This is a genomic window from Campylobacter lari subsp. concheus, assembly GCF_008245025.1.
Classification (GTDB): Bacteria; Campylobacterota; Campylobacteria; order Campylobacterales; family Campylobacteraceae; genus Campylobacter_D; species Campylobacter_D concheus.
The window spans coordinates 1-111,322 of sequence record NZ_CP043426.1; the positions used below are offsets into that span (position 1 = coordinate 1).

Annotated in this window: 131 protein-coding genes and 4 tRNA genes; 103 read left to right on the forward strand and 32 right to left on the reverse strand. The window is 30.7% G+C overall.

Features of this window, described 5'->3' with window-relative positions; translation table 11 throughout:
* The 8 genes from dnaA (at nt 1) to CLCT_RS00040 (ending at nt 7,709) form a co-directional block, all read left to right on the forward strand.
* Entirely contained in the window at nt 1–1,329 is a 1,329-nt protein-coding gene (gene dnaA / locus CLCT_RS00005; protein WP_149061899.1) for a chromosomal replication initiator protein DnaA, read from the forward strand.
* Nucleotides 1,330–1,461: 132 nt separating this feature from the next.
* Nucleotides 1,462–2,529 (forward strand): DNA polymerase III subunit beta, encoded by a 1,068-nt coding sequence (gene dnaN, locus CLCT_RS00010; RefSeq protein WP_149061900.1) that lies wholly within the window; start codon nt 1,462–1,464, stop codon nt 2,527–2,529.
* Between the two features lie 9 nt (nt 2,530–2,538).
* A complete protein-coding gene (gene gyrB, locus CLCT_RS00015; RefSeq protein WP_115644741.1) occupies nt 2,539–4,857 on the forward strand; it encodes a DNA topoisomerase (ATP-hydrolyzing) subunit B in 2,319 nt (772 codons plus the stop codon).
* An 8-nt stretch (nt 4,858–4,865) separates the two neighbouring features.
* A complete protein-coding gene (locus tag CLCT_RS00020; protein ID WP_149061901.1) occupies nt 4,866–5,858 on the forward strand; it encodes an adenosine deaminase in 993 nt (330 codons plus the stop codon).
* Nucleotides 5,855–6,382, forward strand: coding sequence for an adenylate kinase (locus CLCT_RS07710; protein ID WP_149061902.1), 528 nt, complete (start codon nt 5,855–5,857; stop codon nt 6,380–6,382). Before CLCT_RS00020 ends, CLCT_RS07710 begins: the two co-directional genes overlap by 4 nt.
* A gap of 26 nt (nt 6,383–6,408) precedes the next feature.
* Nucleotides 6,409–6,795: a preQ(1) synthase gene (queF, locus tag CLCT_RS00030; protein WP_149061903.1), complete on the forward strand. Its 387-nt coding sequence runs from the start codon at nt 6,409–6,411 to the stop codon at nt 6,793–6,795.
* Nucleotides 6,796–6,848: 53 nt separating this feature from the next.
* Nucleotides 6,849–7,490 carry an outer membrane beta-barrel protein gene (locus CLCT_RS00035; protein ID WP_149061904.1) on the forward strand — a complete coding sequence of 214 codons (642 nt, stop codon included), beginning with the start codon at nt 6,849–6,851 and terminating at the stop codon, nt 7,488–7,490.
* A 9-nt stretch (nt 7,491–7,499) separates the two neighbouring features.
* The gene (locus tag CLCT_RS00040; protein WP_149061905.1) at nt 7,500–7,709 is read left to right on the forward strand and encodes an alkylphosphonate utilization protein; all 210 of its coding nucleotides are present in this window, start codon (nt 7,500–7,502) and stop codon (nt 7,707–7,709) included.
* Between the two features lie 13 nt (nt 7,710–7,722).
* Here CLCT_RS00040 and thyX read toward each other — a convergent pair whose 3' ends face one another.
* Complete coding sequence (thyX, locus tag CLCT_RS00045; RefSeq protein ID WP_039667794.1) at nt 7,723–8,355, reverse strand: FAD-dependent thymidylate synthase; 633 nt, start codon at nt 8,353–8,355, stop codon at nt 7,723–7,725.
* 100 nt (nt 8,356–8,455) lie between these two features.
* On the opposite strand from thyX, the gene pyrG reads away from it, so the two are divergent.
* The 3 genes from pyrG to CLCT_RS00060 all read left to right on the forward strand — a co-directional run bounded on the left by pyrG (nt 8,456) and on the right by CLCT_RS00060 (nt 12,301).
* Nucleotides 8,456–10,093 (forward strand): CTP synthase, encoded by a 1,638-nt coding sequence (gene pyrG, locus CLCT_RS00050; RefSeq protein WP_149061906.1) that lies wholly within the window; start codon nt 8,456–8,458, stop codon nt 10,091–10,093.
* A complete protein-coding gene (recJ, locus tag CLCT_RS00055) occupies nt 10,083–11,654 on the forward strand; it encodes a single-stranded-DNA-specific exonuclease RecJ (RefSeq protein WP_149061907.1) in 1,572 nt (523 codons plus the stop codon). The genes pyrG and recJ overlap by 11 nt, the downstream gene beginning before the upstream one ends.
* Before the next feature lie 68 nt (nt 11,655–11,722).
* Complete coding sequence (locus tag CLCT_RS00060) at nt 11,723–12,301, forward strand: lytic transglycosylase domain-containing protein (protein WP_052239408.1); 579 nt, start codon at nt 11,723–11,725, stop codon at nt 12,299–12,301.
* A gap of 9 nt (nt 12,302–12,310) precedes the next feature.
* Here CLCT_RS00060 and prfA read toward each other — a convergent pair whose 3' ends face one another.
* From prfA to rsmA, 6 genes are all read right to left on the reverse strand, one after another.
* On the reverse strand, nt 12,311–13,378 hold the full coding sequence (gene prfA / locus CLCT_RS00065; protein WP_039667797.1) for a peptide chain release factor 1: 1,068 nt from the start codon (nt 13,376–13,378) through the stop codon (nt 12,311–12,313).
* A 6-nt stretch (nt 13,379–13,384) separates the two neighbouring features.
* Nucleotides 13,385–13,648 carry a 30S ribosomal protein S20 gene (rpsT, locus tag CLCT_RS00070; protein WP_039617063.1) on the reverse strand — a complete coding sequence of 88 codons (264 nt, stop codon included), beginning with the start codon at nt 13,646–13,648 and terminating at the stop codon, nt 13,385–13,387.
* 83 nt (nt 13,649–13,731) lie between these two features.
* A complete protein-coding gene (locus CLCT_RS07660) occupies nt 13,732–13,872 on the reverse strand; it encodes a hypothetical protein (RefSeq protein ID WP_158336402.1) in 141 nt (46 codons plus the stop codon).
* A 62-nt stretch (nt 13,873–13,934) separates the two neighbouring features.
* Nucleotides 13,935–14,696 (reverse strand): pseudouridine synthase, encoded by a 762-nt coding sequence (locus CLCT_RS00075; protein WP_039667798.1) that lies wholly within the window; start codon nt 14,694–14,696, stop codon nt 13,935–13,937.
* A 9-nt stretch (nt 14,697–14,705) separates the two neighbouring features.
* On the reverse strand, nt 14,706–16,541 hold the full coding sequence (locus CLCT_RS00080; protein ID WP_394349071.1) for a ribonuclease J: 1,836 nt from the start codon (nt 16,539–16,541) through the stop codon (nt 14,706–14,708).
* Between the two features lie 88 nt (nt 16,542–16,629).
* A complete protein-coding gene (gene rsmA, locus CLCT_RS00085; RefSeq protein WP_149061909.1) occupies nt 16,630–17,451 on the reverse strand; it encodes a 16S rRNA (adenine(1518)-N(6)/adenine(1519)-N(6))-dimethyltransferase RsmA in 822 nt (273 codons plus the stop codon).
* A 90-nt stretch (nt 17,452–17,541) separates the two neighbouring features.
* Between rsmA and CLCT_RS00090 the strand changes: the two genes are divergently transcribed.
* The 4 genes from CLCT_RS00090 (at nt 17,542) to CLCT_RS07720 (ending at nt 19,785) form a co-directional block, all read left to right on the forward strand.
* A complete protein-coding gene (locus CLCT_RS00090) occupies nt 17,542–18,075 on the forward strand; it encodes a purine-nucleoside phosphorylase (protein ID WP_039667801.1) in 534 nt (177 codons plus the stop codon).
* Nucleotides 18,076–18,083: 8 nt separating this feature from the next.
* Nucleotides 18,084–19,154, forward strand: a complete 1,071-nt coding sequence (gene rlmN / locus CLCT_RS00095) for a dual-specificity RNA methyltransferase RlmN (protein WP_149061910.1) — start codon at nt 18,084–18,086, stop codon at nt 19,152–19,154.
* Nucleotides 19,151–19,261 carry a hypothetical protein gene (locus CLCT_RS07715; protein WP_235362450.1) on the forward strand — a complete coding sequence of 37 codons (111 nt, stop codon included), beginning with the start codon at nt 19,151–19,153 and terminating at the stop codon, nt 19,259–19,261. Before rlmN ends, CLCT_RS07715 begins: the two co-directional genes overlap by 4 nt.
* Before the next feature lie 128 nt (nt 19,262–19,389).
* Nucleotides 19,390–19,785, forward strand: a complete 396-nt coding sequence (locus CLCT_RS07720; protein WP_240386989.1) for a radical SAM protein — start codon at nt 19,390–19,392, stop codon at nt 19,783–19,785.
* Between the two features lie 472 nt (nt 19,786–20,257).
* Here CLCT_RS07720 and CLCT_RS00105 read toward each other — a convergent pair whose 3' ends face one another.
* Nucleotides 20,258–21,160 carry an RluA family pseudouridine synthase gene (locus CLCT_RS00105; RefSeq protein WP_039667803.1) on the reverse strand — a complete coding sequence of 301 codons (903 nt, stop codon included), beginning with the start codon at nt 21,158–21,160 and terminating at the stop codon, nt 20,258–20,260.
* Nucleotides 21,161–21,238: 78 nt separating this feature from the next.
* On the opposite strand from CLCT_RS00105, the gene purB reads away from it, so the two are divergent.
* The 13 genes from purB (at nt 21,239) to CLCT_RS00170 (ending at nt 35,425) form a co-directional block, all read left to right on the forward strand.
* A complete protein-coding gene (gene purB, locus CLCT_RS00110; RefSeq protein ID WP_039667804.1) occupies nt 21,239–22,567 on the forward strand; it encodes an adenylosuccinate lyase in 1,329 nt (442 codons plus the stop codon).
* 17 nt (nt 22,568–22,584) lie between these two features.
* A complete protein-coding gene (locus tag CLCT_RS00115; protein ID WP_039667805.1) occupies nt 22,585–24,960 on the forward strand; it encodes an aerobic ribonucleoside-diphosphate reductase Ia, B1 protein subunit NrdA in 2,376 nt (791 codons plus the stop codon).
* Between the two features lie 15 nt (nt 24,961–24,975).
* Nucleotides 24,976–26,961, forward strand: a complete 1,986-nt coding sequence (locus CLCT_RS00120) for an OPT family oligopeptide transporter (RefSeq protein WP_149061911.1) — start codon at nt 24,976–24,978, stop codon at nt 26,959–26,961.
* Nucleotides 26,958–27,764 (forward strand): undecaprenyl-diphosphate phosphatase, encoded by an 807-nt coding sequence (locus CLCT_RS00125; RefSeq protein ID WP_039667807.1) that lies wholly within the window; start codon nt 26,958–26,960, stop codon nt 27,762–27,764. The genes CLCT_RS00120 and CLCT_RS00125 overlap by 4 nt, the downstream gene beginning before the upstream one ends.
* Before the next feature lie 106 nt (nt 27,765–27,870).
* Complete coding sequence (gene thrS / locus CLCT_RS00130) at nt 27,871–29,682, forward strand: threonine--tRNA ligase (protein ID WP_149061912.1); 1,812 nt, start codon at nt 27,871–27,873, stop codon at nt 29,680–29,682.
* Nucleotides 29,679–30,200, forward strand: a complete 522-nt coding sequence (gene infC / locus CLCT_RS00135) for a translation initiation factor IF-3 (protein WP_039667808.1) — start codon at nt 29,679–29,681, stop codon at nt 30,198–30,200. The genes thrS and infC overlap by 4 nt, the downstream gene beginning before the upstream one ends.
* An 11-nt stretch (nt 30,201–30,211) precedes the next feature.
* A complete protein-coding gene (locus CLCT_RS00140) occupies nt 30,212–30,892 on the forward strand; it encodes a bacteriohemerythrin (RefSeq protein WP_039667809.1) in 681 nt (226 codons plus the stop codon).
* Nucleotides 30,885–31,391 carry a hypothetical protein gene (locus tag CLCT_RS00145; protein ID WP_149061913.1) on the forward strand — a complete coding sequence of 169 codons (507 nt, stop codon included), beginning with the start codon at nt 30,885–30,887 and terminating at the stop codon, nt 31,389–31,391. The genes CLCT_RS00140 and CLCT_RS00145 overlap by 8 nt, the downstream gene beginning before the upstream one ends.
* Complete coding sequence (locus CLCT_RS00150; protein WP_170230426.1) at nt 31,376–32,728, forward strand: flagellar assembly protein A; 1,353 nt, start codon at nt 31,376–31,378, stop codon at nt 32,726–32,728. The genes CLCT_RS00145 and CLCT_RS00150 overlap by 16 nt, the downstream gene beginning before the upstream one ends.
* The gene (locus CLCT_RS00155; RefSeq protein ID WP_149061915.1) at nt 32,695–33,819 is read left to right on the forward strand and encodes a DNA adenine methylase; all 1,125 of its coding nucleotides are present in this window, start codon (nt 32,695–32,697) and stop codon (nt 33,817–33,819) included. The genes CLCT_RS00150 and CLCT_RS00155 overlap by 34 nt, the downstream gene beginning before the upstream one ends.
* Before the next feature lie 76 nt (nt 33,820–33,895).
* Nucleotides 33,896–34,087 carry a 50S ribosomal protein L35 gene (gene rpmI, locus CLCT_RS00160; protein ID WP_039617094.1) on the forward strand — a complete coding sequence of 64 codons (192 nt, stop codon included), beginning with the start codon at nt 33,896–33,898 and terminating at the stop codon, nt 34,085–34,087.
* Nucleotides 34,088–34,185: 98 nt separating this feature from the next.
* On the forward strand, nt 34,186–34,539 hold the full coding sequence (rplT, locus tag CLCT_RS00165) for a 50S ribosomal protein L20 (RefSeq protein WP_039617097.1): 354 nt from the start codon (nt 34,186–34,188) through the stop codon (nt 34,537–34,539).
* Nucleotides 34,517–35,425, forward strand: coding sequence for a DNA ligase (locus CLCT_RS00170; protein WP_249040753.1), 909 nt, complete (start codon nt 34,517–34,519; stop codon nt 35,423–35,425). The genes rplT and CLCT_RS00170 overlap by 23 nt, the downstream gene beginning before the upstream one ends.
* 9 nt (nt 35,426–35,434) lie before the next feature.
* Here the strand turns inward: CLCT_RS00170 and CLCT_RS00175 are convergent, their stop codons facing one another.
* The 3 genes from CLCT_RS00175 to CLCT_RS00185 are packed head-to-tail and all read right to left on the reverse strand — an operon-like array spanning nt 35,435 to nt 37,816.
* Nucleotides 35,435–36,244, reverse strand: a complete 810-nt coding sequence (locus tag CLCT_RS00175) for a metal ABC transporter permease (protein ID WP_149061917.1) — start codon at nt 36,242–36,244, stop codon at nt 35,435–35,437.
* Nucleotides 36,237–36,986: a metal ABC transporter ATP-binding protein gene (locus CLCT_RS00180; RefSeq protein ID WP_039667813.1), complete on the reverse strand. Its 750-nt coding sequence runs from the start codon at nt 36,984–36,986 to the stop codon at nt 36,237–36,239. Before CLCT_RS00180 ends, CLCT_RS00175 begins: the two co-directional genes overlap by 8 nt.
* Nucleotides 36,983–37,816, reverse strand: a complete 834-nt coding sequence (locus tag CLCT_RS00185; RefSeq protein WP_149061918.1) for a metal ABC transporter solute-binding protein, Zn/Mn family — start codon at nt 37,814–37,816, stop codon at nt 36,983–36,985. The genes CLCT_RS00180 and CLCT_RS00185 overlap by 4 nt, the downstream gene beginning before the upstream one ends.
* Nucleotides 37,817–37,933: 117 nt before the next feature.
* Here CLCT_RS00185 and CLCT_RS00190 point away from each other — a divergent pair, with 117 nt between their 5' ends.
* The gene (locus tag CLCT_RS00190; RefSeq protein WP_039667815.1) at nt 37,934–38,284 is read left to right on the forward strand and encodes a Fur family transcriptional regulator; all 351 of its coding nucleotides are present in this window, start codon (nt 37,934–37,936) and stop codon (nt 38,282–38,284) included.
* Nucleotides 38,281–38,979: a class I SAM-dependent methyltransferase gene (locus CLCT_RS00195; protein ID WP_149061919.1), complete on the forward strand. Its 699-nt coding sequence runs from the start codon at nt 38,281–38,283 to the stop codon at nt 38,977–38,979. Before CLCT_RS00190 ends, CLCT_RS00195 begins: the two co-directional genes overlap by 4 nt.
* A gap of 9 nt (nt 38,980–38,988) precedes the next feature.
* Here CLCT_RS00195 and pyrC read toward each other — a convergent pair whose 3' ends face one another.
* From pyrC to CLCT_RS00215, 4 genes are read right to left on the reverse strand one after another with little or no spacing between them, the layout of a single operon-like run.
* A complete protein-coding gene (gene pyrC / locus CLCT_RS00200; RefSeq protein WP_149061920.1) occupies nt 38,989–39,981 on the reverse strand; it encodes a dihydroorotase in 993 nt (330 codons plus the stop codon).
* Nucleotides 39,982–39,989: 8 nt separating this feature from the next.
* Entirely contained in the window at nt 39,990–40,220 is a 231-nt protein-coding gene (locus CLCT_RS00205) for a helix-turn-helix domain-containing protein (protein WP_012660796.1), read from the reverse strand.
* The gene (locus CLCT_RS00210) at nt 40,205–40,576 is read right to left on the reverse strand and encodes a diacylglycerol kinase (protein ID WP_087699066.1); all 372 of its coding nucleotides are present in this window, start codon (nt 40,574–40,576) and stop codon (nt 40,205–40,207) included. The genes CLCT_RS00205 and CLCT_RS00210 overlap by 16 nt, the downstream gene beginning before the upstream one ends.
* Nucleotides 40,576–42,108: a phosphoethanolamine transferase gene (locus tag CLCT_RS00215; protein WP_149061921.1), complete on the reverse strand. Its 1,533-nt coding sequence runs from the start codon at nt 42,106–42,108 to the stop codon at nt 40,576–40,578. The genes CLCT_RS00210 and CLCT_RS00215 overlap by 1 nt, the downstream gene beginning before the upstream one ends.
* Nucleotides 42,109–42,206: 98 nt before the next feature.
* On the opposite strand from CLCT_RS00215, the gene CLCT_RS00220 reads away from it, so the two are divergent.
* Nucleotides 42,207–42,965 carry an exodeoxyribonuclease III gene (locus CLCT_RS00220; RefSeq protein ID WP_149061922.1) on the forward strand — a complete coding sequence of 253 codons (759 nt, stop codon included), beginning with the start codon at nt 42,207–42,209 and terminating at the stop codon, nt 42,963–42,965.
* On the opposite strand, the gene CLCT_RS00225 is transcribed toward CLCT_RS00220, so the two are convergent.
* Nucleotides 42,962–43,519: a manganese efflux pump MntP gene (locus tag CLCT_RS00225; protein ID WP_039667821.1), complete on the reverse strand. Its 558-nt coding sequence runs from the start codon at nt 43,517–43,519 to the stop codon at nt 42,962–42,964. The genes CLCT_RS00220 and CLCT_RS00225 overlap by 4 nt on opposite strands.
* Nucleotides 43,520–43,642: 123 nt before the next feature.
* Between CLCT_RS00225 and CLCT_RS00230 the strand changes: the two genes are divergently transcribed.
* The 6 genes from CLCT_RS00230 (at nt 43,643) to dcuC (ending at nt 49,578) form a co-directional block, all read left to right on the forward strand.
* Nucleotides 43,643–43,717: transfer RNA gene (locus tag CLCT_RS00230), tRNA-Glu, on the forward strand.
* Nucleotides 43,718–43,917: 200 nt separating this feature from the next.
* Entirely contained in the window at nt 43,918–44,451 is a 534-nt protein-coding gene (locus tag CLCT_RS00235; protein WP_170230427.1) for a BspA family leucine-rich repeat surface protein, read from the forward strand.
* 212 nt (nt 44,452–44,663) lie between these two features.
* A complete protein-coding gene (locus CLCT_RS00240; RefSeq protein WP_149061923.1) occupies nt 44,664–46,943 on the forward strand; it encodes an anaerobic ribonucleoside triphosphate reductase in 2,280 nt (759 codons plus the stop codon).
* Entirely contained in the window at nt 46,915–47,424 is a 510-nt protein-coding gene (nrdG, locus tag CLCT_RS00245; protein ID WP_240379383.1) for an anaerobic ribonucleoside-triphosphate reductase activating protein, read from the forward strand. Before CLCT_RS00240 ends, nrdG begins: the two co-directional genes overlap by 29 nt.
* A 67-nt stretch (nt 47,425–47,491) precedes the next feature.
* Entirely contained in the window at nt 47,492–48,145 is a 654-nt protein-coding gene (sodB, locus tag CLCT_RS00250) for a superoxide dismutase [Fe] (protein ID WP_039667823.1), read from the forward strand.
* 59 nt (nt 48,146–48,204) lie between these two features.
* Complete coding sequence (gene dcuC, locus CLCT_RS00255; RefSeq protein ID WP_149061924.1) at nt 48,205–49,578, forward strand: C4-dicarboxylate transporter DcuC; 1,374 nt, start codon at nt 48,205–48,207, stop codon at nt 49,576–49,578.
* A 24-nt stretch (nt 49,579–49,602) separates the two neighbouring features.
* On the opposite strand, the gene purM is transcribed toward dcuC, so the two are convergent.
* Nucleotides 49,603–50,592: a phosphoribosylformylglycinamidine cyclo-ligase gene (gene purM / locus CLCT_RS00260; RefSeq protein ID WP_149061925.1), complete on the reverse strand. Its 990-nt coding sequence runs from the start codon at nt 50,590–50,592 to the stop codon at nt 49,603–49,605.
* A gap of 58 nt (nt 50,593–50,650) precedes the next feature.
* On the opposite strand from purM, the gene coaE reads away from it, so the two are divergent.
* The 3 genes from coaE to CLCT_RS00275 are packed head-to-tail and all read left to right on the forward strand — an operon-like array spanning nt 50,651 to nt 52,672.
* Complete coding sequence (coaE, locus tag CLCT_RS00265) at nt 50,651–51,244, forward strand: dephospho-CoA kinase (RefSeq protein WP_039667826.1); 594 nt, start codon at nt 50,651–50,653, stop codon at nt 51,242–51,244.
* Complete coding sequence (dapF, locus tag CLCT_RS00270) at nt 51,241–51,990, forward strand: diaminopimelate epimerase (RefSeq protein WP_149061926.1); 750 nt, start codon at nt 51,241–51,243, stop codon at nt 51,988–51,990. The genes coaE and dapF overlap by 4 nt, the downstream gene beginning before the upstream one ends.
* Nucleotides 51,965–52,672: a glucosaminidase domain-containing protein gene (locus CLCT_RS00275; RefSeq protein ID WP_149061927.1), complete on the forward strand. Its 708-nt coding sequence runs from the start codon at nt 51,965–51,967 to the stop codon at nt 52,670–52,672. The genes dapF and CLCT_RS00275 overlap by 26 nt, the downstream gene beginning before the upstream one ends.
* On the opposite strand, the gene CLCT_RS00280 is transcribed toward CLCT_RS00275, so the two are convergent.
* Nucleotides 52,669–53,730, reverse strand: coding sequence for an ATP-binding protein (locus tag CLCT_RS00280; RefSeq protein ID WP_149061928.1), 1,062 nt, complete (start codon nt 53,728–53,730; stop codon nt 52,669–52,671). The genes CLCT_RS00275 and CLCT_RS00280 overlap by 4 nt on opposite strands.
* 18 nt (nt 53,731–53,748) lie before the next feature.
* Nucleotides 53,749–53,824 (reverse strand) — tRNA-Ala (locus tag CLCT_RS00285).
* Nucleotides 53,825–54,050: 226 nt separating this feature from the next.
* On the opposite strand from CLCT_RS00285, the gene rpsJ reads away from it, so the two are divergent.
* The 30 genes from rpsJ to map all read left to right on the forward strand — a co-directional run bounded on the left by rpsJ (nt 54,051) and on the right by map (nt 72,336).
* Nucleotides 54,051–54,362, forward strand: a complete 312-nt coding sequence (gene rpsJ / locus CLCT_RS00290; protein ID WP_012660810.1) for a 30S ribosomal protein S10 — start codon at nt 54,051–54,053, stop codon at nt 54,360–54,362.
* 9 nt (nt 54,363–54,371) lie between these two features.
* Nucleotides 54,372–54,947: a 50S ribosomal protein L3 gene (gene rplC, locus CLCT_RS00295; protein WP_012660811.1), complete on the forward strand. Its 576-nt coding sequence runs from the start codon at nt 54,372–54,374 to the stop codon at nt 54,945–54,947.
* The gene (gene rplD / locus CLCT_RS00300) at nt 54,944–55,558 is read left to right on the forward strand and encodes a 50S ribosomal protein L4 (RefSeq protein WP_039617137.1); all 615 of its coding nucleotides are present in this window, start codon (nt 54,944–54,946) and stop codon (nt 55,556–55,558) included. The genes rplC and rplD overlap by 4 nt, the downstream gene beginning before the upstream one ends.
* 1 nt (nt 55,559) lies before the next feature.
* Nucleotides 55,560–55,841 (forward strand): 50S ribosomal protein L23, encoded by a 282-nt coding sequence (locus CLCT_RS00305; protein ID WP_039617139.1) that lies wholly within the window; start codon nt 55,560–55,562, stop codon nt 55,839–55,841.
* 1 nt (nt 55,842) lies between these two features.
* The gene (gene rplB / locus CLCT_RS00310; RefSeq protein ID WP_039667830.1) at nt 55,843–56,673 is read left to right on the forward strand and encodes a 50S ribosomal protein L2; all 831 of its coding nucleotides are present in this window, start codon (nt 55,843–55,845) and stop codon (nt 56,671–56,673) included.
* 1 nt (nt 56,674) lies between these two features.
* Nucleotides 56,675–56,956, forward strand: a complete 282-nt coding sequence (rpsS, locus tag CLCT_RS00315; protein ID WP_039617142.1) for a 30S ribosomal protein S19 — start codon at nt 56,675–56,677, stop codon at nt 56,954–56,956.
* A gap of 9 nt (nt 56,957–56,965) precedes the next feature.
* Nucleotides 56,966–57,340, forward strand: coding sequence for a 50S ribosomal protein L22 (gene rplV, locus CLCT_RS00320; protein WP_039617143.1), 375 nt, complete (start codon nt 56,966–56,968; stop codon nt 57,338–57,340).
* Nucleotide 57,341: 1 nt separating this feature from the next.
* Entirely contained in the window at nt 57,342–58,043 is a 702-nt protein-coding gene (rpsC, locus tag CLCT_RS00325; protein ID WP_039617145.1) for a 30S ribosomal protein S3, read from the forward strand.
* Between the two features lie 2 nt (nt 58,044–58,045).
* Nucleotides 58,046–58,471: a 50S ribosomal protein L16 gene (gene rplP, locus CLCT_RS00330; protein WP_012660818.1), complete on the forward strand. Its 426-nt coding sequence runs from the start codon at nt 58,046–58,048 to the stop codon at nt 58,469–58,471.
* Entirely contained in the window at nt 58,458–58,643 is a 186-nt protein-coding gene (gene rpmC, locus CLCT_RS00335) for a 50S ribosomal protein L29 (protein WP_012660819.1), read from the forward strand. Before rplP ends, rpmC begins: the two co-directional genes overlap by 14 nt.
* Nucleotides 58,644–58,652: 9 nt before the next feature.
* On the forward strand, nt 58,653–58,904 hold the full coding sequence (gene rpsQ / locus CLCT_RS00340; RefSeq protein ID WP_039617148.1) for a 30S ribosomal protein S17: 252 nt from the start codon (nt 58,653–58,655) through the stop codon (nt 58,902–58,904).
* Nucleotides 58,904–59,272: a 50S ribosomal protein L14 gene (gene rplN / locus CLCT_RS00345; RefSeq protein ID WP_012660821.1), complete on the forward strand. Its 369-nt coding sequence runs from the start codon at nt 58,904–58,906 to the stop codon at nt 59,270–59,272. Before rpsQ ends, rplN begins: the two co-directional genes overlap by 1 nt.
* Nucleotides 59,272–59,499, forward strand: a complete 228-nt coding sequence (rplX, locus tag CLCT_RS00350; RefSeq protein WP_039667831.1) for a 50S ribosomal protein L24 — start codon at nt 59,272–59,274, stop codon at nt 59,497–59,499. Before rplN ends, rplX begins: the two co-directional genes overlap by 1 nt.
* A gap of 1 nt (nt 59,500) precedes the next feature.
* On the forward strand, nt 59,501–60,046 hold the full coding sequence (rplE, locus tag CLCT_RS00355) for a 50S ribosomal protein L5 (protein ID WP_039667832.1): 546 nt from the start codon (nt 59,501–59,503) through the stop codon (nt 60,044–60,046).
* A 1-nt stretch (nt 60,047) separates the two neighbouring features.
* Nucleotides 60,048–60,233 carry a type Z 30S ribosomal protein S14 gene (locus CLCT_RS00360; RefSeq protein WP_012660824.1) on the forward strand — a complete coding sequence of 62 codons (186 nt, stop codon included), beginning with the start codon at nt 60,048–60,050 and terminating at the stop codon, nt 60,231–60,233.
* 12 nt (nt 60,234–60,245) lie between these two features.
* The gene (rpsH, locus tag CLCT_RS00365; RefSeq protein WP_039617152.1) at nt 60,246–60,641 is read left to right on the forward strand and encodes a 30S ribosomal protein S8; all 396 of its coding nucleotides are present in this window, start codon (nt 60,246–60,248) and stop codon (nt 60,639–60,641) included.
* Nucleotides 60,642–60,719: 78 nt separating this feature from the next.
* Nucleotides 60,720–61,256, forward strand: a complete 537-nt coding sequence (rplF, locus tag CLCT_RS00370; protein ID WP_039617154.1) for a 50S ribosomal protein L6 — start codon at nt 60,720–60,722, stop codon at nt 61,254–61,256.
* 9 nt (nt 61,257–61,265) lie between these two features.
* Nucleotides 61,266–61,622, forward strand: coding sequence for a 50S ribosomal protein L18 (rplR, locus tag CLCT_RS00375; protein ID WP_039617157.1), 357 nt, complete (start codon nt 61,266–61,268; stop codon nt 61,620–61,622).
* Between the two features lie 16 nt (nt 61,623–61,638).
* Nucleotides 61,639–62,082 (forward strand): 30S ribosomal protein S5, encoded by a 444-nt coding sequence (gene rpsE, locus CLCT_RS00380; RefSeq protein ID WP_039617161.1) that lies wholly within the window; start codon nt 61,639–61,641, stop codon nt 62,080–62,082.
* Nucleotides 62,083–62,085: 3 nt separating this feature from the next.
* Nucleotides 62,086–62,478 carry a 50S ribosomal protein L15 gene (rplO, locus tag CLCT_RS00385; protein WP_039617163.1) on the forward strand — a complete coding sequence of 131 codons (393 nt, stop codon included), beginning with the start codon at nt 62,086–62,088 and terminating at the stop codon, nt 62,476–62,478.
* Nucleotides 62,478–63,740, forward strand: a complete 1,263-nt coding sequence (gene secY, locus CLCT_RS00390) for a preprotein translocase subunit SecY (RefSeq protein WP_039667833.1) — start codon at nt 62,478–62,480, stop codon at nt 63,738–63,740. Before rplO ends, secY begins: the two co-directional genes overlap by 1 nt.
* 41 nt (nt 63,741–63,781) lie before the next feature.
* A complete protein-coding gene (gene murI / locus CLCT_RS00395; RefSeq protein WP_149061929.1) occupies nt 63,782–64,522 on the forward strand; it encodes a glutamate racemase in 741 nt (246 codons plus the stop codon).
* Nucleotides 64,523–64,636: 114 nt separating this feature from the next.
* Complete coding sequence (locus CLCT_RS00400; RefSeq protein ID WP_256374651.1) at nt 64,637–65,668, forward strand: type II asparaginase; 1,032 nt, start codon at nt 64,637–64,639, stop codon at nt 65,666–65,668.
* Nucleotides 65,669–65,751: 83 nt separating this feature from the next.
* Nucleotides 65,752–66,399 carry a ferritin family protein gene (locus CLCT_RS00405; protein WP_012660833.1) on the forward strand — a complete coding sequence of 216 codons (648 nt, stop codon included), beginning with the start codon at nt 65,752–65,754 and terminating at the stop codon, nt 66,397–66,399.
* A 54-nt stretch (nt 66,400–66,453) separates the two neighbouring features.
* Complete coding sequence (locus tag CLCT_RS00410) at nt 66,454–66,927, forward strand: DNA-deoxyinosine glycosylase (RefSeq protein WP_149061930.1); 474 nt, start codon at nt 66,454–66,456, stop codon at nt 66,925–66,927.
* Nucleotides 66,927–67,478 (forward strand): ribonuclease HII, encoded by a 552-nt coding sequence (gene rnhB / locus CLCT_RS00415; RefSeq protein WP_149061931.1) that lies wholly within the window; start codon nt 66,927–66,929, stop codon nt 67,476–67,478. Before CLCT_RS00410 ends, rnhB begins: the two co-directional genes overlap by 1 nt.
* Nucleotides 67,479–67,700: 222 nt before the next feature.
* Nucleotides 67,701–68,729, forward strand: a complete 1,029-nt coding sequence (locus tag CLCT_RS00420; RefSeq protein WP_149061932.1) for an oxidoreductase — start codon at nt 67,701–67,703, stop codon at nt 68,727–68,729.
* Between the two features lie 100 nt (nt 68,730–68,829).
* Nucleotides 68,830–70,113 (forward strand): aromatic amino acid transport family protein, encoded by a 1,284-nt coding sequence (locus CLCT_RS00425; protein WP_149062765.1) that lies wholly within the window; start codon nt 68,830–68,832, stop codon nt 70,111–70,113.
* A gap of 11 nt (nt 70,114–70,124) precedes the next feature.
* A complete protein-coding gene (locus CLCT_RS00430; RefSeq protein ID WP_039667839.1) occupies nt 70,125–71,492 on the forward strand; it encodes an L-serine ammonia-lyase in 1,368 nt (455 codons plus the stop codon).
* Between the two features lie 88 nt (nt 71,493–71,580).
* Nucleotides 71,581–72,336, forward strand: a complete 756-nt coding sequence (gene map, locus CLCT_RS00435) for a type I methionyl aminopeptidase (protein WP_149061933.1) — start codon at nt 71,581–71,583, stop codon at nt 72,334–72,336.
* Between the two features lie 16 nt (nt 72,337–72,352).
* Here the strand turns inward: map and CLCT_RS00440 are convergent, their stop codons facing one another.
* Genes CLCT_RS00440 through CLCT_RS00450 form a run of 3 tightly spaced genes read right to left on the reverse strand, consistent with a single transcriptional unit; the run spans nt 72,353 to nt 76,405 of the window.
* Complete coding sequence (locus CLCT_RS00440; RefSeq protein WP_039667841.1) at nt 72,353–74,155, reverse strand: MCP-domain signal transduction protein; 1,803 nt, start codon at nt 74,153–74,155, stop codon at nt 72,353–72,355.
* A complete protein-coding gene (locus tag CLCT_RS00445) occupies nt 74,139–75,059 on the reverse strand; it encodes a cytochrome-c peroxidase (RefSeq protein WP_149061934.1) in 921 nt (306 codons plus the stop codon). Before CLCT_RS00445 ends, CLCT_RS00440 begins: the two co-directional genes overlap by 17 nt.
* Before the next feature lie 56 nt (nt 75,060–75,115).
* Nucleotides 75,116–76,405: an MFS transporter gene (locus CLCT_RS00450; RefSeq protein ID WP_149061935.1), complete on the reverse strand. Its 1,290-nt coding sequence runs from the start codon at nt 76,403–76,405 to the stop codon at nt 75,116–75,118.
* 134 nt (nt 76,406–76,539) lie between these two features.
* Here CLCT_RS00450 and infA point away from each other — a divergent pair, with 134 nt between their 5' ends.
* From infA to flgE, 15 genes are all read left to right on the forward strand, one after another.
* Nucleotides 76,540–76,758, forward strand: coding sequence for a translation initiation factor IF-1 (gene infA, locus CLCT_RS00455; RefSeq protein ID WP_012660842.1), 219 nt, complete (start codon nt 76,540–76,542; stop codon nt 76,756–76,758).
* 174 nt (nt 76,759–76,932) lie between these two features.
* The gene (rpmJ, locus tag CLCT_RS00460) at nt 76,933–77,046 is read left to right on the forward strand and encodes a 50S ribosomal protein L36 (RefSeq protein WP_002781429.1); all 114 of its coding nucleotides are present in this window, start codon (nt 76,933–76,935) and stop codon (nt 77,044–77,046) included.
* Between the two features lie 3 nt (nt 77,047–77,049).
* Nucleotides 77,050–77,415 carry a 30S ribosomal protein S13 gene (gene rpsM / locus CLCT_RS00465; protein WP_012660843.1) on the forward strand — a complete coding sequence of 122 codons (366 nt, stop codon included), beginning with the start codon at nt 77,050–77,052 and terminating at the stop codon, nt 77,413–77,415.
* Nucleotides 77,416–77,424: 9 nt separating this feature from the next.
* Nucleotides 77,425–77,817 (forward strand): 30S ribosomal protein S11, encoded by a 393-nt coding sequence (gene rpsK, locus CLCT_RS00470; RefSeq protein WP_012660844.1) that lies wholly within the window; start codon nt 77,425–77,427, stop codon nt 77,815–77,817.
* Nucleotides 77,818–77,847: 30 nt separating this feature from the next.
* Complete coding sequence (gene rpsD, locus CLCT_RS00475; protein WP_039617184.1) at nt 77,848–78,474, forward strand: 30S ribosomal protein S4; 627 nt, start codon at nt 77,848–77,850, stop codon at nt 78,472–78,474.
* A gap of 14 nt (nt 78,475–78,488) precedes the next feature.
* On the forward strand, nt 78,489–79,502 hold the full coding sequence (locus CLCT_RS00480) for a DNA-directed RNA polymerase subunit alpha (protein WP_039667844.1): 1,014 nt from the start codon (nt 78,489–78,491) through the stop codon (nt 79,500–79,502).
* Nucleotides 79,503–79,505: 3 nt separating this feature from the next.
* A complete protein-coding gene (rplQ, locus tag CLCT_RS00485; protein WP_012660847.1) occupies nt 79,506–79,859 on the forward strand; it encodes a 50S ribosomal protein L17 in 354 nt (117 codons plus the stop codon).
* A gap of 117 nt (nt 79,860–79,976) precedes the next feature.
* The gene (gene hisG / locus CLCT_RS00490) at nt 79,977–80,876 is read left to right on the forward strand and encodes an ATP phosphoribosyltransferase (protein WP_149061936.1); all 900 of its coding nucleotides are present in this window, start codon (nt 79,977–79,979) and stop codon (nt 80,874–80,876) included.
* Nucleotides 80,877–80,885: 9 nt separating this feature from the next.
* Nucleotides 80,886–82,166, forward strand: coding sequence for a histidinol dehydrogenase (gene hisD / locus CLCT_RS00495; RefSeq protein ID WP_149061937.1), 1,281 nt, complete (start codon nt 80,886–80,888; stop codon nt 82,164–82,166).
* The gene (gene hisB, locus CLCT_RS00500) at nt 82,163–83,230 is read left to right on the forward strand and encodes a bifunctional histidinol-phosphatase/imidazoleglycerol-phosphate dehydratase HisB (protein WP_149061938.1); all 1,068 of its coding nucleotides are present in this window, start codon (nt 82,163–82,165) and stop codon (nt 83,228–83,230) included. Before hisD ends, hisB begins: the two co-directional genes overlap by 4 nt.
* Nucleotides 83,227–83,808: an imidazole glycerol phosphate synthase subunit HisH gene (hisH, locus tag CLCT_RS00505; RefSeq protein ID WP_039667849.1), complete on the forward strand. Its 582-nt coding sequence runs from the start codon at nt 83,227–83,229 to the stop codon at nt 83,806–83,808. The genes hisB and hisH overlap by 4 nt, the downstream gene beginning before the upstream one ends.
* A gap of 6 nt (nt 83,809–83,814) precedes the next feature.
* The gene (gene hisA, locus CLCT_RS00510; protein ID WP_149061939.1) at nt 83,815–84,549 is read left to right on the forward strand and encodes a 1-(5-phosphoribosyl)-5-[(5-phosphoribosylamino)methylideneamino]imidazole-4-carboxamide isomerase; all 735 of its coding nucleotides are present in this window, start codon (nt 83,815–83,817) and stop codon (nt 84,547–84,549) included.
* A complete protein-coding gene (gene hisF, locus CLCT_RS00515; RefSeq protein WP_039667851.1) occupies nt 84,531–85,298 on the forward strand; it encodes an imidazole glycerol phosphate synthase subunit HisF in 768 nt (255 codons plus the stop codon). The genes hisA and hisF overlap by 19 nt, the downstream gene beginning before the upstream one ends.
* A gap of 13 nt (nt 85,299–85,311) precedes the next feature.
* Nucleotides 85,312–85,938 (forward strand): bifunctional phosphoribosyl-AMP cyclohydrolase/phosphoribosyl-ATP diphosphatase HisIE, encoded by a 627-nt coding sequence (hisIE, locus tag CLCT_RS00520; RefSeq protein ID WP_149061940.1) that lies wholly within the window; start codon nt 85,312–85,314, stop codon nt 85,936–85,938.
* A gap of 223 nt (nt 85,939–86,161) precedes the next feature.
* Complete coding sequence (gene flgE / locus CLCT_RS00525; protein ID WP_149061941.1) at nt 86,162–88,615, forward strand: flagellar hook protein FlgE; 2,454 nt, start codon at nt 86,162–86,164, stop codon at nt 88,613–88,615.
* Between the two features lie 333 nt (nt 88,616–88,948).
* Here the strand turns inward: flgE and CLCT_RS00530 are convergent, their stop codons facing one another.
* The gene (locus CLCT_RS00530) at nt 88,949–90,190 is read right to left on the reverse strand and encodes a multidrug effflux MFS transporter (protein WP_149061942.1); all 1,242 of its coding nucleotides are present in this window, start codon (nt 90,188–90,190) and stop codon (nt 88,949–88,951) included.
* A gap of 122 nt (nt 90,191–90,312) precedes the next feature.
* On the opposite strand from CLCT_RS00530, the gene CLCT_RS00535 reads away from it, so the two are divergent.
* Genes CLCT_RS00535 through CLCT_RS00590 form a run of 12 tightly spaced genes read left to right on the forward strand, consistent with a single transcriptional unit; the run spans nt 90,313 to nt 100,318 of the window.
* Nucleotides 90,313–90,582 carry a NifU family protein gene (locus CLCT_RS00535; protein WP_039669003.1) on the forward strand — a complete coding sequence of 90 codons (270 nt, stop codon included), beginning with the start codon at nt 90,313–90,315 and terminating at the stop codon, nt 90,580–90,582.
* Entirely contained in the window at nt 90,569–91,108 is a 540-nt protein-coding gene (locus CLCT_RS00540) for a hypothetical protein (protein WP_039667855.1), read from the forward strand. The genes CLCT_RS00535 and CLCT_RS00540 overlap by 14 nt, the downstream gene beginning before the upstream one ends.
* Nucleotides 91,092–92,375 carry a UDP-N-acetylmuramoyl-L-alanyl-D-glutamate--2,6-diaminopimelate ligase gene (locus tag CLCT_RS00545; protein WP_149061943.1) on the forward strand — a complete coding sequence of 428 codons (1,284 nt, stop codon included), beginning with the start codon at nt 91,092–91,094 and terminating at the stop codon, nt 92,373–92,375. The genes CLCT_RS00540 and CLCT_RS00545 overlap by 17 nt, the downstream gene beginning before the upstream one ends.
* Complete coding sequence (locus tag CLCT_RS00550) at nt 92,376–92,681, forward strand: YbaB/EbfC family nucleoid-associated protein (protein ID WP_039667857.1); 306 nt, start codon at nt 92,376–92,378, stop codon at nt 92,679–92,681.
* Nucleotides 92,678–93,757 carry a DUF7488 domain-containing protein gene (locus tag CLCT_RS00555; RefSeq protein ID WP_039667858.1) on the forward strand — a complete coding sequence of 360 codons (1,080 nt, stop codon included), beginning with the start codon at nt 92,678–92,680 and terminating at the stop codon, nt 93,755–93,757. The genes CLCT_RS00550 and CLCT_RS00555 overlap by 4 nt, the downstream gene beginning before the upstream one ends.
* Nucleotides 93,757–94,602: a geranyl diphosphate synthase / farnesyl diphosphate synthase gene (locus tag CLCT_RS00560; RefSeq protein WP_039669004.1), complete on the forward strand. Its 846-nt coding sequence runs from the start codon at nt 93,757–93,759 to the stop codon at nt 94,600–94,602. The genes CLCT_RS00555 and CLCT_RS00560 overlap by 1 nt, the downstream gene beginning before the upstream one ends.
* Nucleotides 94,603–94,605: 3 nt before the next feature.
* Nucleotides 94,606–96,510 (forward strand): transketolase, encoded by a 1,905-nt coding sequence (gene tkt, locus CLCT_RS00565; protein ID WP_149061944.1) that lies wholly within the window; start codon nt 94,606–94,608, stop codon nt 96,508–96,510.
* 1 nt (nt 96,511) lies between these two features.
* Nucleotides 96,512–97,612 carry an MlaE family lipid ABC transporter permease subunit gene (locus CLCT_RS00570; RefSeq protein ID WP_394349072.1) on the forward strand — a complete coding sequence of 367 codons (1,101 nt, stop codon included), beginning with the start codon at nt 96,512–96,514 and terminating at the stop codon, nt 97,610–97,612.
* On the forward strand, nt 97,609–98,331 hold the full coding sequence (locus tag CLCT_RS00575; protein ID WP_149061946.1) for an ABC transporter ATP-binding protein: 723 nt from the start codon (nt 97,609–97,611) through the stop codon (nt 98,329–98,331). Before CLCT_RS00570 ends, CLCT_RS00575 begins: the two co-directional genes overlap by 4 nt.
* Nucleotides 98,331–99,158, forward strand: a complete 828-nt coding sequence (locus CLCT_RS00580; protein WP_149061947.1) for an MlaD family protein — start codon at nt 98,331–98,333, stop codon at nt 99,156–99,158. The genes CLCT_RS00575 and CLCT_RS00580 overlap by 1 nt, the downstream gene beginning before the upstream one ends.
* Nucleotide 99,159: 1 nt before the next feature.
* A complete protein-coding gene (locus CLCT_RS00585; RefSeq protein WP_149061948.1) occupies nt 99,160–99,753 on the forward strand; it encodes an ABC-type transport auxiliary lipoprotein family protein in 594 nt (197 codons plus the stop codon).
* 43 nt (nt 99,754–99,796) lie between these two features.
* The gene (locus tag CLCT_RS00590; RefSeq protein ID WP_039667863.1) at nt 99,797–100,318 is read left to right on the forward strand and encodes a flagellar FLiS export co-chaperone; all 522 of its coding nucleotides are present in this window, start codon (nt 99,797–99,799) and stop codon (nt 100,316–100,318) included.
* 33 nt (nt 100,319–100,351) lie between these two features.
* Here the strand turns inward: CLCT_RS00590 and CLCT_RS00595 are convergent, their stop codons facing one another.
* Entirely contained in the window at nt 100,352–100,891 is a 540-nt protein-coding gene (locus CLCT_RS00595) for a superoxide dismutase family protein (RefSeq protein ID WP_149061949.1), read from the reverse strand.
* A 115-nt stretch (nt 100,892–101,006) separates the two neighbouring features.
* Between CLCT_RS00595 and CLCT_RS00600 the strand changes: the two genes are divergently transcribed.
* Together CLCT_RS00600 and CLCT_RS00605 are read left to right on the forward strand one after the other, a co-directional pair.
* Nucleotides 101,007–101,885 (forward strand): helix-turn-helix domain-containing protein, encoded by an 879-nt coding sequence (locus tag CLCT_RS00600; protein ID WP_149061950.1) that lies wholly within the window; start codon nt 101,007–101,009, stop codon nt 101,883–101,885.
* A gap of 65 nt (nt 101,886–101,950) precedes the next feature.
* The gene (locus CLCT_RS00605; RefSeq protein WP_149061951.1) at nt 101,951–102,787 is read left to right on the forward strand and encodes an NHL repeat-containing protein; all 837 of its coding nucleotides are present in this window, start codon (nt 101,951–101,953) and stop codon (nt 102,785–102,787) included.
* Between the two features lie 20 nt (nt 102,788–102,807).
* Here the strand turns inward: CLCT_RS00605 and CLCT_RS00610 are convergent, their stop codons facing one another.
* The 6 genes from CLCT_RS00610 to CLCT_RS00635 all read right to left on the reverse strand — a co-directional run bounded on the left by CLCT_RS00610 (nt 102,808) and on the right by CLCT_RS00635 (nt 107,028).
* Nucleotides 102,808–103,065, reverse strand: a complete 258-nt coding sequence (locus CLCT_RS00610; RefSeq protein WP_039667867.1) for a TFIIB-type zinc ribbon-containing protein — start codon at nt 103,063–103,065, stop codon at nt 102,808–102,810.
* Nucleotides 103,066–103,113: 48 nt separating this feature from the next.
* Nucleotides 103,114–103,803, reverse strand: coding sequence for a uracil-DNA glycosylase (gene ung, locus CLCT_RS00615; RefSeq protein ID WP_149061952.1), 690 nt, complete (start codon nt 103,801–103,803; stop codon nt 103,114–103,116).
* 8 nt (nt 103,804–103,811) lie between these two features.
* Nucleotides 103,812–105,119: a sensor histidine kinase gene (locus CLCT_RS00620; RefSeq protein WP_149061953.1), complete on the reverse strand. Its 1,308-nt coding sequence runs from the start codon at nt 105,117–105,119 to the stop codon at nt 103,812–103,814.
* Entirely contained in the window at nt 105,109–105,795 is a 687-nt protein-coding gene (locus CLCT_RS00625; RefSeq protein WP_039667869.1) for a response regulator transcription factor, read from the reverse strand. The genes CLCT_RS00620 and CLCT_RS00625 overlap by 11 nt, the downstream gene beginning before the upstream one ends.
* Nucleotide 105,796: 1 nt before the next feature.
* Entirely contained in the window at nt 105,797–106,213 is a 417-nt protein-coding gene (locus CLCT_RS00630) for a DUF1104 domain-containing protein (RefSeq protein WP_039667870.1), read from the reverse strand.
* A gap of 62 nt (nt 106,214–106,275) precedes the next feature.
* Nucleotides 106,276–107,028, reverse strand: coding sequence for an SIMPL domain-containing protein (locus CLCT_RS00635; protein WP_149061954.1), 753 nt, complete (start codon nt 107,026–107,028; stop codon nt 106,276–106,278).
* A gap of 73 nt (nt 107,029–107,101) precedes the next feature.
* Here CLCT_RS00635 and mutY point away from each other — a divergent pair, with 73 nt between their 5' ends.
* Together mutY and CLCT_RS00645 are read left to right on the forward strand one after the other, a co-directional pair.
* A complete protein-coding gene (gene mutY, locus CLCT_RS00640) occupies nt 107,102–108,145 on the forward strand; it encodes an A/G-specific adenine glycosylase (protein ID WP_052239483.1) in 1,044 nt (347 codons plus the stop codon).
* Entirely contained in the window at nt 108,135–108,992 is an 858-nt protein-coding gene (locus CLCT_RS00645; protein WP_039667873.1) for a radical SAM/SPASM domain-containing protein, read from the forward strand. The genes mutY and CLCT_RS00645 overlap by 11 nt, the downstream gene beginning before the upstream one ends.
* On the opposite strand, the gene CLCT_RS00650 is transcribed toward CLCT_RS00645, so the two are convergent.
* Nucleotides 108,976–109,845: a hypothetical protein gene (locus tag CLCT_RS00650; RefSeq protein ID WP_039667874.1), complete on the reverse strand. Its 870-nt coding sequence runs from the start codon at nt 109,843–109,845 to the stop codon at nt 108,976–108,978. The genes CLCT_RS00645 and CLCT_RS00650 overlap by 17 nt on opposite strands.
* Nucleotides 109,846–110,016: 171 nt before the next feature.
* Between CLCT_RS00650 and CLCT_RS00655 the strand changes: the two genes are divergently transcribed.
* Nucleotides 110,017–110,104: transfer RNA gene (locus tag CLCT_RS00655), tRNA-Ser, on the forward strand.
* On the opposite strand, the gene CLCT_RS00660 is transcribed toward CLCT_RS00655, so the two are convergent.
* Complete coding sequence (locus CLCT_RS00660; RefSeq protein ID WP_149061955.1) at nt 110,105–110,755, reverse strand: putative metalloprotease CJM1_0395 family protein; 651 nt, start codon at nt 110,753–110,755, stop codon at nt 110,105–110,107.
* 116 nt (nt 110,756–110,871) lie between these two features.
* Here CLCT_RS00660 and CLCT_RS00665 point away from each other — a divergent pair.
* Nucleotides 110,872–110,948 (forward strand) — tRNA-Met (locus tag CLCT_RS00665).
* Nucleotides 110,949–111,322 lie beyond the last annotated feature (374 nt).

Below are 111,322 nucleotides of genomic sequence, written 5' to 3' on the forward strand. Positions count from 1 at the left end.
ATGAATATAAAAGATTTTTTACTTGAGTTTAAAACTGAAATTAGTAATAACGAATACAATACTTACATTTCTCACTTACAATTTAGTGAAAAATTAAGTAAAAATAATATCTTAGTATTTATAGCACCAAATCATTTTTTGGCTAAATTTATACAAACAAAATACGCACAAAAATTAGCTTATTTTTATGAAGTAAAAACAGGAATTAATCCTCAAATTAAAATCATCACAAATGATCAAAAAGTAGAGAAAAAACATTTTTCTACAGATATTTCACAGATTAAATTTCAAAGTACTATTTTAAATCCTTCTTTTACTTTTGAAAGTTTTGTTGTAGGGGATTCTAATCAATTTGCCTATGCAACTTGTAAAGCCATTACTGATAAAAGCAAACTTGGAAAATTATATAACCCTATCTTTATCTATGGCCCTACAGGACTTGGAAAAACTCACTTGCTTCAAGCTGTTGGAAATGTATGCTTGGATAATGGATATAAGGTTATTTATGCCACAAGTGATAATTTTATCAATGATTTTACCATACATTTAAATAACAAAACCATGAGTAAATTCCATGAAAAATATAAAAATTGTGATGTTTTACTCATCGATGATGTGCAGTTTTTAGGTAAAACTGACAAAATTCAAGAGGAATTTTTCTTTACTTTTAATGAAATCAAAGAAAAATTTGGACAAATCATCATGACAAGTGATAATCCTCCAAATATGTTAAAAGGCATCACAGAACGCTTAAAAAGTCGTTTTGCAAACGGGATCATTGCAGATATCACTCCACCTCAGCTTGATACAAAAATCGCAATTATCAAGAAAAAATGCGAATTTAATGCTATTTATCTCAAACCTGAAGTCATAAGCTACATTGCTACTTCAATGGGAGATAATATCCGAGAAATAGAAGGTATGATTACAAATTTAAATGCTCAAGCAAGACTTTTTAATCAAGAAATCACTTTAGAAATCGTTAAAAGTTTTATGAAAGATCACATTAAAGAAACAAAAGAAAATATCAGTGTTGAAGACATACTTGCTGATGTTTCAAAAAGCTATAATCTTAAACCTAATGATATAAAATCAAACAAAAAAACACAAAATATCGTTATGGCAAGAAGGGTTGTGATATTTTTAGCAAGAGAACTAACGACTATGTCTATGCCTCAGCTTGCTAGATTTTTTAATATGAAAGATCACACCGCCATTTCACATAATATTAAAAAAATTCAAGAACTAATGAGTGAAAATGAAAACTTAAAAGCCATAGTAGAAGAATTAAGAAATAAAATTTTGACAAAAATAAAAAACACCCTGTGAATAAAAGTGAAAAACAAAAAATTTTATTCTACGAGTAAAATTTCTATAAAAAAAGACTTTTAAAAAGTATTTCACATTTTCACATTACCTATTATTATGATAAAATAAATTTAAAAAATAAAGGAAGTAAAAATGAAAATTAGCATTAACAAAAATACTTTAGAATCTGCCATAGTTTTAACTAACTCTTATGTAGATAAAAAAGACTCAAGCAATATCGCTTCTCACTTACTTTTTGAAGTAGTTGAAGATAAATTAATCATAAGAGCAAGTGATTATGAAATAGGTATTAATTATAAAATCAAAAAAATCAAAGTTGAAAGTGCAGGTTTTGCAACTGCTAATGCTAAAAGTATTTTAGATATTATAAAAAGTTTAAATAATGAAGATGTAGTTTTAGAAACCATAGAAAATTTCCTTTTTATTAGACAAAAAGGAACTAAATATAAACTTCCTATGTTTAATTATGAAGATTTCCCAAATTTCCCAAACACTGAAGGAAAGGATAAATTTGATATTGATTCAAGTGATTTAAGTAGATCTTTGAAAAAGATCTTACCCGCAGTTGATACAAATAATCCAAAGTATTCTTTAAATGGTGCTTTACTTGATATAAAAACTACTCACATCAGCTTTGTAGGTACAGATACTAAACGCTTAGCAGTTTTCACACTTAATAAAATAAATGAAAAAGAATTTAACCTTTGTATCCCTAAAAAAGCTATTTTAGAAATGCAAAAAATCTTTTTTGAAAAAATTGAAATTTATTATGATGAAAATATATTGATTGCAAAAAATGATAATTTTGAGTTTTTCACAAAACTTATTAATGATAAATTCCCTGATTATGAAAGAGTAATTCCAAAAAATATCACGAAAGAATTTATTTTTAAAACTGAGGAATTTATGGATGCGTTGAAAAAAATCAATGTAATTACCGAAAAAATGAAATTAAATTTCCATAAAGATAAACTTGTATTTGAAGGTATTAGTTTAGATAACATGGAAGCAAAAACTGAACTTGAAATGGAACTTAATATAGATGAAGAATTTAATCTTTGCATTAAAAATAAATTCATTACTGACTTTTTAAATTCTATTGAAAGTGAAACATTCAAACTTAGCATAAATGAACCTCATATGGCATTTTTAGTTTCAAGTGAAGAATTACAAACTGTAATTATGCCAGTTATTTTATAAGGAAAATAAATGCAAGAAAATCAAAATTACGGTGCAGGAAATATTAAAGTTTTAAAAGGCTTAGAAGCTGTTAGAAAACGCCCTGGTATGTATATAGGTGATACCAATATAGGTGGTCTTCATCATATGATTTATGAAGTAGTGGATAATTCTATCGATGAAGCTATGGCAGGTTTTTGTGATACGATCAATGTAGAAATTACTACAGAAGGTTCTTGTATAGTAAGTGATAATGGTAGAGGGATTCCAGTTGGAATTCACCCTACTGAAAATATCCCTACTTTGACTGTAGTTTTAACCGTACTTCATGCAGGTGGAAAATTTGATAAAGATACTTATAAAGTCTCAGGCGGTTTACACGGGGTTGGTGTAAGTGTTGTAAATGCTTTATCAAAAAAGTTAGTTGCTACAGTGCATAGAGATGGAGAAATTTACAGACAAGAATTTTCTGAAGGTAAAGTTACAAGCAATTTTGAAACCATAGGTAAAAGTAAAAAAACAGGAACAATCATAGAATTTTGGCCTGATGATCAAATTTTTGAAGTGACTGATTTTGATTATGAAATTTTAGCTAAAAGATTTCGTGAACTTGCATATTTAAATCCAAAAATTACTATAAATTTTAAAGATAACCGCGTAGGAAAAGCAGAAAGTTTTCATTTTGAAGGTGGTATAAGTCAGTTTGTTACAGATTTAAATAAAAAACAAGCTTTAACTAAGGCAATATTTTTCAATGTAGATGAAGAAGATGTAAATGTTGAAGTAGCATTACTTTATAATGATAGTTATAGTGAAAATTTACTTTCTTTTGTAAATAATATCAAAACTCCAGATGGTGGAACGCACGAAGCAGGTTTTAGAATGGGCTTAACTCGTGTTATTAGTAATTACATTGAAGCAAATGCTAGTGCTAGAGAGAAAGACTCTAAAATAACAGGTGATGATGTAAGAGAAGGTTTAATAGCAGTTGTAAGTGTAAAAGTACCTGAGCCACAATTTGAAGGACAAACTAAAGGAAAATTAGGTTCAAGCTATGTTAGACCTATAGTTTCTAAGGCTTCTTTTGAGTATTTGACAAAATATTTTGAAGAAAATCCTATTGAAGCAAAAGCTATTATGAATAAAGCTTTAATGGCTGCTCGTGGTAGAGAAGCAGCTAAAAAAGCTAGAGAATTAACAAGAAAAAAAGAAAGTTCGAGTGTAGGGACTTTGCCAGGAAAATTAGCTGATTGTCAAAGTAAAGATCCAAGTGAAAGTGAAATTTATTTAGTTGAGGGTGATAGTGCGGGAGGTTCTGCAAAACAAGGTAGAGAAAGAACTTTCCAAGCGATTTTACCTTTAAGAGGTAAAATACTCAATGTTGAAAAAGCAAGATTAGATAAAATTTTAAAAAGTGAACAAATTCAAAATATGATTACAGCTTTTGGTTGTGGGATTGGTGATGAATTTGATATAGAAAAATTAAGATATCATAAAATCATTATCATGACTGATGCTGATGTGGATGGTTCTCACATACAAACTTTACTTTTGACATTTTTCTTCCGCTTTATGAATGATCTTGTAACAAATGGACATATTTATTTAGCTCAACCACCTTTATACCGCTATAAAAAAGGACAGAAAAAAGAAATTTATCTAAAAGATGAAAAAGCTTTAAATGATTATTTGATCGAAACAGGTATAGAAAGCTCTACTTATGAGGGTATAGGATTAAATGATTTAAAAGATTTTCTAAAAATAGTTGCAGCTTATAGAAGTGTTTTAAAAGAATTAGAAAAAAGATTTAATGTAATTTCAGTGATTAGATATTTGATAGAAAATCCTGATTTAATAAAAGCTTCTAATGAAGAATTATTTAAAGTTATAAAAGAATTTTTAGAAAAGCAAAATCACAATATTTTAAATTCATATATCAATGAAAATGAAATTCGTGTTTATGTACAAACTGAAAATGGTTTAGAAGAGCTTATCATCAATGATGATTTATTTGCTAATCCTTTGTATGAAGAGGCAAATTATATTTATCAAAAAATCAAAGATAGAGATTTAAAATTTGATAAAGATATTTTAGAAATTTTAGATGAAGTTGAAAAAAATGCTAAAAAAGGTGCTTATATACAACGCTATAAAGGTCTTGGTGAGATGAATCCTGAACAACTTTGGGAAACAACTATGGATCCAAGTAATCGTCGTTTGTTAAAGATTACCATAGAAGATGCTCAAAGAGCAAATGATACTTTTAACCTTTTCATGGGAGATGATGTAGAGCCTCGCCGTGAATATATACAAGCTCATGCTAAAGATGTTAAGCATTTAGATGTTTAATTTTTAAAATGAAAACTTTTTTACAAAATATTCCAAAAGTAGAATTACACTTACACATTGAAGGCTCATTAGAGCCTAAAATGATGTTTGATTTGGCTAGAAAAAATAATATTACTTTAAAATATAAAAGTGAAGAAGAGATTAAAAAAGCTTATGATTTTTCAAATTTGCAAGATTTTTTAGATATATATTATCAAGGTGCAAATGTCTTACAAACCAAGCAAGATTTTTATGATTTGACCTTTGCTTATATGAAAAAGTGTAAAGAGCAAAATGTAGTTCATACTGAAATTTTCTTTGATCCTCAAACTCATACTGCTAGAAATATACCTTTAAAAGATGTTATAGAAGGAATTTGGGAAGCTTTGCAAAAAGCAAAAGAAGAATTTGGAATTTCAAGTTTTTTAATAGCTTGTATTTTAAGGCATTTAAGCGAAGATGAGGGTTTAAAAACTTTAGATGAGCTTTGTTTATATAAAGATAAGATCAAAGCCATAGGACTTGATAGTTCTGAACTTAATAATCCTCCTTTTAAATTTAACAATTTATTTCAAAAAGCTAAAGAAGAAGGCTTTTTGTTAGTTATGCATGCGGGTGAAGAAGGAAGTAGTGAGTATATCAAACAAGCTTTAGAGCTTGGTGTAAGTAGAATAGATCATGGCGTAAGGTGTGAAGAAGATTTAGAGCTTGTAAAACAATTAGCAAAAAGTCAAATTCCACTAACAATGTGCCCTTTATCAAATATAAAATTAAAAGTTTTTAATACCATGCAAGAGCATAATATCTTAAAACTTTTAAGACAAAATCTCTGTGTTTGTGTAAATTCAGATGATCCTGCGTATTTTGGTGGATATATTTTAGAAAATTTTAATGCTTTAGATAAAGCTTTTAAACTTAGTAAAGATGAGGTTAAAAAACTTTGTATCAATGCTATAAATGCATCATTTTTACAAGAAAATGAGAAAGAAAGTTTAAGAAAAATGATCGAAGAATTTTCATGATTTTTTTAATTGGCGGAGAAAGTCATACAGGAAAAACTTTATTAGCTCAAAAATTACTTGAAAAATATTTTTATTCTTACTTGAGTTTGGATCATTTAAAAATGGGCTTGATTAAAGGAATGAAAGATTGTCCTTTTAAAGTATATGAAGATGAAAAAATAAGTGAGTATTTATTTCCTATCATAGAAAGTATTATACAAACTTGTCTTGAAAATAGTCAAAATTTAATTATAGAAGGAATTTATCTTACTCCTAAAAGAGTTCAAAAATTTAAAAATAATTCTTTAATAAAGATATTCTATATTATTTTTTCAAAAGAATATATTTTACAAAATTATAAATTAATATATCAAAAAGAAAATATTATAGAAACTCGTTTAACTAGTGAAAAAGAAAATATAAATATTTTAATATCAAATCATCAGTATTTAAAATCACAATGTGAAAATTTTAATTTACCTTTTTTAGAAATCAAAAAAGACTATGAAATTGAAATTCAAAAAGCTTTTGAATTTTTTGTATAATTTTAATTTTAAATAGGAGAAATTGTATGAGATATGGTGAAAAAGAAATCAAAGAATTTAGTGTAGAAAATATGGAAGTTTGGCCAAATGATGCTAAAAATGATTATGTGATTAAAATTACTTTGCCTGAATTTATGTGTTGTTGTCCGCGTAGTGGGTATCCTGATTTTGCTACAATTTACTTAGAATATATTCCAAATAAATTAGTAGTAGAACTTAAAGCAATTAAACTTTATATTAATACCTTTATGTATAGAAATATTTCACATGAAGCAAGTATTAATGAAATTTATAATACTTTAAAAGAAAAACTTGATCCAAAATGGATAAAAGTAGTAGGTGATTTTAACCCTCGTGGTAATGTACATACTGTGATTGAATGTAGATCTGATTTAGTAATACCACAAAATTAAATTTTTATTAAAAATAAAAGGATATATTAAGTCTTATTTTAAAGGAGGAAAATATGAAATTAAAATTATTTAGTCTAGTTGCAAGTGTTACTTTGATTTCAAATTTAGCTTTAGCGGATGAAAATTCAGGTTTGCTTTTAGGTATTGATGCAGGATGGTTTCATACTAAGGTAAAATCTGATCTTGAACATACTAAAAATAATAAAAAATTTAATGGTGATTTAGAAGGTAATATCCCTGTTTTTGGTTTAAGAGCTGGATATCGTTTTAATGAAAATCATAGAATTTATGGTGCTTATAATTATTCAAGTGAATTTAGTGACGTAATCAATACTACAAAGTTAAAAATTGATGGAGAATTTACCACACATAAGTTTTTACTTGGTTATGATTTTACTCCAAAAATATTTGAAAAAATAAGAGCAGTTTTAGGTGTATATGGTGGTTATGCAAGAACGGATATGACTTTAAAAACAAGCTTTTTATCTTTATCTCAAAACTTTGATGGTTATACCTATGGAGCAAAAATCGGTGCTTTATATGAGTTAAATCAAGCAAATGAAATTGAGTTTGGTTTTAAAGCCGAACAAAGTCATTATAATACAAGAAATTTTAGCACTGCTAATTCATCAAATTTTTATGATCCTAAACAAACAAATTATGGTTTATATCTAGGATATACTTATAAATTTTAAGGAGAATATATGCCAAAAGATGCAAATGGAACTGAACTTAATGCAGGTGATAGTGTAAGTGTAATTAAAGATTTAAAAGTTAAAGGTGTAAGCACTACTTTAAAGCGTGGTACGACTATAAAAAATATTAAGCTTACAAATAAAGAAACTGAAATTGAAGCTAAGGTAGATAAATTTGGTGTGATTGTTTTAAAAACTGAATTTCTTAAAAAAATATAGTAGAAATTCCCAATTAACTTTGGGAATTTTCTTCTTGATAAATACAATGTTTGAAAATAAATTGATGTTCCTCAGGCAAGTTTTCAAACAAAGCATTTGCTAAATTTCTTATCTCCCAAAGGGCTGATTTTGAGCTTCTTAGAGTGATAAAATTTTGCAAACTTCTTGCATTAATCGTTAAAGTTAATTCTGTTTTATAGCTTTCTGGTAAGCAGTATTTTGCTATGTCTAAACTAATGCTATTTTGCAAAATCAAACGCAAATTTTCTAAAGCTTTAATACTTGCATTATCTACTACTTCATTTCCGGTTAATACCAAGTATCTCTTAGCATTTTCAAAGTCATTTTCTTTAAATTCACTTTCATTTCTTAGTTCTTTTAAAGTATATCTTGTGCTTTTTACACTAGGACTAGTGTGGCGGTGTCTTGCAACTTCTTGTAGACATGCTCTTGAAATACCTTGTATATAAAAAGTATAGTTTAAATGCTCTAAGGTTGAAGCATGTTTGAATTTATTTCCCACACGATCGATTAATTCTTTATCTTTTTCACCACCACAATCGCCTTTGTCAAAACTTTGCCAACATGTTCTTGTCGCATGAGAGCATACAGAAAGTGGAGTATGATTTAATAATGTGATTTTCATCGAAAAATTCCTTCAAAAATAATTGAATTTTACACAAATGTTTATAAAAATAAAATTTTTTATTCGTTATAATTTCAAAAAAAGAAATTAAGGTTATTTTATGAAATTAAAACAAACTAAATATATTTTTGTAACTGGTGGTGTTTTAAGCTCATTAGGAAAAGGTATAGCAGCAGCTTCTATAGCTACGATTTTAAAAAATTCAGGTTTAAAAGTAAGTATTTTAAAAGCAGATCCTTATATCAACGTAGATCCTGGTACTATGAGTCCTTTGGAGCATGGGGAAGTTTTTGTTACAGATGATGGAGCTGAGACAGATTTAGACTTAGGACATTATGAGAGATTTTTAAATGAGAGCTTGTCTCAGGATAATAACTTTACAACAGGTAGAGTTTATCAAAGTGTTATAGAAAAAGAAAGAAGAGGGGATTACCTAGGAAAAACCATACAAGTAATCCCTCATATAGTTGATGAGATAAAAGATCGTATTAAAAAAGCCGGAGTTGATAAAGATATTTTAATTGTTGAAATAGGTGGTACAGTAGGAGATATAGAAGGTCTACCATTTTTAGAAGCCATTAGAGCTTTAAAGCTTGAAGTGGGTAAATATAATGCTATTAATATTCACTTAACTTTAGTGCCATTTATCAAAGCAGCAGGAGAACTTAAAACAAAACCAACTCAACATAGCGTGGGAGAATTACGCCGTATAGGTATAAGTCCTGATATGATTGTTTGCAGAAGTGAAAAATCTTTAGATAGAGAGTTAAAAGATAAGATTGCAATTTCATGTGGAGTTGAAAAAAATTGTGTTATAGAAAGTATGGATGCAGCTAGTATTTATCAAATTCCACTAAATTTCTTAAAACAAGATATTTTAAATTCTATTGCAAGTTTATTAGATCTTCAAAATTTAAAGCCAAATATGAATGAATGGGATTCTTTGGTAAAAAGAGTCATTGCTCCAAGTAATGAACTTAGCATTGCTTTTGTAGGAAAATATGTAGATTTAAAAGAAAGTTATAAAAGCTTAACAGAAGCCATTATCCATGCAGGTGCAGCACTTGATGCGAGAGTAAATTTAAAATGGATAGATAGTGAAAAGTTAGAAAATGCAAATGTTGAAGAAAGCTTTAAAGATGTAAGTGGGATTTTAGTAGCAGGTGGTTTTGGTTACCGTGGGGTAGAAGGAAAAATCAAAGCCATACAATATGCAAGAGAAAATAAAATTCCATTTTTAGGAATTTGTTTGGGTATGCAGCTTTCTTTAGTGGAATTTGCACGCAATGTTTTAAAACTAGAAGATGCAAATTCTCATGAATTTAATCCAAATTGTAAAAATCCTATCATCTTTTTAATTGATGAATTTATTGATGCAAGTGGAGAAAAGCAAATTAGAACAAGCAAAACTCCACTTGGTGGAACTATGCGTCTTGGGGCTTATGAGTGTCATATCAAGCCAAATACACTTTTAAGTAAGGTTTATGATAACCAAAAAAGCGTAAAAGAACGTCACCGCCACCGCTATGAAGCAAATCCAAAATACAAAGAAATGTTTGAGAAAAACGGGCTTATTATAAGCGGGGAAAATGAAGGTTTGGTTGAGGCTGTGGAGCTTAAAGATCATCCATTTTTCTTAGCAGTGCAGTTTCACCCTGAATTTACTTCACGCTTAGTTAGAGTTAATCCGGCTATTTTTTCTTTTATCAAGGCATCTTTAACAAATCATGCTAAATAAAGCTAAAATAAAAGAAATTTTACACCAGCGTTTTATCAACGATACGCATGTAAAGCTTTGTGATTTACCTATGCCATCTTGTTTAAAAGATGTTTATAAGGGTGCTTTGCGTATCAAAGAAGCGATTGAAAAAAATCAAAAACTTGCTATTGTTGGGGATTATGATGTTGATGGGGTAATTTCTTGTGTGATTTTATCTGAATTTTTTGATGATATCGGATATGACTATGTGGTAAAAATTCCAAATCGTTTTAAAGATGGATATGGTCTAAATGAAGAAATCATCAATGAACTCAATGGAGTAGATTTAATCATCACTGTAGATAATGGTATAGCAGCTTTTGATGCAGCAGAGCTTTGTTTGCAAAAAGGAATTGATTTAATCATAACTGATCATCATATGCCTCCAGTTACTTTACCAAAAGCTTATGCGATCATTAATCCTAAACAACAAGATTGTGATTTTCCTGATATTGAAATTTGTGGAGCTCAAGTGGCTTGGTATTTAGTCGCTGCGATAAAAGAAGTGTGTAAGATTAATTACAATATGTGTAAATTTATAGAGCTTTTATCTATCGCAATTATCGCAGATATGATGGAGCTTAGAGATTTAAATAGAGCCTTAGTTAGAAAAGGTATAGAATGTATTAACGATTCAAAGCGTGTAGCATTTAAAGCTATTAAGCAGTATTTTGGTAAGGATAAATTCGAACTTGATAATATCAGCTTTTTAATCGCACCTTTGATTAATAGTGCAGGTAGAATGGATGATGCGATTATTTCTTATAAATTTTTACATTCTAAAAATATCGATGAGGTTATGGGTTATTTAGAACAAATTATTACTTATAATAATAGCCGCAAAGATGAAGAACGCGAGCTTTTTAAGCAGTGTTTAGAACAAGTTGATGAAAATGATCCTGTGATTATTGTCAATGGCCAAAATTGGCATGAGGGTGTTTTGGGCATAGTTGCAAGTCGTTTGGCAAAGCATTTTAACAAACCCGCCTTTGTTTTTTCAGAATGTGAGCAAAAGGCTAAAGCTAGTGTTAGAAGCGTGGGTAGGATAGATATTTTAAATGTTATAGAACAAGCTAAAGAATTTGTTTTAAGCTATGGCGGGCATAAAGGTGCAGCTGGAGTTTTAGTAGAGCTTGAAAAATTTAGTATTTTTAAAAGTAGGCTTTATGAAATTTGTCAAAATATCCCTAAAGATGATTTTTACAATGCTGATGAGGTTTTAGGTAGTATTGATCCAAATGAAGTTGATTTTGAACTTTTAGAGATATTAGAATTTTTTGAGCCTTTTGGGCATAAAAATCCAAGGCCATATTTTAAATTTGATAAGCTTTTTGTAAAAAATAAAAGAAAGCTAGGGAAAGATGAAAATCACATGAAGCTTATTTTAACTCAAGGAAATAAAACTCTAGAAGCTTTATTTTTTAATTTTGACTATGAGCCAGAGCTTGGAGAAAGCATTGATCTTATAGCTAGCGTTTCTAAAAATAATTTTAGAGGATTAATCACCCCTCAACTTACTATAAAAGAAATTCTTAGATAATTCATTAACTTAGCTACATAGTTTTTATTTATAAATTTGCTATAGTATAAGTACTTTAAAGGAGTAAAATGTTAAAAAAATTTTTATTATTAGTAGTATTTTTTAATTTTACTTTTGCTTTTGATACCAAAATTTTTATAGGCGATACTTATATACCTGAAAATTTTTATAAGTACGATAAAGACTTTAAAACTGCAGCTAGAAAGTACAATATACCGACGGCTTTACTCAAAGCCATAGCTTTAACAGAAAATGCAGCTTATAAGCATAATATCACCAGCAAAAATAAAAATCAAACAAGAGATTATGGTTTAATGCAAATCAATAGCATTCATTTAAAGCGCTATGGGATTAGTGAGAGTGAGATTGTAAAAGCTAGTGTAAATATTGACATAGCAGCAAGATTACTTCATGAGATTATACAAAAACATGGCTTTAGTTGGAATGCTATTGGAAGGTATCATTCAGCAAATGATAAATATAAAAATATTTGGCTTGATAAAGTGATGAAAAATTTAGTTGCTATAGTTTTAAAAGATAGCAAAGATCTTTTTATAATGGAAAAATTCAGAGCTTTTAAACTTGCTTCTCTTTTGATAAATGTGGATAAAAAACAATATAGAATTTTATTAGCAAGTAATAATTAAAACAAGAAATTATAAATTTTCTTGTTTTAAAGCTTCTGCTTGGTAATAAGCGATTAAAGGCTCGATGATCTCATCAAAAAGACCACCTTCTAAAATCGCATCAAGTCTATATAAAGTAAGATTTATTCTATGGTCGCTAATTCTATTTTGAGGGAAATTATAAGTGCGTATGCGTTCACTTCTATCGCCGCTTCCAACTTGAGATTTTCTTGCTTCGCTTTCTTTTGCTAAGCGTTCTTGTTCTTGCATTTCAAAAAGTCTTGCTTTTAAGACTTTCATAGCACTTTCTTTGTTTTTATGCTGGCTTTTGCCATCTTGATTTACTACAACTATACCTGTTGGAATATGAGTAATTCTTACAGCACTATCTGTGGTATTAACGCTTTGTCCACCGTGACCACTACTGCGCATTACATCGATTTTTAAATCATTTGGATTGATTTGAATTTCAACATCATCAACTTCTGGCATGATAGCCACTGTAATAGCTGAAGTATGAACTCTACCTTGAGATTCTGTCTCAGGTACTCTTTGAACTCTGTGCGTTCCACCTTCGTATTTTAGCCTTGAATAAGCTCCATTTCCTTTGATGAGAATGATAATTTCTTTAAATCCCCCTACACTACCCTCGCTAGAACTTACGATTTCGTATTTATAATCACGATTTTCAGCATAGCGTATGTAAGCTTTTACCAAGTCCCCAACAAATAAAGAAGCTTCATCTCCTCCTGTTCCAGCACGAATTTCTAAAAATATATTTTTATCATCGTTTGGATCTTTAGGCAGTAAAAGAATTTTTAATTCTTCTTCAAGTTGTGGCTTTAAGACTTCGAGATTTTTAAGCTCTTCTTTTGCAAGCTCCCCTAGTTCTGTATCAGATAAAAGAATTTTATTTTCTTCGATTTCATCTAAAGTTTTAAGGTATTCTTTTGCTTTTTCTACTATGGGTTCTAAATTCTTTTGCTCTTTAGATAGAGCTGTCATTTTAGAAATATCATTAGAGATATTAACATCGCTAAGAAGAGTATTTAACTCATCAAAGCGTGCTAAAAAAGGTTTGAGTTTATCAGCTAACATTAAAAATTATGCTAATTTATTTACCAATAATGCTAATCTACTCACACGGCGTGATGCAGTTTGTTTTTTCAAAAATCCACGGCTTACCATAGCGTGAATGCTTTTATTAGCTACTTTTAGTGCATTTTGTGCAGCTTCTTTGTCATTGTTTGCTGCTGCTTCGCGAACCGCTTTTGTAATGTTTTTTAATCTTGTTCTATAAAATCTATTTCTTTCAGTTCTTTTGATAGTTTGTCTTGCTCTTTTTTCAGCAGATTTATGGTTTGCCATAATTTTCCTTTTTTATATAAATTAAATTGCTAATTATACAAGATTAAAATTAAAATTTAATTAATTTAAGTAATTTTAAAGTATTAATTAATCATATTCATGGCTTTTACTATGCAAGATTTTTGATCTTGGCATTGATTTTCTAATTTTTCCGCAAGAGTTTCTTCGTGTGTTATCGCAATAAAAACCATAATTACACTAAAAAGAGTAGTTAGAATTTTCATTAATTTTTCCTTTTTTAATATATTGAAAAATTATAAAAATTCTTTGTGGAAATAATGTGAAATTAATATTTTATATTATTTGTCTTTAAAAAATCGCGTAGTTTTTCGTACTCGCCATTTTCCAAATAACGCCATTTTCCTGCTTTTAACATACCAAGATCTAATGCTCCAAAAGCTACTCTTTTAAGATCCATCACTTCTAAATCAAAATGTCCAAAAAAACGTCTTAGTTCTCTATTTTTACCTTCATTAATAATTACTTTTAGTTTTGTATAGCCTCCGCTCGAGCCAAAAATTTCAAAGCCTAAAAATGGAGCAAAACTCATTGAGGTTATTTTGGTTTTAACATGAGCCCCTTTTTTTTCATTTTGAATTTCTAAGCCATTTTGCATAGCTTCGATAACATTTTTATCTATATTACCTTTTACTTTTAAGTAATATTCTCTTTCTAAATCGCTATGCATAAGCGCATCTGCTATTACAGGTGAATCAGTTAATAAAAGTAATCCCTCGCTTGCAAAGTCAAGCCTTCCTACGCTAAGCCAAGTACTAAATTGTTTTGGTAAAGTATGATAGATGGTTTTTCTACCTCTATCATCTTTTTTACTAACTATTTCACCTTTTTGTTTGTGATAAATGATGACTGAAAATTGTGTTTTTTTATGGAGTTTTTTACCATTGATAAAAACTTTATCTTCAGCATTTACGCTATCATTTAGCAAGGCTGTTTTTTTATTGATTTTTACTAAGCCTTGCTTGATTAGTTCATCAGCCTCACGGCGAGAATATTTGCTATTATGCGAGATGAATTTATTAATTCTCATAATTTTTCTTTACATCACAAAAATAGTTGGTACTATGGTTGGATATTTTTTAATTTTTCTAAAAATATGTTTTCTTAGTACTTGTCTAATTTGAGCTTCTAAAACTTTTGGATTATCTAAAATTTCATCTTTTACATTAGGGAAAAATTGACTTAAAACATCGCTCATTTCTTTTGAGAATGCTCCATCTTGTTTATCAGCTACCAAGCCATAACTAAATACTCTTGGTTTATTAATCAGTGTTTTACTTGCTTTATCAAGCTGGGCAATGATAACAACTATACCACTATCTGCTAGTTTTTGTCTATCAATTACCACATCATCTGCGATTTGTTTGTTGATTTGATTATCTACAAACACTTTTCCTGTTTTAACTGTTTTCACACGTTTGATGTATTTTTGGCAAAGCTCTACTTGATCTCCATCACTCATTAAGTAGATATTTCTTTCAGGTATGCCACATTTTAGAGCAGTTTCTTTGTGTTTATTGATATGATTATACTCTCCATGCACTGGTAAGAAAAATTTAGGTTTTACTAAAGTTAGCATGAGTTTTTGCTCTTCTATACTAGCATGTCCGCTTACATGGATTTCACTAAATTCTTGATAAGCTACTTTAGCCCCTGCTTTTAAAAGAAAATCAAGCACAGCAGAAACATTTGCTTCATTGCCTGGTATTGCTTTAGCTGAAATGATAACTTGATCGCTAGGTTTGATTTTGATAAATTTATGTTCATCAGTTGCCATTCTATATAAGGCACTCATAGTCTCACCTTGACTTCCTGTGGTAACAATTAGCACTTCGTTGTCTTTGTATTTGCTTACTTCATCAGCGTCAATGAAAATTTTTCTATCAAGTTTAATATAGCCAAGTTCCATAGTGGTATAGAGATTTCTTTCCATAGAGCGTCCTATAACACACACTTTTCTGCCATATTTTAAACCATAGCTAATAGCTTGATATACACGGTGGATATTAGAACTAAAGGTGCTCATAATCACCCTGCCTTTAGTTTTGGCAAAAATTTGATCAAAAGTAGGACCTACTGAACTTTCACTTTTTGTATAACCTTCTTTATATGAGTTTGTACTATCACTTAAAAGACAAAGTACGCCTTCTTCGCCATATTGAGCTAAACGACTTAAATCCGTTGGATAACCATCAATTGGTGTTTGATCTATTTTAAAATCGCCAGTGTGAATGATAGTCCCTGCTTTAGTTTTAATAGCTAAAGCACAAGCATCGATGATAGAGTGGGTTATGTGAATCCATTCTAAATTAAATTCACCTATTTCATAAATTTGTCTTTTTGTTATAGGCCTAAACCATTTACGCTCAGCTTTTAAACCATGTTCTTCAAATTTATTTGAAATCATACCTAGTGCTAAAGGTGTTGCGTAGATAGGAAATTGAAATTCTTTGAAAAAATACGGTACAGCACCAATGTGATCTTCATGAGCATGAGTGATGATGATAGCGCGAATTTTGTTTTTAATCTTTCTTACATAGTCAAAATCAGGTATGATAATATCTACTCCATGCATGGTTCCATCTGGAAAACTCATACCTATATCAACGATAATTGCATCGTTGTTGGTTTCAAAAACAGTGATATTTCCACCGATTTCTCCAAGTCCACCCAAAGGTGTAATACGAATTTTATGTTCGCTTGAGTTGTTGTGTTTTAAAGGGTGGAGTCTTAGCTCGTGCATGATTTTATTAGCTTCTATGCTTTTAGCAAGTTCTATTTGCCATTCTTCATTACCACTTAATTTAGAAGGTAAATTTCTATTTTTTTTCTTTTTCTTTTTTTCTTCGATAGCTTCAGTTTGAGTATTTTCCATTTTTATTCTGTTTTTAATTTCGCTATTTTGCTCTTGATTTTGCGAATCTTTTTTTCTTTTGTTTCTAAATTTATTAAATTTTTTAGTTTTATTTTGCTCTTGAGTTTTGTTTTCTTCGCTCATAGTCATCCTTTAAATAGTCATAAATTTTAAGGTATGAATCAACGCTAATTTCATGAGCTCTTGAGGTAGAAGAGATATCTAGTGCTTCAAATGCTTTTAAAATTCTTTCTTTTTTGTTTTTAAAATTAGATAAGAGTTGTTTTCTAGGATTTTGAAAACAAGCTCTAAGAAATTCTTTAAAAGCTTCTATATTTTCGCATTTTTGCTGATAATGAGTAGTTTTTATTAACTTCATTACAGCTGAAGTAACTTTTGGTGGAGGATTAAAGCTTTGTGGTTGTATATCAAAAAGCATTTGTCTTTGGCATATCAATGCACAAAGTACTCCTAAAGCCGAAAAATTACTTTCTTTTTCATTTGCACAAAATTTCTGTGCTACTTCTTTTTGCACCATTACTATAAGCCCAAGACAATTTTGATCTTCTAAGGCTTTTAAAATCAAATTTGTAGCAATATAATATGGTAAATTTGCTACCAAAAAGTACTCTTTATCGCTTAAACTTCCTTGTTCAAAAGCATCGCTTGCGTTTTGATGAATAAGCTCAAAATTTCCACCTTCAATCTCATTTTGAAATTTTTTATTTAAAATAGGAATCAAATCTTTATCAATCTCATAAGCTCTAATGTTAGCTTGTGAGATTTTCAAAAGCTCTTGCGTTAAATCACCTAAGCCAGGCCCAATCTCAACTATATTTTTAGTATCTTTGGGTATGGCTTGGATGATTTTATCTACCACGCTTTTATCGCATAAAAAATTTTGCCCAAAATGTTTTTTTGCTTTTATCATAAATTTATTTTATCTAAAAAATATTAATTATAGCATTATTTTAAGCGCTAATTAGATAAAATTTGAATTATTTTTTATAAAGGTTAATTTTTGAAAAATCTTATAGTATGTGCAGGAGGAAATGAGTATTTTAAATTTGCACAAAGTATAGGCATAGGCTTGGTTAATTCTGCTTTTTCTTTAGGTAAAATTTTAAGTCAAATAAAAGTAGATAGAGTGATTTTTATAGGTACATGTGGAATTTACCAAGAAGGAAAAATTTTAGATATTTATGAAAGTTCTAACGCAGCGAATTTAGAATACGCAGATTTATTTGATAGTTTTTATACGCCTATAGCAAATGAGATTAGATTAAATGTTTCACATGAAACTATGATTAATTCTTCAAATTATATTTGTAAAGATGAAAATATCGCCCAAGAATTTTTTAAAAAGGGTGTACATATAGAAAATATGGAAGCATACGCAGTGCTTTCTTGTGCAAAAATGCAAGAGATAGAAGGAATTTGTTATTTATGTGCGACAAATTTTTGTAATGAATTTGCACATGAGGATTTTTTAAAAAATCACCAAAAAGCAAAAGAATTATTAAAAGATTTTTTGTTAGATAAAAAACTTATATAGGAAAAAAATTGAGTGAATTAAAAAATATATTAGATTTTACTAAAGAAGAATTAGAAAATTTAGTCCAGCCAAAATTTAGAGCAAAGCAAATTTTTGAATGGGTATATAAAAAATATGCAGATGATTTTTTACAAATGTCGTCTTTGCCAAAAGATTTTAGAGTGTACTTGCAAGAAAATTTTCATTTTTCACCTCTAAAATGTGTGAAAGATGAAAAAAGTAAAGACGGAAGTATTAAGTACCTTTTTGAACTTTTAGATGGTAAAAAAATCGAAGCTGTTTTACTACCCATGAAAGAAGAACTTGTAGATGAAAATGGTAAAATCATCAAACATGCAAGATATACTATTTGTGTTTCCTCACAAGTGGGATGTAAAAGTGGGTGTAGTTTTTGTCTTACTGCTAAAGGTGGTTTGAAAAGAAATTTAAGTGCAGGAGAAATAGTAGGACAAATTTTGTGGATTAAAAAACACAACAACATACCTTATGAAAGAAGGGTTAATATAGTCTATATGGGCATGGGCGAACCTTTAGATAACCTTAAAAATGTATCTAAAGCAGTTAAAATTTTAGCCGATAATGATGCCTTAGCGATAAGTCCTAGAAGACAAACTATAAGCACAAGTGGTTTGGCAAAACAGATTAAAGAGCTTGGAGAAATGAATTTAGGTGTGCTTTTAGCTATTTCACTCCATGCTGTAAATGATGAGCTTAGAAGTGAATTAATGCCTATTAATAAAGCTTATAATATAGCAAGCATTATGGAAGCAGTGAGAAATTTTCCTATAGATCAGCGTAAAAGAGTGATGTTTGAATATCTTTTAATTGATGGGATAAATGATAAAATAGAACATGCAAAAGAACTAGTCAAACTTTTAAATGGTATAAAAGCCAAAGTAAATTTAATACTTTTTAACCCACACGAAGGAAGTTTATATAAAAGACCAAGTGTTGAAAATGCAGTTAAATTTCAAGATTATTTAAGTGCAAAAGGTGTTACTTGTACGATAAGAGAAAGTAAAGGACTTGATATTTCAGCTGCATGCGGACAGCTTAAAGAAAGACAGAGTAAACAATGACTTTTTTAGATATAGCTCAGATTATTTTTATAAGCATAGTGGTGATCATAGGACTTGGTGGGATTATTTATGTATTAAAAAATGAAGAGAAAAATAATGATAGATAAAAAAACAATTATTAGAAAACCAATTATTTTAAAATAGATATATAAAATCAATTATTTCTTGGTATTTTTCGTATTTAAATAGCAAAAGAGGAATTGTTAGAATTTTTAAAGTTTCTTATGCTGCTTTGATGAAAAAATTTTATTTGAAAAAATACTTTGAAAAAAGAGTTTTAGAAGGTAAGGTGGATATTCCTTATTTAGAATTAGTTTTAACTACAAGATGTACTTTGCGTTGTGAGTCATGTAATAATTTGATGCAGTATTTTTCACCATCAAATCAATATACCTGTACTTTGGAGGGTATTATAGAATCATTGGAATTACTTTTATCTAAGGTAGATTCTATTGCAAGGGTTAGAATCATAGGTGGAGAGCCATTGTTATTTAAGGATTTACCACAATTGATTGATTATTTAGATGCTCAAAAGAAAATACTAACTTTCGATATTTTAACTAATACAACAATAGACTTTAAAGAAGATTTGATTTTGAGATTTAAAAAATCCAAAAAAGCAAGAAAATAAGTATTTCAGATTACAGAAAATCGCCAAATTTAAAAACACATTTAAAACAAGAGAGTATTTTGAGTAAACTTAAGAAAAATAATATAGCGTTTTCTTATAACACAATAGATTATTGGTATGATATAGATAAAATTTACAAGCATGGCAGAAACAAAGAAGATATAATTAAAAATTATCGTAATTGCCAAATACCATGTGTAAGTTTGATGATATCTGAGGATTTAGAAAATAAACAATTAGCATCTAAAGGAGCCATCTTTATTTGCCCTATATTAAAGATCCTTATCACGTTTAAAAGGACTTGAAGAATTTGATGGCGATTTTTTAAATTTAGAGGATTCTAAGGAAATATTTTTTGAATTTTATTCTCAAGATTTTTACAAATCCTGTGATTATTGTAGAGATTTTAGTCAGCCTATCAAAAAATTCCAATTGCAATCCAAACTGATAAAGTTTGAAAATTAGAAAAAGATTAAGGTAGATTTTTCAAGAATTCATCTTTTATATCTTTTTGAGATTGTATCAAAAATTTTTGATTTTTATATGTAAATTCTAAGCTAAAAGAGTGCAAAAGCAGTCTTTTAGCACCCGTGATTTGAGCTCTTTCAATATCGCTCATTTTTCCATCTAAGATTTGCTCTATTTGTATTTTTTCTAAACCATATAGAGGTTCACCTAAAACTTTATGTTTCACATGAAACAAATGTAGTCTTATTTGGTGTTGTCTGCCTGTTAGAGGTTTAGCTAAAACTAAACTAGCATCTAAATTTTTAAAATATTCTAAAGTGTAAAATTGTGTTAAAGCTTCTTTGCCATTTTCACAAATATGCATTCTAGTTTTGACTGTATCATAGTCTCTAGCTAAATCCATTCTTTTATCTACTATAAATTCTTTTCTGGTTTTTCCTTTTACTAGTGCAAGATAGCTTTTTTGCATTAATCTTTTTTCAAACATGGTTTTTAACTCAATTTGTGCATTTTTATGTTTTGCTATGAGTAAAAGTCCGCTTGTTTCTTTATCTAATCTATGAGCCACGCAAGCTTTTTCACCCCATAAATGCCAAATTTCATCACAAAGACTATAAGCACAATTGCGTCCATTAGGATGAGTTAGCACTCCACTTGGTTTTTCTACGATGGCAAAATCTTCATTTTCATAAACTATTTCCAATCCTTTAGGGTTATTTTCATATACGATTAATTCCACTAAGCCATCTAAAAATTTGTTTTTTTCATCTATTAAATTTCCATCACAAAATAGTCTTTTTTTATCAATGAGTTTTTGCGCTTCACGCATAGAGATTTTTAACTCATCCATAAGTAGTCTAAATGCCTTTTTTCCATTATTTGATAGTTTCTTTTTTATATATGCCATTTAATAACTTTCTTAGGTAATTTATAATAAAATTTAAGCTATTTTTTCATAAAAATTATATAAAAAAAGGTCTTGAAAATGGTTGAAAGATATAGTAGAGAAATCATGGCTAAAAAATGGGACATGCAAGCAAAATATGATGCATGGTTAAAAGTAGAATTAGCCGCCGTGAAAGCATGGAATAAACTTGGTCTTATTAAAGATGATGATTGTGAAAAAATTATAAAAAATGCAAAATTTGATATAGCAAGAATAGATGAGATAGAAAAAACTACCAAACATGATGTTATCGCTTTTTTAACTAGTGTAAGTGAAAGTTTAGGTGAGGAAAGTCGTTTTGTACATTATGCAATGACAAGTTCAGATTGTATTGATACTGCGGTTGCTTTGCAGATTAAAGATAGCTTGGAACTAATCTTGCAAGATTTGGATCAAGTTTTAGCAGCGATTAAAACAAGAGCATATGAACATAAAAACACCTTAATGGTAGGAAGAAGCCATGGAATTCATGGAGAGCCTATAACTTTTGGCTTAGTTTTGGCTATTTGGTATGATTCGCTAGTTCATGCAAAAGACTTAATCATTCATGCAAAAGAAGTGATTAGCTATGGAAAAATTAGCGGTGCCATGGGAAATTTTGCTCATGCTCCGCTTGAATTTGAAGAAGAAGTTTGTAAAAATTTAGATCTAAAGCCAGCACCAGTTTCAAACCAAGTTATACAAAGAGATCGTTACGCACAAGTTATCTCAGCTTTAGCTATTTTAGCTTCAAGTTGTGAGCAAATTGCTGTTGCTATCCGCCATTTTCAAAGAACAGAAGTATATGAAGCTGAAGAATATTTTTCTCAAGGACAAAAAGGAAGCTCAGCTATGCCTCATAAAAGAAATCCTGTTTTGAGTGAAAATATCACCGGTCTTTGCAGGATGATAAGAGCTTATGTAACGCCTGCTTTAGAAAATGTAGCATTGTGGCACGAAAGAGATATATCGCATTCTAGTGTTGAAAGATTTGTATTACCTGATGCTTTTATTACGACTGATTTTATGCTTTCAAGATTATGTGGTGTGATAGAAAAGCTTTTGGTGTATCCAGAAAACATGATGAAAAATTTAAATTTAACCGGAGGACTTGTATTCTCTCAAAGAGTGTTGCTTGAACTTCCATTTAAAGGTATAAGTAGAGAAGAAGCTTATAAGATTGTTCAAAGAAATGCTATGAAAGTTTGGGCTGATTTGCAAAATGGTAAGCCTGCATTAAATGAAAAAGGCGAGAGTTTGTTTTTGTTAGCTTTATTAGCTGATGAGGATTTGAAAAAGTCTTTAAGTGAAGCAGATATTAGAAATTGCTTTGATTATAACTACTATACAAAAAATGTAGACAAAATATTTGCAAGAACTTTTAAATAATAAATTAGGGGTTGTGAGTGAAAGTATTAAAAAGAAATGGTAGAACTGAAGAGTTAGATGTTTCTAAGATTAAAAAATATACTACAGATGCAGTGGCAAATTTAGAAAATGTTAGCCAAAGTGAGCTTGAAGTAGATGCAAAAATTCAATTTCGTGATGGTATAACAACAGAAGAAATTCAACAAACTCTTATAAAAACAGCAGTAGATAAAATAGATATTGATAGGCCTAATTGGACCTTTGTTGCTGCAAGATTATTTTTATATGATTTATATAAAAAAGTAAGTGGTTTTACTGGATATAAACATTTAAGAGAATATCTTGAAAAAGGCGAAAAAGAAGGTAGGATTTTAATTGGTTTAAAAGAAAAATATGATTTAGATGATCTTAATGCTTATATAAAGCCAGAACGCGATTTGCAATTTACTTATCTTGGTATAAAAACTTTATATGATAGATATTTGATTAAAGATTCTAAAGGCATGCCTATAGAATTACCACAGCAAATGTTTATGGCTATTGCAATGTTTTTAGCGCAAAATGAGCTAGATTCTCAAACTTGGGCTAAGAAATTTTATGACTTAATCTCAACTTTTGAAGTAATGCTTGCAACCCCAACTCTTTCAAATGCAAGAACCACAAGACATCAATTAAGTTCATGTTATATAGGAAGCACACCTGATAATATAGAAGGGATTTTTGATTCTTATCAAGAAATGGCGCTTTTATCTAAATTTGGTGGTGGTATAGGTTGGGATTGGTCTAAGGTGCGTGCTATGGGTGGAAGCATAGATGGACATAAAAACGCAGCAGGTGGGATTATACCATTTTTAAAAATCACTAATGATATAGCTGTTGCTGTTGATCAACTTGGTACTAGAAAAGGTGCAATTGCAGTTTATATTGAACCTTGGCATATGGATATTAACGATTTTTTAGATTTGCGTAAAAACTCAGGTGAAGAAAGAAGAAGAGCACATGAGCTTTTCCCTGCTTTATGGATTAATGATTTGTTCATGAAAAGAGTAAGAGCAAATGACAAATGGACACTTTTTGATCCTGCTGATACAGCAAGTTTATGTGATTTATACGGTGAAGAATTTGAGAAAAAATATGAAGAATTTGAAAAAGATGAAAGTATAGTCAAAGAAATTGTTGATGCAAAAGAGCTTTGGAAAAAAATACTTTTATCTTATTTTGAAAGCGGCTTGCCGTTTTTATGTTTTAAAGATAGTGCAAATAGAACAAATCCAAATTCCCACACAGGAATTATAAGAAGTTCAAATTTATGTACAGAAATTTTTCAAAATACAGAACCAAATTATTATCAAATCAAAATTGTATTTGATGATAAAACAGAACTCCATTTAGATGAAGATGAAGAGCTTGCAATAGATGGAGGATATAAAAAGCTAGCTAAAAAAGTTTCTACTTTAGATAGTATTAATGGTAAAAAAGTCTATATAGTAGAAAAATATAAAAACGAAGGAAAAACTGCAGTTTGTAATCTTGCAAGTATAAATTTAAGTAAAATCAACACCAAAGAAGACATTCAAAGAGTAGTGCCAACAGCAATAAGAATGCTTGATAATGTGATTGATTTAAATTTTTATCCTCATGTAAAGGTTAAAAATACCAACCTAAAATCACGTGCTATAGGACTTGGTGTAATGGGCGAAGCGCAAATGTTGGCTGAAGCTCAAATTTATTGGGGTTCTAATGAACATTTTGAAAAAATTGATCGCATTATGGAAATGATTAGTTATGAGGCTATTTTAGCTAGCTCAAATTTAGCCTTAGAAAAAGGAAATTATCCTGACTTTGAAGGATCAAACTGGAGTAAAGGTATAGTGCCAATTGATGTAGCAAACGAAAATGCCAAAAAGCTTACTGCAAGTGAAGGTTTATTTGATCAAAGTGATTGTGATTGGGAAAAATTAAGAGAAAAACTAAAAAGAGATGGTATAAGAAATGGTTATTTAATGGCCATAGCACCAACTTCTTCTATTTCTATTTTAGTGGGTACTACTCAAACAATTGAGCCTGTATATAAAAGAAAATGGTTTGAGCAAAATTTAAGTGGTATGATACCAACTGTAGTACCAAATTTAAGTGCTAATACTTGGCAGTATTATACTCCTGCTTATGAGCTTGATCAAAAAATCTTAGTAAAAGCAGCAGCGATTCGTGGTAAATGGATTGATCAAGGTCAATCGTTAAATATCTTTGTTTCTTTAGATAAAGCAAGTGGTGGATATTTAAATGAAATTTATCAACTTGCTTGGGAATTAGGTGTTAAATCGACTTATTATCTAAGAAGCGAAAGCCCTGATAGTCAAAAAGTAAATGATGATGTAGTTGATAGAACTATAGAATGTGAAGGTTGTCAATAAAAATGGAGAAATAAAATGTATACAAAAAACTCACTACCAGAGCTTACGCTTAGAGGTATAATACTAGGAAGTATTTTAACGATTATTTTTACTGCCTCAAATGTATATTTGGGGCTTAAAGTTGGTCTTACTTTTTCTACTTCTATTCCTGCTGTTGTGATCGCAATGGCTGTTTTAAAAATCTTTAAAGACTCTAATATTTTAGAAAATAATATGGTTCAAACTCAAGTTTCAGCCGCAGGTACGCTTTCAGCTGTGATTTTTGTTATACCAGGTCTTTTTATGTGTGGATATTGGTTTGAATTTCCACTTTGGCTTACTTTTATGCTCTGTCTTTGTGGGGGTGGATTAGGTGTACTTTTTACCATACCTTTGCGTAGAGCTATGGTGGTAGAGAGTAAATTAGCTTATCCCGAAGGAAGAGCTGCTGCTGAAATTTTAAAAGTGGCTAATAAAGATCAAGCTGATAAAAAAGGAAAAGTAGGCTTAAAAGAAATCACACTTGGTGTGGCTTTTGCTTCTGTGATAAGTCTTTTTTCAAGTGGTTTTAAACTACTTTCAAGTGGAAGTAGTTTTGCATTTATTTGGCAAAAAATGACTTTTGGTTTTTCTATGGGTTATTCAGTGGCGCTTTTGGGTGCTGGATACTTAGTGGGTATAGCTGGAGGTGTTGCATTGCTTGCGGGTATGGTGCTTGCTTGGATGGTTTTTGTGCCATATTTTTCTGCTAAAGAAAGTTTTGATACGAGTTTAAGTGCGCTTGATATAGCTAATCAAATTTGGGCTCAAAAAGTACGTTTAATAGGTACAGGAGCTATTGCTATAGCAGCATTATGGACTTTAATAGAACTTGCAAAACCTGTATATGATGGCATGAAAAATATGCTTAAAAAAACCTCATTAAACCTCTCACAAGATCCTAAAGATATGGATTTATCTTTAAAAGCTATGTTAGGTTTATTTGTACTTATGTGTATAGGTTTGTTTGTTTCATTTTATGCTTTTGTGACTGATTCAAATTTGGCAAGTGGTTATCAAATTCTTTTTGCCTTGGTAGGAACTTTAGTAGCTATTTTCATAGGCTTTTTTGTAGCTTCTGCTTGTGGATATATGGCAGGTTTGGTGGGTTCGTCATCTTCTCCTATTTCGGGTATAGGGCTAATTGGGATTATGATTTCTTCTTTGATTATTTTACTTTTGGGTTATCAAGTAGATTTATTTAGTGATCCTTTAATGTCTAAATTTGCCATCGCTTTTGCTATATTTACTACCAGTGTTATTTTAGCAACTGCTGCTATTTCTAATGATAATTTACAAGATTTAAAAACTGGTTATTTAGTGGGCGCAACTCCTTGGAAACAACAAGTTTCTTTAATTATAGGTTGTGTATTTGGAGCTTTAGCTATTGCTCCTGTTTTAAATTTATTATACCAAGCCTATGGTTTTGTGGGTGCAATGCCAAGAGAAGGAATGGATAAGGCAAATGCACTTGCTGCACCACAAGCAAATTTGATGAGCACTATAGCACAAGGCATTTTTAATGCTAATATCGATTGGAGTTATATTATAGCGGGAGCTTTTGTGGGCGTTGGTATAATCATTGTTGATCGTTTGTTAAGAAAGAAAAATATGTCTTTGCCACCTTTAGCTGTGGGTATAGGTATATATTTACCACCTGCTGTTAATATGCCTTTGTTTATAGGTGGATTATTAGCGTATTTAATCAAAAAGCGTTTAGAGCAAAGATATGCTAAAAATGCTCATAAAAAAGAACTCATTCAAGAGCATGAGCAAAAAGGAACCTTATTTGCCTCTGGTTTGATAGTAGGTGAGAGTTTATTTGGAGTACTAATAGCTGGTTTAACTGTGCTTTCTATTAGTAGAGGTGGGGCTGAAGATCCACTTGCTATTGCAACTTCATTTAAAGACGATGGGATTATAGGTTTTGTAGTTTTTGTAGCGATTATGCTAATTTTTGCAAGAAGAGTACTTAAAAAATGAATTTAGATTATTATTATGCTTTGATTTTAGGAATTATTGAAGGTTTGACAGAATTTTTACCTATTTCATCTACAGGGCATATGATCTTGGGTGCTGAAATTTTGGGTTTAAATATAGATGATTTTTGGAGAAGTTTTTTCATCATTATTCAACTTGGTTCTATACTAGCAGTGATTTTTATTTTCAAAGATAAACTAACTCAAAAACTTGATATTTGGTTAAAACTTGCTGTGGGTTTTTTGCCTGCAGGTGGAGTGGGTTTTATAGCATATAAGTTTTTAAAAGAAATATTTAATGGCTATACTGTGGCTACTATGTTAATCATTGGTGGGATTGTTTTTATCATTATAGAACTTAAACATAGAAAAAAAGACTATGATATACATTCTTTAGACGAGGTAAGTTATAAACAAGCTTTTTTGATAGGTTTAACCCAAGCTCTTGCTATCATACCAGGCACTTCAAGAAGTGGAGCAAGTATTATAGGTGGCTTATTGCTTGGGCTTGATCGTAAAGTGGCTTCTGAATTTTCATTTTTGCTTGCAATTCCTACTATGATTATCGCAACAGCTTATAGCATTTATAAAGAACCACAGGTTTTAAGTAATATGAATAATTTCATCCCTTTAGCCATAGGTTTTGCAACAGCTTTTGTGGTGGCTTTTGTGGTAATTAAAATATTTTTAAAATTAATCAGCAAGATAAACTTCATACCTTTTGGAATTTATAGGATAATTTTAGGTTTTGTATTTTTATACCTTTTTATGAGTGGTGCTTTAGATATATCAAGAACGGGTGTTTGAAATATAAAAATATCCTTTATTTAAAAAAAGTTTAAGTTTTTCATAGCTAAAATTAGTCTTATATTTTAATTTAAGCTCACAAGGTTAGTGAGTGTTAAGGGTAGAAATGACAAAAGATATAATTGCATATGCAAATAATGAAACTTTGGTAGATACTCAAAGTTTTAATAATGAAATAAATTTAACTCCAATTTATTTTGATAATTCTAAAGAAAGTTTAGAAGTTATCCGCCACTCTTGTGCGCATTTAATGGCTCAAGCGATTAAAAGTTTATATCCAGAGGCTAAATTTTTCGTAGGGCCTGTGATAGAAGATGGGTTCTATTATGATTTTAGGGTCGATAGTAAGATTTCAGAAGAAGACTTAAATAAAATTGAAAAGAAAATGAAAGAACTGGCAGAAGCAAAGCTAGATATCACAAAATATGAACTCTCAAAGACTGAGGTTAAAGAAAAATTTGCTAATGATGATTTAAAACAAGAAGTTTTACTAAGAATTCCTGATGGAAAAGTAAGCATTTATAAGCAAGGTGAATTTGAAGATTTATGCCGTGGGCCTCATGTACCAAATACTAGATATTTAAGATTTTTCAAACTTACTCGTGTAGCCGGTGCGTATTTGGGTGGTGATGAAAAAAGAGAAATGCTCACAAGAATTTATGGTACCGCTTTTGCAGATAAAGAAAGTTTAAATGAATACTTAAAAATCATTGAAGAAGCTAAAAAAAGAGATCATAGAAAGCTTGGTAATGAAATGAAACTTTTTGCTTTTGATGATGAAATAGGCGGTGGACTTCCTATATGGCTTAGTAATGGTGCAAAATTAAGAAGCAAATTAGAGCATTTATTATATAAAGCACATAGATTAAGAGGCTATGAGCCTGTGCGTGGACCTGAACTTTTAAAAGCTGATGCGTGGAAAATTAGTGGGCATTATGCAAACTACAAAGAAAATATGTATTTTACGCAAATTGATGAGCAAGAATACGGCATTAAGCCGATGAATTGTGTAGGACATATTAAAATTTATCAAAGTGATATTAGAAGTTATCGTGATTTACCTTTGAAATTTTTTGAATACGGCGTGGTACACCGCCATGAAAAAAGTGGAGTTTTGCACGGGCTTTTTAGGGTAAGAGAATTTACTCAAGATGATGCGCATATTTTTTGTATGCCAAGTCAGATAAAAGAACAAGTTTTAGAAATTTTAAGCTTCGTAGATACTTTGATGAAGGCTTTTGAATTTGATTATGAAATGGAAATTTCAACACGCCCAGCAAAAGCAATAGGTGGTGATGAAATTTGGGATATAGCTACAAAGGCTTTAAAAGAAGCTTTAGATGAACAAGGTTTAAAATATGGCATTGATGAGGGCGGTGGAGCTTTCTATGGTCCAAAAATCGATATCAAAATCACTGATGCACTAAAAAGAAAATGGCAGTGTGGAACTATACAAGTAGATTTTAACTTGCCAAGCCGTTTTAAACTCGAATACACAGACTCAGATAATGAAAAAAAACAACCTGTAATGCTTCACCGTGCTATTTTAGGTTCTTTTGAAAGATTTATAGGAATTTTAGTAGAGCATTGTGCAGGTGAGTTACCATTTTTCATAGCACCAACTCAAGTAGCTATAGTGCCTATTTCGCAAAATCATCATGATTATGCAAAAGAAATAGCAAGACAACTTTTAGAGCTTGGTATTGATAGTGAAATATACAATAAAAATGAAAGCTTAAATAAAAAAATTCGCACTGCTGAAAAAGCACATGTGCCTATGATACTTGTTTTGGGTGATGAAGAAGTGGCAAATCAAAGTGTGGCTTTAAGAGATAGAAGAGCAAAAGAACAAAAAACGATGACTTTAGATGAATTTATAACCTTAACAAAGGAGAAATTAAGTGAGGTACGCTTTTGAGTAAAGAAAAAGAAATATTGCTAAATGAAGAAATTCAAGCAGATGAGATCAGATGTATAGGTGATGATGGCAAGGTTTATGGCATTATTAGTAGTGATGAAGCGCTAGATATAGCAAATAGACTAGGACTTGATTTGGTGATGATAGCCGCTGATGCTAAACCACCTGTATGTAAGATAATGGATTATGGAAAATTCCGTTATCAACAAGAAAAGAAACAAAAAGAGGCAAAGAAAAAACAAAAAGTGATTGATATAAAAGAAATCAAACTTTCTGTGAAAATCGCTCAAAATGATATTAATTATAAAGTCAAACATGCAAGTGAGTTTTTAGAACAAGGCAAGCATGTTAAATTTAGAGTGTTTTTAAAAGGACGCGAGATGGGCTCTCCTGAAGCAGGTATAGATTTACTTGAAAAAATTTGGCAAATGGTTGAAGATATAGCAGATAGAGATAAAGAACCTTTACTCGAAGGACGCTATGTGAATATGTTAGTAACTCCTAAAAAGAAAAAGTAAAGTATAAATTTATGAAAAATGCCCTTTTTTGGAGTAAAATATATAGTATTAAACACAGCAAATTAGATGAAGATCACAAAAGATTTTTTCTATTTTATCTTGATCTTGAAAATATGATTAATGAAGGTCAGTATGATGTTGTGTTGTTGAAATTAATATCAAATAGATTATTGGATTATATTACAAATCATTGCAAACAAGAAGAAGCATATATGGCTAGTATTAGATATCCTTTGTTAGAATCGCATAAAAGAGCACATAACAAATTAATAGAGGAATTTAAATTTATAATAAGTAATCTCAATAACAAAGAATTTGTCTATAATGAATTATTGGGATGTTTAAAAAAAACTTTTTTAATGCATATAGTATATGAAGATTCATTAATTTTAAGATTTAATAATTATTGTTTTGATCTTAATGAATTTCAATTTAACATCGAAGATTATGAAAAAATTATTGAAGTGTTTAATGGTATTAATTCCGAAAAAGATTTTATGTATATATGTTCGTGTCTAGAAAAATCTACACATAAAATTTGTGAAACATTTCATAAAGAAATTATTCAAAATAATCTTGTGGTAACATGTCAAAAATGCGGCGATCCTATAGTTTTTTTTGATATGGATATTGATAATAAAGAAGAGATGTCAAGATTAAAAGAGTTTGTGATGGGAGATAGGAATGTTTAATTTTTTCAGAAAATATAAAAATTCACAAATTATACAAACAGACAAACCTTGTGAATTTTTAGCTAAATATCCTTTATATGATTTTAGAATTTTAGATATTAATACATATACGCGTAATTCTCCAAATCAAAAAGATTTAGACCATTATTGTATTGGTGAAATGGAAGAATTTTATGATGATAAATTTTATATGAATTTGTACTCTATACGTCAAGTGTATACTATAGAAATTTTCAAGAAAGAAGAAGAAAATAATACAATTGACTTTGAATTAAAAACTTATAAAAATTCTACCAAAATTACAGCAATTTTGAAAACCAACAATATCCTGCATTATTATGAAAATTTAAAAGATGATCTATTGATGAGTCTTTACAAAAAAATGATACAAAACAAAATTTTTATAGGAATTAGAACAAATGTATATATCCTAGATGAGGTTGAAAATTTCATAGAAAACCTTAAAAAAAAAACTATATTGCCTTGGTTTTTGATATAGGTAGGGGTGTAGAGCCGCTTGATATTATAGAAGAAAAATATATCTGTCATATAGAAGTTTCAGATAAGAGTAAATTTTTTTCCGATAGTTTTAATTTAAGTCAAAATGCTAATTTTGTAATTAAAAAAGGGGAATTATTATTCGAATACATAAAACCTATTGAAGCAAAATTTGGTAAAGACTTAAAAGGTCGAGTTATAACTCCAAAAAACATAAAAATAAATTCTACAAATAATATTTATATTGACAACACTATAAAAAAAGAAGATCAGATAGATCGTATAAAATATTTTGCAGCCAAAAATGGATTTTTAAGAAAAAAAGATGGGAAATATTTTATTGATGACAATATTTATCTAGAAACTTTAGATGTAAAAAAAGTTCAAGATGTTAGCTTAGGCAATGATGATGAAAAATTAAGTATTTTTATACAAAATAGTGATTACTTACAAGATAGTATTCAATCGGGTGTAGATGTAGATGTGGTTAATGCATATATCAAAGGTAATATTGATAGAGCCAATATAAAGGCAGAAAAAATATATATTCAAGGAAAAACACATTCAAAATCAACAATTAGTGCTGAAATTGCATATATTAATACTCATAAAGGAAAATTACAAGCTAAAATTGCATTTGTTGATAATTTAGAAAATGGAGAAATTAACGCAGAAATTGTTTTTGTTAAATATGCTTTAGGTGGAACAATTAAAGCTAATTTTATTTATATTGAAAATTGTGTTAATTATTGTTGTGTTTATCCAAAATCTTATCTTGTAATAGAAAAAATTACAGGTCATACAAATACTTTTGAAGTTAATTCACAGCGTTTCATTGATGATGAAGAATCTATAGTTGAATATTATGAAAATTTATCTAAAGATATTAAAAAGAAACTAGATTATTTTTCTTATCAAATAAGAAAAATAAAAAATTATGTTTATGAAAGACAAAATAAAATTTATACATACGATAAAATAGATGAAAATTTAGATTTTGTTAAACAATATAATGAAAAATTAGATGAGTATAAAAAAGTTTTAGGTTGCTATCAAAACGCATTAAAACTAGCATATGCGGTAAATATTTTTTTAAATAGAATTTATGAAACAGCATTTTATGCAAAAATTGCTGTAGAATATAATTATGGAGAAGATAATTTAATTAATTTTATTCACAAACCAAACAAAATCGATATAAGATATATTTTGCAAAAAAATGATAAAAATAAAGTATTTTTCATGCAAAATAAACTAGATATTGCTTTGGAAAAAGAAGAAAAATTTAATAGAGAAGAAATATCTTGGATCAATATAAGCAAAAAAGATTATTTTTAAAAAAAGAAAATCCATTTTTTTTAAAAGAACAAATTATTACCTATCTTGGCAATAAAAGATCCTTGCTTGAATTTTTAAATCAAGGCTTTAAATTTGCGCAAAATGAGCTCAAAAAAGACAAATTTAGCTTTTGTGATGTGTTTAGTGGCTCTGGTGTAGTTTCGCGTTTTGTGAGACCTTATGCAAGTTTTATTATGGCAAATGATTTAGAAGATTATTCTAAAATCATCAATGAATGCTATTTGAGTAATCAAAACGAGCAGCTTTTACAAGAATTAAAAAAATATTATGTTTTTTTAACTTCCGATTTAAAACTCAAAAAAGGCTTTATAAGTGAGCTTTATGCGCCAAATGATGATGAGTATATTCAAAAGAATGAAAGAGTTTTTTACACGCTTAAAAATGCGATGTATTTAGACTCTATGCGGGAAAAAATTTCAAGTCTGCCAAGCAATATACAAAAATACTTTATCGCACCACTTATCTATGAAGCAAGTGTGCATGCAAACACAAGTGGGGTTTTTAAGGGCTTTTATAAAGATAAAAATGGCATTGGTAAATTTGGAGGAAATGGGGCAAATGCACTTACTCGAATAAAAGGTGATATAACTTTAAAAATGCCTATTTTTTCAAATTTTATTTGCGAGTATGAGGTTTTTCAAAAAGATGCAAATATTTTAGCTAAAGAGCTTGATAGCTTTGATGTGGCGTATTTAGATCCACCTTATAATCAGCATCCTTATGGATCAAATTATTTTATGTTAAATTTAATCGCTAATTATAATAAACCAAAGGAAATTTCAAAGGTTTCTGGTATACCAAAAGACTGGAACCGCAGTGCTTTTAACAAAGAAAAAAAGGCCGAAGATACTTTATTTGATTTGATAAATGATTTAAAAGCTAAGATTGTATTGCTTTCTTATAATTGTGAAGGTTTTGTAAAAAAAGAAAATTTCACAAAAAGACTCCAAAGTCTTGGGGAATGCTTTGTACTTGAGCAAAAGTATAATGCTTTTAGAGCCAGCAGAAACCTCTCTAAACGTTCTATGCACATACAAGAACAACTTTATGTGTTAAAAAAGAAGAATTAGAATTTAATTTTTCTAAAGCATAGTTGTAGTAAAATGATAGCTTTCTTTTATGAAAAAATTGATCCAAAGGATACACATGCCAAAAATGAAAAGCGTTAAAAGTGCTGTTAAACGCTTCAAAGTAGGTAAAAATAAAATCAAAAGAGGTGCTGCTTATAGAAGCCACATTTTGACTAAAAAACCTGCTAAAAGAATGCGTGATCTTCGCACTTCTAAGTATGTTCACTCAACCAATGTTAAAGCGGTTGAAAAAATGTTAGGAATTTAAGCTCGCTTAAATTTAGTTTTTGACAAAAGTCATTTAAACTCCCCTTATTTTAAAGGGCAAGATTCGTTTAACGAACGCCAATTTGTGAAAGGATAAATATGGCAAGAGTAAAAACTGGTGTTGTAAGACGCCGCAGACATAAAAAAGTTTTAAAACTTGCGCGTGGTTTTTATAGTGGTCGCCGCAAACACTTTAGAAAAGCTAAAGAACAATTAGAAAGAAGTTTGGTTTATGCGTATCGTGATAGACGTCGCAAAAAACGTGATTTCCGTCGTCTTTGGATAGTACGTATCAATGCAGCTTGTAGACTAAATGATATTAGTTATTCAAGATTTATAAATGGTCTTAAAAAAGCAGGTATTGAGCTTGATAGAAAAATCTTAGCTGATTTAGCGATGAATGATGCAGCTGCTTTTGCTAAAATCGCAGATGCTGCTAAAAAAGCACTTTAATCTTACTACAAGGCTTTTTATAAGCCTTGTTTTTCTCTTTACTCTCTTTTTAAATCCTCTTTTTGCTAAAGATATTTTACTTTTTAAAGTTTATGATGAAAAAGCATTTAAAGATGTAAATTTAAGCCATTATCTCATGAGTGAAAAGCTCGATGGCGTAAGAGGGCTTTGGAGTGGCAAGTCTATGCAAACAAGAGCGGGAAATGCTATAAAACTTCCTTTATTTTTCACAAAAAACTTTCCTAAATTTGAGCTAGATGGAGAACTTTGGATAAAAAGAGCTTCTTTTGAAGAAATTTCATCTTTAATACGCCAAGAAAATCCTGATGAAAAACTTTGGCAAAAAGTAAGTTACAATGTCTTTGATGTGCCAAATGCTTGTGAGGAATTTAAACTTAATCCTTGTACCTTAGAAGCAAGATTAGAAGTTTTAAAAAAGTATTTAGCTAAAAATCCAAATGATTTTATAAAAATCATACCACAAACTCATATTAAAGATAAAAATCATTTAGAACAGTTTTACCAAGATATCATTTCGCATAAAGGTGAGGGTGTGATCATAAGATTAAACAACGCGCCTTATGAAAAGAAAAGATCAAACAATGCTTACAAACTAAAACCTTTTGATGATACAGAATGTGTTGTAAAAAAACATTTTGAAGGCAAAGGAAAATTTGAAGGTAAAATGGGATCTTTACTTTGTGAAGCAGTGATTGAGGATAAAAAAGTGAGTTTTAAAATAGGTTCAGGTTTTAAAGAAAGCGATCGTTTAAACCCTCCTCCAGTTGGTGCTATCATCACTTTTAAATACAATGGCTTAACCAAAAATGGCAAGCCAAAATTTGCTAGTTTTTTAAGAGTGCGTGAAAATAGCATTTTAAGATAAAAATAAATTTTAACTTTTCTTTAAAAAAGCGCTAAAGCAAAGGTAAAGCACAAAACCCATGCAAGCACTAGCTATGATACAAGCTCCACTTGCAAGATTATAATAAAAACTTACAAAAAGCCCTATCATGCAAAAACTTATGCTCAAAAGCGTAGAGATGATCATCATTTGCCCAAGCTTTTTAGAAAAGCTCTCAGCGATAAATGCAGGTATGCTAAGCAAGGCTATTACTAGCACAAGTCCTACTATCTTGATGCTGATCACGATACAAAAAGCCATCATTGCGATTAAAAGATAATGAAAAAGATTGGTTTTAACCCCTCTTAAACTCGCAAATTCTTTATCAAAGCTTAGAATTTCAAATTGACGATAAAAAAGCGATACTAAAATGATAAAAATCACATCAATCACTGCAAATAAAACTATATCTTGCGTAGGTACAGACAAAATACTACCAAATAAATACCCCATTAAATCATTATTATACCCAGGGGTTAGGTCTATGAGTATGATACCAACAGCCATTCCAAAAGCCCATATAACCCCGACTATATTATCGCTTCTAAAAGGATATTTTTGTACTAAAAACGCTACAAGCAAGGCTAAAAAAAGAGTAAACAAACTTGTGCTAACAAGTACTGGCAAACCAAAATAAAATGCTATACCTATGCCCCCAAAAGCCCCGTGCGTAATGCCTCCTGCCATAGAGCTTAAGCGGTTGATCATGATCAAGGTCCCCATAATCCCACAAGCAATACTAGTTAAAAATGCAGCCAAAAAAGCATTTTGTGTAAAAGAGCTAGATAAAAGTTCAAGCATGGTTTTTTCCTTCACAGCAACACTGCTCCAGGCTAAGCTCCACATCACAAAAATGCGTGTGATTTTGGCTTAAATGTGCTAGTAAATGCGCTTTTTTTTCAGGGGTGTTTTCATGCAAGAATAATTCTTTGTTTAAATATGCGATTTTATTTGCATAAGCTAAGCTCACATTTAAATCATGGCATATTACTATCACGCCAACACCATTTTCGTGTAATTTTTTCAAAAGTTCAAAAATCTGCACCGAGCCTTTAGTATCTATACTTGCAGTAGGCTCATCAAGGATTAAAAGCTTGCATTCACTTGCTAGGGCTCTTGCGATGTAAACTCTTTGTCTTTGACCTCCGCTTAATTCGTTGATTTTTTTATCCCAAAAATTTCTCATACCTACTTTTTCTAAGGCTAGTAAAGCTTGCTCTTGATCTTTTTTGGTATAAAAACCAAAGAATTTTTTATCCACCCTTCCCATCATCACCACTTCTAGCACGCGCACTGGAAAGTTTGGATTAGCTAAAGTATTTTGTGGGACATAACCTATATCTTTTAAACTCAAGTTTTCAAAGTTTATATTTTTATGACTATTTAGTAAGCCTAGTATGAGTTTTAAAAGTGTAGATTTGCCCCCGCCATTTGGCCCTACTATGGCTAAAAAGTCTTTACTTTCATAGTTTAGGTTGATATTTTTTAAAACCTCATCTTGATTATATGAAAAGTTTAAATTTTTAATATTGATTTTTATCATTGTAAAACGCTTGCTATATTTTTTGCATCTTTTAAAAGCTCATTTTTATAATCATTTGGCAAATGATCAAGTTCTATGATTTTAAGATTATAATTACTCGCCATAGCTTTAATAGTATTGTTATTAGCTCCCTTTGGTACAAAAATAGCTTTTATTTGCTCTTTTTGTATGAGTTTTGAAAGCTTGGCTAAGTCTTTTGGTTTAGGTTCTTTTCCTTCTATTTCTACAGGAATTTGGCTTAGATGATATCTTTTTGCAAAATACCCCCAAGATGGATGATAGACTAAAAAGTGCTTGTTTTTTACATTTTTAAATAAATCTTGTATTTGTAAATTTAATGCATCCATTTCTTTTAAGAAATTTTCTAAATTTTGCTCATAAAATGCTTTATTTTGTGGGTATTGTTCTATAAGTGCTAGAGTGATATTTTTAGCATGAGTTTTTGCTAAAAGCGGATCAAGCCATGTGTGAGGGTCATCTCCATGATGATGTCCTTCATGCGCATGCTCTTGCAAAGGTAAAAAATCAATACCATTTTGAGTAGAGATGATTTTGGTATTTTTAAGATTATCTTTAAGTTTTAAAATCCAAATTTTTTCAAATTCTAAATTGGCTGTGAAGTAAATATCACTTTTTTCAAGTTTCAAAATACCACTTGGTTTAAATTCAAAATTGTGTTCATCTGCATTCGGTGGTATGAGTGTATTTACAACAACACTATCTTGCGCTATTTTTTCTACAAAAAAAGCTTGTGGCGGGATACTCACGCTTATAATAGGTTTAGCGTAGGTAAAAACACTTAAAAAGCATAGCAAAATAAATCGTATCATTGTGTTTCCTTTTTTTTGAAATGGCATTATACATAATGCAACTTAGTTGCAACTTAAGTATAAAGTTGCAACTATAAAACTTTTTTGTGTTAAAATACCTTTTTTAAAGGTAAAAATATGGATGTACTAGAATTATTAAAAAAACATGATATAGCTATGACGACTTTGCGTGTAGAGATATTGCAAATTTTATCTCTTGCCAAAACCCCATTAAGCTATGATCAATTTAACATTAAAGCGAATAAAACTAGTTTTTATAGAAATATGGAGCTTTTTGAAAAAAAAGGCATTGTAAATAAAAGCGAGTTAAATCGCAAAAGCTTTTATGAGTTGGCAGATCATGCTAAAGCATACTTTGTGTGTGATGTTTGTCATGTTATTAGTGATATAAAAATGCCAAAAATAAAGGGTGTGATAAAGAGTGTGGTTGTAAAAGGTATATGTGAAAAATGTGAGGATGCGCAATGAATTTATGGAATAAAAAAGCAAAAAGCTATGCAAGGTATAATCCTAATTTAAACGAAATTCAAAAAGCTACTTTTGCAAAACTTGGATCCTTACAAGGTAAAAGTGTGGTAGATATAGGCTGTGGGAGCGGTGTTTGGACTTTGCATTTAGCACAAAAAGCAAAAAGTGTTTTGGGTGTAGATAGCTCTAGCGCTATGCTTGAAATTTTACAAGAAGATGCAAAAACTCATGCCATATCAAATATAAAAACTTTAAATTTAGACTTTGAAAATTTTTATAAAAACAATAATATAAAATTTGACTTAGCCTTTTTGAGTATGTCTCCTGCTTTACAAAATGAAAAAGACTATAAAGCTTTTTTAAACTTAGCTTCTAAAAAAGTGTATTTAGGCTGGGCAAGTAGGCGTAAAAGTAGCTTTTTAGATCCTATATTTGAGCATTTTAACACGCATTTTAAAGGCTTTTACGAAGAGGACTTGCAAGGTTTTTTAAATGCACAAAATATCCCTTATGAGGTTGAAATTTTTAACGAAACTAGAGTGGTAAAAAGAGATAAAGATAGTGCTATGGAAAATGCTTTATGGCATTTGAGTATGAATGGCCTTAATGTAAACAAACAAGAGTTAGAAAGCTTTGTAAAAGATGAGATAGAAGAGATTATAGAGGCTAAGATAAAACTTTTGGTTATTGATTAAATTTCAAGACTAAATAATCTTGAAATTTAAAGTTTTTCCTGCCATAAATGGTACCACATCGCCGTATTTTTGCGGTACTTGCCATTCTTGTTTTTCTAAAGCGATGATTTTATCTTTTTCAAATTCAAGATTATGGATTTTACAAGCATTATCTGAAATAAATTTTTGCAAATTTGCTTCATTTGAATGTTTTTCAAAAAGTTCAGCTAATACAGGTAAAATCACCGGTGCGCTAAATACCCCAGCTGCGCAACCACAGCATTCTTTAGTGTGTAATGGATGAGGTGCGCTATCGCTTCCAAACATAGCTTTTTCATAACCACTAAAGGCAAGCTCACATAAAGCGTCTTTGTCTTCATAGCGTTTTGCAATAGGTTTGCAAAACAAATGCGGATCCATCTTACCACCCACTACATCATCAAGTGTTATCATTAAATGGTGTAAAGTGATAGTTGCGTATAAATTTTCATAATCTTTTAGCAAATCACACAAAACCTTAGTGGTAATATGCTCCATTATAATTTTTAATTTTGGAAAGTTTTTAGCTAATTTTTCATAGATTTTAGCAAAATTTGCTTCTCTATCCATTACAAAATCATTTGTTTCGCCATGCACAAGTAAAGGCAGGTTTAGCTCACTCATAGCATTTAGTGTAGGTTTTAACTTTTCTATATCAAAGCTCGAAATTCCATTATCTGAGTTGGTAGTGATACCTGCAGGATAAAGCTTGATAGCAAAAAGCTCATCTTTAGCTTTTTCTAAAAATTTCTCATCGTAATCTTTAAAAAATAAAGTCATTAAAGGCGTAAAATCTTCATTTTTACATGCTTTTAAAATGCGTTCTTTATAAGCTTTTAATGCGTTTGTTTCGGTAAGCGGGGTGATTAAATTTGGCATGATAACCCCTGCTTTAAAGTCTTTTGCGCTAAATGGGGCTACAAGTTCAAGCATGCTTTCATCGCGTAAATGTAGATGCATATCCAAAGGGTTTTTAAATGTCATTTTATCTCCTATTTGAGTTTATATAAGCCGTTTTTGAGCTTTTCAAGCAAAGCTTTTTCTTCTAAAAATTTAAAAGTAGAAATGATGGTTGGTTTACTGATGTTTAATTTTTTAGAAAGCTCTTCTATGTTTGCAAAGACAAAGCCATCTTCATTAGCATGAAGGGCTAAAAATTCTAAAATTTCAAAGCGTTTTTTACCAAAGATTTTTATACATAGTGTTTTTACTTTATCATCCATTCTCTAACCAAATCAAAAAGAATAAAACTCCAAGTAATTATAGCTAAAACCACACTAAAAAACACCCCAGCACTCGCACAATCTTTTGCCTTTTTAGCTAAGATGTGAAATTCGCTCGTGCAAAGATCCACACAAGCTTCTATGGCAGAATTTAGTGCTTCTACGATCAAAATTAGTACCAAAACAAATACAAGCACAAAATGCTCTAAAAAACTCACAGGTAAAAATAAGCTTGCAAAAATCAAAGGTAAAATAATGGCAAATTCTATCCTAAAAGCCATTTCATCTTGGAGTAAAAATTTAATTCCGCTAAAGGCATAGCTTGCATTTTTAAATAAAGAATATTTTGGCTTCATTAAGGATTTTCCTTTAAATTTTTGCTAAATATATCATAATTTGCTTCATATTCTTTGCTATTTACTCCAAAATACCCTAGTAAGCTTGAAAAAAGATTATCTTGAGAAAGTTTATAATTTTTTTTGCTTTGTAAATCTTGACTTAATTTACTATCTTTACTCCAAAATATCATCGGTATATGCTTTTGATCTTTTGGTGCTATTAAATAAGGCATACCATGAAGATAAATTCCATTTTCACCCAAGCTTTCTCCATGATCTGATAAATAAAGCAAAGAAGCTTCTTTAGTAGGATTTTGCTTAAGCATATTTATAAGGCTTTTTATAATAAAGTCTGTATAAAGTAAAGTATTATCATAGGTGTTTATGATTTGTTTGTGGGAGCAGGTATTTAGCTCGTTTGTATCACATGTTGGCATAAATTTTTTAAATGCATTTGGATAGCGTTTGTAGTAAGTTGGGCCATGTGAGCCTTGCAAATGCACAACGATGATTTTGTTTGAATTTATATTTTCAAGTTCTTGCCTTACAAGTTCAAGTAAGCTTTCATCATAGTCTTTTGCAATGAGTTTGTGTTTTATACGATCGCAATTTCCTTTACAACCTCCCGAGTTATTACCAAACCAAATACTTTGTACTCCAACCTTTTGTAAGATATCTAAAACATTTTCTTCATACAATTCGTTTTCAAAGTTCGCTCTTTTATGTCTTGAAAACATACAAGGCAAACTTCTTGCAGTAGCAGTACCACAAGAGCTTACATCACTAAAATACACTAAATTTGGTTCATTTTTGGTATAAAAATTCGTATCGTTGGTTTTATAAGCGCCTAAAGAATAATTACTTGCTCTGGCAGTTTCACCTATGACTAAAATCATAAGTTTAGTTGTATTAGTATCTTTTAAGCTTGCATCATCTGAAATGATAGTTAGTTCTTTTTTACCTGCTAGTTTTTTCTTTGTAAATTCTATGCTTGAGTATATTGGGTAAAAGGGTAGATTATACATTCTAACGATATTGTGTGATCTTAAAAAAGGCAAAAGTGTTTTTGAGCTAAGAGCTACTAAAGCAAAGCAAAATACCAAAGAAGTCAAAAACAATACGCTTTTTTTGAAAAAATATTTTTGATAATCAATCTTAGTAAAAATCACAAGCAAACTAGGAAAAATCACAAAAGCTAAAATATACAAAGCAAAAGAAAAATTAAAATAAGAAAAAAATTCCCTATTATCTGTTTCAACAACATTTTGTATCATATGATCATCGATTAAAACCCCATAATTACTAATAAAATAACTACAAATGGCGCAAATACTAAGTAAAAATATGCTTAAAATTTTGGTAATATAGGGAAAATATATCAAAGATAAGATACTCAAAACCAAGAAAAAATAAATTCCAAAAAATACACTAAAAAGCATAGTATTTTGATCTATCTTTTCATATACAAACTCAAACAACGGGAAGTTAAATACTATGATAAAAACTGCATTAAGCAGGGTAAATTTTGTCCATGAAAGTTTTAGGTGCATTTTTTTCCTTTGGAATAAAATAAAAACTTAGTCTATTTGAATAAAATTAATAAATCGCATATAAAATAGCAACAAAAGAAGATTAGTAAAGGTATTTTATGAAATTATTATCATGGAATGTAAATGGACTAAGGGCGATTTGTGATAAAAACGCGCTTGATTGGATTGAAAAAGAAGAAATTGATTTTATAGGTTTTCAAGAAATCAAAGCACATGAGGATAAATTTCCTAAAAGAATTTATGAATATCCTTTTAAGCATATGTATTCAAATAGTGCTAAAAGAGCAGGGTATTCTGGTGTTATGAGTTTGTGTAATTTTGATAGCGAAGTCAAAAAGTGTGAATTTTTTGATGATGATGAGGGTAGGGTTTTAGAGCATAGCTTTAAAAATGTAGTTTTGTTTAATATCTATTTTCCAAATGGTCAAAAAGATGAAGAGCGTTTAAACTTTAAAATGAAATTTTATAATGATTTTTTAGTGTATTTAGATAAGCTTTTAAAAGAAGGTAAAGAAATCATTATCTGCGGAGATGTAAATACTGCTCACCGTGAGATAGATTTAACCCACCCAAAAGCCAATGAAAAAACTTCAGGTTTTTTACCGATTGAGCGTGCTTGGATAGATGATTTGCTAAAATTAGGCTTTATTGATACTTTTAGACATGTAAATGGCGATGTTAAAGAAAAGTATTCGTGGTGGAGCTATAGAATGAAGGCAAGAGAAAGAAATGTAGGCTGGAGGATTGATTATTTTTTCATTTCTAATGGCTTAAAAGATAAGCTCAAAAATGCTTTCATAAGAGATGACGTTTTTGGTTCAGATCATGCTCCTGTAGGAATAGAAATAGATATCTAAGATAAATGTTCAAATAAAATTTTAACCGCTAGTAAAATTAAAATCGTACCACCTAGAAATTCGGCTTTACTTTTGAGATAGGTGCCGAATTTGCTACCGATTTTTAAAGCTAGAATGCACATTATGAAAGTGATTGCACCTATACATAACAATGCTATAAATAAATCCACTTTTAAAAAGGCAAAACTTACCCCAACAGCAAGCGCATCGATACTAGTAGCAATAGCAAGAGCTATCATGGTTTTGAAGTCAAATAAATTTGAATTTTCTTTACAACTATCCTTTTTGAAAGATTCCTGTATCATTTTACCACCTATAATACTAAGAAGAATAAAAGCAATCCAATGATCAATTTTTTCTACAAAAGAACCAAAAGAAGAACCTAAAATATATCCAATAGCCGGCATTAAAGCTTGAAAACCACCAAAATATAATCCAACCATTAAATAATGTCTTAATTTCAATTTTTTAACACTAAAGCCTTTGCATAGTGAAACCGCAAAAGCATCTGCTGCCAAAGCAAAAGACAAAACAATTAAGCTTAAAATATTCATTTTTTTCCTTGAATACTTAAATAGAGTGAAATTATATATTTTTATATAAAATAACAAATTAATTATTTATTAAGTAAAACATAGATATAATTTCTATTTCATACAAAATAAAAACTACAAATTGGCCCATTCGTCTAGCGGTTAGGACATCGCCCTTTCACGGCGGTAACACGAGTTCGAGTCTCGTATGGGTCACCACTCTATATTTTTCTTCACAGTATTATTTTTTATCAAAATTCATCTATTTATTTATAATTATTTATTATTTTGTAAACATATGTTTATATTAAATTAATTTTAAATTAATTATTATTAATATTCTAAATATTTTATTAATTTTATTAAATTTATATTGACTTTATGCTTGTTTTTTAAATATACAAAAAAGGAGGGACAAAATGTATAAAGCTAAAAACAAAAATGAGTTAATGAATTTGGTGCATAATGAAAGAATTTCTCTAAGAGATATTGATGTTTCTTTGATAGAAGATTTTTCATTCGTTTTTTATCGTTCTACTAGAAAAGATTTCTTGGGTATTGAGCGTTGGGATGTATCTAAAGCTAAAGATATGTCTTATATGTTTTATTGTTGTGAAAGTTTTAATGCAGACTTATCACGCTGGGATGTTTCAAATGTCGAAAATATGGCAAGTATGTTTTTTAACTGCAAAAATTTCAACAAAGACTTATCAAGATGGAATACACAAAATTTAAAAGATATGTCTTATATGTTTTTTAATTGTGTTAAATTTAATCATTCTTTATTGCACTGGAAAACCTCTAATGTAATTAGAATAGCACATTGTTTTGAAAACTACCATGCGTATGAGTATAATGTGGCAAGCTGGGATGTACAAAATGTAATTACTATGGCCTATTTTTTCCATAATTGTAAAAATTTTCACCATGAGCTAGATGAGTGGAATATATAAAGAGATTGTAATACTGACAAAGTGTTTGGAAATCGTGGTATTGATAAACTTTATGCTGTAAAAGGTGTGGAGTTAAAATAATCAAATTCACACATTTTTTGTGTTAATTTTTCTTTTATTTCTTTAAGTTTTTCATCAAGTTTTTGTACTAAACTTATCTTTTAAAAGTACTATTTCATAGTGCTTAGAGATTGTTTTTTAGGAAAATTTCCATGAAAATAAAATTTATTATAAAAAGAGATAAAAGCCAAGTTGCATTTGATATTTTTAAAATCAAAAATGCTATTTTCAAAGCTAATATAAATTCCATAGATGAAAAATTAAATAATGATTTTTTAGATAAGCTTTGCGATGAGGTTGTAGCTTTATTGGATAAAAAACACATACAAGTAGAACAAATTCAAGATAAAGTTGAAGAAGTTTTAATCAAAAACGCCTTAGTCAATACCGCAAAATCTTATATTTTATACCGTCAAAAAAGAACACAAATTCGCAATGGTAGCTATGATTTGCTAAGTTTATATGATGATTTAACTTTTAAAGATTCTAAAGAAGCTGATTTAAAAAGAGAAAATGCAAATATTAATTCAGATAGCGCTATGGGTATGATGTTAAAATATGGCTCAGAGGGTGCAAAATACTATGTAGATGAGTGTGTTTTGCCAAAACATATCGCAAATGCACACAAAAATGGTGATATACACATACACGATAAAGACTTTTATATGCTAACACAAACTTGCTGTCAAATAGACCTATTAAAGCTTTTTGAAAATGGTTTTAGTACAGGACATGGGAGCTTGCGTGAGCCAAATGATATCAGATCTTATGCTTCTTTAGCTTGTATTGCCTTGCAGGCCAATCAAAACGAAATGCATGGAGGTCAGTCTATACCCAATTTTGATTTTGCTATGGCAAAAGGTGTGGCAAAGACTTTTCAAAAAGAATATAAAAAGGCTACAAATGCTTTTTTTGAAATAAAACTAGAACAAAGTTTAGATGAGCAATGCTTTAAAAATGCTAATTTTCAAGCTTTTAGTGAAAAAGAATGCTTCAAAGAGCTTTTAAGGCTTGATTTAAATGGCGATGAGAATTTTTTAAAACAAGTAAATGCTTATGCTTATAAAAGAGCATTAAAGCAAACCCAAGATGCAACTTTTCAAGCTATGGAAGCTTTAATACATAATCTTAACACCATGAACTCAAGAGCAGGAGCCCAAGTGCCTTTTAGCACGCTAAATTATGGCACTGATACATCTTTTGAAGGGCAAATGGTGATAGAAAATTTACTAAAAGTTACGATGAGAGGTTTGGGAAATGGCGAAACGCCAATTTTTCCTGTGCAAATTTTTAAAGTAAAAGAAGGTATTAATTATAATGAAATAGATCCAAACTATAAGCTTTTTAAGCTTGCCATAGAATGTGCTTCTAAAAGACTTTTTCCAAATTTTAGCTTTTTAGATGCAAGCTTTAATGCAAAATACTATAAAAAGGGCGATTATAATAGTGAAGTAGCTTATATGGGTTGTAGAACTAGGGTTATGGCAAATGTTTATGATGAGAACAAAGAAATCACAAGTGGTAGGGGAAATTTAAGCTTTACAAGTATAAACCTTGTACGTTTAGCCATAGAAGCCAAAGGAAATTTAGAGCTTTTTTACTCGCTTTTAAAAGAAAAATTAGAACTCGTGTATGAGCAATTACTTCATAGATATAAAATTCAAAGTCTAAAAAAGGTTAAAAATTTCCCATTTTTAATGGGCGAGGGAATTTGGATAGATTCAGATACTTTAAAAGAAAATGATAGTGTAGAAAAAATCATAGCACATGGGACTTTAGCTATAGGTTATATAGGACTTTGCGAGAGTTTAATAGCTTTGATAGGTTCTCATCATGGACAAAGCCAAGAAGCAAGGGATCTTGGCTTACAAATCGTGCGTTTTATGCGTGAATTTGTCGATGAAAAAGCACGCGTAAATAAGCTTAATTTTTCACTCATAGCTACCCCGGCTGAAGGCTTAAGTGGGAGATTTTTAAAGCTAGATCAAAAAAAATACGGCATTTTAAAAGGCATAACCGATAAAGATTTTTATACTAATTCTTTTCATATTCCTGTAGATTTTCCCATTAGTATATATGAAAAAATTCAAATAGAAGCCCCATATCATGAGCTAAATAATGGCGGACATATTACTTATGTAGAATTAAATGGTGATGTGAGTAAAAATTTAGAAAGTTTTGAACGCATTATAAAATGTATGAAAGAAAGCAATATAGGCTATGGTTCGATTAATTTTCCATTAGATAGGGATCCAGTGTGTGGTTATAGTGGTGTGATAGATGAGTTTTGTCCAAAATGTCATAGAAAAGAAGATGATATTAAATTCGAACGCATAAGAAGAATCACGGGCTATTTAGTAGGAACGCTTGATCGCTTTAATGATGCCAAAAAAGCTGAAGTTCATGCAAGAATTAAACACGATTTTTCTTAGATTAGCAGGTGTCATAAAAGAATCCATAGTTGATGGCTATGGTTTGCGTTATGTGATTTTTACTCAAGGTTGCCCTCATCATTGCAAAGGATGCCATAACCCACAAACGCACGATTTTAACAAAGGATATTTGCAAGATTTAGCAAGTTTGTATGATGATATTTGCAAAAATCCTTTGCTTCAAGGTGTTACTTTTAGTGGTGGAGAGCCTTTTATGCAAACAAAAAATTTAAGCATTATAGCAAAACACATTAAGGCTTTAGGGCTTGATCTTACCATATATACAGGCTTTATTTATGAAGAGCTATTACAAGAAAAATCAAAAAAAGAATTACTCATCTTAGCTGATGTTTTGATAGATGGAAAGTTTATTTTAGAGCAAAAAGACTTATCTTTAAAATTTAAAGGTAGTAAAAATCAACGCATTATCGATGTAGCAAAAAGCTTAGAGCAAGGTAAAGCAATACTTTTTGAAAAATAAAGACTCATTTAGTCTTTTTTAATTTAACTATGTTAGAATGTTATAAAATTTAAAAAAGGAGAACAATATGTTTGAATTAAGAAAATTACCTTATGAAGCAGACGCTTTTGGAGACTTTTTAAGTGCAGAAACTTTTGCATTTCATCATGGCAAACACCACCAAACTTATGTAAATAATCTAAATAATCTTATCAAAGATACTGAATTTGCGGGAAAAGATTTAGTTTATATTATACAAAATTCAAATGGTGGAGTTTTTAACAACGCTGCTCAAGTATATAATCATGACTTTTATTTTGATTGCATTAAGCCAAAAACATGCTGTGGTTGTGGCTGTTCTTTGAGCGCTGAGTTTAAAGCAGCAGTTGAAAAAGATTTTGGGTCAATGGAAAATTTAAAAGAAGAATTCATTAAAGGTGCTACGACTTTATTTGGTTCAGGTTGGTTTTGGCTAGTTTATAATACTCAAAATCAAAAATTAGAATTAGTTGCTACTAGCAATGCTGCTACGCCTATCACTGAAGGTAAAGTTCCGCTTTTAGTAGTTGATGTATGGGAGCATGCTTACTATGTAGATCACCGTAATGCGCGCCCTGCGTATTTAGATAAATTTTATGCACATATTAACTGGGAATTTGTAGCAAAAGCTTATGAATGGGCTATTAAAGAAGGTATGAACTCAGTAAGCTTTTATGCAAACGAATTGCATCCTGTAAAATAATCAAGTTTTTTTAAGAAAAACCCCGTAAAATAGACTAAATACAAACACTAGGAGTTTATATGGAGGTTTTTCTTTCTGTCGTGGCTACTTTATTTTGTGTGTTTTTAGTAGCCTATTTTATTCTTAACAAATACAATCCTATCTTTACTTTTTTTCTCTCAGGTATTGTTATCTTAATCATCATTTCTTTAGCAACTGGTGAGTCTGTGCTAAAACAAAGCTTAGGAAATCCTGTTTTTGATGTCTTTGGCTTTGTAACTCAAACTTTTAAAACTAATTTAGCTGGTGTGGGGCTTATTATAATGTCTGTTGCAGGTTTTGCAGCTTATATGAAACACATTAATGCTTCGGCAAAGTTAGCTTTTGTAGCAAATAAACCACTAGGCAAGATTAAAAATAAATACCTAGTTTTAAGTGGAACTTTTGTGGTGGGTATGGCTTTAAAAATAGTTATTTCAAGCTACACAGGATTGTTGCTTTTATTGCTTGCTTCGATTTATCCTGTTTTAATCACCATAGGAATTCGTCCTATTACTGCTGTATCAGTTTTATCATTAATTGCACTTGATTATGGTCCTAAAGATGGAAATTCTATAAATTTAGCAGATATGGTAGGCATTGAAAATGTTGTTGCTATGTTTTTTGAATACCAAATTTATCCTGTTATAGCTTACGTTGTTGTGATAGCTTTGCTTATTCCGTTTTATTATAGTTATATGGATAAAAAAGACTTAGCAAAAGGTGTTGTGGATAATATCGAACACATGGAAATAAAAAACCCAAATTGTCCTTTATTTTATATTTTCTTGCCTTGGCTTCCTATAGTGTTTTTATTTTGTGCTTATTTTGCAAATTTATATGGATATAAAGTGAAGCTAGATGTGGTGAGTGCCAATTTTTTAAGTATAAGTTTGGTTTTTATTTTAGAGTATGTTAGACATAAAGACGCAAAAAAACTTGCAGATGATTTGATGGTGATACTAAAAGCTATGGCAGAAATTTTTGTAAGTGTTGTTTGTATTATCATTGCAGCTTCTATTTTTGCAGAAGGTATTAAAGCGTTAAAAGGTATAGAGCATTTAGCCTTAGCAGTTTCTTCTATGGGGGCTTCTGCTGTGTTGCTTACTATTATAGTTTTAAGCTTTATTGTGTATTTTGCAAGTGTGATTATGGGTAGTGGGATTGCTGCTTTTAATGCTTTTGGAAGACTTGCTCCAGATATTGCTCAAAAACTAGGGATTAATCCTGTCTCACTAGCTTTGCCACTTGAGATTGCTTCTTGTTTAGGGCGTGCTGCCTCGCCGATATCGGGTGGAATTTTAGCCTTAGCAGGCTTTGCAAAATTAGATCCTATAGCCATTGTTAAAAGATCTACTCCTATGTTGCTTGTAGGAATGGCTTTGAATATCCTAATAGCTTGGTATTTTGCATAAATTTAGAGTGATGACTTTTAACTATCACTCTAAAATAACCCCTTCATTTAGCACAACTTCGCCTATTACGTAAGCGTCTGAGCTTTCTAAAACTTTTCCTACATTAGATGGATCTACTACCATAACTAAACCCACACCCATATTAAAGCTTCTATACATTTCAGCCTCTTCTACACTTTGGCCTATTTGGTAAAAAATTTCAGGAGTTTTTAAATGATGTTTTCTAATAATTGCGCCTATTCCTCTTGGGAAAACTCTAGGTAAATTTTCTACCAAACCACCACCTGTTATATGAGCTAGTGCATTAATGAATGGTTTTAATTTTAAAAAGTCTTTTACATAAATTCTTGTAGGTTCAAGTAAGATATCGATTAAATTTTTACTCTCTATTTTATCATCAAATTTAAGATTTTGTGCTTCAAATAGTACTTTTCTAGCTAAAGAATATCCATTAGAATGAAGCCCACTACTAGGTAGAGCTAGTAAAATATCTCCATTTTTTACAAAATTTCTTCTATCGATTTCATCTTTTTCAGCCATACCCACTGAAAAACCTGCTAAGTCAAAATCGTTACTATGATACATTCCAGGCATTTCAGCAGTTTCTCCGCCTATTAAGGCACAATTTGCTTTTTTACAACCATTAGCAATCCCTGCTACAACTTTTTTAGCAACTTCTACATCTAGCTTTGCAGTTGCATAATAGTCTAGAAAAAACAAAGGTGTAGCAAAGTTGCAAATTAAATCATTCACACACATTGCTACTAAGTCCTCGCCTATGGTGTCAAATTTTTGACTATCAATAGCAAGGCGCAACTTCGTACCCACTCCATCAGTTGCTGCTAACATAACAGGATTTTTAAAACCACTCGGCATAGCAAAAGCACCTGAAAAAGAGCCTATGCCACCTAAAACATTTTCATTAAAAGTTTCTTTTACTAAAGGCTTGATCGCTTCTACAAAAGCATTGCCATTATCTATACTTACGCCCGCATCTTCATAGCTTATATTCATTTATCTTCCTTTAAGAATTTAAAAGGTATTTTAACTAAAAATGTTTTAAGGCTAAATTATGCAAAATGCTTATTTTGTAACTTCAAGTATAGCGGGTGGAAAGTCAAGCTTTATAAAAATAGTTCAAAATTTGGGTTTTGATACTTTAAGTGCAGATGTGATAGCTCATGAGCTTTTAAATGAAAATGCAAATTTTATAGCTAAGCTTTTTAACAATGATGATTTAATCATAACAGGAAAAATAGATAGAAAAAAACTTGGCACTATTGTATTTAATGATTTAAATGCCAAAAAAAAGTTAGAAGATTTTTTACATCCTAAAATCAAAGAAGCTATTTTACAAAAAGCCCAAATTTTAGATAAAAAAAACAAGGCTTTTTTTATAGAACTGCCTTTATTTTTTGAAAATAATCACTATCAGAATTTGGGAAAAAGTATATTGATTTATACTCCAAAAGAACTTTTACTTCAAAGATTAATGCAAAGAGATAATTTAGATGAAAATGAAGCCTTAAAAAGAATTAACTTGCAACTTGATATAGAAGAAAAACTAAAAAAAGCAGATTTTGTGATAAAAAATACTTCAGGTTATGAAAATTTTGAGAAAAATGTGCTAAATTTTTTAAAACACACTTTAAAGGTTGAAAAATGAAATTTTACAAGTACTGTGCTAGTGGGAATGATTTTGTGGTGTTTGCAGATAATGAAAAAAAAGATCGTAGCGAATTAGCTAAAATTCTTTGTAATCGTTATGAGGGCATAGGCGCTGATGGGCTTATAGTAGTTGTGCCTCATGATAGATATGATTTTGAATGGGAATTTTATAATTGCGATGGGAGCAAGGCAAGTATGTGCGGTAATGGCTCGCGTGCAGCAGCTCATTTTGCTCATCATTATTTAAAAAAATCTCAATATTTAAATTTCTTAACTGGCGCAGGACTTATAAAATCTTTTGTTGATGATGATATAGTCGAAATCAAACTTAGCGGGGTAAAAGATATCAAAGAAGCTTTTGAGTATAAAGGTAGAATTTGGCAAGGCTGTAATACTGGCGTTCCGCATATAGTAACCTTTGTTGATGATTTAAATGAATTTGATGTAAATTTATGCAAAGAAGTGCGTAAAAGATACAATGCAAATGTTAATTTTGCTAAAGTAGAAGATGATAAATTTATAAGAGTTAGAACTTATGAACGCGGGGTGGAAGATGAGACTTTAGCTTGCGGTACGGGCATGGGGGCATGTTTTTATCTAGCGTATTTAAATCAAGAGGCAAAAGATGATATTTTGGTAAAACCAAAAAGTAACGAAAGTTTGTATTTTAGATTAGAAGAGGATCAAATATTTTTTAGAGGAAAGGTGAAGTGTTGTTTTGAAGCTGATTGTAATTTTGCTTAGTAGTGTTTTATTTTTAAAAGCTGAATTTATAGCAGGTTTTGATGAACAATATTATGCTTTAAGTATAAAAGAAAAGCGTGAAGTTTTTATCAAAAAAATCAATGCTTTATTGGATGTTTCTTTTAAAGAGATAGAAAAGGAAAAAGAATTTATAGAATTTTTCTTTAAAGAAGCTATAAAGAATAATTTTAGAAAGTTAAATACTAATGCTTTGCAAAAACTATGGTTTTTAAAAGAAAAATACCGTGTTAAAAATTTATATGATCACAAAGAATATCAAGTACGCATCCAAAAGGTGCCAAAATCTTTAGCCATAGCTCAAGCAATTATTGAAAGTGCAACTGGTACAAGTCGTTTTGCTAAAGAGGCAAATAATTTATTTGGTGAGTGGACTTGGGGCGAAAAAGGTTTGGTGCCAAAGGAAAGAGGCGAGGGTAAAACCCATAAAATTCGTATATTTGATAGCTTGCAAGAAAGTGTGGATTCGTACCTGCTTAATTTAAATCGCCATGATGCTTATAAAGAATTCAGAGCTTGGCGGTGGAATGCGATAAGCGAAAATGAAAAGCTTGATGGTAAAGAAGCGGCAAGTCATTTAGAAAAATATTCAGAGATTAAAAGTAATTACACTGAGCTGATTTTATCCATCATCGAGCAATATAAGCTTGATGAGTTAGACTAATTACCCAAGGCCCACTCATCAAAAGGTAAAATCATCACGCGCATCCCTTCAACGAAAAACTCATCTCTTTGTGAAAGCGTGATGATATAAATAGTCGAAAGCGTAAGTTGATTTTTGCTAAGGATTTTTTTGACTTTTAAGCTAAGCAAATCTTTATCTTTAAAGGGTGAGCATAAAAATGCATTTTTAAGACTTGGTAAGTAAAAATCAAAATGTTTAGTATAAAAAATTTTTTGCTTAAATTTAAATAACTCACTTAAAATCAAATTTTCAAACAAAGTACTAAAGTCTTTTTGTATGCTTAGGGAATTTTTTAGTGAAAAGTCCCAAAAATATACTTTTTTTAAATTCTTTTCAAGATTTTTTACAAAATATAAAGTATAGTTTGATTCTAGTTTTTCTATGCTTTTATATAAGGTATCTTTGGAAATTTTTATACTGTTTTTTAGAGTTTTTAATAACTCATTAACGCTAAATTCACTCCCAAGTTCTAAGGCGATTTGTTTGAGTATGGTAAGCTCTAATGGGGTATAAAAGCTTTTTAAGTATGATGAGTTTGTGTTAAAGTTGTGATTTAAAATCACATTGCGTCCCGTGTGTAAAAAATAACTTACCATTGTTTTAGTATCAGCATATTTTTTGTTCAGGCTTAAAAATTCTTCAAAATCTAAATAATCTAAATGAAGTTCTTCAAACTGATCTAAACAAAAATTACTATCACAAACACTTAATATAATTTGTAAATTAAGGTGTTTTAAACTAGCAAAGTCAAAATCATGAGTAAAGTTACAAAGTGCTAAAAATTTAATCTGTGGATTATAAGTTAAAAACGAATTTAAATTTACTAAAGCGCTTACTTGAAATTTTAAATCATCACAATCAATAAAAAGTATATTTTCTGCTTTATATAAAGACAAAAAATTTAAAATCAAATTTTTCTTACCACTTGCAAAACCACCTTTTATGATGATGTTTTTATGGGTTTGGATTTGAATTTTTCTTTCATCAAATTTTTGAAATTTTGGGTAATTATCGTAAAAAAATTGTAGCGATTTCATAGATTTCTTTATACTAAATGGTGGAGCATAGCGGGTTCGAACCGCTGACCCCAACGCTGCCAGCGTTGTGCTCTCCCAGCTGAGCTAATGCCCCTTTAGATTTTGAAATCATACTATATTTTTTCTTAGATTTTCTTAATGCATAAAAAATCTTGTAAAATTTATAAAATTTAATTTTCATCCTTTTTAAAAGGAAAATAATTAAAAAAAATGTATAAATTTCTTGACATAGCAAAGTATGTTTTTATATAATCTCAACATCATTTTATATGGTGGTTAGATTCTTATGGGTCTAACGAGTTCTTTACAAAGGAAAAAATATGGAAAGAATCAGGCTTAAGCTAAAAGCTTATGACCACAGAGTTCTAGATCGCACAGTTGCAGCAATTGTAGAAGCTGTTAAAAGAACAGGTGCTGACATCAGAGGTCCAGTGCCAATGCCTACAAAAATCAAAAGATACACAGTTTTGAAATCTCCACACATCAATAAAGATTCACGCGAACAATTTGAGATGAGAATTCATGCTCGTATGCTTGATATTGTAGCAGCTACTCCAGATACAGTAGATTCACTCACTAAGCTTGACTTGGCTCCAGAGGTCAATGTTGAAGTAAGAGCTATGGGTAAATAAGGATAGAATATGGAATACATTGTAGAAAAAATTGGTATGAGTAGAACAATCAGCACACCAAGCATTCCTGTAACCTTACTTAAACTTGTTCAAACTAAAGTATGTGAAGTGGAAAATGGAAAAGCTTTGGTTGCTTATGTAAAAGGCAAAGCAAATAATAAATGCATTGCAGGTCAGCAAAAAAAATACAATCTTTCAGCTGAATATAATAGATTTGCTTCTTTAGAAGTAGCAAACACAGAAGCAGGCGATATTGATCTTAATCCTTTAAAAGAAGCTTCTATTTTAAAAGTAAGCTTTAATTCTAAAGGTAGAGGTTATAGTGGGGTTGTTAAAAGACATGGATTTGCCGGAGGTCCTGCAAGTCATGGTTCAAGATTCCACAGACGCCACGGATCAATCGGTAACCGCGAATGGCCAGGTCGTGTTCAACCAGGTATGAAAATGGCAGGTCATTATGGTAATGTAAAAGTTACTGTTAAAAATGAAGTGGTTTCATTTGATGAAGAAAATGGCATCTTAGTAGTAAAAGGTGCGGTACCAGGATTTAATGGTGCTATGGGTAAAATAAGGATTGCAAAATGAGTAAAGTAACTGTTTTAAATGATAAGTTTGAAAAAGCTAGTGAACTCGATCTTCCAGCAAAATATGCAGAAGTTAATCCTCACAACCTTTATTTATATGTAAAATCTTATCTTGCTAGCCTTAGAGCAAACACAGCTCATACTAAAGGTAGAAGCGATGTAAGCGGTGGTGGTAAAAAACCATGGAGACAAAAAGGTCGTGGTGGTGCAAGAGCAGGTTCAACAAGAACGAATGTTTGGGTTGGTGGTGCCGTAGCATTTGGTCCTACAAACAATCGTAATTATTTCCAAAAAGTTAATAAAAAACAAAAACGCTTAGCGCTTGAAAGAGCATTGGCTGATAAAGCACAAAACAATGCATTATTCTCAGTAGATAGTTTAAGCATTGAAAGCGGTAAAACAAAAGATGCAAATGCAGTTATTAAAAAGCTTGGTTTAAAAGATGCTTTAATTGTAAAAGATTTACTAGATGAAAAAACACTTCTTGCTTTTAGAAACTTAGCAAATTGCTATGTAGTTGATATTAGCGAAGTAAATGCTTATTTAGTATCTGTATTTAATGCTGTTATCATTGAAAAAGCAGCGCTTGAATCTATCGTAAAAGAGGGTTAAAATGGCAGATATTACTGATATAAAAACAATACTTTACACTGAAAAAAGCTTAAACCTTCAAGAGCAAGGTGTTGTAGTTATTCAAACTTCTCCAAAAATGACTAAAAATGGTCTAAAAGAAGTTTTAAGAGAATATTTTGGTGTAACTCCAGTAAGAATTAATTCTTTAAAAATGGATGGAAAAGTAAAGCGTTTTAGAGGTCGTGAAGGTCAAAGAAATAGCTTTAAAAAATTCTATGTTAAGCTACCAGAAGGTGTGAGCTTAGAAAGTTCGGAGGCATAAGATGGCAATTAAAACTTATAAACCATATACTCCAAGTAGAAGATACATCACAGGTGTAAGCTCTGATGATATCACAGCAAAAGCTAGTGTACGTTCATTACTTGTAAAACTTCCAGCTCATGCAGGTCGTAACAATAATGGTAGAATCACAAGCCGTCATAAAGAAGCAGGTGCTAAAAAACTTTACAGAATTATAGATTTTAAAAGAAGAAAATTTGGTATTGAAGGTAAAGTTGAAGCAATCGAGTACGATCCATACAGAAATTGTCGTATTGCATTAATCTCTTATAAAGATGGTGAAAAAAGATACATCTTGCAACCAAAAGGTTTAAGCGTTGGTGATGTTATTTGTGCTGCTGAAAGCGGACTTGACATTAAACCAGGTAATGCAATGAAATTAAGAAATATCCCAGTGGGTACTATCGTACACAATATCGAGTTAAAGCCAGGTAAAGGCGGTCAAATGATCCGTTCAGCGGGTGCTTATGCTCAATTAATGGGTAAAGAAGAAAAATACGTTATTTTAAGACTTGCAAGTGGTGAAATGAGACAAGTTTTAGCTGAATGTATGGCAAGTATCGGTGAAGTTGGTAATGAAGAATGGTCAAATGTGACTATCGGTAAAGCAGGTAGAAATCGCCATAGAGGTATTCGTCCTCAAACAAGAGGTTCTGCGATGAACCCAGTTGATCACCCGCACGGTGGGGGTGAAGGTAAGAAAAACTCAGGCCGTCATCCAGTTACTCCATGGGGTAAACCAACTAAAGGTGCTAAAACTCGCCGTAAAAAAGCTAGCGATAAGCTAATAATTTCAAGAAGAAAAGGAAAGTAAGATGGCTAGGTCACTAAAAAAAGGTCCTTTTGTTGATGACCATGTAATGAAAAAAGTCATCGCTGCTAAAAAAGCTAACGATGGTAAGCCAATTAAAACTTGGTCAAGACGCAGCACTATTATACCTGATATGATAGGTTTAACTTTTAATGTTCATAATGGAAAAAGCTTTATCCCAGTATATGTTACTGAAAATCATATCGGTTACAAATTAGGTGAATTTGCACCTACTAGAACATTTAAGGGTCACAAAGGCTCTGTTCAGAAAAAAATAGGTAAGTAAGGGAGATTTATGAGTAGAGCGTTAATTAAATTCATAAGATTATCTCCAACTAAAGCGAGATTGATTGCTAGAGAAGTTCAAGGTATGAATGCAGAGCTTGCATTAGCTAGTTTGAAATTTATGCCAAATAAAGGTGCTAAATTTATAGCAAATGCTATTTCAAGTGCTGTAGCAAATGGCGGATTTGAAGCAAATGAAGTTGTTGTTTCAAGTTGTCGTGTTGATGCTGGTGCGGTTTTAAAAAGATTTAGACCAAGAGCTAGAGGAAGTGCTAGTCGTATTAGAAAGCCAACTTCACACATTTTGGTAGAAGTTAGTAAAGTAGAAGCAAGTGCTGAAAAAACTACAAAAGCTAAAAAAGCATCAGTGAAAAAGGAAAGCTAATATGGGACAAAAAGTAAATCCGATTGGTTTAAGACTAGGAATTAATAGAAATTGGGAATCAAGATGGTTTCCTACAAAAGCTAATTTAGCAGAAAATATTGGTGAAGATTATAAAATCAGAACTTTCTTAAAAAGAAAACTTTATTATGCAGGAATTAGCCAAATTCTTGTAGAAAGAACAGCGAAAAAATTAAGAGTAACTGTTGTAGCTGCAAGACCAGGGATTATTATTGGTAAAAAAGGTAGTGATGTTGATATTTTAAGAAAAGAACTTCAAGATTTAATCAAAAAAGAAGTTAATATCAATATCAAAGAAGAAAGAAAAGCAGGTGCTTCAGCTCAGCTTGCAGCTGAAAGTGTTGCTACTCAACTTGAAAAAAGAATTGCTTTTAGAAGAGCAATGAAAAAAGTAATTCAAGGAGCGCAAAAAGCAGGTGCTAAAGGGATTAAAGTTTCAGTTTCAGGCCGTTTAGGTGGTGCTGAAATGGCAAGAACTGAATGGTACTTAGAAGGTCGTGTTCCACTTCACACTTTAAGAGCAAAAATTGATTACGGTTTTGCAGAAGCACATACTACTTATGGAAATATAGGTATTAAAGTATGGATCTTCAAAGGTGAAGTTTTACAAAAGGGTGTTCAACCTGAAAAAACCGAAGAAAACGCTCCAGCTAAAAAAACTAGAAGAGCAAGAAGAGGTAAATAATCATGTTAATGCCAAAAAGAACAAAATATCGTAAAATGATGAAAGGGCGTAACAGAGGTTATGCCAACAGAGGGACTGAATTTACTTTTGGTGATTTTGCCCTAAAAGCAACTGAAGCTGGCCGTATCAATTCACGTCAAATCGAAGCAGCTCGTATTGCTTTAACTCGTTTTGTAAAAAGACAAGGTAAAACTTGGATTAGAGTTTTCCCAGATAAACCTCTAACTAAAAAACCTTTAGAAACTCGTATGGGTAAAGGTAAAGGTGCAGTTGAGGAATGGGTAATGAACATTAAACCAGGTCGTATTATTTATGAAATGGCAGGGGTTAATGAAGAAATGGCAAGACAAGCTTTAACTTTAGCGATGCACAAATTGCCATTTAAAACTAAGTTTGTTACAAGAGAGAGCCAAAATGAAATATACTGAGATTAAAGATAAAACAGCAGGTGAGCTTGCAACAATGCTAAAAGAAAAAAAGGTGCTTTTATTTACTTTAAGACAAAAGCTAAAAACAATGCAGCTAACTAATCCTAAAGAGATTAGCGAAGTTAAAAAAGACATCGCTAGAATCAATACTGCAATTAGCGCTTTAAAATAAGGATAGAAAATGGCATTTAAAAGAGAAATTCAAGGCGTTGTTGTTCAAATTGCTGGAGATAAAACAGCAACAATTTTGGTTGAAAGAAAAGTGGTTCACCCAAAATACAGAAAAATCGTAAAACGCTTTAAAAAATATTTAATTCATGATGAAAGAAATGAACTTAAAGTGGGAAATACTGTAGTTGCTATTGAATGTAGACCACTTTCTAAGAGAAAATCGTTTCGCTTAAAAACTATAGTATCAGCAGGAGTTGAGTAATGATTCAAAGTTTTACTAGGCTTGCAGTTGCTGATAATAGCGGTGCAAAAGAATTAATGTGTATTAAGGTTTTAGGTGGTAGTAAAAGAAGATACGCTACTGTTGGTGATGTAATCGTTGCATCTGTAAAAAAAGCTCTACCAAATGGTAAAGTTAAAAAAGGTCAAGTAGTAAAAGCAGTTATCGTTAGAACTAAAAAAGAAATTCATAGAGATAATGGTTCTTTAATTCGTTTTGATGAAAATGCAGCAGTTATTCTTGATGCTAAAAGAGAGCCTATCGGAACGCGTATTTTTGGACCAGTAGGTCGTGAAGTAAGATATGGTGGCTTTATGAAAATTGTTTCACTAGCACCGGAGGTGTTGTAATGAAATTAAAAATTAAAAAGAATGATATGGTAAAAATTATCGCAGGCGATGACAAAGGTAAAACAGGTAAAGTTTTGGCAGTATTTCCTAAAACAAATAAAGTAATTGTTGAGGGTTGTAAAATCGCTAAAAAAGCTGTTAAGCCAAGTGATAAAAATCCAAATGGCGGTTTTATCAATAAAGAAATGCCAATGGATATTTCAAATGTAGCAAAGGCAGGAGAATAAGATGATGAGATTGAAAGAAAAATATACTCAAAATATCAAACCTGCTTTAGTAAAAGAATTTGATATCAAAAATCCTATGCTTATTCCTTTTATTGAAAAAATTGTAATCAGCGTAGGTGCTGGGGAATTAGCAAAAGATCAAAAAGTATTACAAAATGTTGCAGATACTATTTCATTGATCGCTGGGCAAAAAGCAGTTATTACAAAAGCCAAAAAATCAGTTGCTGGTTTTAAAGTAAGAGAAGGCTTTCCAGTAGGAGTAATGGTAACATTAAGAAAAGACAATATGTATGCTTTTTTAGATAAGCTTATTACTATAGCTCTTCCTCGTGTTAAAGACTTTAGAGGTCTTCCAAGAGATGGTTTTGATGGAAGAGGAAACTATAACTTTGGTTTAGATGAGCAGTTAATGTTCCCAGAAGTTGAATATGATAAAATATTAAGAACTCATGGTATGAACATTTCTATCGTTACAACAGCAAAATCAGATAAAGAGGCACAAAAATTATTAGAATTATTTGGCGTGCCATTTGCAAAAGGAAAGTAATATGGCTAAAAAATCAATGATTGCAAAAGCTGCCCGCAAACCTAAATTTAGTGTTAGAGGGTATACTAGATGCCAAATTTGTGGAAGACCACATTCAGTTTATAGAGATTTTGGAATTTGCAGAGTTTGCTTAAGAAAAATGGCAAATGAAGGTTTAATTCCTGGTCTTAAAAAAGCAAGTTGGTAAGAGGAAAGAACCATGATAAATGATTTAATTTCAGATTCACTAACAAGAATTAGAAATGCAGGGATGAGAAGATTAGAAACTACTCAACTTTTGCATTCTAAAGTTATCGAAGCTTTACTTGGAATTTTCCAAGCTAAAGGCTATATTGAAAGCTTTAATGTTATTGAAGAGGATAAAAAGAAATTCATCAATGTAGTTTTAAAATACGATGAAAAAGGTAAAAGCGTAATTAATGAAGTTAAACGTATTTCTAAACCTGGTCGTCGTGTTTATAAAGGCAAAGATGAGATTAAAAGATTTAAAAACGGTTATGGTACTATTGTAGTAAGTACTTCAAAAGGTGTTTTAGCTAACGACGAAGCTTACAAAGCAGGCGTTGGCGGTGAAGTTTTATGTACTATTTGGTAAGAGTTTCTACTTTTTATGGTATTCGGTATCCATTCTTATAAAGTAGTCATATCGTAGACAAGTAAAAAGGAAAAATGAATGTCTCGTATAGGTAAACAACCAGTTGCTATTCCAAGTGGAGTAGAAGTAAAATTAGAAGGTAACTTGCTAAAATTCAAAAAAGGAAATTTAGCAAAAGAGCTTGATACAAAAGCAAATGTTAATGTTGAGATTAAAGAAGGGCAAATTCTTTTCTCTCCTAAAGGTGAAGATAGACAAAGTAGAGCTTATTGGGGAACTTATAGAGCTTTAGCTCAAAACATCATCATCGGCTTAACTGATGGTTTTAGCAAAACTTTAGAAATCAACGGTGTTGGTTATAAAGCTGCGCTAAAAGGTAAAGTTCTTGAACTTGCTTTAGGTTTTTCTCATCCTATCAACTATGCTATTCCAGAAGGCATAGAAATTACTGTTGATAAAAACAATGTTATTATCAAAGGTAGCGATAAGCAAGTGGTAGGTCAAGTTGCTGCTCAAATTCGTGAATTTAGACCACCTGAGCCTTACAAAGGAAAAGGTGTTAAATATTCAGATGAGCGTATTATCCGCAAAGCTGGTAAGACATCTAAGAAGTAAGGATAGAATATGAGAGCAAATGTATTAAAAAGAAAAATATCTTTAAGAATTAAAAGAAAAAAAAGAATTAGAGCAAAAATTTCAGGAACACAAGCTCTTCCAAGAGTTTCTGTTTTTAAATCAAACAGAACTTTATATATCCAAGCTATCGATGATGTTAAAGCAGTAACTTTAGCAGCAGTAGATGGAAGAAAAATTGGTGTTAAAGCAAATAAAGAAGGCGCTAAAAAAATAGCAGCTGAATTTGCAAAAGTTTTAAAAGCTAAAAACATAGAAGAAGCAGTGTTTGATAGAAATGGTTATTTATACCATGGTGTGATTGCAGCATTAGCTGAAGCACTAAGAGAAAACGGAATCAAACTATAACCCAAAAGGAAGATCGATGGAAAAATATAATAGAGAAGAATTTGAAGAAGTAATCGTCGATATCGGCAGGGTTACTAAGGTTGTTAAAGGTGGTAGAAGATTTAGATTTACTGCTTTAGTTATCGTTGGAAATAGAAAAGGTTTAGTTGGTGTGGGCTATGGAAAAGCTAAAGAAGTTCCAGATGCTATAAGAAAAGCAGTTGATGATGCTTTTAAAAATATTGTTGAAGTTAAAACAAAAGGTTCAACTATCCCTCATGATGTAGAAGTAAAATACAACGCAAGTAGAATTTTACTTAAACCAGCAAGCGAAGGTACAGGGGTTATTGCAGGTGGTTCGACACGTCCTATCGTGGAACTTGCAGGTATTAAAGACATTTTAACTAAGTCTTTAGGTTCAAATAATTCAGCAAATGTTGTGCGTGCTACTATCAAAGCACTTACAATGCTTAAAGGATAATCAATGAATTTAACAAAAGCACCAGGTTCAACACATAAAACCAAAAGAATAGGCCGTGGTCAAGGTAGTGGTATGGGTAAAACTTCTACTAAAGGTGGAAAAGGCCAAACTGCTAGAAAAGGTTATAATGAAAAAAGAGGTTTTGAAGGGGGTCAACAACCACTTCAAAGACGTTTACCAAAAGTAGGCTTTACTTCTAAATTTGAAAAACCTTATGTGATTAATGTTGAAAAAATCACAGCAATCAAAGAGCTTAGCGAAATTACTTTTGAAACAATTAATAGTATTCATAAACTTTCAAAAAATGTAAATAAAGTTAAGCTTATTGGAGCAAGCGCTAAAGATCTTGCTAGTAAAATTAAAGACGAGAAGATCACTTTTAGCGGACAAAAATAATGAATAAAACATTGACAAATAAAATTCTCATAACATTGGCTTTTTTATTCGCTTATAGAATATTAGCTTATGTTCCAGTTCCGGGGGTTAATGTCAGTGTTATCAAGGAATTTTTTGATTCTAATGCATCTAATGCATTAGGCTTGTTTAATATGTTTAGCGGGGGTGCTGCTGAAAGACTTAGCATCATCTCTCTAGGCATTATGCCTTATATTACTGCTTCGATTATTATGGAGCTTTTAGCGGCAACTTTTCCTAATATAGGAAAAATGAAAAAAGAACGCGATGGTATGCAAAAATATATGCAAATTATCCGTTATGCTACTATAGCTATCACTTTGATACAAAGTATAGGCGTTTCTATAGGCTTACAAAGTCTTCATGGAAAAGCAGGTCAATCAGCTATTATGATTGATATGAATACTTTTATCGCACTTTCTGCTGTTTCTATGCTTGCAGGTACCATGCTTTTGATGTGGATAGGTGAGCAAATCACTCAACGCGGTATAGGAAATGGTATTTCTTTAATTATCTTTGGTGGTATTGTTTCTACAATTCCAGGTGCAATTAGTGGAACAGTAAATTTGGTAAATACAGGCGAGATGAATTTCTTGACTATCATTGCCATTTTAGTTGTAATTTTACTTACTATTTGGGCTATTATAGTAGTAGAACTTGGAGAAAGAAGAATTCCTATTTCTTACTCAAGAAAAGTAATCATGCAAAATCAAAATAAACGCATTATGAATTATATACCTATTAAGATCAACTTAAGTGGTGTTATTCCTCCTATTTTTGCAAGTGCGATTTTGATGTTTCCAAGTACTATTTTACAAACAAGTACAAATGAATATGTGTTAAAAATTTATGACTTTTTAAATCCAAATGGATTTTTCTTTCATATTTTAACATTCTTACTTGTTATTTTCTTTGCGTATTTTTATGCATCAATTGTATTTAACGCAAAAGATATAGCCGAAAATCTTAAAAGACAAGGTGGTTTCATACCAGGTATTAGACCAGGTGAAGGAACTGCAAATTATCTTAATGAAGTAGCATCAAGACTTACCTTGTCAGGTTCTATTTATTTAGGGCTTGTAGCTACATTACCATGGCTTATTGTGAAGTTGTTTGGTGTACCTTTTTATTTTGGTGGAACTTCTGTTTTGATTGTGGTTCAAGTAGCACTTGATACAATGAGAAAAATTGAAGCCCAAATTTATATGAATAAATACCAAACTTTAAGTGCAGTAGGCTTATAAGAAAGTAGATTTTCTACTTTCTTCCTTTTTAAAGGATTTTGATGAGACTAGGCGTTTTTGATAGCGGTGTAGGTGGGCTTAGTGTTTTAAAATCTTTACTTCAAGCAAAACTTTTTAAAGAATATATTTACTATGGGGATACTGCAAGAGTGCCTTATGGGGTTAAAGATAAAGAAACTATCGTTAAATTTTCCCTAGAAGCTTTAGAATTTTTCAAAGAAAAAAAAGTCGATATGCTTATTATTGCATGTAATACAGTTAGTGCGCATGCATTAGAAATTCTAAAAACAAATGCACCATTTCCGGTTCTTGGAGTTATAGAAGCAGGAGTTTTAGCGGTTAAAAACTCTTTAGAAGATAAAAACTCTAATATATTAGTCATTGCAACACAAGCTACCGTGGATTCTCACGCTTATAAACAAGCTTTAATTAAAGAAGGTTTTTTAAAAGTGGAAGAAAAAGCAACTGGGCTTTTTGTGCCTATGGTTGAAGAAGGGATTTTTCAAGGAGATTTTTTAAAAGCTGCTTTCGAGTATTATTTTAATAAGCTCAAATTTCATCCTAATGCTTTAATTTTAGCATGTACACATTTTCCCTTAATCGCTCATTCTTTGTCAGAATATTTTGGTAAAAACACAAAACTTATTCATTCGGGTGAGGCTATAGCTTTACAATTACAGCAAGAATTTAACTTAATATCAATCCAAGAAGAAGCTAATATCGAATTTTATGCTTCAAGTGATGTAGAAAAACTAAAAAAAATTGCAAATTTATGGCTTTAAATTAATGTCTATTTACTAAAGTATTTTTATATTTATAATTTATTTTTATTTAAACATAGTTGCATTATAATCTTTATCATTTCTAATGAAAGGACTAACATGAAAAAAATGTTAATGTGTGCAGCTATGGCACTAAGTTTAGGAGCAGGAATTTTGGAAGCAAAACCAAAAGTTGCGATTTTAGCTACAGGCGGAACCATCGCTGGTTCAATTGATAGTTCAGTAGCTACTACAGGTTATACAGCTGGAGTTTTGGGGGTTGATGCTTTGATTAAGGCAGTGCCTCAAATTCAAGATTTAGCAGTAATTAGCGGAGATCAAATTGCTAATATTGATAGCAAAGATATGACAAATGAAATTTGGCTAAAACTTGCTAAAGAAGTTAATAGACTTTTAAAATCTGATGTAGATGGAGTTGTAATTACCCATGGTACTGATACTATGGAAGAAACTGCATATTTCCTAAATTTAACCGTAAAAAGCGACAAACCTGTTGTTTTGGTTGGTGCAATGCGCCCATCAACTGCAATTAGCGCAGATGGTCCTAAAAATCTTTACAACGCTGTAGCATTAGCAGCAAATCCACAAGCAAAAAACAAAGGCGTAATGGTGGCTATGAATGATAGAATTCAAAGTGCTAGAGGCGTTATGAAAACTCATAGTTTAAATGTAAATGCATTTAGCTCACCAGATATGGGTGATATGGGTTATATAGTAGATGGAAAAGCATTTTTCTATAATACTAATACAAAATTACATACCAAAAAATCTCCATTTGATGTTAGTAAACTAAAAGAACTACCAAAAGTAGATATTCTTTATAGTTATGCAAATGATGGTAGTGGTGTTGCAGCAAAAGCTTTGTTTGAAAATGGAACTAAAGGTATAGTTGTAGCTGGAACAGGTGCTGGCAGTATTCATGATTATCAAAAAGATGTATTAAAAGAATTACTTAAAAAAGGTCTTAATGTAGCGGTAAGTTCGCGCGTAGTAGCTGGTAGAGTTGCAGTAAGTGATGCTGATGCAAAACTTGGTTTTATTGATACAGGCGATATGAGTCCTCAAAAAGCTAGAGTATTATTAATGCTTGCTCTAACTAAAACAAGCGATCCTAAGAAAATCCAAGAATATTTCTTAAAATACTAAAATCTTTAACACCCAAATGCTAAAATAACATTTGGGTGGATTTTTCAATCAAAATCTTACTTAATTAATCACAAGGATATTAAATGAAACAATATGAAAGTTATAAATGCCAAAAATGTGGCAATGAAGTAGAAGTTCAAAATGTAGGTGGTGGAAAGCTTAGTTGCTGTGGTCAAGAAATGGAGTGTATTACTAAAGATTTAACGGCTGTAAATTTGATGAAAGCTTTTGCGGGTGAATCTATGGCAAGAAATAAATATGATTTATTTGCAGATATTGCTCAAGAAGAAGGTTGGCATGCTATTGCTAAACATTTTAGAGAAGCTGCAGAAAATGAAAAATGGCACGCAAGAGCTGAGTTTAAAGCTTATCATGAATTAGTAGATGGTAAAGCTTTAGAAGAAACTGCTAAAAATTTAATCTGTGCTGCAGAAGGTGAAAACTATGAGCATACCACTATGTATCCAAATTTTGCAAAAATCGCAGAAGATGAGGGTAAAAGAAATATAGCAAGATTGTTTACAGCTATAGGTAAAGTAGAAATTGAACATGAAAGAGAATATCTAGCGCTTAAAAAAATGCTTGAAGAAGAAGATTTCTTTAATTCAGAAGTAGAAGAATTATGGGTTTGTGAAGTTTGTGGGCATATACACCGCGGTAAAAAAGCACCAAATGCCTGTCCTTTATGTAAAGCTCCAAAAGAATACTTCAAACGCGAATTTTTAGGATAATTTTAAAAACCTTGATAAAAATGATAAAATATTTTATTTTTATCAAGGCCTAATATGCAAATTCTAACTCATCCTTTCGAACCTTTTTTTGATGAAAACTCAAAAGTTTTAATACTAGGTTCTTTTCCATCTATTAAATCAAGAGAAGAAAATTTTTATTATCAACATAGCAAAAATCGTTTTTGGCGTATTTTTGAAATATTATTTGAGTGTGAGTTAAAAACAGTGCAAGAGCAAAAGACTTTTTTAAAAGCAAATCATATAGCGCTTTGGGATGTTATAGCAAGTTGTAAGATAAAAAATTCAGATGATAAAACTATTTCTTATGCTAAAGCAAATGATATAAATATTATTTTAGATAAGGCAAATATAGAAAAAATTTGCGTCCTAGGTAAAGTTGCAAGTAAATATTTTGCTAAATTTTATCCTGAGCAAGATTTTTTCGAACTTCCTTCAAGTTCACCTGCTAATATGAATTCTTCTTTAGAAAATTTAGTAGAAAAATATAGCATTATAAAGGAAAAATAATGGCTTTAGTTGGGGTAGATGAGGCTGGACGTGGGGCTTTGGCTGGAGATATGCACATAGGAGCTTGTAAGCTTTTAAAAAATATTGATGGTTTAACTGATTCTAAGAAATTAAGTGCAAAAAAAAGAGAAGAATTATATAAGCAAGTTCTTTCTAGCTCAAATTTTTTAGTCCTTGCTTTTTCGCCTTTGCAGATTGATACTTTAGGGCTTAGCCAGTGTTTACAGCTGGCTTTAAAAATCATCAAAAAACATTTTAATCAAGATGAGATTTTATATGATGGAAATTTAAATTATGGAGTTTTAGGCATAAAAACCATGATTAAAGCTGATATGAAAGTACAAGAAGTTTCAGCAGCTAGTATATTAGCTAAGGTAAGCCGTGATCAAAAAATGTGTTATTTTTCTAAATTATACAATAATTATGATTTTGATAAACACAAAGGTTATGGTACAAAAGCTCATATAGAAAAGATTAAAACATTTGGTTATTCTCCTTTACACCGAAAAAGCTTTGTATTAAAGTGTTTTGAGAAAAGTTTATTTGATTAAGATGTGTGGTTTTACACTTTTTTATTTTAAATTTTCATTTTTTTTGACAAAAATAAAAAAAATTAACATTTGAAATATTATTAAGATAAAAAAATATATTCAAAAATTATTTTTTTAATAATTATTTATTAAAATTTACAATATCAATTAAAAATACAATGTATTTTAAGAAAAATTAATTTTTTTCTATTATAGTAATATAAAAATATTTCAAGGGGTATTATGTCTTTACTTTTAAGTGAGCTGAAGATTGGAAATTTTTATGTAAAAAATCGCATTGTAATGCCCCCTATGGATATGTATGAAACACAAGTTTTAGATGGCAAGATTAATCAATTTCACCTGATACATTATGGAGCTAGAGCTTTGGGTGGCGTTGGGCTTATCATAGTTCAAGCTTGTGCGATTAATGAAAATGCAAAAATAGCTGATAATGATATAGGTCTTTGGGGAGATTTTCAAATTCAAGGACATAAAGAGCTTGTGGAACTTTGTCATCATTTTAGCGCTAAAATTGCTATTCAGCTAAATCACAGTGGTCGTAAAAACTCGTGTAAAGAAGCCATATCAAAAGCTCCAAGTAATATAGCTTTTAGTGAAAAATTCTCCAAACTTCATGTTTTAAGCAAAGATGAAATTTTACAAATTGAGCAAGAATTTATTCAAAGTGCTAAAAGAGCTAAAGAAGCAGGTTATGACGCAGTAGAGCTTCATAGTGCTCATGGGTATTTGCTTAGTTCGTTTTTATCGCCTTTATCAAATCAAAGAGATGATGAATATGGTGGTAGTTTTGAAAATAGAATACGTCTTTTGTGTGATATCATTAAGCGCATAAAAAAAGAAGTTGATATTGCTTTATTTGTAAGAATTTCAGCCACAGAATGGCAAGAAGGTGGTTGGAATTTAGAAGATAGTAAAAAACTTGCCTTGATTTTAGAAAAATTAGGCATTGATATGCTAGATGTTTCAGCAGGAGGAAATATCAGTAAACCTTCTTTGGCGCCAAACATAGCACCACTTTATCAAGCTCCTTATGCTAAGGCCTTAAAAGAAGCTACTAAAATTCCTATATCTTGTGTAGGTCTTATAAATAGTGCTAGCGAAGGCGAGGCTTTGCTTTTGGGCGGGGTGTGTGATTTGGTTTGTTATGGTAGAAAATTACTAAGAAATCCAAATTTTGCAAATGAAGCCGCAGTTGCTTTAAATGAAAGAGAAAAAATCATGCCAAATTACTCCAGAGCATATTTGTAAAATAATACAAAAAGTTTTTTAGGTAAAAGCTTTTTTTATTATTTTTTTACAAGGAGAAAATGTGGATAATCTTAAGTGGAATTCTTTTGATACGCGTTGGATGCTTTCTCTTTTTGGGACTGCAGTTGGTGCGGGGATTTTATTTTTACCTATTAAGGCGGGTGTTGGTGGTTTTTGGCCAGTTGTTGTGATGGCTTTGATTATTTTTCCAATGGTGTATTTAAGCCATAGAGCCTTAAGTCGTTTTGTATGTCAAGCAAATGGTAATGATAAAGACATTACCCATGCGGCTGAAGAGTATTTTGGTAGAAAAGTAAGTATTTTTATTTCTGTGCTTTATTTCTTTGCAATTTTTCCAATTTGTTTGGCATATTGTGTAGGTATAACTAATACTTTTGAGAGTTTTATTTATAATCAATTCTTACCGCTTTTAGATCCAAATGGTTCTTTTGCAAGTGCAATTAGTGTTATGTATCAAACAAGTGTTAATGAGCAAGGAAAAACTATAGCTAATTTACTTCCTTTTTATAGAGCAGTTTTTGCTTTTGTTTTGGTAAGTATTTTTATGCTTATTATGCTTTTTAGCGAAGAGTTAATCACTAAAGTATGTGAATGGCTTGTGTATCCTTTATGTGCTATTTTATTTTTATTTTCTTTATATCTTATTCCACAATGGTCATTTGAAAGTTTTAGTGCTATTCCTGGAACAAAAGAATTTATTACTATAGTATGGCTAACTTTACCGGTTTTAGTGTTTTCATTTAATCACTCACCAGCAATTTCAACTTTTTCTCTAAGCGTAAAAAGAGAATATTCTGAAAATTCAGTACAAAAAGCAAATCAAATTTTGTTTAGAACCTCTGTCATGTTGCTTGCTTTTGTTATGTTTTTTGTGGTATCTTGCGTGCTTTCTTTAACTCCAGCTGAACTTGCTGAAGCAAGAGCACAAAACATACCGGTGCTTTCTTATTTTGCTAATAAGCTTGATAATCCATTTATTTCTTATGGTGGTCCATTAATCGCATTTTTGGCAATTTCTAGTTCATTCTTTGGACATTATTTTGGCGCTAGAGAAGGTGCTTATGGTATAGTTAGAAAATGCTGCAAATTAGCAGGTAATGAAAATCCTGATTTGAAAAAAATCGCAGTTTATTCTACTTTAGTAATGTATATTGTTATGTTAATTACTGCTTATGTAAATCCAAGTATTTTAGGTTTTATTGAAAGCTTAGGTGGTCCAATTATTGCTGCAATCTTGTTCTTAATGCCTATGATTGCAATTTATACTGTATCTAAAATGAAAAAATTCCAAAACAAAGCTTTAGATGCATTTGTATTTATCACAGGTATTTTGACAATTATCACTGTAATTTATACTTTTTAAGGTGTTGGTGAATGAGTAGTAATTTAAGTATATTTAAAGTTGGCGTTGGTCCTTCATCTTCTCATACTTTAGGGCCAATGCTAGCGGGTAATATGTTTTGTGAAAAGATTAAAGATAAAATCACACAAATTACAAAAATTCAAATCAGACTTTATGGCTCTTTATCGCTTACTGGTAAAGGCCATTTAAGTGATAAGGCTATTATATGGGGTTTAAGTGGCTTAAGAGCAAAAGAACTCAACGCTGCTTTACAAGATCGTGTATTTAATAAAATTTTACAAGATAAAATTTTGGTTTTAAATACTCAAAAAGAATTAAATTTTGATTATGATAAAGATTTGATTTTTGAAAAAGACTTTTTACCCTTACATGAAAATGGGTTGAAAGTAAGTGCTTATGATGAAAATGGAGAAATCATCGCTGAAGAAATTTATTATTCAGTGGGTGGTGGTTTTGTTATGAGTGAAGCTGAGCTTCAAAAACACAAAGATGGAGCTTGTGAGCAAAAACATACTAAATTAGAACTTGATGTTAACAACGCAAGCGATGCTTTAAAAATTTGTGAAGAAAAATCATGGGATTTGGCAAAACTTTCTTATGAATACGAGCTTCAATTTCACACTAAAGAAGAAATTAGAGCTTATTGTTTAGAAATTTGGGAAGTAATGCAAGAAGTTTATTATAATGGTATTCATCCGAGTTCAGATTTTCTTCCAGGAAATTTACACTTAAAGCGCCGTGCGAAAGGGCTTAATGAGCGTTTGGCTATGACAAGTGATCCTTTGGGGATTATTGATTTTATTTCTTTATATGCTATTGCTATTGCAGAGGAAAATGCAAGCGGAGCTAGAGTAGTAACTGCTCCAACTAATGGAGCATGTGCTGTTGTGCCTGCTGTAATGCTTTATCTTAAAAATCATACGGTTGGTTTTAACGATGAAAAGGCTATTAATTTTTTACTAACTGCTATGTTAATAGGTTCTTTTTATAAGAAAAATGCAAGTATAAGTGGCGCTGAAGCTGGCTGTCAAGCTGAAATTGGTAGTGCAAGTTCTATGGCAGCAGGAGCTATGGCTACTGTGATGGGTTTTGATGCAAAGATAGCTTGTAATGCTGCTGAAATTGCGATGGAGCACCATTTAGGATTAACTTGTGATCCGGTAAGTGGTTTAGTACAAATTCCTTGTATAGAAAGAAATGCTTTTGGAGCAATTAAAGCTATTTCAGCTGCTAGAATGGCAATGAGTAGAAAATCAACTCCAAAAGTAAGTCTTGATGAGGTCATAAAAACTATGTATGAAACAGGCAAAGATATGAACTCAAAATACAAAGAAACTTCTTTAGGTGGTTTAGCTACTAATCTTACAAGTGTATGTTAAGACCTTAAGTTTTAGAACTTAAGGTTTTCCTTAAAGCTTTTAAAAGCGCATAAATGCTAAATTTTTAAAAATTTTAAGGAAAATATAAATGATAGAAATCAAAAAACCAACAGAGATAGAAAAACTACGCAAAGCAAATGAGCTTGTAGCTAGAACGCTTGATTATCTAGAGGGTATTATAGTTCCAGGTATGAGTTTAAAAGAAATTGATATTAAAGCGGAAGAATTTATACTTGATCATGGTGCAAAACCATCTTTTAAAGGTTTGTATGGTTTTCCAGGCAATATTTGTATCTCGCTTAATCAAGCTTGCATTCATGGTGTGGGTGATGAGCGTATTTTAAAAGAAGGTGATATTTTAGGTCTTGATGTGGGCACTTGTATAGATGGATATTATGGGGATGCAGCAAGGACTATACCTATAGGTAAAATTTCAACTACCGATGAAGCGTTAATTGCTTGTGCTAAAGACGCTTTATATTATGCTATAGATATTATCAAAGAGGGTATGCGTTTTAAAGAGCTTTCTTATGAGCTTGGAGAGTTTATTACTAAAAGAGGTTTTGTACCTTTGAAAGGTTATTGTGGTCATGGTATAGGTAAAAAACCACATGGTGAGCCTGAAATTCCAAATTATTTAGAACCAGGTGCTAGTGCAAAAAGTGGACCTAAAATAAAAAATGGCATGGTATTTTGCATAGAGCCTATGGTATGTCAAAAAGATGGCACACCGGTGCATTTAAAAGGTAATTGGGAAGCAGGAAGCAAAGATGGTTTAAATGCAGCTCATTATGAGCATTGTGTTGCTATTATAAATGGTAAGGCAGATATTTTATCTAAGTAAGAAAGTTTAATCTTTCTTACTCGAATGTTTTTAATTTTTCTGAAAGTTTAGAAGCATTTTCTAAAACATCTTGTGAAATTTGCGTTAAATCAAGGGAGTGGTTTTTAACACAATTTGCAAGTTCGGTTACTTTTTCTATATTTTGTTCTAGCTCATTCATTTTAGCTTTTGATTCATCACTTTTTTCTTCCATGATTTTAGTGGAGTGAATACTTGTTTTTAATTTTTCTATAGAAGTTCCAACCTCACCTTGTAGGATATTAGCTTTATTAGAAGTATCATTCATGGATTGATGAATTCCATCCATTAAGCTTTTGTTGTCGTTGATTTGTTGCACTATAGTTCTTACGGTGGTTTCTATAGCAACTAAAGATTTTGTAGTTTTATCTGCTAGATTTCTAACTTCGTCAGCAACCACAGCAAAGCCACGTCCATGCTCACCTGCACGTGCTGCTTCAATAGCTGCATTTAGCGCAAGTAGGTTGGTTTGATCGGCTATGTCTTTTATGGTTGTAGTAACTTCTACTATGCTATCAGCACTTTGTACTAACATATCCATAGCGCTTAAAACACTTTGTTCTTTTTCGCCACTTAATAATATAAGCTCTACTAATTCTTTAAGTGTAAGTTCAACTTTAGCCATTACCTCTTGCATACCATGCATATCGTTTATAGTGTTTTTAGCTAGATTTTGTGTTAAGTCTATATGACTTTCTAAGATAGAACTTATTTCATGGACATTGGAAATTTGTTCATGTTGTAAAAGTGAGCTTTGCTGTAAAACTTCAGCATTCTGAGAAAGCTTTTGTGAGCTTTCATGGCTTGAATTTGCAGTTTGTATAGCTTCTAAAACCGAATTTTGCACTATTTGTATAAAAGAGTTTATATAGCCAGCACTTGTAGCTAATTCACTTTTTTTGTCAATATCTAATCTTGCACTTAAATTCGCATGCTCACTAGCTAAGTTTGCACTTAGTTTTTCAAGTAAAGATATAGGTATGATTACTTTTTTTAGTGTTAAAAGTATGAAAAAAATCAGCACAGCCAAGGTAAATAAGAAAATTCCTATAGCGGTGTAAAGATTGTATTTATTGTTAAGATTAATTTCTTGAGCAATAAAATTTTTATGAGATACGATTTCTTTTTGTAATTCTTGATCAAGAAAACTTTGAGAATTATCTTTTAAAATTTTAATTTGACTTAGTATCATTTTACAATGTGTACTAAAAAGTTCAAATAATTCTTGTGGAAGCTGTGGATCTTTTGTGTTTAAATTTGCTACTAAACTTTGGAGACGATTTTGTGCTAAAGGCTCTAATATATCCATAGTTCCTATGATGCTTAATATATTCCCGATAGATTCTATTTGTCTAGCTTCTTGAGTAGTAAGTGCTAGCTTGTTTGTTTGTTTAATGATTTCTTGTTGAATTTCATAAAGATAAAGTTTTGAATTTATAGCAATGGAATTAGCTGATTTAAAATGCTGTAATTGAGTATTTTTTTTCTCAAAAATCGTTTGTATTTTTTTAGTGTCTATTTTATTGGCTTTTAAAATTGCTAAAGTATTTTCAAAATCTTGTATTAAAGCAACGCTAGTGTCATAATTTTGCAAATTGAGTTTATTTTTAAAAATCTCATCTATTTTGGTATCTAGAATTTCTAATTTTTGAAAAGAACCCATAATGAGTGAATTTCTCTTTGTGGTGTTATAGGTATTAAAAATAAACAAAGTCAAAGTTAAAAGTAACACCAAAACCACTATAGATAAAGTGATGAATTGTTTTAAAAAAGAAAAAGATTTTTTATTTGAGTGGATCATGGTATTCCCCTGTTAAAGAATTTAAAAATGCAACTATATCATCAACTACATCTTGTTCTAAAAATTTACCAAGTTGATAATACGCCATAAATTGTACACAAGCATCAAGTGTTGGCATGGAGCCATCATGGAAATAAGGAGCGGTTTTAGCTATATTTCTAAGGCTTGGGACTTTTACTACAAATTGATCGCGAGGATCTTGAGTGATTTCGTAGCGTCCTTTCCAGTTTGTTCCATTGTCATAAGGTACAAATACTCCCATTTTTTGATACATATTGCCACCTATATTTTGACCTTGATGGCATGCTATACAACCATTTGACAAAAAAGCATTGTAACCTCTTTTTGCTTGTTCGCTTATTGCATTTTTATCACCCTTTAAATAGCGATCAAAAGGCGAATTTGGAGTGAGTAAAGTTTTTTGAAATTCAGCTAAAGCATGCGCTATATTATCAAAGGTTATTTCCCCATAAAGTCTTTTAAATTCTTTTTCATAAACTGCATTAGCTTTTACTATTTGTATCACCTCTTCGCTATCTTTTAAACCCATTTCTTTGGGATTTAATAAAGGATGTTTAGCTTGATCTTGCAAATCTTTTGCATTACCTCTCCAAAATTGAGCTAGATTAAAAACAGCATTAAAATTTGTAGGGGTATGGAATGGCTCATCTACTATACCATTAATACCTGTTGAAAAAGTTTTATTATCTACTCCAAATTTTGTAATATCATGACAAGTATTACAAGATACTTTTTTATCTTTTGATAAACTCGTATCCATGTAAAGTTTTTTACCTAAAATAGCTTTTTCTCTATCATAAGGAACACTTTCAGGCAAAGGGGTAATCATTTCAAGTGCTAAAAGTGGTAGTGAAAAAAATATTAAAACAATAAAAGTTTTCATAATCATTTTCCTTTATTTTATAAATTTTTAGTTAATAATTTTTATTAATTATAGCACTAAAATCTTAATCTTTTATAAGTAAATACAGTAGTTAGAAGTGTTATAAATGATAAAAATAAAATATAAATAAAAATTCCATAAATAAAAGGATTATCAGGTCTTATAGCTAAAGAATGTAACATAAATACAAGCTGGGGTGTAAAACCACCTGCTATAGCATAAGCTATATTATAAGAAAAAGAAATTCCACTAAAGCGAATACTTGGTTTAAAAATTTTACACATTAAAATAGGCGCTAAGGCATTAATACCACCAAAAAAACATGCAATGAAATAAAAATATATACTTAAATGTAAAATTTGAGCATAGAAAAAATAAAAATAAAAAAAGCAAGAAAGACTAAAACCTATTGTAAATATCAAACTAGTGATTAAAAAGCCAAATTTATCTACCCAAATTCCAGCAAGCAAGGTTCCACAAGATAAAATTATTATTGCAATCATTTGTATTAAAATAGCATCTGTTTTATCAAGAACTAAAACTTCAGGTATAAAATTTGGCATAAGTAAAATGAGTATAATCACACAAGCTGTAAGCATCCATGTTAAAAGCATAGAAGCGATGATGTCTAAAAAAATATTTTTTTCTTTAAAAAGTGTTTTTAGTGGAAATTTTTCTAAATTATTTTCTTGATGCATTTTTTGAAAAATAGGTGTTTCTTCTAGAAATTTTCTAAGATATATAGAAATAATGCCAAAAAATCCACCTATAGCAAAAGGAATACGCCAAGCATAATCATAAATTGATTCTTGCTCAAAACAATGATTAATCACTAATGCAACAGCACATCCTAAAAGAATTCCAAAAGCCATAGAAGCATTAATAGCGCTAATACAAAAACCATCTTTCCCATCAAGTGCATGTTCTTTTACAAATACCCAAGCACCAGGTAATTCTCCGCCTATGGCTACACCTTGAGCTATTCTAACAAGCAGTAAAAATATTGGAGCTAGATAACCTATGCTTTCAAAAGTAGGTATAAAAGCTAAAGAAAAAGTTGGAAGTACCATAAGTAATATGCTTAGCATAAACATTTTTTTACGGCCAAATTTATCACCAAAATGCGCCATAACTATACCACCCAGTGGTCTAGCCAAATATCCTGCTGCAAAGGCTCCATAAGTATTTAAAAGTTTCCAAAAATCACCCATATCATTTGGAAAAAAATTTCTTGAAATATAATTAGCAAAAAAGACAAAAATCACAAAATCATAAAATTCTAAAGCTCCGCCCAAAGAAGACAAGGAAAGTGTTTTATAATCTTTTCTTTTTAAAGTTTTTAACATTTATATACTTTCTTTTTGTAGTTTTTTGGTAATTATAATAAAAAACATTAATATTTGTAAAAAAATATTAAAAATTTAAAAAGAAAAATTATGATAAAATAATAGTTTTGTATTTTTTAGAAAGGAGAAAAGCATTGGCAAAAGATGATATTATCGAAATTGATGGTAATGTAATCGAAGCTTTACCTAATGCAACTTTTAAAGTTGAATTAGATAATAAACATGTAATACTTTGTCATATTGCGGGTAAAATGCGTATGCATTATATTAGGATTATGCCTGGCGATAGAGTTAAAGTAGAACTAACGCCTTATAGTCTTGATAAGGGTCGTATTACATTTAGATACAAATAAGTCTAAGTTGTTTAAAAGCAAAAGTAAAGTATAATTAGCACTTTTGCAGAAATTGCAATAAAACTGTATGAAGAAGTATTTTCAAAATCACCACTTATTTTGAAAATAGTTGGTTGCTCTAAAAACCTGGTGCAGTTGTAAAAAAAGTGGAATTTACAATAACAGGAGTAAAGCATGAAAGTTAGACCATCTGTTAAAAAGATGTGTGACAAATGCAAAGTAGTTCGTCGTAAAGGCGTAGTTCGCATTATTTGCGAAAATCCAAAACACAAACAAAGACAAGGATAATTTATGGCTCGTATTGCAGGTGTGGATTTACCAAAGAAAAAAAGAATTGAATATGGTTTAACTTATATTTATGGTATAGGTTTACATACTTCAAGAAAAATCTTAGATAAAACTGGAATTTCTTATGATAAAAGAGTTCATGAACTAAGTGAAGATGAAGCAGCAGCTATCCGTAAAGAAATTCAAGAAAATTATATGGTTGAGGGTGATCTTAGAAAACAAGTTGCTATGGATATCAAAGCATTAATGGATCTAGGAAGCTTTAGAGGCTTAAGACATAGAAAAGGCTTACCAGTTCGTGGTCAAAAAACAAAAACAAATGCCAGAACTAGAAAAGGTAAGAGAAAAACCGTTGGTGCAAAATCATAAGGATAGAAAATGGCAAAAAGAAAAGTAGTTAAGAAAAAAGTAGTTAAAAAAAATATAGCTAAAGGTATAGTTTATATCAGTGCAACATTTAATAATACTATGGTTACTGTAACTGATGAAATGGGAAATGCTATCGCTTGGAGTAGTGCAGGTGGCTTAGGATTTAAAGGTTCTAAAAAATCAACTCCTTATGCAGCACAACAAGCAGTAGAAGATGCTTTAAATAAAGCAAAAGAACATGGTATTAAAGAAGTAGGTATTAAAGTACAAGGACCAGGAAGTGGTCGTGAGACAGCGGTTAAGAGTGTAGGTGCTATGGAAGGTATTAAAGTAACTTTCTTAAAAGATATTACCCCATTAGCTCATAATGGTTGTAGACCACCAAAACGTCGTCGTGTCTAAGAATAAGATATAAGATTTAGGAGAATTATAATGGCAAGATATAGAGGACCAGTAGAGAAATTAGAAAGACGACTTGGCGTAAGCTTGGCAATGAAAGGCGAAAGAAGATTAGCAGGTAAAAGTGCTTTAGATAAACGCCCTTACGCACCAGGTCAGCATGGACAAAGAAAAGCTAAAATCAGCGAATACGGACTTCAATTAAGAGAAAAGCAAAAAGCTAAATTTATGTATGGAGTTAGCGAAAAACAATTTAGAAGATTATTTAGCGAAGCTGCTAGAAAAGATGGCAACACCGGTGCGCTTTTAATCCAGCTTTTAGAACAAAGACTAGATAATGTTGTTTATAGAATGGGTTTTGCGACAACACGCCGTTTTGCTAGACAACTTGTAACTCATGGACACATTTTAGTAAATGGCAAAAGAGTGGATATTCCTAGTTATAGAGTAGAAGCGGGGCAAAAAATTGAAGTGATTGAAAAAAGCAAAAACAATCCTCAAATTTCAAGAGCAATCGAACTTACTGCTCAAACTGGTATAGTTGCTTGGGTTGATGTAGAAAAAGATAAAAGATTTGGAATTTTTACAAGAAAACCTGAAAGAGAAGAAGTTATCATTCCAGTTGAGGAAAGATATATCGTTGAGTTGTACTCTAAATAATAAAGGTTTTTGATATGAGACATATTACAACTTCTGCTTATACACCAACAGAGTTTAGTATTGAAAATATCAGTGATACAGTAGCAAAAGTAAGCGCATGGCCTTTTGAAATCGGCTATGCTATTACTTTGGCGCATCCTTTGCGTCGTTTGCTTTATTCAAGCACAGTAGGTTTTGCTCCAACAGGAGTTAAAATCAAAGGCGTAGCACATGAATTTGATAGTATGCGTGGTATGCTTGAAGATGTAGCATTGTTTATTATCAATCTAAAAAAATTAAGATTTAAACTAAAAACAGATTCTGAAAAAGAAATCGTAACTTTTAGTTTTAAAGGACCAAAAGAAATTTGCGGAAAAGACTTAGACAATGAAGTTGTTGAAGTTGTGAATGCAGATAGCTATCTTGCAACGATTAATGAAGATGCGGATTTAGAATTTACCTTAATCATTGAAAAAGGTATAGGTTATGTGCCTTCTGAAGAAGTGCAAAATTTCTTAGATCCTGAATTTATAGCACTTGATGCATTCTTTACTCCAGTAAAACATGCAGTTTATGATATAGAAAAAGTGCTTTTTGAAGATAACCCAGATTATGAAAAAGTTGTTTTTACAATCACAACTGATGGTCAAATTTCACCAAGTGATGCTTTTAAAAATGCTTTAGAAGCAATGTATAAACAATTATCAGTGTTTGATAAAATCACTAATGCTCAAAGCGTTGTAAGAAGCCAAACACAAAATAATGAAGTAGAACATGTAAAATTACTTCAAAATATAACTGAGTTAAATTTAAGCGCAAGAAGCTTTAATTGCCTAGAAAAAGCAAATGTGGTTTATATCGGTGAGCTTGCTTTAATGAGTGTGGGCGAACTTGCAGATTTAAAAAATCTAGGTAAAAAATCTTTAGATGAGATTAAAAGTGTGATGGAATCTATAGGTTTTCCTATAGGAAATTCAAAACTCAGTGATAGTGCAAAAGAAACGCTAAAAAGAAAAATTACAGAATTAAAAGCACAAAATGAAGGATAATCAATGAGACATAGACATGGATATAGAAAGTTAGGTCGCACTTCTACTCACCGTGCAGCCTTATTAAAAAACCTTACCATCGCTATTATTAAAGCAGGTAAAATAGAAACAACATTACCTAAAGCAAAAGAATTAAGAGGTTATGTTGAAAGATTAATTACTCGTGCAAGAAAAGGTGATTTTAATGCCCACAGAGCAGTTTTTGCTAGCTTGCAAGATAAAGAAGCTACAAATAAACTTGTAACAGAAATCGCACCTAAATTTGCAGACAGAAACGGTGGTTATACAAGAATTATTAAAACAAGAATCCGCCGTGGTGATGCTGCAGAAATGGCTTTCATCGAATTCGTAGCTTAATTTTTAGCCTTTTTAAAGGCTAAAAACTTCTTATTTTTATTTATTTACTTACTATTTTTTGTATTTTTATCCATTTTTTGCTACTATTAATCTTTTTAACTACAAAAAAGGAAAAAAATGCAAGAAAATTCAAGATTACGCATAGCTATACAAAAATCAGGTCGTTTAAGTAAAGATTCTATCGCCTTACTTGAGTCTATAGGTGTAAAACTTCGCATACACGATCAAAGCTTGATTGCTTTTTCTACAAATTTACCTATTGATCTACTTAGAGTAAGAGATGATGATATACCAGGATTAATTTTTGATGGAGTAGTAGATCTTGGTATAGTTGGTGAAAATGTTTTAGAAGAAAATGAACTAGAAAGAAAATCAAAAAACGAAAATGCAGATTTTATTATGCTTAAAAAACTTGATTTTGGTGGGTGCCGTTTGTCTTTAGCATTGCCAGAAAATAGCGAGTATAAAGGTGTAGAAAGTTTTAAAAATTTACGCATAGCAACTTCTTATCCACAGCTTTTAAAGCGTTTTATGGAAGAAAATAATATCCCTTATAAAACTTGTATGTTAACAGGCTCAGTTGAAGTAGCACCAAGTGCAAATTTAGCTGATGGAATTTGTGATTTAGTTTCAAGTGGCGCTACTTTAAAAGCAAATGGGCTTAAAGAAGTTATGGTAATTTATAAGTCAAAAGCTTGCATAATTCAAAGAAAAGAAAGTTTAGCTTCGCATAAACAAGAATTAATCGATAAATTACTTATTAGGATTAATGGAGTTATGCAAGCAAGAGAGTCAAAATACATCATGTTGCATGCTCCTATTGAAAAGCTAGAAAAAATTACAGCCTTGTTGCCAGGTGTTGAAAAACCTACGATTTTACCTTTAGAAAATGATAAAGCTAGAGTAGCGCTACATATGGTAAGTCAAGAAAATTTATTTTGGGAAACTATGGAAGCTTTGAAAAAAGAAGGTGCAAGTGCGATTTTAGTTTTACCTATTGAAAAAATGCTCTCTTAAAGGATAAAAATGCAAATACTTGATTTTGAAAAATTAAACCAAAGCGAACAAGAATTAGCGCTCAAGCGTCCTGCTATAAGTGCTAATGCAGGGGTTAAAACTATAGTAGAACAAATCATTGAAGATGTCAAAACAAATGGTGATGAAGCTTTAAAACAAATGGCTGTAAAATTTGATAAAGTAGAGTTAAATTCCATCAAACTAAGCGATGATGAACTTAATAATTTAGCAGAGCAAATTGATGATGAGTTAAAACAAGCTATTAAAATAGCTTATGAAAATATCTATAAATTCCACAAAGCCCAAGAAAGTAAAATCATAGAGGTTCAAACCTTTGAAGGAGTAACTTGTAAGGTGTTAACAAGAGCCATTGAAAAAGTAGGACTTTATATACCAGGAGGCTTAGCACCGCTTTTTTCAACCGCACTTATGCTAGCTATACCAGCTAAAATTGCAAAATGTAAATTCATAGCCTTAGCTTCCCCTGCGCCATTACATCCTGCCATTGCTTTTGTAGCAAAACTTTGCAAAGTTGATGCAGTGTATCAAATAGGTGGAGCAGGAGCTATAGCAGCACTTGCTTATGGAACGCAAAGTGTGCAAAAAGTAGATAAAATTTTTGGCCCAGGAAATGCCTTTGTAACTGAAGCTAAAAAGCAAGTTAACAATCATGGAGCAGCTATTGATATGCAAGCAGGTCCTTCTGAGGTGTTAGTTTTAGCAGATGAGTTTGCTAATGCTAGATTTATAGCTTCGGATTTACTTTCACAAGCTGAGCATGGAGCAGATTCTCAAGCGATTTTAGTTTGCACAAGTGAAAAATTAGCCAAAGAAGTAAATAGTGAAGTTGCTTTACAGCTTGAAAAGCTCTCGCGTAAAGAAATTGCTTCCAAATCTTTAGCGCACTCTAAAATCATTCTTGCAAGAGATATAAAACATGCTATAAGCATTTCAAATGACTATGCACCCGAGCATTTGATCATTCATACACAAAATCCATCTAGTTTGCTTGATGATATTATGCATGCAGGTTCAGTATTTTTAGGTGAGTATTCTCCAGAATCCATGGGAGATTATGCAAGTGGAACAAATCATGTATTGCCAACTTATGGTTTTACTAAGTCTTATTCTTCGTTAGGACTTGCTGATTTTATGAAAAGAATGACTGTGCAAGAACTTAGCAAAGAAGGCTTTAAAAAGCTTGGGCCTGTAGTGGAAATTTTAGCAGCTGCCGAAGGGCTTGATGGGCATAAAAATGCCGTGAGTTTAAGATTAGAAAGTCTAAAATGAGTGCAAAAATTTTATTTATCGATAGAGATGGTACACTCATTGATGAGCCAAAAGATGATTTTCAAATCGATTCTTTAGAAAAACTTGAATTTGAAAAAGGTGCTATCAATGCACTTTTAAAGTTAAAAAATTTTGGTTTTAAATTTGTTATGGTGAGTAATCAAGATGGTTTAGGTACAAATTCTTTTCCTAGGGAAAATTTTGACAAGGCTCATGAAAAAATGCTAAGTGTTTTTCAAAGTTGTGGCATAGAATTTGAAGATATTTTTATATGCCCGCATTTTGAGTATGAAAATTGTGCTTGTAGAAAGCCAAAAACTGCCATGCTTGAAAACTATATCAAAAACAAACTTTATGATAAAAATAAAAGCTTTGTCATAGGCGATAGAGACAGTGATATGCTTTTGGCGCAAAATCTTGAAATTCAAGGTTTAAAATATGATAAAAACGACTTTAGCTGGGAACAAATCGTTGATTTTATTTTACAAAACTACCGCAGTACTTGTATAGAGCGTAACACCAAAGAAACCCAAATTCAAGTTAAAATAGCTTTTAATGAAAAAGCAAAAGCTGATATAAAAACAAATATCGCATTTTTTGATCATATGTTAGAGCAAATTGCTACGCATGCAAATATATCTTTAGAGATAAAATGCAAAGGGGATTTAGAAGTTGATGAACATCACAGTGTAGAAGATGTTGCACTTGCTTTGGGTGAGGCTATTAAAAATGCACTAGATCAAAAAATAGGCATTGCAAGATATGGATTTGTTTTGCCTATGGATGAGTGCTTGGCAAGTTGTGCGATTGACTTTTGTAATAGGCCACATTTAGTTTATAAGGCTAAATTTAAAAAAGAAAAGCTTGGAGAACTTAGTACAGAAATGATAGAGCATTTTTTCTACTCACTAAGTTATGCTATGGGTGCGAGTTTGCATTTAAAAGTTAAAGGCAAAAACGATCATCACAAAGCTGAAGGACTTTTTAAAGCTTTTGCAAGAGCTTTAAAAATGGCTATTAAAATAGAAAATGAAAATCTAGCAAGCTCTAAAGGAGTGATATGAAACTAGCTATTATAGATACAGGTTGTGCGAATTTGGCTTCTCTTGCTTTTGCAATTGAGCGTTTAGGACAAAAAAGTATTATTACACATGATTTAAAAGAACTTTCACAAGCAGATAAGCTTTTGCTTCCTGGTGTTGGCACAGCAGCTAAAGCAATGGCTAATCTAAAAGCACTCAATTTAGAAAATTTTATTCAAACTACCACAAAGCCACTTTTAGGCATTTGTCTTGGTATGCAAATTTTGGGTAAATTTTCAGAAGAATTACACCAAAAAACACTCGGTATTATGCCTTTTGAGACACAAAAATTCCAAGAAAAAGCAAATTTTACTTTCCCGCATATGGGGTGGAATCAAGTCTTTAGTTCACATGAGCTTTTTAAAGGCTTGGATGGAGCTTATTTTTATTTTGTGCATAGTTATTGTGTGAGTTTAAATGAATACACCATTGCAGAGTGCGAGTACTCTACTAAATTTAGCGCAAGTTTAAATAAAGACAATTTTTATGGTGTGCAGTTTCACCCTGAAAGAAGTGGCGAAGCTGGCGAGGTATTATTAAAAAATTTCATAAATATGTAGGTAAAAATGCAAACTCAAATCATCCCAGCATTGGACTTAATAGATGGCAAAGTAGTAAGGCTTTATAAAGGAGATTATGCTAAAAAACAAGAATACAGCTTTGATCCTTTAGCTAAATTTCAAGAGTATGAAGCGCAAGGTATATCGTGGCTTCATTTGGTAGATTTAAGTGGTGCAAAAGATCCTAGTAAAAGACAGCTTAAACTCATAGAAAATCTAGCTTCTAAAATCAAAGTAAATCTACAAGTAGGCGGAGGAATTCGCACTAAAGATGAGATTAAGGCTTTATTTGATAGTGGTGTTAAGCGTGTAGTTATAGGTTCTTTAGCGGTTAAAAATAAAATTTTCACACAAGAGCTTTTGCGTGAATTTGGTGTAGAAAATATAGTCTTAGCGCTTGATAGTATTTGTATTAAAGATGAGTTCTTTGTAGCTATTGATGCATGGAGTAAAACAAGCGATGAAAAATTATTTGAGCTTTTAAAATTTTACAAAAATGTAAAGCATATTTTATGTACAGACATTTCTAAAGATGGCACGATGAGTGGGGCAAATATTACTTTATATAAAGCTTTGTATGAAAAATTTCCACATTTACAAACACAAGCAAGTGGTGGCGTAGCAAGCTTGGAGGATTTCAAAAAGCTAAATGGTATAGTAAGCGGTATTATTGTAGGTAAGGCCTTGCTTGATGGAGAATTTAGTATAAAGGAGGCCAGAGAATGCTTACAAAACGCATAATTGCATGTTTAGATGTAAAAGATGGTAGAGTAGTTAAAGGTGTACAGTTTAAAAATCATGAAGACATGGGAGATGTGATAGAGCTTGCTAAATTTTACTCACAAAATGGCATTGATGAGCTAGTATTTTATGATATAACTGCTTCAGCTAAAAATGAGCGTATTAATAGAACTTGGGTAAGCAAAGTAGCACAAAATATTTCCATACCATTTTGCGTTGCAGGAGGTATAAAAAGCGAAGATGATGCGAAAGAACTTTTAGCAAGTGGTGCTGATAAGATTTCTATTAATTCCCCTGCTTTAAATGATCCTGATTTAATTTCACGACTCGCAAAAAGCTTTGGTGTGCAATGCGTAGTTGTAGGTATAGACACCTTTAAAGATGAAAATGGTGATCTTTTGGTATATAAATACACTGGAGATGAGGGTAAATCACATCACAGTGGTAAAAAAACACTAGAATGGGTAAAGCAAGTATGTGAGCTTGGAGCTGGTGAAATCGTGCTAAATATGATGAATCAAGATGGTATGAGAAAGGGTTATGATTTAGATCAACTTGCTAAAGTTAGACAAATTTGTCCTGTGCCTTTAGTGGCAAGTGGTGGCGCAGGGGCTAAAGAGCATTTTCTAGATGCTTTTAAGCTTGGTGTTGATGGAGCTTTAGCAGCTTCAATTTTTCATAAAAAACTTATAGATATTAAAGAATTAAAACTATTTTTAAAAGATCAAGGTATACAAATTCGCATTTAAAAAAGGAAAAACTATGAAGATAAATGAAGAAGAATTTATAAAAAGCATAAATTGGCAAAAAATAAATAATCTCATTCCCGTGATCATTCAAGATTATCGTTCTTGTGAGGTTTTAATGCAAGGTTTTATGAATGAACAAGCTCTAAGAGAAAGTTTTAAACACAAAAAGGTTGTTTTTTACTCAAGAACTAAAGAGCGTTTGTGGATGAAGGGTGAGCAGAGTGGGAATTTTTTACATATTATAGATATGGGACTTGATTGCGATAGAGATTGTATTTTAATCCTTGTAAGAGCACAAGGTGCTACTTGTCATACAGGTGATATTTCTTGTTTTGAAACGCTCTCTAAAAAGGCTGATTTTGTATTTTTATCGCGTCTTGAAAAGCTTATTAACTCACGTAAAAGCTCTTGTGTAAATTCTTCTTATACAGCTGAACTCTTTTCCAAAGGCACTAAACGCATAGCGCAAAAAGTAGGTGAAGAAGGCGTTGAAACGGCTTTAGCTGCCACTGTTAAAGATAAAGAAGAACTTATAAATGAAGCGGCTGATTTGCTTTATCATTTAGATGTTTTATTAGCTGATGCGGATTTGAGTTTAAATGATGTGATTGCAAAATTAAAAGAAAGAAATAAAAGTTAAGCGTGATTTCTCACGCTTAATTAAGCAATATTTTTGAAAAGATTCATTAGCTATATCGAGTAATTCTAAAAAAACTTTACATTTTTAAAACTAATATTTGGCTTATTTTCTACTTTTTTAATTTCATTTTATCTAAATTTTGGAACACTTATTGCTTTATCTTTGCTAAGCAATAGAATATTGTGAGATATTCACAAAGCAATATTTTTTAAAGGATTTAATTATGATGAGATCTCTTTGGGCTGGAGTTTCAGGACTTCAAGCACACCAATACGCAATGGATGTAGAAGGTAACAACATAGCCAATGTTAATACATTTGGTTTTAAATATTCTCGTGCAGATTTCTCAACTCTTATGAGTCAAACTTCTAAGATAGCTACAGCTCCAGATGGCAATCTAGGTGGTAAAAATCCTATGCAAGTAGGGCTTGGTGCAGGTGTGAATTCTACTACCAGAATTCATTCTCAAGGTAATATCCAAACCACAGATAAAAACACCGATATGGCTATTAATGGAGATGGATTTTTTATCGTTTCAAATGATGGTGGCACTACTCAGTATTATACTCGTGCAGGGGACTTTAAAACAGATGCAGTAGGAAATTTCGTAGATAATAATGGTTATACTGTTCAAGGTTGGAATTATAACCAAGAAACAGGTCAGATTGACTCATCAACTTCAGTGGGTGATATAGTGATACCACCAGGTATGAGTATGCCTGCTAGACCAAGTACTTCTGTAAGTCTTACAGCAAATTTAGATAGTGGTAATACTCTAGGTATGAATGCTTCTGCTAAGCGTCCTATCTATGCGCTTGATTCTACTCATGGTAGAAGAGATGATACTGGTACGGTTATAGATGAAAATGATACTGGCCATACTGAGTTTTATACGACTTCAAAAACCGGAGCTCAAGTTACTGAAAAAGGTGTGGATATGGGCGTAGTGTTTAATGCTCAAGGTGAGGGCTTAAACCTGCGCGATGGTCAAGGAATATGGGTAAGTTATGCTGATGCTAAGTGGACTAGCGAGCGAGCCTTTGCAAATCCTGATTTACCAACTAATATTACTGATGCTACAATAGGAAGTCAATATACATTTTGGGGTTATACTAATGCAGATGGCACACAAGTCCCAGCGGTATTGGACATTACTATTAATGGAGTAAATATTCGAGCAGAAGGTGTAGGCAAAGAAACTTTTTTAAATGCTATTAATGCTAAAACAGCTGAAACAGGTGTGGTAGCATCCATAGTAGATGGGAGATTTACTTTAACTAATGATAATAGTACAGGTACTACTGCAAAATCAAAAAATATTAATTTTACCATAAATGCAGCTGCTAATACAGCGGGACAAAATTTTACAGTTCGACAAGGAGCACACGGTCAAGGATATCAGGATGTACCTGCTTTTGGTGCTAATATAACAGGTGGTGCAGGTAGAGATGGAAGAGCTGTAAGTGTCATCACAGCACATGAATATATTTATAGTTCTAATAATGTAGATATAGGAGCCAACCCTAATCCAAATGCACAAACTGCTCAAGATGCAAATATGCCTCAACCAACAGGACAGAGATTTTTTCATACCACAGAGGATTTAAGAGAACTTTTGCAAAGAGATGCAAGATGGGGCGTGGACTATGATGGTGATGGTGTTTTAGAAAACTGGGGTACTGTTGGTAATCCAGCGGGAGCTCCTGGACAAGCAGATGCTAATGCTGGGGTAGAAGTAGTAGTAGAGAGTGATGGTAGATTTAAAATCACTAACCCTAAAGTAAATGATGCCAAAGATATGACTTTTAAGGTTACAGGTTATTCTAATGAAGCTAATAAAATAGCAACTAATGATAAATTTACAGCCATGTTTAGCGCTTTGGATGGAAATTTCAATGCAGGAAATAATGAAAAATACTCTCAAGATATGTATCTTTCAGCACATACTGCTAGTATAGAGATTTTTGATTCATTAGGTACTAGACATGAATTAACTGTGCAATTTACCAAACAAACCAAAACAGCAGATGGTGGAGCTGAGTGGTCTATCATCATATCAGTACCTGAGCCTGCAGAGATTAATTTTAGTGGAGATGGTGCACCAGGAAATATAGTAGTGGGGAATTTAAGATTTGGTAATGATGGATCGCTTCAAAGCTATACACCTAATGTTTTAAATTTCACAGGAAATAATGGTTCAAAACCTGATCAAGTTATAAAACTTGATTTTGGTACTACTGGAGCATTTGATGGCTTAACAAGTTATGATAAAGACTCAGCTACAACCAAACAAGAAACAGACGGTTATACCGGAGGTAATCTAAAACCAGATGCATTAAGAACTGATGAGAATGGTTATATCTATGGAGAATTTACAAATGGTAAAACTCTAGCTTTAGCTAAGGTTGCTCTAGCTACTTTCCCAAATAACATGGGTCTTGAAGAAATGGGTAATAACCTTTATAAAGCTACTGCAAACTCAGGAACAGCAACTATAGGTCATGCTGGTGAAGGTGGTAGAGGTGGCTTAAAAGGATCAGCTATAGAAATGTCAAATGTGGATTTAAGCCGTGCATTAACTGAACTTATCGTAATCCAAAGGGGTTATCAAGCAAACTCAAAAACGATTACAACAAGCGATCAGCTTTTAAACACTTTACTTCAATTAAAACAATAATCTTAGCCCAAGGTTGCAAAACCTTGGGATCAAGCTTTACAAGGTTATCAAGGTAGCCTTGTAATACTTGATGACCTTGAGCCTTCAATCTATTGCTAACTCACTTCTTTTTTGCCTTAAGGAGTGAGTAGCATGATTTTCATATCGACAAGTTAAAATAAAAATTTACAAAACTAATCATCTATTAATAGTTTTAATCATTGCAAATTTAAAATATTTTGTTTTGCTATTATGATCAAAAACACTAAAATTATCAAGAAAAATATAAATATTGTAAAGTTTTTTGGAAAAGGTTCGATATAGTCAGTGAATCTTTTCAAAAATATTGCTTAATTAAGCGTGAGAAATCACGCTTAACTTCTTTTTAATTTTATTCAACTTTCTTTTGTTAATCAAACTCATATAAGAAATCAAAGATAAAAAAGTGCAAGCTCCTAGTATAATTGATAAAAATATAGGTGTATTAGCATTTAAAAGACTTACAAAAAAAGCCATTATTCCTGCCATAGCAAATTGTGCTGAGCCTAAAAGTGCTGAAGCACTACCTGCATTTTGTTTTGATCTTGCCATAGCTAAAGTGGTAGTATTTGGAAGGATAAAACCCAAACTTGCTATGATAAAGCACAAAGGAATTTCAAAAGCCCAAAAACCTAGTTCAAAAGTTGCTCCTAAAATGAGTAAAAAAGTTAAAAAAGTAATCACCATAAGGGCTCTAGGCAAAACATAATAAGGTGAAAATTTAAGAACTATCCTTGCGTTTATATTGGCACATATAACAAAACTTAAAGCATGAGCCCCAAAAAGAGCTGCATATTGTTGAGGGCTGAGTTCAAAAACACGCGTAAAAACAAAAGATGAACCAGTTAAATAAGCAAAAAATCCTGCAAAAATTAAATTCCCACAAAGCAAATACACCACAAAACGACGATCTTTTAAGATTTTTTTATAACTTTTTATAACTTCTTTGTGATTAAATTTTTTACCTTGAGTGTTGAGATTGCTTTCTTTTAAAGAAAAAATAACAAGTAAAAATAAGATAAAACCCAAGATAAATAATGTCAAAAATATGCTTCGCCAAGAAAAAAATTCTAGTAAAATTCCGCCAAAAGTAGGTGAGAGCATAGGAGCTAAAGATGTAAAAATCATCATCAAAGCATAAACTCCTGCTGCTTCTTTAAGTTCAAAAATATCATTTACTATAGCTCTTGCTACTACAACACCAACACAACCTCCTAAAGCTTCAAAAAAACGTAAAGCTATAAAAATGTGAATAGAATCTACTAAAACACAGGCAACACTTGAAGAAATAAAAAGAAAAAGTCCTATATATAAAGGTTTTTTTCTTCCATATACATCACTTAATGGTCCATAAAAAAGCTGTCCCAAGGAAAAGGCTATAAAAAAGCTTGCAAGGGAAAGTTGAGTGTAAAAAGAATTGGTTTGGAAACTTTTTTCTACTTCATTTAAAGCAGGTAGATACATGTCGGTTGAAAGTGGTGCTATGGCAGATAAAAAACCTAATATGATAATCAGTTTGAGTTTTTCAAAACCTTTGATTTGAGTGCGTTTTTGCATAAAAAATCCTAAAATATTTTTACTATTGTATAGCAAAAAGTCTAAAATAAATAATAATTTACATTTTTTAAAGGCAAATAAGATAAAATTAAATTAAAAATGATCAAGGAAAGATTATGAATATGCCTTTTAGTGATGAGGAATTAGTTGAGCCTGTAAAAGCAAGCCTAGCTAAAACAATGCATATTTTAGAAAATGATGGCGGTGGGCTTGATTTTTTAGGTGTAAAAAATGGTGTAGTTTATGTAAAGCTAACGGGAGCTTGTCATGGTTGTCCTTCAAGTGGAACGACTTTAAAATATGGTTTAGAAAAACAGCTTAAGATTGATATACATCCAGATATTACTATAGTGAATTTAGCAGGCGGAGAAAGCGAATTTGCAAAATTATAAAAAAATAGCCATAGAATATTTTTATAAAAAAGATTTTAAAAGCGCTAAAATGTATTTTTCGCTTGCTTATGAAAAGCGTAAAAATAAAAGACTTTTAACTTTTATTAATATTTGTGATTTGGCATTAAAAAGCCCTGAAGAAGCCTTTGTGTTTTTTGAATTTTTCTTACAAAATTATAAAAATACCAAAGTAGATAAAGATCTTGAAAAACTTATTAATCTTAGCCAAAGTGTGCAGTTTGAAGAAGCTAATGAGGATTTTGAGGGTTTGAGCTATCAAGATTTTTTATTAAGTGAAGCAAAAGTTGGGTTTAAACAAGCTTTAGAAAATGTTATAATATCTAATAAACTTATTATTAATGATAAAGAAGATTTTGTGGATTTTTTAGAAAAACTTTTAGAGCATGGTTATAAAGATATGCTTGTAGCTTATATGGAAGATGTTTCAGTGCATTTTTATTCTAATTATAGATTTATCAAGCTTAGTGAGAAAATCAAGGAATTAAATTATGATAGTAAAGATTGAAAATACTTTCATTTGTGATAATTCTAATGAATGTGAAAAAGGATGTTTTTTCTTAAAAACTACTCAAAATGAAAAATTTCTTCATCAAGCTTTGGAAAAACAAGCAAAGGTTATTAGTGTTAGTGAATGTAAAAAGCTTTTAAATATAGATGAAAATATAAAAATCATAGGTATTACAGGTACAAATGGCAAGACAACTACTGCCGGAGCCATTTATTCTATCTTGCTTGATTTGGGTTATAAATGTGCTTTAATGGGAACTAGAGGTAGTTTTATAAATGATAAAAATATCACTCCAAAAGGCTTAACCACTGCTCCTATTTTACAAACTTTAGAACTTTTATCTTTAGCAAGTAAAGAAAAATGTGACTTTTTGATTATGGAAGTAAGCTCACATGCTTTGGTGCAAAATCGTATTGAAGGACTTGAATTTAAAGCTAAAATTTTTACTAATATTACACAAGATCATTTAGATTTTCATCAAAATTTTCAAAATTATCAAGCAGCAAAAGAAAGTTTTTTTACCGATGAATGTATGAAATTTATTAATAAAGATGCAAAAGCTATAAGTTTTAATGTTAAAGGTGCTTTTACTTATGGAGTGGAAAATCCAAGTTATTATCATATCAAAGCTTATGCTTTAAAAAATGGTATTGAAGCTGTGGTAAATTTTGGCAAAGAAACTTTTATGATTGATTCTTCTTTGGTAGGACTTTTTAATCTTTATAATCTTTTAGCTGCAAGTGCTTGTGTGAATGAACTTGTTAAACCAAATTTAAAAGAACTTGAACAGGCCATTAGTAATTTTGGTGGTATTGAGGGTAGAATGCAAGTAGTTGCAAAAGATGTGATTGTAGATTTTGCTCATACGCCAGATGGTATAGAAAAAGTTTTAGATGCTTTAAAATATCGTGATTTGATTGTGGTTTTTGGAGCAGGAGGAGATAGAGATAAAACTAAGCGTCCATTAATGGCTAAAATTGCTAAACACTATGCTAAAAAACTCATCATCACAAGTGATAATCCACGCTCAGAAGAGCCTATGGATATTATTAATGATATTTTAAGTGGCATAGAAAAAGATGAGAATGTTTTTATAGAATGTGATAGAAAAGAAGCGATAAAAAAGGCATTAGAGCTTAAAATGAAAAACGATTTTGTAGTGATTTTGGGTAAGGGTGATGAAACTTATCAAGAGATTAAGGGTGTAAAATATCCTTTTAATGATAAAGAAGTAGTATTAGAGATATTAAAAGAAGGAAAATAAATGTTTGAAAATATGGATTTTTCTAAAATGGGCGAGCTTTTGACTAAGGCTCAAGAAAAAGCAAATGAATTAGAACAAGAAGCTTTAAAAAAAGAATTTAGTGCAAAGAGTGGCGGTGGTTTAGTCAAAGTTAGTGCTAATGGAAAAGGTGAAATCATCGATATAAATATTGATGATTCTTTGTTAGAAGATAAAGAGTCTATGCAAATTTTATTAATAGCAGCAATTAATGATGTGATGAAAATGGTAGAACAAAATAAAAAATCAATGGCTAGTAATTTATTTAGCGGAATGGGAATGCTATGAGAATTTTACTTTGTATTTTGGGTATAACTTGTGTACTTTTTGCTGTGCCAAGACCGAGTTTTAATGATTTTTTGGGTTGTTATGAAAAGAACAAAGCTAGTATGTTAATTTATGAGGGTTTACCCGCTTTTGCTTTAAATGAAAATACCCTAGCAGTAGTTAAAACTAAAAATGCAAAATTAAACAGCTATACCAAATATGATCCTTTTTTAAATTTATATTTAGTAAAAACTGATTTTAGTTTAATCCCTGCACCTATGGGAAACGAAGAAGAATTAACACGTAATAGCTGGGTGGGAATTTTAGATAATAACCAAAGTTATATAGGACATTTAAAGTATTTTGGACAAAGTTTAACAGAGCGTGATCAGCTTGATTTTACTTCTAAAATTGGAGAGCTTAACTCACCATGTTGTAAAATGCTTGGTATAAGCTTAGAAGATGGTAAACTTATAGGTAATCGTTATTTAAAACACTTTGCAAAATATCCTGATGTTTATTGGGGTGATATAGGTGTGGATTTTGATATGCGTGATGGCAAAATTTATGTTAAAAATGTACGTAAAAATGGACAATTTTTGCTTAATGATGAGCTTGTGAGTGTAGATGGACAAGTTTATGATGATATAAGAAAATTAAATGAGAAAATTTTATTTGCTGATCGTGGTGCAACTTTGTATTTTAATATGCTAAGAGATAATAAAGATGTAAATATTTCTACGACTGTTTTTGATAAAGATTTGGGTATTTTTGCTAAACCTAAAAAAGTAGTTCAAGCCAAGCCAACTTCTTTTTATAGCAATTTAGGATTGCGCGTAGATATGAAAATGAATGTTACAGAGGTAACTCCAAATTCTAAAGCACAAATGGCTGGATTTTTAAAAGGGGATAAGATTTTAAGAATTAATAATCAAAAAATCAACAATTTCAATGAGCTTCAAACCATATTAACTCAAGCTAATACTTTTGATGTTTTAATCTCAAGACAAGCAAGCAATATCCCTTCAGCAAAAAATAATGATTTTGAACATTTTAATAAAGGATATTTTGACTTCTTTATAAGGCTAAATAAGTGATTTTAGAAAAATTCAAACAGCATTTAGAGCAAAATTTTCCTAAAACTCAAAGTTTTCATCCATTTTTCAATGAAGCTTTAAAATGGATGTTAGAAGCTGGTGGGAAGCATTTTAGAGCCCAACTGCTTTTAGGGATAGTGAATGCTAAAAATCCTGCTTTGTTTGAAAAGGCTTTAAATGCGGCTTTGGCTTTGGAATTTATCCACACCTACTCCTTGATACATGATGATTTACCTGCTATGGATAATGCTTCTTTGCGCAGAGGAAAACAAACCTTACATAAAAAATATGATGAAACTACCGCTATTTTAGTGGGCGATGCTTTAAATACTCAAGCTTTTTTATTACTTTCTAGGCTTAAATTAGAAGAAAATATTAGATTAAAACTCATAGAAACTTTAGCTTTTAATGCAGGGCTTGGTGGTATGATCATCGGTCAGGCGATTGATTGTTATTTTGAAGATACGCCTTTAAATTTAGAACAAGTTGAGTTTTTGCATATTCATAAAACTGCAAGATTAATCGCAGCAAGCTTAAAAATGGGTTGTGAAATTTGTGAGTTAGATGAAAAAGAATGCGAGCAAATTTATGAAATAGGGCTTTTGATAGGATTGGTTTTTCAAATCAAAGATGATATTATCGATGCAACTTTAGATACGAAAGAAGCAGGAAAGCCAACTCATAATGACTTGCACAAAAATTCTTTTGTAAAACTTTTGGGTTTAGAAGGTGCTAAAAAGGCAAAAGATGATAAAATTGCATTATGTGAAGAAAAAATGAAAAATTTAGATTCTAAGCTTGCTAATGAGCTTCAAATTTTGATTGATAAATATTTAAAAGGTTAAACAATGCTACAAAAACAAGCTAACACTATAAGATTTTTATGTGCTGATATGATACAAAAGGCAAAATCAGGCCATCCAGGTGCACCTATGGGTTTAGCAGATATTATGAGTGTTTTAAGTACTCATTTAGTACATAATCCAAAAGATCCCACATGGTTAAACCGCGATAGATTAGTTTTTTCAGGCGGTCATGCTAGCGCTTTGCTTTATAGTTTTTTGCATTTGAGTGGTTATGATGTAAGTTTAGAGGATTTAAAAAATTTCCGCCAATTACACTCTAAAACTCCAGGCCATCCTGAAATTTTTACCCCAGGTGTTGAAATCGCTACAGGACCTTTAGGGCAAGGTATTGCAAATGCGGTTGGTTTTGCTATGGCAGCTAAAAAAGCAAGTTTACTCTTGGGTGAGGATATTATCAATCACAAAGTATACTGTTTGTGTGGTGATGGGGATTTGCAAGAAGGAATTTCTTATGAAGCTTGTTCTTTGGCAGGACTTCACAAACTTGATAATTTAATCATCATTTATGATAGTAATAATATATCAATCGAAGGTGATGTGGCTATTGCCTTTAATGAAAATGTAAAAGAGCGTTTTAGAGCACAAAATTTTGAAGTACTTGAGATAGATGGACATGATTTTGAGCAAATTGATTTAGCATTAAAAACTGCTAAAGAAAGTAAAAAGCCTTGCTTGATTATCGCTCATACTACCATAGCTAAAGGGGCTTTAGAACTTGAAGGAAGCCATCATTCTCACGGAGCACCTTTGGGTGAAGAGCTTATTAAAAAAGCAAAAGAAGTTTTAGGTTTTGATCCGCAAAAAACTTTTGAAATTCCAGAGGAAGTTAAAATTCGCTTTAGTGCTGCAATAGAGCTTGGAGATTTAGCACAAGCTAAGTGGAATCAAAAAGTGCAAAATTTAAATGCAGAAAAAAAAGCTTTATTAAAAGAGCTTTTAGAGCCTGATTTTTCAAAAATACAATTCCCTGATTTTAAAGGACAAGATTTAGCTACTAGAGATAGCAATGGTGTGATTTTAAATGCTATTGCTAAAGCTTTACCGGGATTTTTAGGTGGTAGTGCAGATTTAGGTCCATCAAATAAAACCGAACTCAAAGATATGGGGGATTTTCCAAATGGAAAAAATATTCACTATGGTATAAGAGAGCATGCAATGGCTGCTATATCAAATGCTTTTGCTAGATATGGTTTATTTTTACCTTATTGTGCTACATTTTTTATATTTAGTGAGTATTTAAAACCTGCTGCAAGAATAGCAGCTTTGATGAAGGCTAAACATTTTTTCATTTTTACTCATGATAGTATAGGTGTAGGTGAAGATGGCCCAACACACCAACCTATAGAGCAACTTAGCACTTTTAGAGCTATGCCAAATTCATTAACATTTAGAGTAGCTGATGGGGTTGAAAATGTAAAAGCATGGCAGATCGCACTTAAAACTAACATGCCAAGTGTTTTTGTTTTATCACGTCAAAAATTAAGCCCTTTAAGCGAGCCTGTTTTTGGAGATGTTGAAAATGGGGCTTATTTATTAGAAGAAAATGTAAATGCGCAATTTACGCTTTTAGCAAGTGGTAGTGAAGTATCGCTGTGTTTAAAAGTAGCTAAGGTTTTAAAAGAAAAAGGTGTAATTGCCAACGTGGTTTCTATGCCTTGTTATGAATTATTTATTGCTCAAGAAAAATCTTATAAAGAAAGAATTTTACAAGGTAAAGTTATAGGTGTGGAAGCTGCAAATTCAAATGAACTTTATAGAATTTGCGATGAGCTTTATGGCATAGAAAGTTTTGGTGAGAGTGGTAAGGATAAAGATGTATTTGAGTATTTTGGATTTAGCGAGGAAAAATTAAGCTCGTATATTTTAAGTTTATGTAATGAAAAATAAAATAATCAAAGATGTTAAAAATCAAGAATGTATTTTTAGCATCTTTGGTATATGGGATAAAACTAGTGTAGGAAAATTGGAAAAATTAGATTTTCCTGCTCAAAAAAATATTATTTTTGATTTTACTAATTTAGATTTTATAGACACTGCTGGGATTAGGTATTTTCTAGCTTTAGAAAATGAATTTAAGCAAAAAGGTTTTGAGTTTAGTAGAGTAAATCTTAAAAGCGAGCATGCTAAGCTTTTTGAACTTTGTCAAAAACACTACAAAAGTTTTCATAATACTCATGAAAATAAAAAAACAATCAAAGATTTTTTTGAAAATTTAGGAAAAAAGATTGTTGAATCTTTTACACTCTTGGTGCAGTTTTTAAATTTTATAGGGCTTATTATTTACACTTGTTTTAAAACACTTTTAAACCCTAAAAAACTTCGCTTTAGAGCATTTTTATATCATGTAGAAAATAGTGCTATCAATGCTTTGCCTATTATTATGCTAACTTCATTGCTTGTAGGTGTAGTACTTGCTTATCAAGCTGCGTATCAACTTGCACAATTTGGAGCTAATATTTATATTGTTGATTTAATGGGAATTTCTGCTACTAGAGAGCTTGCGCCATTAATTAGTGCTATTGTTATAGCTGGTAGGAGTGCAAGTTCTTATACAGCTCAAATTGGGGTGATGAAACTTACTGATGAAATTGATGCGATGAAAACTATGGGCTTTAAAGAAAGTGAGTTTATCATTTTGCCTAGGGTTTTAGCCTTAGCACTTGCTATGCCTTTAGTGGTAATAGTAGCTGATATTTTAAGTATTATAGGTGGAATTGTAGTTGCTTGGTTTAGTTTAGAAATTAGTGCGAGTGAGTTTATGAGTCGTTTTAAAGAAGCGGTGGAGTTAAGACATATCATCATAGGACTTATAAAAGCACCTATTTTTGGATTTTTGATTGCTTCTATTGCTTGTTTTAGAGGATTTTTTGTGCAAAAAACTACTGAAAGTATAGGTGTTTATACGACAAAAAGTGTGGTAAATGCTATTTTTTGGGTGATAGCTTTTGATGCGATTTTTTCTGTATTTTTAACAAAGGCTGGATTTTGATTATAAAAGCTAAAAATATCAGCACTTATTTTGGAAGCAAATGTATACATGAAGATATTAGCTTTGAAGTACAAGATAATGAAATTTTTGGCATTTTAGGTGGTAGCGGTAGTGGTAAATCTGTGCTTTTAAGACAAATGTTAATGCTTGAGCATTTTGATAAGGGAGAGTATGAAATTTTAGGTAAGAGATTAAAAAATATAAGTGATGAAGATGCTTTATTTTTACAAAAACAATGGGGTGTTGTTTTTCAATATGGAGCATTATTTAGCTTTTTTAATATACTTGAAAACATTAGTATACCTTTAGTTGAATATACAAAACTTAGCAAAAATGATATCAAAGAAATAGCCATGATGAAGCTTAAGATGGTGGGGCTTGATGAGAGTGCGGCTAAGCTTTATCCAAGTGAATTAAGCGGGGGTATGAAAAAAAGAGTGGCTATAGCTAGAGCTTTGGCGCTTGATTCTAAATTGCTTTTTTTAGATGAGCCAACTTCAGGACTTGATCCTTATAGTTCGAGAGAATTTGATGAGTTGCTTTTGAGTTTAAAACAAAGCTTTAAATTATGTGTGGTTTTAATTACTCACGATAAAGAAAGCATGAAAAAAGTATTAAATCGCTTTTTGATTATAGAAAATAAAAAAGTTGGTTTTTTGGGAAATGTTGAGACTTTACAAGAGCAAAATCCAAGACTTTATGAGAGGTTTATGCAATAATGGAAAATAGAGCAAATTATATTTTGATTGGAATTTTTGTTAGTGTATTATTTTTTATTAGCTTGTTTTTTATAGTGTGGTATGGGAATTTAAAAGATGAAAAATCTTTTAAATATTATGAGATTTATATGGAAGAATCAGTTGCAGGGCTTAGTGTCAAAGCTCCGGTTAAATTTTTAGGAGTAGATGTTGGAAGTGTTGAAAATATTAGCATAGATAGTTCAAGTAATCAACTAAGAGTGAAAATCTTAGTTAAGCTTGATTCTGATTTAGCGGTTAAAACAGATACTTATGCAAGCTTACAAATTCAAGGTATAACAGGTTTTAAGTTCATTCAGCTTGCTGGGGGTAGTGAGGAAGCTAGTGTTTTAAAAGCAGATGGTGATGTGTATCCTATTATAAAATCAAAGGAAAGTTTTTTTGCAAGCATTGATAAACAAACATCAAATTTATTGGAATTAATTACCAGCTCAAAAATAAAATTAGAAAGTCTTTTAAGTGATAAAAATTTAAAAAACATAGAGCGTATTTTGCAAAATACATCTGAGTTTTCCGTGTATTTAAATACTAAGGTGCCATTATTTTTAGAAAATTTAGATAAAACAAGTTCTAAACTTGGTAAAAGTTCAGATGATTTTTCAAATTTTTTAAATAATGCTAATGGCCAACTTAATGAGCTTAATAAAAGCAGAATGCTTTTAAATGAAAATTTAGATATTTTAAGAGTTTTGTTTTTAGATTTTACACAATTATTAAAAAATTTAAAGCAAAATCCTTCAGATGTGATTTATAAAGATAAAGCTATTCAATATGCTCCAGGAGAATAAAATGAAATTTTTATATATTAGTTTAATAGCTATTTTTTTTAGTGCTTGTTCTTTGATTAGTCCAAATCAAACTTTACCTGCAAATAAATATTTTAGCATTAATTTAGAAAAGCTAGAGCAAAGTCAAAATAAAGTAAAAAATTCTACCATCATGGTTTCTTTACCTAAGGGCTTAGCTTATACTAATGAAATTTTTTACAAAAAAGATCATGTTGTTAATGCTTATGCTTATCATTTTTGGAAAGAAAATCCTACCTTGATGATTAAAACTTTTTTGGAATTTCATTTGCAAGATTTAGGGGTATTTAAAGCAGTTTTAAACCAAGATAGTCTAGCTGGTGCAGATTATGTTTTAGAAAGTAAAGTAGATATTTTAGAGCAAGATTTTAGTGATGAGGTGCATTCTAAAATAAAATTAGGCATTAATTTAAATTTGGTGCAAATAAACACTAAAAAACTTATAGCAAGTAAGTATTTTTACTATGAAAGAGAATTAGATGATAATAACCCCCAAATTTTAATCCAAAATTATGATGAGGTTTTTTTGCTTTTTGCTAAAGATTTTAGAGTTTGGATAGATCAAAATTTGGAATAAAAAATGCTTTCCTTAGTTATAGCAATAACAAGGAAGGTGTATTATGAGAGATGAATTAGAAATCTTACAAAAGCATTTAGGACAAGTAGGTTCAAGTATAGATGGTGCAAATTTAAAACATCAAACACAAAAATTTAGCGAAGATATTACTGATGCAAATGATTTTATTGGTGCTTTGCAAATTTTAGATTTTTCGTTGAAAAAAATTTCAAAACTTTTAGAAGATAAAAATTATGAAGATGTGCAAGATAAAGTATTAATTGCAAGTGAAAGTTTAAAAATAGTAGATAATTGCTCGTTTTTAGGAAATGCTTTATTTGATAATAATTATAATGTAAATGTAGGCTCAAAGGCTTTTACTTTTGAAATTTATAATCCTTTAAAAATTTTAGAAACTAGTGATTATGAAGGCATGAAAGCTTATATAATAGATAAAAGAGAAGAAATAGCTTCTATGCTTAGTGAGCTTGCAGTGGCTATTGCTACTTATAGTCCTAGTCAAAGTTTTGGCGGATTAGGTCATGATTTTATGAATGATCTAGATTTTACTAAGCTTTTTAAATAATACTAAAGGCAAAAAGCCTTTAGTATGTGTGTATTATTTAATAACTCCGCAAGCCATTCTAGCACCACCACCACCAAGTACTGCAGGATGATCGCTATGATTATCTCCTCCAAAATGTATCATTAAAGAGTGATTTTTAAGCTCATCAAGAGTTTTGATTTTTGGCGCTAATACAGGATTAGTTGCTTTGCCATCTTTTTCTACATAAATTGGTGGTAAATCACCTTTGTGGCCTTTATCATCCCATGGGCTTGAGTGTGCATCGGTTTTTTCAGGATCCCAGTGACCGCCAGCTTTCATACCTAAACCCTTATCAGTTGCACCACAATCTGCGTTCGCATGAACATGAAAACCATGAATTCCACTTTCTAAACCTTGAAGATTTGGGTAAAACGCTACCCCATAAGGAGTTTGTACTGCTACTACTTCACCTGCATTTTTGTTGGCATTTTTATCAAGAATTTCCATTTTGATAACTAAATGATCTTTTTGTGCTTTTGGATCAAAATTTTCTAAATTTGCTCCAATTAAAAAACTTGATGCTAATAAAGAGCCTAGTATAATTTTTTTCATTTTCTCTCCTTTTGTTAAAAATTATTTTATTGTAGCATATATTATTAATAAAAAATTGTCTTTTGTTGTTTTTTATAAAATACAATAATCAAAAAACTTATAAAAAAAGGTTTTAATGTTAGTTTTTCCAAAAGATTTTGAAAAAGTGAGTCAAAAAGTTTTACATAATTCTTTATTTTCTTTGTGTCATTATCAAAAACAATCACCAAGTGATATAAACCAAGAAGTGGTGTTTAAAGATTATGCTTTGGTTTTTATATCAGAAGGTTCTAAAAGTATTTATACTATTGATAATCATTTTAAAGCAAACAAAGATGAAATTATTTTTTTTACAAAAAATTCTTTTTCTATTAGAGATTATTTGAATGAAGCAAATATATATAAATCTGTTATTTTATGCTTTAAAGAAAGTATTTTAATAGAACTTGTTTTTAAATATCAAGATTTAATTTCTACATTAAACTCTTTAGAATATTCCAAGAGCTTATTTAGTTTAAAATCAGATTTAATAACTAAAAGTATTTTTCAATCTTTTTTACCTTGTATAGGTGCTTCTAAAAACGGTGAATTTTTACTAAGATTAAAATTTGAAGAATTATTTTTGTCTTTATTATATAGTGAAGACAATGCAGAATTTCTTGCTTTTTTAAAAGCTATTTTAAATGGTTTTAAATTAGAACTTTATCAGATGTTTGCATATTGTCAAAATGATTTCGAAAATGTAGCTTCTATGGCTAAATTTAGTAAAATGGATATAGCAAGCTTTAGTCGTAACTTCAAGCAAAGTTTCGGGATAAGTCCTAAAGAATGGCTTGACAATAAACGTTTTGAGAAGGCTAAATTTCTATTAGAATTTTCCACTAAAAATATTACTCAAATTTGTCACGAACTTGGATTTAATTCTCCTGCTTGGTTTATAGCAAGATATAAAAAAAGATATGGTATTACTCCAAAACAAGAGCAAAAATCAAAAAACTTATATTTTTTATCTTAAAAATGATAGATTTTATTTTAATTTTTTACTAGAATTTTTTAATAAAATTTAAGAAAGGTAACAATATGAAAAAAAGTATCTTAACTTTAGCTTTGTTTGCATTTTGTAGTGCAAATGCTTTAGAGTTTCAAGAATTTAAAGGTTTTGCACATCCTGAAAGTGTGTATGTAGATGAAAGTGCTGTTTATGTATCTAATGTAGGAAAAGAGTTAGCTCCGTTAAATAAAGATAATGATGGTTTTATCTCAAAATTAGATAAAAATGGAAATGTTATAGAACTAGAATTTATCAAAAATCTTAACGCTCCAAAAGGTATGTCTAAAATAGCTGATGTTTTGTATGTGGTTGATATTGATATTTTATACGGCTTTGATGTAAAAAGTAAAAAAGAGATTTTCAAGCTTCCTATAAAAAATGCAGTATTTTTAAATGATATAGCAGTTTTAGATAATGATACATTGCTGGTGAGTGATACAGGTACAGGATATATCCATAAAGTATTTTTAAAAGATAAAAAATATGAAAACTTCATCCATTTAGATTCAAAATATGGTGGTCCAAATGGATTGTTGATAGAAAAAAACACTTTATTTATAGCAGGTTATGATCCAAGTGATAAAACAGGTGGAAAAATCATTAGTATTGATTTAAATACAAAGAAAATTCAAGAATTAAGCAAAAAAATAGAACAATTTGATGGTATTGTATATGATAAAGATAAAAATCTCTTAGTATCAAGTTGGGGTAAAAATCTTCAAGGATATATTTATACTTTAAAAGATAATAAAGAGATAAAGCTAGATCTAAACCCTATAAAAGGCCCTGCAGATATGTTTTTTGATGGGGAGTATTTATGGGTGCCAAAAATGGCAGAGAATGCCTTGATTAAAGTAAAATTATAAAAACTTTTAAGCCTTTTGGCTTAAAAGTCAAATAATTCTCCAAGCCAACTTTCTTTTTTCTTGTATTTATAACCATTGTTATGATGATAGTTTGCTTGTTGGTTGTAATTTTGTTGTTGAGACTGTTGTGATGTGCTTTGAGATGTACTTCTTTCTATGATTTTATCAAGTTCACCGCGATCAAGCCAAACACCACGACATTTTGGACAATAATCAATCTCAACTCCATTTCTTTCACTCATTAATAAATCAGTATTTGCACAAACTGGGCAATTCATATTTATCCTTTATAAAAATTTTCCTAAAGTATATAGGTTTAAAGTAAATTATGAGTTTAAATCCCAATCAATAGGACTTTTGCCAAGTTTTAATAAAATTTCATTGCTTTTTGAAAAATGTTTGCAGCCTAAAAAAGCATTTCTTGCTAAAGGTGATGGATGTGCCGCTTCTAAGATAAAGTGTTTTTTAGGGTTGATTAAGACTTTTTTATTTTTAGCATAATTTCCCCAAAGCAAAAACACTAATCCCTCTTTTTCATCACTAAGTTTTGATATAACTGCATCGGTAAATTTTTGCCAGCCAAAATGTGCATGTGAAGCAGGTTTGTTTGCCTCTACGCTTAAGATGGAGTTTAAAAGTAAAATTCCTTGCTTAGCCCATTTGCTAAGATCTCCATGTCTTGCTATAGGAATGTTTAAATCATCTTGTAATTCTTTGTAGATATTAAGTAGAGATGGAGGAATTTTAACTCCCATTGGTACGCTAAAGCTCAAACCCATAGCTTGATGAGGGTTGTGATAAGGATCTTGTCCTAAAAGTATGATTTTTAAATCCTGTAAAGGAGCTAGGTTAAATGCATTAAAGATTAAATTTGCTGGCGGATATATAGTTTTTCCTTCGTTTAAGGCATTGATATAATGAGTTTTTATCTCTAAAAAATAAGGTTTTAAAAACTCATCTTTTAAAAATTCTTTCCAAGTTTGTTCTATTTTTATTTTTTCTAAACAAATATCCATTTTTATCCTTACCAAGAAAGTATAAATTCACTTCCTTCATTTTCTTTGCTTAAAACTTTAATGTTGATATTGTTTTTATCGGCAATTTGCTTAACTAAATTTAAGCCTATACCAAAGCCACCTTGATCTTGATTAAAGCGTTTATAGCGTGTAAAAATTTGAGCTATTTCTTTAGCACTCATGCCTTGACCTTCATCTTTGATACTAAGTGTTTTTTCTTTTAAGCAAATATAGATTTTTTTATGAGCATTGGTGTATTTTATGGCATTGCTTAAAAGATTATCAATTAAAATTTGCATTTCTTCTTTATTGGCATAAAGGTTTTGCTCTAAAAGATTTTTTTCAATGATGAGATTTTTTTGCGTGATTAAAGTTTCAAAGTATTCTAATCTTTGTTCTAAAAGCTCTTTTAAATTTATATCTTCTTTTATATTTTCTTTTTGTAAGAAAAAATTTAAGGCGATGAGATTTTGATAGATATGGTTTAAATTTTTACTTGCTAGTTTGATATGATTTAGTTTTTTTATATTATTTGGATTTAAATTTGTATCATCAAATTTTTTAATACTAGCTAAAATTACACTTAAAGGTGTATTAATTTCGTGTGTAGTGTCTTTGATGAAGTCATTAAGTGCTTTAAATTGCTCTTTGATATTTTTAAAGACAAGTAAGATCAGTATATAGGCAACCACAGTAAGCAATAAAATACATATAAGAGTATAAAAAATGGTTTTTAATTTTAATTTCCAAAGTTCATGGGAAAAATCGTTGATATCTAGATTATTATAATTATCTTTGTGGTATTGTTCTTTTTTAAAACCAAGATCATCAGTTTCTATAATGATATGAATATTTTTATGTCTTAAAAAATGAGAGTGGTGTTTTGGTTTTTTTAGATTACTTGTGTCTATATAGGTGTTGAGATTTCTAATCCTTGAAAAATCTATAAACAATCTTTTGTTTTCATTGTAAATAAAATCATTTTTTTTAAGTTGTGTTAATATTTTTAAAGCATCGAAAGTTAAATTGCTAAAAACAACTTGGTTATTTACGATAATGGCAAATTGAGTGTTGAGTCTTTTGGATATATATGAAAAATCTTCTTGATTTAAATATGTTCTATCGTGTCTTGCTTCGATGATATTTTGCAAAATATAATTATAGTGAGTATATGAATGCGTTATTTGATTTAATCGTATATAGTTTGCTTCTTTTTGATAAAAAGTGATAAAAAAAATCGTTAAAAACACACCACTTGTGATGATATAAAGGGCTAGAATTTTAAAAATAGTATTATTAAAATTTTCACTTTTCATTTTCTAGCCTTATAGCATAGCCTATGTTTCTTTGGTTGATGATAAGGTCTTTGCCAAGAATTTTTCTTAAATTTTTTACATAAACTCTAAGACTCATAATTGCTGGTTCTTCGTCTAAACTCCAAATTTCATCAAAAATGGTTTCTATGCTCACAAAGTGTGGGCGTTTTTTTAAAAGTAAGGCTAAGAGCTCTTTTTCTTTGTTGGTAAGATTGATGATTGTTTTATCTTGATAAAGAGTTTTATTAAGTGGATCAAAAGAAATATTTTTTGAGAAGTTAAGTAAAATCAAATCTTCTTTTTGGTGACTAAAATTTCTTTTAATGATATTTTTTACACGGATAATTAATTCATCTATGTCAAAAGGTTTTTTAACATAATCATCACAACCTGATAAAAATCCTTGTTTTACATCATCAAGCATAGATAAAGAAGTTAAAAATATAGCAGGAGTATTTTTACCACTTTCTCTTAATTCTTTTAAAACTTCAAAACCATTGCCTTTTGGAACTTTAACGTCAAAAATCCAAAGATCAAAATTTTCTTCATAAGCTTTTTCTAGCGCCTCTTGTGCATCATATACACAAGAGACTTTAAAACCTTCGTCGCTTAAGGATTCGTTTATAATTTCATTTAAACTTAAATCATCTTCTAAGAGCAGAATTTTTGCTGCCATTTTATCTCATCGGACAATTTGCATGGTGCGATCTTAAACCATGATGATTTTTATGGGAATGGGTGTTATTGTAATGGTGTAAATTTAACTCTCTTATTTCTTTGCCACTCATTTCATCAGTTAGTTTTTGCATATCTTCTTGAACGATAGTTCTTCTTTGATTTCTTTCTTGAGTAGAAAGTTTAGAGATGTTTTCGTGTAAATTAGCTCTAAATTGTTGATGAAAATCTTTTGCATCTTTGTATTTCATTTCATTCATTCTTTTTTTCATCTCAATAACTAAATCAGCTTGATCTTGTGCTTTTACGCTTTTTGCAAGATTTAAAATCTCATCATTACTTTTTTTAGAAAAATCAGCTCCTAGTGCAAATGAAGCAGCCAAAGAACCCACGATAAATAAACTTACAATTTTTTTCATTGTTTCTCCTTTAAATTAATGATGAGAAATTATAAAAGTTCAAAATAAAGCCAAAATGAAATTTATTGACAAACAAAAAGCACGTTAGCTTTTAAGTTTTGTTTTTCACTTTTGATAATAGGCAATACAACACTATCTGCACTAGCTGCTAAACTTGGGGAGTTGTATTTAATATTGTAACTATCAAAATGAATATTTTTTATCATGCAAGTTTTTGCTAGAGTTTTAGAATAATATTGAGCTTTTTCGAAAGCTTTTTTAAATGCAAGATCATATAAATCTTCTTTATTTTCTTCTAAAACAACCTCATCAAAACCAGCTTGTAAGGCTTTGGTATTAAAAGAAATTAAAGCATTGGTAGTGCTAATGCTTTCTATGTCTTTTATAAGATTTTCATAGTCTTTGTTTTTATTTTGTGAGATTTGGCAAGTAAAATTAGAGTGTAATCTGTATCCATTTAATGTTTTTACCCCTTGATAGTAATTATAACTTGGCTCTAAAGTATAACTTCCACCTTTGCAATAATTTTCTTTAGCGATACGATCTGAGATTTCTTTGAAAGTTTTAGCAATATGATTTTTTTCATCGCTAGAAATAATGGTTTTTTTACTAAGTTCCTCGCTGGCACTAAAATTTAAAGTAGCATTAAAGATATTTGGGGTAATTTCATTAGATACTTCTATGTTTCTTGAAAATTCTATATTTTGTTTATTGTGATTTTTTAAGCCTAAAAATTCAGTGTTAAAAACCACTCCTAGTACAAATAATACCAAACAAAGTAGTCCCAAGCCTAGACCTTTTAAAAAACTTTTCATTTTTGCTCCTTTTTAAAAATATTTTTTATTTTAACATAAAGCCTTTAAGAATAGATTGTATAATTTTTTAAAAATAAAGAAAGTTTTAATGCAAAAAATTCATAAAAGTATTTTAAAATGGTATGAACAAAATGGCAGGAAAAGTCTTCCTTGGCGTATTTTACATGAAGAGTATAGAAAATATGGTAGTGAGTATGATTTAAAAAAACTAAAAAATATTGATATTGCTTATGCAGTTTATGTCAGTGAGATTATGCTTCAGCAAACTCAAGTAAAAAGTGTTTTGCAAAATTATTATTTTCAGTTTTTAGCTAAATTTCCTTCTTTAAAAGCACTTTCTATGGCAAGTGAAGATGAGGTTTTAAAAGCTTGGCAAGGGCTTGGGTATTACACCAGAGCTAGAAACATGCACAAATGTGCAAAAATTTGTATGCAAGAGTTTAATGCAAAATTACCATCTGATATTAATGAGCTTCAAAAACTCCCTGGTATTGGAGAATATACAGCCGGTGCTATAGCTTGTTTTGGCTTTTTGCAAGCTAAGTCTTTTGTGGATGCAAACATTAAAAGAGTTTTGAGTAGATTTTATGGCTTACAAAATCCAAACTCTAAGATTTTAGTGCAAAAAGCAAAAGAGTTTTTAAACTATAATAATGCATTTGATCATAATCAAGCTTTATTAGATATAGGAGCTTTGGTTTGTTTGCCTAAAAATGCAAAATGTGAAATTTGTCCTTTAAAGTGTTTTTGCGATGGAAAAAATGAATATGAAAAATTTAACTCACCTAAAAAAATTCAATATAAAAACATTGTTTTAAAAATACTTATAGTGCAAAAAAATGAGCAATTCTTACTTGTTAAAAGTGAGGGAAAATTGTATTTTAATATGTATAATTTTTTAGAATATAAAAATCAAAAAAAAGCGAAATTTATAGGAGAGTTTAAACATTCTTATACCAAATATAAAATCAATGCTAAGGTGTATTTTTTAAAAGATGATGATTTTGAAGATTTAAAAGCTAAAGCATTTTCCTATAAAGACTTAGGGCATCTTGCTCTTTCAAAACTTGCCCTAAAAACACTTGAACTTTTTAAAAAGAGTGATTATGCATTTTGAAAAAATTTATATAGAATTAAGTGATATTTGTGGGCTAAAATGTGATTTTTGTCCTAGCCAAAAAGCCCAAAGAAAACAAATGAACCTTGAAAACTTTGAAAAAATTTGCAAAAGTGTGCATAATCATGCCAAACTTTTTACTTTCCATGTGCTTGGAGATCCTTTAAGAATTTTAAATTTAAAAGAGTATTTAGAAATAGCTTTAAAATTTAATATGCAAATAGAGCTTACTACGAGTGGGTTTTATTTTGATGATGAGAAGATAAAACTCATTTTAGACTCTAAAAACGTACGACAAATCAATATTTCCTTGGGTGCTTTTTTATCTCAAAACAAAATTAGTTTAAAAGAATATTTTGAACCTATTTTAAAACTTATTTTTTTGCACTTAGAAAATAAAAATAATTCTTTTATTAATCTAAGACTTTGGAATTTAGATAAAAATTTCAATTCACCTTTAGAAAATGATAAAATTTATGATTTTTTAGGGCAAATTTTTAAAATAAAAATTCAAAAGCGAAAAGCTAAAAATCGCTTAGAAAGACATGTTATCTTGCACCAAGCCAGACTTTTTAAATGGCCTTCGTTAAAAAATGATATTATTAGAGAGAATGGGTGTTGTTATGCTTTAAATGGGCAAATTGCTATTTTAAGCGATGGGACTTTAGTGCCGTGTTGTTTGGATGTTAAAGGAGATATAAAACTTGGAAATTGCTTTGAAAAAGATTTCAATGAACTTTTAAATTCCTCTTTGTATATAGATTTAAAAGAAGGTTTTAAACAAGGAATTTTAAAAGCTGAACTTTGTAAAAGGTGTGAGTTTTTAGAGACTAAAAATCTAAATTAACTTCATCTTCATTGTTGATTTGATGATTTGTATCCAAGTCTTGTTTTGTTTCTTTTTGATTGTCTTTAGAATGTTTAAAAATATCCTTGGTGATTTTTGTGGCAATACCTCTAAGAGCTTTTTGTCTGCTTGAATTACTTGTAGAGCTCATTTTAAACTCCAAAGTATTAGAAGATTTGCTTTCATTTGTAGCAAATTCTATTAAGCGATAATCAATGATAATATCATAAGATTGAGTGTTGTTTTCATTTTGTATTTGTTTTATTTTTGGATTTAAAATGAGTAAAAAATCAGCTTCTAAAGTTTTATAAAGCTTTACAAGTTCTTCATCGCTTGAATTTTTGGAAAGTAAAAATTTTTCCTGATTATAAAGATCAAGATTTGTTTTGTCTAAGATTTTAAATTTTTTATTCTGAAGTAAAATACTTAAAAGCTCTTGTTCAAATTTAGCTGAAAGTCCAGTTTTGATTTTATTAATGATAATTAGGGAGCTTTTATTTTCAAGACTTTTGTCACTATAAAGTTTTTTATAGATTAAAACTTTTGCGTGAAATTCACTTTGATTTGTTTGAGTTAGAGACTTTATATCATAACTATTAAAAACACTATTGCTGACAAAGTCAAGTTCTTCATCATAACCTATATTAAAATTTCCATTAAAATTAAACTCAAATTTTTTCAATTTGACTTGTTTTAAACCTTCTGTTTTCCCCAAAGCGTCATTAATAGCGTTTTTAATCGCTTCACTTCTTGTATTTCCAAAGCCTTCTCCAAGGCTTTCTTTGTTTGAAATAGCTTGTGCTTGATAAGTACAAACAAGACTTAAAAAAAGTATAAGTAGTTTTTTTATCATAACTATTCTCTTTTTGTTTTTAAATAATAAGATAAATATTTTATTTTTATTTTAACATTATAAAGTTTAATCATATCTTGACTGTAAATTTTATACTCAAGATTAAATACCCAGAAAGTCTATAAAATTTTTATTATAAATTTAAAAAAATAAGTTATAATTTTTAATTTTAGAGAGGTGTCCGAGCGGTCGAAGGAGCACGCCTGGAACGCGTGTGTGGGGTAACTCACCGAGGGTTCGAATCCCTTCCTCTCTGCCACTATGCGCTTTTGTTATATCGACTTCCTATGTAATCTTGTGATACATTTTGTGCGTATGATTTTATAGCTTTGGAATTTGAATTTGTTTTTTCCTCATTCTCATTTTCGCTTTTTTCATTTTGTACTTTTAGCTCTTCTGCTTTTATTTTAGCTTGTTCGGCGCGCGCATCATTTTGCATTTGCATAGCATTAGCCGCTACTTTATAATCTTGCGGACTAGGATCAGCTGGTGCCATAGCTGCAGCAATTACTTGCATGGCATTTGCTATAGTTTCTTCAGGAGTATTGCCTTTTTGCATTCTTATTGGCACTTCTCCTTCGACCGCATACATTTTATTATCAGGGCCTCTTGTATATCCAAAGCTCGCAGCACCAGCTAAAGATCCGCCAGCTGCTTGGTGGGCTGCTTCATGAGCTCTTACTTCTCTGTCGATTTTTTCAAGCTCTCGTACTTGTTTTACTTCTTCAACACTTAAGTCTTTGCCGTTGACTTTTTGAGTTTTTTCTTCTTTTTCTTGATTGTTTTTATCTTCTTTTGTTTGCCGTGGATTTTCTTTTTCAGGAATGTTTTCTTTGATTTCTTCTTTGTCTTTGTTTTGATAAGGATTTTGTGTATAAAAAGCATTGTTATAACTTGAGCTAATTTGCATAAAAATCCTTTCTAATATAATTTCATATTTTTATCACAAAAAAGTTGAAAAATTTATAAAATAAATATTTTATAAAATGTTAAGCAAAATAAAGTATAATTTTAACTTCTTTTTATGTCAGGGTAGCTCAGCTGGCTAGAGCGCTGGTCTCATAAGCCGGAGGTCGGGAGTTCAAGTCTCCCCCTTGACACCATTTATCAGGCTTATAGATAATATTTGAATTTCCATCTTTATCAGTTTTATCTGAATTTGGAGTTTTTTCTAAGCTTCCTTTGCCGATTAATTTCCAATTTATATCTAAATCACTTGCTAAATCACTTCCTGCAAATGTGATTAGAGATTTTTCATGTCTTTGTATATTAGAAGGTTTAGCAAATACTTTAAAGTCTTGTCTTGGTGCTACAATAGTAATAGGAAAACTTTCTTGAGCATTCCCTGCCTTAGCAATTAAATTAGTTTGATGAACTCCATAAGCATGGATTATTTTTACAAAAACTTTTCCATTATCATCAGTAATATAATGATTTCCATTCTTTAAGATTACACTTCTTTGTTCAGGAGTTACAC

What these genes read in the sequence shown, in the direction of transcription:
- dnaA (WP_149061899.1), top strand. Translation starts at nt 1, where the DNA reads ATGAATATAAAAGATTTTTTACTTGAGTTTAAAACTGAAATTAGTAAT.
- dnaN (WP_149061900.1), top strand. Translation starts at nt 1,462, where the DNA reads ATGAAAATTAGCATTAACAAAAATACTTTAGAATCTGCCATAGTTTTA.
- gyrB (WP_115644741.1), top strand. Translation starts at nt 2,539, where the DNA reads ATGCAAGAAAATCAAAATTACGGTGCAGGAAATATTAAAGTTTTAAAA.
- CLCT_RS00020 (WP_149061901.1), top strand. Translation starts at nt 4,866, where the DNA reads ATGAAAACTTTTTTACAAAATATTCCAAAAGTAGAATTACACTTACAC.
- CLCT_RS07710 (WP_149061902.1), top strand. Translation starts at nt 5,855, where the DNA reads ATGATTTTTTTAATTGGCGGAGAAAGTCATACAGGAAAAACTTTATTA.
- queF (WP_149061903.1), top strand. Translation starts at nt 6,409, where the DNA reads ATGAGATATGGTGAAAAAGAAATCAAAGAATTTAGTGTAGAAAATATG.
- CLCT_RS00035 (WP_149061904.1), top strand. Translation starts at nt 6,849, where the DNA reads ATGAAATTAAAATTATTTAGTCTAGTTGCAAGTGTTACTTTGATTTCA.
- CLCT_RS00040 (WP_149061905.1), top strand. Translation starts at nt 7,500, where the DNA reads ATGCCAAAAGATGCAAATGGAACTGAACTTAATGCAGGTGATAGTGTA.
- thyX (WP_039667794.1), bottom strand. Translation starts at nt 8,355, where the DNA reads ATGAAAATCACATTATTAAATCATACTCCACTTTCTGTATGCTCTCAT.
- pyrG (WP_149061906.1), top strand. Translation starts at nt 8,456, where the DNA reads ATGAAATTAAAACAAACTAAATATATTTTTGTAACTGGTGGTGTTTTA.
- recJ (WP_149061907.1), top strand. Translation starts at nt 10,083, where the DNA reads ATGCTAAATAAAGCTAAAATAAAAGAAATTTTACACCAGCGTTTTATC.
- CLCT_RS00060 (WP_052239408.1), top strand. Translation starts at nt 11,723, where the DNA reads ATGTTAAAAAAATTTTTATTATTAGTAGTATTTTTTAATTTTACTTTT.
- prfA (WP_039667797.1), bottom strand. Translation starts at nt 13,378, where the DNA reads ATGTTAGCTGATAAACTCAAACCTTTTTTAGCACGCTTTGATGAGTTA.
- rpsT (WP_039617063.1), bottom strand. Translation starts at nt 13,648, where the DNA reads ATGGCAAACCATAAATCTGCTGAAAAAAGAGCAAGACAAACTATCAAA.
- CLCT_RS07660 (WP_158336402.1), bottom strand. Translation starts at nt 13,872, where the DNA reads ATGAAAATTCTAACTACTCTTTTTAGTGTAATTATGGTTTTTATTGCG.
- CLCT_RS00075 (WP_039667798.1), bottom strand. Translation starts at nt 14,696, where the DNA reads ATGAGAATTAATAAATTCATCTCGCATAATAGCAAATATTCTCGCCGT.
- CLCT_RS00080 (WP_394349071.1), bottom strand. Translation starts at nt 16,541, where the DNA reads ATGGAAAATACTCAAACTGAAGCTATCGAAGAAAAAAAGAAAAAGAAA.
- rsmA (WP_149061909.1), bottom strand. Translation starts at nt 17,451, where the DNA reads ATGATAAAAGCAAAAAAACATTTTGGGCAAAATTTTTTATGCGATAAA.
- CLCT_RS07715 (WP_235362450.1), top strand. Translation starts at nt 19,151, where the DNA reads ATGACTTTTTTAGATATAGCTCAGATTATTTTTATAAGCATAGTGGTG.
- CLCT_RS07720 (WP_240386989.1), top strand. Translation starts at nt 19,390, where the DNA reads ATGAAAAAATTTTATTTGAAAAAATACTTTGAAAAAAGAGTTTTAGAA.
- CLCT_RS00105 (WP_039667803.1), bottom strand. Translation starts at nt 21,160, where the DNA reads ATGGCATATATAAAAAAGAAACTATCAAATAATGGAAAAAAGGCATTT.
- purB (WP_039667804.1), top strand. Translation starts at nt 21,239, where the DNA reads ATGGTTGAAAGATATAGTAGAGAAATCATGGCTAAAAAATGGGACATG.
- CLCT_RS00120 (WP_149061911.1), top strand. Translation starts at nt 24,976, where the DNA reads ATGTATACAAAAAACTCACTACCAGAGCTTACGCTTAGAGGTATAATA.
- CLCT_RS00125 (WP_039667807.1), top strand. Translation starts at nt 26,958, where the DNA reads ATGAATTTAGATTATTATTATGCTTTGATTTTAGGAATTATTGAAGGT.
- thrS (WP_149061912.1), top strand. Translation starts at nt 27,871, where the DNA reads ATGACAAAAGATATAATTGCATATGCAAATAATGAAACTTTGGTAGAT.
- CLCT_RS00140 (WP_039667809.1), top strand. Translation starts at nt 30,212, where the DNA reads ATGAAAAATGCCCTTTTTTGGAGTAAAATATATAGTATTAAACACAGC.
- CLCT_RS00145 (WP_149061913.1), top strand. Translation starts at nt 30,885, where the DNA reads ATGTTTAATTTTTTCAGAAAATATAAAAATTCACAAATTATACAAACA.
- rpmI (WP_039617094.1), top strand. Translation starts at nt 33,896, where the DNA reads ATGCCAAAAATGAAAAGCGTTAAAAGTGCTGTTAAACGCTTCAAAGTA.
- rplT (WP_039617097.1), top strand. Translation starts at nt 34,186, where the DNA reads ATGGCAAGAGTAAAAACTGGTGTTGTAAGACGCCGCAGACATAAAAAA.
- CLCT_RS00170 (WP_249040753.1), top strand. Translation starts at nt 34,517, where the DNA reads ATGCTGCTAAAAAAGCACTTTAATCTTACTACAAGGCTTTTTATAAGC.
- CLCT_RS00175 (WP_149061917.1), bottom strand. Translation starts at nt 36,244, where the DNA reads ATGCTTGAACTTTTATCTAGCTCTTTTACACAAAATGCTTTTTTGGCT.
- CLCT_RS00180 (WP_039667813.1), bottom strand. Translation starts at nt 36,986, where the DNA reads ATGATAAAAATCAATATTAAAAATTTAAACTTTTCATATAATCAAGAT.
- CLCT_RS00185 (WP_149061918.1), bottom strand. Translation starts at nt 37,816, where the DNA reads ATGATACGATTTATTTTGCTATGCTTTTTAAGTGTTTTTACCTACGCT.
- CLCT_RS00190 (WP_039667815.1), top strand. Translation starts at nt 37,934, where the DNA reads ATGGATGTACTAGAATTATTAAAAAAACATGATATAGCTATGACGACT.
- CLCT_RS00195 (WP_149061919.1), top strand. Translation starts at nt 38,281, where the DNA reads ATGAATTTATGGAATAAAAAAGCAAAAAGCTATGCAAGGTATAATCCT.
- pyrC (WP_149061920.1), bottom strand. Translation starts at nt 39,981, where the DNA reads ATGACATTTAAAAACCCTTTGGATATGCATCTACATTTACGCGATGAA.
- CLCT_RS00205 (WP_012660796.1), bottom strand. Translation starts at nt 40,220, where the DNA reads ATGGATGATAAAGTAAAAACACTATGTATAAAAATCTTTGGTAAAAAA.
- CLCT_RS00210 (WP_087699066.1), bottom strand. Translation starts at nt 40,576, where the DNA reads ATGAAGCCAAAATATTCTTTATTTAAAAATGCAAGCTATGCCTTTAGC.
- CLCT_RS00215 (WP_149061921.1), bottom strand. Translation starts at nt 42,108, where the DNA reads ATGCACCTAAAACTTTCATGGACAAAATTTACCCTGCTTAATGCAGTT.
- CLCT_RS00220 (WP_149061922.1), top strand. Translation starts at nt 42,207, where the DNA reads ATGAAATTATTATCATGGAATGTAAATGGACTAAGGGCGATTTGTGAT.
- CLCT_RS00225 (WP_039667821.1), bottom strand. Translation starts at nt 43,519, where the DNA reads ATGAATATTTTAAGCTTAATTGTTTTGTCTTTTGCTTTGGCAGCAGAT.
- CLCT_RS00235 (WP_170230427.1), top strand. Translation starts at nt 43,918, where the DNA reads ATGTATAAAGCTAAAAACAAAAATGAGTTAATGAATTTGGTGCATAAT.
- CLCT_RS00240 (WP_149061923.1), top strand. Translation starts at nt 44,664, where the DNA reads ATGAAAATAAAATTTATTATAAAAAGAGATAAAAGCCAAGTTGCATTT.
- nrdG (WP_240379383.1), top strand. Translation starts at nt 46,915, where the DNA reads ATGCAAGAATTAAACACGATTTTTCTTAGATTAGCAGGTGTCATAAAA.
- sodB (WP_039667823.1), top strand. Translation starts at nt 47,492, where the DNA reads ATGTTTGAATTAAGAAAATTACCTTATGAAGCAGACGCTTTTGGAGAC.
- dcuC (WP_149061924.1), top strand. Translation starts at nt 48,205, where the DNA reads ATGGAGGTTTTTCTTTCTGTCGTGGCTACTTTATTTTGTGTGTTTTTA.
- purM (WP_149061925.1), bottom strand. Translation starts at nt 50,592, where the DNA reads ATGAATATAAGCTATGAAGATGCGGGCGTAAGTATAGATAATGGCAAT.
- coaE (WP_039667826.1), top strand. Translation starts at nt 50,651, where the DNA reads ATGCAAAATGCTTATTTTGTAACTTCAAGTATAGCGGGTGGAAAGTCA.
- dapF (WP_149061926.1), top strand. Translation starts at nt 51,241, where the DNA reads ATGAAATTTTACAAGTACTGTGCTAGTGGGAATGATTTTGTGGTGTTT.
- CLCT_RS00280 (WP_149061928.1), bottom strand. Translation starts at nt 53,730, where the DNA reads ATGAAATCGCTACAATTTTTTTACGATAATTACCCAAAATTTCAAAAA.
- rpsJ (WP_012660810.1), top strand. Translation starts at nt 54,051, where the DNA reads ATGGAAAGAATCAGGCTTAAGCTAAAAGCTTATGACCACAGAGTTCTA.
- rplC (WP_012660811.1), top strand. Translation starts at nt 54,372, where the DNA reads ATGGAATACATTGTAGAAAAAATTGGTATGAGTAGAACAATCAGCACA.
- rplD (WP_039617137.1), top strand. Translation starts at nt 54,944, where the DNA reads ATGAGTAAAGTAACTGTTTTAAATGATAAGTTTGAAAAAGCTAGTGAA.
- CLCT_RS00305 (WP_039617139.1), top strand. Translation starts at nt 55,560, where the DNA reads ATGGCAGATATTACTGATATAAAAACAATACTTTACACTGAAAAAAGC.
- rplB (WP_039667830.1), top strand. Translation starts at nt 55,843, where the DNA reads ATGGCAATTAAAACTTATAAACCATATACTCCAAGTAGAAGATACATC.
- rpsS (WP_039617142.1), top strand. Translation starts at nt 56,675, where the DNA reads ATGGCTAGGTCACTAAAAAAAGGTCCTTTTGTTGATGACCATGTAATG.
- rplV (WP_039617143.1), top strand. Translation starts at nt 56,966, where the DNA reads ATGAGTAGAGCGTTAATTAAATTCATAAGATTATCTCCAACTAAAGCG.
- rpsC (WP_039617145.1), top strand. Translation starts at nt 57,342, where the DNA reads ATGGGACAAAAAGTAAATCCGATTGGTTTAAGACTAGGAATTAATAGA.
- rplP (WP_012660818.1), top strand. Translation starts at nt 58,046, where the DNA reads ATGTTAATGCCAAAAAGAACAAAATATCGTAAAATGATGAAAGGGCGT.
- rpmC (WP_012660819.1), top strand. Translation starts at nt 58,458, where the DNA reads ATGAAATATACTGAGATTAAAGATAAAACAGCAGGTGAGCTTGCAACA.
- rpsQ (WP_039617148.1), top strand. Translation starts at nt 58,653, where the DNA reads ATGGCATTTAAAAGAGAAATTCAAGGCGTTGTTGTTCAAATTGCTGGA.
- rplN (WP_012660821.1), top strand. Translation starts at nt 58,904, where the DNA reads ATGATTCAAAGTTTTACTAGGCTTGCAGTTGCTGATAATAGCGGTGCA.
- rplX (WP_039667831.1), top strand. Translation starts at nt 59,272, where the DNA reads ATGAAATTAAAAATTAAAAAGAATGATATGGTAAAAATTATCGCAGGC.
- rplE (WP_039667832.1), top strand. Translation starts at nt 59,501, where the DNA reads ATGATGAGATTGAAAGAAAAATATACTCAAAATATCAAACCTGCTTTA.
- CLCT_RS00360 (WP_012660824.1), top strand. Translation starts at nt 60,048, where the DNA reads ATGGCTAAAAAATCAATGATTGCAAAAGCTGCCCGCAAACCTAAATTT.
- rpsH (WP_039617152.1), top strand. Translation starts at nt 60,246, where the DNA reads ATGATAAATGATTTAATTTCAGATTCACTAACAAGAATTAGAAATGCA.
- rplF (WP_039617154.1), top strand. Translation starts at nt 60,720, where the DNA reads ATGTCTCGTATAGGTAAACAACCAGTTGCTATTCCAAGTGGAGTAGAA.
- rplR (WP_039617157.1), top strand. Translation starts at nt 61,266, where the DNA reads ATGAGAGCAAATGTATTAAAAAGAAAAATATCTTTAAGAATTAAAAGA.
- rpsE (WP_039617161.1), top strand. Translation starts at nt 61,639, where the DNA reads ATGGAAAAATATAATAGAGAAGAATTTGAAGAAGTAATCGTCGATATC.
- rplO (WP_039617163.1), top strand. Translation starts at nt 62,086, where the DNA reads ATGAATTTAACAAAAGCACCAGGTTCAACACATAAAACCAAAAGAATA.
- secY (WP_039667833.1), top strand. Translation starts at nt 62,478, where the DNA reads ATGAATAAAACATTGACAAATAAAATTCTCATAACATTGGCTTTTTTA.
- murI (WP_149061929.1), top strand. Translation starts at nt 63,782, where the DNA reads ATGAGACTAGGCGTTTTTGATAGCGGTGTAGGTGGGCTTAGTGTTTTA.
- CLCT_RS00400 (WP_256374651.1), top strand. Translation starts at nt 64,637, where the DNA reads ATGTGTGCAGCTATGGCACTAAGTTTAGGAGCAGGAATTTTGGAAGCA.
- CLCT_RS00405 (WP_012660833.1), top strand. Translation starts at nt 65,752, where the DNA reads ATGAAACAATATGAAAGTTATAAATGCCAAAAATGTGGCAATGAAGTA.
- CLCT_RS00410 (WP_149061930.1), top strand. Translation starts at nt 66,454, where the DNA reads ATGCAAATTCTAACTCATCCTTTCGAACCTTTTTTTGATGAAAACTCA.
- rnhB (WP_149061931.1), top strand. Translation starts at nt 66,927, where the DNA reads ATGGCTTTAGTTGGGGTAGATGAGGCTGGACGTGGGGCTTTGGCTGGA.
- CLCT_RS00420 (WP_149061932.1), top strand. Translation starts at nt 67,701, where the DNA reads ATGTCTTTACTTTTAAGTGAGCTGAAGATTGGAAATTTTTATGTAAAA.
- CLCT_RS00425 (WP_149062765.1), top strand. Translation starts at nt 68,830, where the DNA reads ATGCTTTCTCTTTTTGGGACTGCAGTTGGTGCGGGGATTTTATTTTTA.
- CLCT_RS00430 (WP_039667839.1), top strand. Translation starts at nt 70,125, where the DNA reads ATGAGTAGTAATTTAAGTATATTTAAAGTTGGCGTTGGTCCTTCATCT.
- map (WP_149061933.1), top strand. Translation starts at nt 71,581, where the DNA reads ATGATAGAAATCAAAAAACCAACAGAGATAGAAAAACTACGCAAAGCA.
- CLCT_RS00440 (WP_039667841.1), bottom strand. Translation starts at nt 74,155, where the DNA reads ATGATCCACTCAAATAAAAAATCTTTTTCTTTTTTAAAACAATTCATC.
- CLCT_RS00445 (WP_149061934.1), bottom strand. Translation starts at nt 75,059, where the DNA reads ATGAAAACTTTTATTGTTTTAATATTTTTTTCACTACCACTTTTAGCA.
- CLCT_RS00450 (WP_149061935.1), bottom strand. Translation starts at nt 76,405, where the DNA reads ATGTTAAAAACTTTAAAAAGAAAAGATTATAAAACACTTTCCTTGTCT.
- rpmJ (WP_002781429.1), top strand. Translation starts at nt 76,933, where the DNA reads ATGAAAGTTAGACCATCTGTTAAAAAGATGTGTGACAAATGCAAAGTA.
- rpsM (WP_012660843.1), top strand. Translation starts at nt 77,050, where the DNA reads ATGGCTCGTATTGCAGGTGTGGATTTACCAAAGAAAAAAAGAATTGAA.
- rpsK (WP_012660844.1), top strand. Translation starts at nt 77,425, where the DNA reads ATGGCAAAAAGAAAAGTAGTTAAGAAAAAAGTAGTTAAAAAAAATATA.
- rpsD (WP_039617184.1), top strand. Translation starts at nt 77,848, where the DNA reads ATGGCAAGATATAGAGGACCAGTAGAGAAATTAGAAAGACGACTTGGC.
- CLCT_RS00480 (WP_039667844.1), top strand. Translation starts at nt 78,489, where the DNA reads ATGAGACATATTACAACTTCTGCTTATACACCAACAGAGTTTAGTATT.
- rplQ (WP_012660847.1), top strand. Translation starts at nt 79,506, where the DNA reads ATGAGACATAGACATGGATATAGAAAGTTAGGTCGCACTTCTACTCAC.
- hisG (WP_149061936.1), top strand. Translation starts at nt 79,977, where the DNA reads ATGCAAGAAAATTCAAGATTACGCATAGCTATACAAAAATCAGGTCGT.
- hisD (WP_149061937.1), top strand. Translation starts at nt 80,886, where the DNA reads ATGCAAATACTTGATTTTGAAAAATTAAACCAAAGCGAACAAGAATTA.
- hisB (WP_149061938.1), top strand. Translation starts at nt 82,163, where the DNA reads ATGAGTGCAAAAATTTTATTTATCGATAGAGATGGTACACTCATTGAT.
- hisH (WP_039667849.1), top strand. Translation starts at nt 83,227, where the DNA reads ATGAAACTAGCTATTATAGATACAGGTTGTGCGAATTTGGCTTCTCTT.
- hisA (WP_149061939.1), top strand. Translation starts at nt 83,815, where the DNA reads ATGCAAACTCAAATCATCCCAGCATTGGACTTAATAGATGGCAAAGTA.
- hisF (WP_039667851.1), top strand. Translation starts at nt 84,531, where the DNA reads ATGCTTACAAAACGCATAATTGCATGTTTAGATGTAAAAGATGGTAGA.
- hisIE (WP_149061940.1), top strand. Translation starts at nt 85,312, where the DNA reads ATGAAGATAAATGAAGAAGAATTTATAAAAAGCATAAATTGGCAAAAA.
- flgE (WP_149061941.1), top strand. Translation starts at nt 86,162, where the DNA reads ATGATGAGATCTCTTTGGGCTGGAGTTTCAGGACTTCAAGCACACCAA.
- CLCT_RS00530 (WP_149061942.1), bottom strand. Translation starts at nt 90,190, where the DNA reads ATGCAAAAACGCACTCAAATCAAAGGTTTTGAAAAACTCAAACTGATT.
- CLCT_RS00535 (WP_039669003.1), top strand. Translation starts at nt 90,313, where the DNA reads ATGCCTTTTAGTGATGAGGAATTAGTTGAGCCTGTAAAAGCAAGCCTA.
- CLCT_RS00545 (WP_149061943.1), top strand. Translation starts at nt 91,092, where the DNA reads ATGATAGTAAAGATTGAAAATACTTTCATTTGTGATAATTCTAATGAA.
- CLCT_RS00550 (WP_039667857.1), top strand. Translation starts at nt 92,376, where the DNA reads ATGTTTGAAAATATGGATTTTTCTAAAATGGGCGAGCTTTTGACTAAG.
- CLCT_RS00555 (WP_039667858.1), top strand. Translation starts at nt 92,678, where the DNA reads ATGAGAATTTTACTTTGTATTTTGGGTATAACTTGTGTACTTTTTGCT.
- tkt (WP_149061944.1), top strand. Translation starts at nt 94,606, where the DNA reads ATGCTACAAAAACAAGCTAACACTATAAGATTTTTATGTGCTGATATG.
- CLCT_RS00580 (WP_149061947.1), top strand. Translation starts at nt 98,331, where the DNA reads ATGGAAAATAGAGCAAATTATATTTTGATTGGAATTTTTGTTAGTGTA.
- CLCT_RS00585 (WP_149061948.1), top strand. Translation starts at nt 99,160, where the DNA reads ATGAAATTTTTATATATTAGTTTAATAGCTATTTTTTTTAGTGCTTGT.
- CLCT_RS00590 (WP_039667863.1), top strand. Translation starts at nt 99,797, where the DNA reads ATGAGAGATGAATTAGAAATCTTACAAAAGCATTTAGGACAAGTAGGT.
- CLCT_RS00595 (WP_149061949.1), bottom strand. Translation starts at nt 100,891, where the DNA reads ATGAAAAAAATTATACTAGGCTCTTTATTAGCATCAAGTTTTTTAATT.
- CLCT_RS00600 (WP_149061950.1), top strand. Translation starts at nt 101,007, where the DNA reads ATGTTAGTTTTTCCAAAAGATTTTGAAAAAGTGAGTCAAAAAGTTTTA.
- CLCT_RS00605 (WP_149061951.1), top strand. Translation starts at nt 101,951, where the DNA reads ATGAAAAAAAGTATCTTAACTTTAGCTTTGTTTGCATTTTGTAGTGCA.
- CLCT_RS00610 (WP_039667867.1), bottom strand. Translation starts at nt 103,065, where the DNA reads ATGAATTGCCCAGTTTGTGCAAATACTGATTTATTAATGAGTGAAAGA.
- ung (WP_149061952.1), bottom strand. Translation starts at nt 103,803, where the DNA reads ATGGATATTTGTTTAGAAAAAATAAAAATAGAACAAACTTGGAAAGAA.
- CLCT_RS00620 (WP_149061953.1), bottom strand. Translation starts at nt 105,119, where the DNA reads ATGAAAAGTGAAAATTTTAATAATACTATTTTTAAAATTCTAGCCCTT.
- CLCT_RS00625 (WP_039667869.1), bottom strand. Translation starts at nt 105,795, where the DNA reads ATGGCAGCAAAAATTCTGCTCTTAGAAGATGATTTAAGTTTAAATGAA.
- CLCT_RS00630 (WP_039667870.1), bottom strand. Translation starts at nt 106,213, where the DNA reads ATGAAAAAAATTGTAAGTTTATTTATCGTGGGTTCTTTGGCTGCTTCA.
- CLCT_RS00635 (WP_149061954.1), bottom strand. Translation starts at nt 107,028, where the DNA reads ATGAAAAGTTTTTTAAAAGGTCTAGGCTTGGGACTACTTTGTTTGGTA.
- CLCT_RS00645 (WP_039667873.1), top strand. Translation starts at nt 108,135, where the DNA reads ATGCATTTTGAAAAAATTTATATAGAATTAAGTGATATTTGTGGGCTA.
- CLCT_RS00650 (WP_039667874.1), bottom strand. Translation starts at nt 109,845, where the DNA reads ATGATAAAAAAACTACTTATACTTTTTTTAAGTCTTGTTTGTACTTAT.
- CLCT_RS00660 (WP_149061955.1), bottom strand. Translation starts at nt 110,755, where the DNA reads ATGCAAATTAGCTCAAGTTATAACAATGCTTTTTATACACAAAATCCT.